Origin of the sequence: Rhizobium sp. YTUHZ044 (genome assembly GCF_051123975.1) — a bacterium.
In the GTDB taxonomy this organism is placed as follows: Bacteria; Pseudomonadota; Alphaproteobacteria; order Rhizobiales; family Rhizobiaceae; genus Rhizobium.
In genome coordinates, this window is sequence record NZ_CP101427.1 from 1 (window position 1) to 115,343 (window position 115,343).

The following is a 115,343-nucleotide window of genomic DNA, read 5'->3' on the forward strand; positions in this document are numbered from 1 at the left end:
ATGCAACCGAGTCTTGCTCTTCAAGATGATCAAGAGCACCTTCCGTCGCTTCTGGCAACGGATGCGAAGGAGTTATCCTATCAACTTCAGCAGCATCAGGCCAAAATCTTTCCCCCTCTGTCGCAAAAGACGATCAGGACATTTTCTCCGGCGGAGGCTGCGGCCTTCATCGGCATAGGCGAAGGTTATCTCCGGCAGGTGGCCGCTGACGGCCATGGACCGGATCCGCTGGCAAACGGACGCCGGCTCTATAGCGCAACCGACATGGACCGGATCCGCCGGGTCCTCGACGAGCGGAACGGGACGCCGAAATACGTGCCGGCCCGCAGGCCGGGCGAAAAACTCCAGATCGTTTCCGTGATGAATTTCAAGGGCGGCTCGGGCAAGACCACGACCGCCGCCCACTTCGCGCAGTTCATGGCGCTCCGGGGCTACCGCGTACTCGCCGTCGACCTCGACCCGCAGGCCTCCCTGTCTGCTTTGTTTGGCCATCAGCCGGAGTTCGACGTCGGCGAGGGCGAAACGATCTACGGTGCGATCCGCTATGACGATCCGCGCCCGATCGCCGACATCGTGCGCGCCACCTATACGCCGAACCTGCATCTCATTCCCGGAAATCTCGAACTCATGGAGTTCGAGCACGAGACGCCGAAGGCCATGGCATCGGGCACGGCGGAGACGATGTTCTTCGCCCGCATCGGCGAGGCGCTGACCGATATCGAAAGCCTTTATGACATCGTCGTCGTCGACTGCCCGCCGCAGCTCGGCTTCCTGACGATGTCGGCGCTCTGCGCCGCGACCTCGGTGCTGATTACGGTTCACCCGCAGATGCTCGACGTCATGTCGATGTCGCAGTTCCTGACGATGACGAGTGAATTGATGTCGGTCGTCGAGAAGGCCGGCGGGCGCACCAGCTATGACTGGATGCGCTATCTCGTGACGCGGTTCGAGCCGAATGACGGGCCGCAAAGCCAGATGACCGGCTTCATGCGGGCGATCTTCGGCAATCGCATGCTCCACAACGCCATGGTGAAATCGACGGCCGTTTCCGATGCCGGCGTCACCAAGCAGACACTCTACGAAGTCGAGCGTTCGCAGTTCACACGCGGAACCTATGATCGCGCGCTGGAGTCGCTGAACCTCGTGAATGGTGAGATCGAAGCGCATATTCGCTCCACCTGGGGAAGGAGATAGGATGGCGCGCAAGAACCTCATCGAAATTTCCGCGCCGAGTCCGGCAAGGGTGGAAGCGGTCGCGCCGCGCGACAATCGTCCGATTGCCGGCTTCGTGCCGCAGGAGCGCAGTGGCGGGCCGGTCGGCGGCATCACCAAGACGCTCGGCAACATTACCGAGAAGATGGAGCGGGCGAGCGAGTTGGAACGGCAGCTTGCGGCCGGCCAGATGATCGTCGAGCTCGATCCCGGGCTCATCGACGGCTCCTTCGTCAGCGACCGCCTGGCGATCGATGCGGCTGAACTCGCCGAGCTGGTCGAGCAGATCCGCGAGCATGGGCAGCAGGTTCCGATCCTCGTGCGTCCGCATCCGGAAGCCAGGGGCCGCTATCAGGTCGCCTATGGCCATCGCCGCCTGGCGGCCACGAGAGAGATCGGCATCAGGGTGCGCGCGGTCGTCCGCGACCTGACCGACGGCCAGCTGGTCGTCAGCCAGGGGCAGGAAAACAGCGCCCGCACCAATCTCTCCTATATCGAGCGTGCGCTTTTCGCGTCGCGGCTCGAGGAACGCGGCTTTGCCCGCGACGTCATCATGGCGGCGCTGAGCGTCGACAAGGCGGCGCTGTCGAGAATGCTGATCGTGATACGGCAGGTGCCCCTGGCGCTCATCAACGCCATCGGCGCTGCGCCTGATATTGGCCGCCGACGCTGGCTGGAACTCGGCGAGCGGCTGGAAAATGCCGATGTCGATAAGATCATCGCGGAGTTGTCCGCGGACGACGCGCGCGGAATTTCGAGTGACGAGCGGTTTCACCGGGCATTCGTTCTGGCAACGAAGAAGGCTGCGGCACCGAAGCCGGCGGCGAGTAAATCAGAAATCAGCGGCGTGCCGGTAATGGTCAAAAAGACAGGGTCCGGCGCCACTTTCGTCTTCGACGGCAAGACCGCGCCCGGGTTCGACCAATTCGTCCAGGAGCGGCTGCAAGGCCTGTTCCAGGAGTTCAAAAAGTACAGAGGAGCGTAGCGCGCAAAAGAAAAAGGCCCCCAACGACGCCGTCGTGGAAGCCCTTCTCAGATCTTAAGCACATCGAGAATCGCATTTCCACGAATCACAGTCAAGCGTCTTAGGCACCAAAGTGGTGGACTGTTTTCTTTTGCCTGAACGAAGGTGAAGGCAAATGGAGAGTGGATATGTGACGACGCCCTTTGGGCGGCGGCCGATGTCGATCGGCATGCTGGCAAGCCAGCAACTGGCCGAGACGATCGAGCCGGGGATGAAACGCAGCAAGTGGAAACTGTTCAGGGCGATCTGCGAGGCGCGGCCGGCGCTTGGCGTGACCGATCGGGCGCTGACGGTGCTCGATGCGCTGCTGACCTTCTATCCCGATGACGAGATTTCCGAGGAGAAAGGCCTGATCGTCTTTCCCTCGAATGCGCAGCTTTCGCTTCGCGCCCGGGGTATGACGCCGGCGACGCTGCGGCGGCATCTTGCCGTGCTGGTCGAGGCTGGCCTGATCCTGCGCAAGGACAGCCCGAACGGAAAGCGTTATGCGCGCCGCGACAGGGAAGGAGAGATCGGTGAGGCCTTCGGCTTCAGCGTCGCGCCACTGCTGGCGCGCGCGGCAGAGATCGAAGCCCTGGCCGCCGAGGTGGTTGCCGACCGAGAACTTATCCGGGTGACCAGGGAGCGCCTCACCGTATGCCGGCGCGATATTTCCAAGCTGATCGCAGCAGCGCTCGATGAGGCTGTGCCCGGCGACTGGGAGCAGATGTCGTTGATGTTTCGCGATCTCGTGTGCAGGATTCCGCGGGTGGCGGGTCCCGAGGAATTGGCTTCCTTGCTGGACGAGATGGCCCTGCTGCGCGACGAAGCCGTCAACTTGCTGGAAAGACATATAAAGTCACAAAAAATAGACGCCAATGAGTCTCAAACTGAGCGCCACAAACAGAATTCAAATCCCAACTCCACATCTGAACTTGAACCAAGCTTCGAAACGAAGCAGGGCGCGAAGCCGGTGGCCGACAATAGACCTGTCGCCGGGCCGCAAGACGAGCAAAGGCTGAAACATCCGACATCTGCCGGCGCAATGAGCGGCAGGAAATCCGGCGCGGCTGAACCGGCGGCGGGACATACGCTGAAATCCTTCCCGCTTGGTCTGGTTCTTCAGGCCTGCCCGCAGATTCTCGATTATGGGCCGGGTGGAACGATCGGCAATTGGCGCGACCTGACGTCGGCTGCCGTCGTCGTCCGCTCGATGCTCGGCGTCAGCCCCTCGGCCTATGAAGAAGCCTGCGCCGGCATGGGGCCGGAAAACGCCGCGACGGTGATCGCCTGCATTCTGGAAAGGGGCGGACACATCAATTCGCCCGGCGGTTATCTCCGCGATCTCACCCGGAGGACCGAGAGAGGCGAATTTGCGATCGGCCCGATGCTGATGGCCCTGGTGCGGGCAAATGGTGGAGTGCGGCGCGATGCCGGCTGACGGACTTCGGCTGCTAGGCCGCGCGTGCATCGGAAGTTGGTCGGTCAACGCGGCGGCGCGGTACTTTCCCGCAGGATCAGCTCGACCGGCCACAATTCGTGGATCTCGTCCGCGGCGCGCCCGGCGATAAGCTGTAGCGTCAGCTCGGCGCAACGTGTGCCCGCGGCACGCATGGAGGATCGTGTGGTCGAGAGCGACGGGACCATATTTTCAGCCGTCAGATAGGGAAAGACGTCGTCATGGGCGATGACGGAAACATCCTGCCCCACCGTCATTCCAAGCGAACGGACGGCGCGGTAGACACCAAGCGCCGTCATCGTGGAACCGGCAACGATGGCGGTCGGGGCATTGGCGCTCTCCAGAAAAGAGCGGGCATGGCGAAAGCCGCTCTCGTCGGAGAATTTGTCGCAGACCATGAGGTTGGGATCTGCGGTGAGCCCACGCTCCTGATGGGCGATCCGAAAACCCTGTTCTCGATGAATCGAATAGGTCTTGCCCCGCAGCCCATTGATCATCGCAATGCGGCGGTGCCCGAGATCGAGCAGGTGTTCGGTCACTCTGCGCACGGCATTTTCATTGTCGATATCGAGCCACGCATGAACGTGATCGGTCTCCGAGCGGCCGTGGACCAGAAACGGCACGCCCAAGCTGTTCAGCATCTCGATCCGAGGGTCCCTGGGGCGGGGCGAATGAATGATCACGGCGTCCACCCGGCGGCTTTCGACCAGGCGCCGGTAGGCCTGTATCTCGTCCTCGTCATTATGCGCGGTAATCGGTGTGATGAGAATATCCGTATCGGTGGTTTCCAGGCGTTGCGCCATGCCTGACACGAATTCAGCGAAATGAATTTCTCCCGAACGCCCCATCATGACGCCGATCGCTCCGGCTCGCCCGGTCTTCAGGCGCACGGCATTGATATCGGGGCGATAGCCAAGCCGCATTGCTTCGCTTGCAACCCGGGCGCGCGTGGCTTCGCTCACCTCCGGATAGCCGCTGAGTGCACGGCTGACCGTTGTCGGAGAAAGCCCAAGCTGCTTTGCAAATTCGCGAAGTTTCATCGATGTCTTCTTTGGCTGGGAAATCAATGGACGATGCGTTGATGATGCGCAACGGGCAAGTGCCGTTTCAGTTCATATTGAAACCGATTTCAATTATGTGGCGTTGCTGTTTTGGCTGCAAATGCCGAATTTACGCCCTTATCCGCGCAGCATGGCCATTATTATCATACAAATACAACCAGCAGAAGCTGGTTTTGGTGTCTTGACGTCATCAAAGCCTTCTGCAATGTTTCGTTTGCCAAATCGATTTCAATTTCTGGGAGGAGATTATGAAACAGTTTGCTCTGGCCTTGTCCGCGCTTGGCCTCGCTATCGCGGCCGGCCCCATCCACGCCGCAGAAATTTCGTTTGCCGCGAACACCACCGGGAAAAACGTCGAATTCCTGAACAAGCAGCTTGCGATTTTTGAGAAGGAGACCGGCAATCAGGTGAAGCTCGTCACCATGCCGTCATCGAGCAGCGAGCAGTTCTCGCAATATCGCTTGTGGCTTGCCGCAGGCAACAAGGATATCGACGTCTATCAGACCGATGTCATCTGGGCGCCGCAGCTTGCCGATCAGTTCATTGATCTGAAGGAGGCCACCAAAGACGTGGCCGGCCAGTTCTTCTCGTCGATCATCGCCTCGCAGACTGTGAACGGCCGGCTCGTGGCGCTGCCGTTATTTACCGATGCTCCGGCGCTGTTTTATCGAAAGGACCTGCTCGAGAAATATGACAAGCAGCCGCCGAAGACCTGGGACGAGATGGCCGCAACCGCCAAGGAGATTCAGGACAAGGAACGCCAGGCGGGCCAGAAGGACCTCTGGGGCTATGTCTTCCAGGGCAACTCCTACGAGGGCCTGACCTGCAACGCGCTGGAATGGGTGAAGTCGTCGGGGGGCGGCCAGATCGTTGAGCCGGACGGGACGATCTCGATCAACAACGACAAGGCGGCAGCAGCGCTCGAACGCGCCAAGGGGTGGATCGGCACGATCTCGCCGCCCGGCGTGCTCGCCTATCAGGAAGAAGAATCGCGCGGCGTCTGGCAGACCGGCAACGCCGTCTTCATGCGCAACTGGCCCTATGCTTATTCCCTCGGCAACGGAGCCGATAGTGCCGTCAAGGGCAAGTTCGACGTGATGACGCTGCCGGTTGCGGCCGCCGGCGACAAGCCATCCTCGACACTCGGCGGCTGGAACCTGGCGGTGTCGAAATATTCCGAAAAACAGGAAGCGGCCATCGCGCTCGTGAAATTCCTGGCGTCGAAGAATGTGCAAAAGGCTCGCGCCATCGAGCTGTCCAATCTGCCGACACTGAGCGACCTTTATGACGACAAGGATGTCGCCACCGCACAGCCCTTCATGCCGAACTGGAAACCCATTTTCCAGGATGCGGTGCCGCGTCCTTCGGCGACTGCCAAGGTAAAGTACAACGAAGTGTCCTCGAAGTTCTGGACGGCCGTGCACAACACGCTGTCCGGCAGCGGCTCGGCTGCCGAGAACCTCGAGCTCCTCGAAGCCGACCTGACGACCCTCAAGGGCGATGCCTGGTGAGTAGCGGGACCGGCGGCCGAGAGGTCGTCGGTCCAGTCTCCGCAGCGCTAAACGGGAAGGCGTTTCATGACTGAAATCGTAGCTCCACAAGCAGTCGAACAAAGGGTTTCCAACCTCAGAGCCTCTACGGAACTGCGATCCGAGCGCATTCGATCGGCCTGGGTGTTTCTGGCGCCGACGCTGTTGATCCTGGCAATCGTCGCCGGCTGGCCACTCTTCAGAACCATCTATTTCAGCTTTACCAATGCGTCACTCAACGACCTCGGCAATGCGCAATTCGTCGGCTTTGCCAATTATCTGTCGTGGGTGACGTTGAAGAGCGGAAGGACCGTCTATCGGGGGTTGCTGGCCGATCCGGTCTGGTGGAATGCCGTCTGGAACACGGCCAAATTCACCCTCCTTTCCGTCGCGATCGAGACTATGCTCGGGCTGATCGTCGCACTGGTGCTGAACGCACAGTTCGTTGGGCGTGGAATCGTTCGGGCCGCAATCCTCATTCCGTGGGCGATCCCGACCATCGTTTCGGCCAAGATGTGGGCCTGGATGCTCAACGACCAGTTCGGCATTCTCAATGATGTTCTGCTCGGTTTCGGCCTGATCAGCGAGAAGATCGCCTGGACCGCCAATCCCGAAACGGCGATGATCGCCGTGTTGATCGTCGACGTCTGGAAGACGACACCGTTCATGGCGCTTCTGATCCTTGCCGGGCTGCAGATGGTGCCGGGAGACATCTATGAGGCCGCCAAGATCGACGGCGTCAATCCAGTCAAGGTTTTCTGGCGTCTGACGCTGCCGCTGATCCGGCCTGCCATCATGGTTGCCGTGATTTTTCGGATGCTGGATGCGATGCGCATCTTCGACCTGATCTATGTTCTGACGCCCAACAATGCGCAGACGAAGACGATGTCGGTCATGGCGCGCGAGAACCTGTTCGACTTCGATAAGTTCGCCTATGGCGCCACCGCCTCGACGGTGCTCTTCCTCATCATCGCGTCCGTCACCGTCTTCTATATCTGGCTCGGCCGCGTCAAGCTCGGCGGGGAGGAACGCTGATGCTGCTTTCGATCACCAAGAACACACTCTTCTACCTGCTCGTGACGATCATCGTCATCATTGCGGTTTTCCCGTTCTACTATGCGATCCTCACCAGCCTGAAGACCGGCACGGCCCTTTTCCAAGTTGATTATTGGCCGACCTCGATCTCCTTCGGCAACTATGCTTCCGTGATGGGCCAAGGTAGCTTCGTCCGCAGTCTTGCAAATTCCGCGATGATCGCCTGCGTCGTGGTGTCAGCATCGCTGTTGCTTTCGATCACCGCTTCGTTCGCTTTGGCCCGGGTGAATTTTCGCGGACGGGCACTGTTGATGCTGACTATCCTTTCGGTGTCGATGTTTCCGCAGATTGCTGTTCTTGCCGGCCTCTTCGAACTCATCCGATGGATCGGCGTCTTCAACACGCCCTTCGCGCTGATCTTTTCCTACGTGATCTTCACGCTGCCCTTCACCGTCTGGGTGCTGACGACCTTCATGCGGGAATTGCCGATCGAGATCGAGGAGGCGGCGATCGTCGACGGCGCCTCGCCATGGGTCATCGTCACCCAGGTGTTCATGCCGCTGATGTGGCCGGCGCTGGTGACGACCGGTCTGCTCGCTTTCATCGCCGCCTGGAACGAGTTTCTTTTCGCGCTGACGTTCACATCCTCCGATACGCAGCGGACCGTGCCGGTCGCCATCGCTCTGCTGTCGGGCAACAGCGAATTCGAAATTCCCTGGGGCAACATCATGGCGGCTTCGGTGATCGTCACCGTGCCGGTTGTCGTGCTTGTTTTGATATTCCAGCGCCGGATCATTTCGGGGCTGACCGCCGGCGGCGTCAAGGGTTGAGGGAGTAGGACATGGCAGAAATCCGATTGGAAAATATCCGCAAGAGCTTCGGCGCTTTCGAGGTGATCAAGGGTGTGACGATGGAGATCCGCAGGGGCGAGTTCATGGTGTTCGTGGGGCCGTCTGGATGTGGCAAGTCCACGCTGCTGCGGCTCATCTCCGGGCTCGAGGACATCACCTCGGGAACCCTCGCTTTCGACGGTGAGACGGTAAACCGGCACGCGCCGTCGAAGAGAGGGATCGCCATGGTGTTCCAGTCCTACGCGCTCTACCCGCATATGACGGTCTTCGACAACATGGCTTTCGGCATGAAGCTTTCCGGGAGCAACAGAGACGAATGCCGCCGGCGCGTTGAGCAGGCGGCCGGTATGCTGCAGCTCTCGTCCTTCCTGGACCGCTTGCCGCGACAGCTTTCCGGCGGACAGCGTCAGCGCGTCGCCATCGGCCGGGCGATCGTGCGCGATCCCAAGGTTTTCCTCTTCGACGAGCCGCTGTCCAACCTCGATGCGGCGCTTCGCGTCGCGACGAGGCTCGAGATCGCCAAGCTTCATCGCAGCATGCACGGCACGACGATGATCTATGTAACGCATGATCAGGTCGAGGCCATGACGCTGGCCGATCGGATCTGCGTGTTGAGGGACGGCGTCGTCGAGCAGATCGGCACGCCGCTGGAACTTTACGAAAGCCCGAATTCGGTCTTCGTCGCCGGTTTCATCGGTTCGCCGAAAATGAACTTCCTGTCGGGCGGGCAGGCGCAGCCCTATCACAGCCATACGATCGGTGTGCGCGCAGAGCATGTGCGCGTCACGGCGGAGTCGCCGGTTTGGAGTGGCACGGTCATCCATTCCGAAATCCTCGGTTCCGATAGCTTCGTTTACTTGGATATCGGGGCCGATGAACCGCTTGTCGTGCGGGAGGCCGGCGTCTCTCGACATGAGCCGGGCCAAACGCTTGGCCTCGCGCCACTTGCCGGTCACATCCACCGTTTCGACCGGTCGGGCCGGGCGCTCGAACGTGAATCCATGCGGGCTGCCTGATCTTTCAGGCTCGATGTCCTTCCCAGGCTCGATCCGCTTCAGCTACAAGGAGAAAGACGTGACTATACGCACCGTTGTGTGGGGTGAAAACATCCACGAGAATACCAATGCGATCGTCCGGGGCATCTACCCTGAAGGCATGCATACGACGATCGCCAATGCGCTGAATACCGATGCCGGCATCTCGGCGACCACGGCGACGCTGCAGGAGCCGGAACATGGGCTGAGCGAGGCCCGGCTTGCCGAAACCGATGTCTTGACCTGGTGGGGCCACAAGGATCACGGTGCGGTCTCAGACGTCGTCGTCGAACGTGTCGCCAGGCGCGTCTGGGAGGGCATGGGCCTTCTCGTGCTGCATTCCGGCCATTTCTCCAAGATCTTCAAGCGGCTGATGGGTACCCCCTGCGCGCTGAAATGGCGCGAGGCGGGCGAGCGCGAGCGGCTGTGGACGATCAACCCGCGCCATCCGATCGCCGCCGGCATCGGCGAGCATTTCGAGCTCGAGAACGAGGAAATGTATGGCGAGCAATTCTCGGTGCCGGAGCCGCTTGAAACGGTGTTCATCTCCTGGTTCCAGGGCGGGGAAGTGTTCCGCTCGGGCCTGACCTGGCGCCGCGGCGCCGGCAACATCTTCTATTTCCGCCCGGGCCACGAGACCTATCCCACCTATCACGACGCCACGGTGCAGAAGGTGCTGATCAACGGCGTCAAGTGGGCCTACAACCCTGAAGGCGCGTTGACTGGCATTACCGACGCTCCAAATGTGCCCGTGGAAAAGGCATTGGAGCCGATCGTCGAACGCGGCCCGAAACTGCACCAGGCCGGCGAAGCCGGTTACCGCTGAATTTGATAAACGACTATGAGGACACAAATGCGCTTGATCATTCTCGGAACGGGAGGATGGGCAAACACCCATGCCATGAATTTCTCGGAAATCGCCGGCGTCAAGATTGTTGCTGCCGTTGATACCGACGAGGTCCGACTTCGGGCCTTCGCGCTCAGGCATGGCATCCCGCTTACCTTCACATCGCTCGATGACGCCCTTGCGTGGGGGGAGTTTGACGCCGTGACCAATGTGACGCCGGATCGCGCGCATTATTCCACGACAATGAAGATACTCGGCGCCGGCAAACATGTGCTCTGCGAGAAGCCCCTGGCCGTCAACTACCGCGAGGCCAAGGAGATGGCCGACGCCGCGGCGGCGTCCGGCAAGGTCGCGATGGTAAACCTTACCTATCGTAACGTGGCGCCGCTGCAGGCGGCGCGAAAGATGGTACTGGATGGCCGCCTCGGCGCGATCCGCCACTTCGAAGCCTCGTATCTGCAGAGCTGGTTGGTCTCCAAGGCCTGGGGCGACTGGACCAAAGAATCCCAATGGCTTTGGCGGCTCTCGACAAAGCACGGCTCCAATGGCGTGCTGGGCGATGTCGGTATCCACATTCTCGACTTCGCGGTTTTTGCCGCCGGAAGCGACGTCAAGGCGGCGGCGTCGCATCTCAAGGTTTTCGACAAGAGTCCTGGGAACCGGATCGGAGAATACGAACTCGATGCAAATGACAGCTTCCTGATGATGGCCGAACTCGAAAACGGGGCGGCCGGTGTCATTCATGCGACGCGCTGGGCGACAGGCCATCTGAACGAATTGCGCCTGCGCTTGCATGGAGACAAGGGGGCGCTGGAGGTGGTGCATACGCCTGAAGGCTCCACCCTCAGGGCCTGTGAAGGCGCCGATGCCGACAAGGCGATCTGGCGCAAGATCGAGGTCGAGCCGGTCATCACCAATTTCCAGAGATTTGCGAACGCCGTGCAAAAAGGGGAGAGGGATGAGCCGGGTTTCGGCCATGCCGCCAAGCTGCAATTTGTTCTTGATCACGCAGTCAAGACGGCCGGCGCCCTGACGGAGCTTTAGGCAGGCTCTTCGGAGGGCGGTCGAACTCGTCAAATGCGCTGGTTCAGCTCGTCTTCGCTGATGCCGAAATGCTCGAGGATGATCCCGACGTTCCGGCGGTGCGACTTGAAATAGACGTCAAAGAGATCGCCGATCAGCGGAACCGTGCCGCAGGCGGCGTCGACGCCGAGATTGACCGCCATGCGGGCGAGCTTATGCGCGGGAAGGCCGAGGCGCCTTGCTTCGTCGATGATGAAAAGACCGATAAGCGACCCGGCAACGTCACCGACGGCCGGGATGAGGCCGAGAACCGAGTCTGCACCGATCCGTACGCCCAAAGGCAACCTGACTGCGGTGTCCATGAGCCGAGCGATCGCGGCGGCGCGGCGAATTCTGCCGAGTTCGGCGGCGGTGGGATATCTCATGGCCTGGGAAACTGGCATCAGCGACTCCGCCGAGCGACGGATCGCTGCGCCTCCATCACGAAGGCAGGGACGCCTTCCATCGTCCGAAGCTGCGTGTACCCGGTGCGATCGAAAGCGTTTTCCATGGCGGTGGAACGCCGCAGACCCGATAAGGTTCGTGCGGTGCGACGGAGATCATCTCGCGTCGGGAACGACGACCAGTTTGCCTACAAAGTTTTTCGCCATGAATTCGGTCTGCGCCCGGTGGAAGTCCGACAGCGGATAGACGCCGCCGACGAGGGGCCGGATTTTGCGGCCTTCGATATAGTCGACGAGCCTGCGGAAATCGGCGCGACTCCCCTGGCTCGATCCGTGCAGCTCGAGCTGCTTCAGATATATCGTCCGCAGATCGAGCTGCACGACCGGGCCGGCGATGGCGCCGGCCGTCGTGTAGCGGCCTTCCGGACGCAGGATCTTCAAGAGATCGTTGAACAGCGGTCCGCCGACCAGATCTGCGACGACGTCGATCGGCTGGCCACCACTTGCGGAATGGACGGCCTCGACAAGATCGCCCTTGCTGCGGGTCACTACCGCTTCGGCGCCGATGTCGATCATCGCCGCCTCCTTGCCGGGGCCTGCGACCGCGATCGGGATGGCGCCGCGGGCGCGGGCGAGCTGGATGATCGCTGAACCGACGCCGCCCGAAGCGCCGGTGACGAGAACGCGCTCGCCGGCGACAAGCCTTGCCCGTTCCAGCATACGTTCGCCGGTCAGATAGGCGCAGCAGAAGGTAGCAAGCTCGACATCGGTCAGATCGGTCGCGACGACATGGGCGTTCTCGGCCGGAAGCGCCATATATTCGGCGTAGCCGCCATCCCGCCCGTGGCCCATGTAATCGATGTCGGCAAGACTGTCGTCATCGCGATTATAGATCGAGAAGTCGACCATGACGCGTTCGCCGATGCGTCTCGGATCAACGCCCGCGCCGACGCCGACGATATGGCCGACGGTATCGGTGCCCTGGATGCGTGGAAATGTCAGAGTATTGCCCTGCCTGCGCCAGGTGGAGACGGCGGAGGGATCATCTTCTGTGCCGTAGGCGCCTTGGCGCACCCAGACGTCGGTATTGTTCATGCCGCAGGCAGTGACTCGGATCAACACGTCACCCTCCGCCGGTGTTGGGACAGGAACGTCCCTGTCGTAGACGAGCTTTTCCAAGCCACCATGGCCGGTGAGCAACACCGCCGCCATCTTTTCCGGGATCGTCATGCGGCTCTTCTCCTCAGTTGGTTTTGAAAACACTCTCGATCGCGTCCGCAGCCGCCTTGACGACGACGTCTGCTTCTTCCCGGCTGAGGCAGAGCGGTGGAGCGAAGCCGAGAATGTCGCCCTGCGGCATGGCGCGGCCGATGACGCCGCGTTCGAGAAGGGCGGATGCGACCTGCGGACCGATCTTGCGGGCGGGATCGAAGAACCGGCGATCGTCCCTATCCTCGACGAATTCGATTGCCGCCATCAGACCGTCGCCGCGGACCTCGCCGACATTCCGATGGCTGCCAACCGCCTCCTGCAATTGCGACCGGAAATAGCTGCCGGTCGTGCCGGCATTATCGACGATGCCGAGTTCGTCGATCAATTCCAGATTGGCGATGCCTGCGGCAGCGCAGATCGGATGGGCGGAATAGGTCCAGCCATGGCCGATTGCGCCGAGCTGATCGGAGCCCTGCACCAGCACCTGCCAAATCTTGGTCGAAACGATCGAGCCGGAAAGCGGAGCATAGGCCGAGGTAAGGCCCTTGGCGATGGTGATCAAGTCCGGCTTCATGCCATAGTGATCCGAGCCGAACATGGTGCCGAGACGGCCGAAGCCGGTGACGACTTCGTCGGCAACAAGCAGGATGTCGTATTTGTCGAGCACGGCCTGGATCTTCTGCCAGTAGCCCCGCGGCGGCGGCACGATGCCGCCGGTGCCGAGGATCGGTTCGCCGATGAACGCGGCGACGGTATCGGGGCCTTCGGCGAGGATCATCTCCTCCAGTCTGTCGGCGCAATATTGCGAGAACTGGTCCTCGTCCATCGAACGGTCAGGGCGGCGGAAATAATAGGGCGCCTCGGTGTGAAGGATGGGCGTACGCGGCAGGTCGAAGGCATTGTGGAAAAGCGCAAGACCGGTGAGGCTACCGGTCATGACGCCGGAGCCGTGATAGCCGCGCCAGCGCGAGATGATCTTCTTCTTTTCCGGCCGGCCGAGAATGTTGTTGTAATACCAGATCAGCTTGATGTTGGTCTCGTTGGCATCCGAGCCGGAAAGGCCGAAATAGACGCGGCTCATGCCCGCGGGCGCGCGGTCGATAATCATTTTCGCAAGCGTAATCGACGCTTCCGTACCATGGCCGACATAGGCGTGGTAGTAGGCGAGGGTCTTCGCCTGTTCGGCGATGGCGTCGGCGATCTCCTGGCGGCCGTAGCCGACATTGACGCAATAAAGCCCGGCAAAGGCATCGAGGCTTTTGCGGCCGCTGGTGTCGGTGATGTAGACACCTTCGCCCCCGGTGACGACCCGCGTCGGCGTCTCGCCACGCGCATGCATGCCCATATGGGTCGAGGGATGAAAGAAGTGGTCGCGGTCCCAGGCGGTGAGTTCGTTGCTTTTCTCGAGCATATCCTATCCTCTCTTGAAATGGGCGCTCAGGCGGCGGTGTCGATGCAGAGATACTTGAGCTCGGTGAAAGCCTCGAGCCCGTGGCGGGAGCCTTCCCGGCCGAGGCCGGACTGCTTCCACCCGCCGAAGGGGACGGGGCCGCCGGTGATCTTCACGCGATTGATCGCCACCATGCCGTATTCCAGCGCGCGGCCGAGGCGCATCTGGCGGGCGCCATTCTCGGTGACGACATAGGCGACCAGGCCATATTCGGTGTCGTTGGCACGGGCGACGACCTCTTCCTCCGTATCGAAAATGGCAAGTGCTGCCACAGGCCCGAAAGTCTCCTCGCGCATGATCAGCGCATCCGCCGGCACATCCGTCAAAAGCGTCGGCTGATAAAAGAGTGGGCCGGCTCTATGGCGGCTGCCGCCTGCAACGAGCCGCGCGCCACGCGCCAAGGCGTCGGCAACCTGGTCCTCGACCTTGACGACAGCGCGTTCATGCATCAGCGGCCCGATTTCGCTTTCAGCTTCGATGCCTGCGCCGACCTTCAGCGCGCCGATGCGCGCGGTAAAAGCCGTGGCGAAGACATCGGCGATGCGCCGCTGGACAAAAATGCGATTGGCGGCAAGGCAATCCTGGCCTGACGTGGCAAACTTGGCACCGACGGCGATCTCGACGGCTTTCGCGACATCGGCATCGTCGAAGACAATCAGCGGCGCGTGCCCGCCGAGTTCCATTACCAGCCGCTTCATGGTCGGCGCGCACTGGCCGGCGATCAGGCGTCCAACTTCGGTCGAACCCGTGAAGCTCATGGCGCGCAGGCGGCTATCGCTGCACATCCGTCCGACGATCGTTGCAGCATGGCCGGTGACCACGTTAAAGACGCCGGCGGGAATACCGGCCCGTTCGCCGAGTTCGGCAAGCGCCAGGGCAGAAAGCGGCGTTTCCGAGGAGGGGTGGGCGACGACCGTGCAGCCGGCGGCAAGTGCTGCGGCCGCCTTACGGGTGAGCATGGCGGAAGGGAAATTCCAAGGCGTGACGATGCCGACGACCCCGAGCGCCTCGCGCCGGACAATCATTTCCGCTCCGGCTAGATGGCTGGTGACGCTTTCGGCGTTCAGCCGCTTGCCTTCTTCGGAATACCACTCGATGAAGGAGGCGGCGTAGTCGATCTCACCGCGCGCTTCGGCAAGCGGCTTGCCCTGTTCGAGCGTCATGATCAGCGCCAGATCTTCCCTGGCGGCGAGCATCAACGCGTGCCATTTCTGCAGGATCGCCGCGCGGTGCTGCGGCAGCATCGCGCGCCAAGCGGCAAAGGCCTGCGACGCCGCATCGATCGCCATCGCCGTCTCCTCAGCATCGAGGCTCGCAACCCATGCCAGCGTTGCCGAAGAGGCCGGATCGGCAACAGCGAAGCTTTTGCCTGTGGCCCCTGCGATCCACCGGCCGCCGACATAGGCGAGATCGCGCAGGAGATGACGGTCGGCAAGCCGTGACAGCGCATCATGAAAGTCGGGGCGGGCAAACACGGCGGTCATGTCCAATCTCCTCGTTGCGGTTGACGCAAGTCTTCCACAAGAGCCGACGAGAGATTGTCCTTTACCGAAGGCGGAAAGAGACAGACGGTCTAAAGGACGGCCGCCTGCTAGAGAGATTGTCTAGGAGGCGCTCTGTTCTTCCCCGGAGACGGCGAAGGAAGAGACCGGAAGGACTGTATCCTCCTTCACCGTCTTGGTGACGATGTAGGTGAAGTAGCGGTCGATGCCGAGTTGGCGGTCGAGAAGGCCGTCGACCAGCCGCTGATAGGCGTCGATATCGGCCGCCATGATTTTCAGGATATAGTCGACGCCGCCGCCGACCGACCAGCAGGCGACGATCTCGGGAGTTGCGGCAACGGCGCGCTCGAAGCGCTCGAAATCGGCCTGGCGATGATTGGCGAGCGTCACTTCCATCATCACGCTGGCCACCGGCGCAATGCGCCGCGGGGCGATCCGGGCGTGGTAGCCGGTAATGATCCCCGCCTTTTCGAGCTTGCGCAGCCGCATCCAGCACGGCGTCGGCGACAGCCCTGCCTTTTCGGCCAGCGCCAGCTTGGTAATGCGGCCGTCGTGCTGGACGGCGTCGAGGATGCGCAAGTCGATGGCGTCGAGCTTCATGGCGCTTTCTTTAGAAAGAAATCATTTCAAACGCGGTGAAAAGACAATGGAAGCGCATTTTGGCATTGTCAATTGAACTGATTTTCAGCAGTGTTAAAATCATGACAAATTGGCGTCCCGATCCCTCGCAACTCCGCCGCCCTGCCTATCTCTCGCTCGCCGAGCAGATCGCCAATGCGATCACCGACGGCAAGCTCTCCGACGGCACGCAATTGCCGCCGCATCGCAGGCTGGCGGATGATCTGCATCTTTCCGTGCAGACGGTGAGCCGCGCTTATGACGAGCTGAGCCGCCGCGGACTGATATCGGGCGAGATCGGACGCGGCAGCTTCGTGCAGACGCGGCCGCCCGAGCCGGAGCCGCCTTACCTGCCGGAACGGCTGGGGGAGGTGATCGATCTTTCGATCCTGAAACCGGTCTGCGAGCAGATCCATCTGGAAAGGCTACGCCAGGCCTTCGGCTGGCTCTCCGAGAATCTGCCTTCCAGCTCGGCCCTGTCGTTCCGGCCGAATATGGTTTTTCCCCGCCATCGTGCCGTTGCTGCCGAATGGCTGGAGCGCTGCGGGCTCGACGTATCGCCGCTGAACATCAGCGTGACGAATGGCGCGACTTCGGGCATGACGGTGGCGCTGATGAGCGTCGCCCCGCCCGGTTCGACCGTTGCCACCGAGGCGATCAGCCATCATACGCTGGTGCCGCTCTCCAGCTATCTCGGCCTGCATCTCGAGGGGCTGGCGATCGACGAGGAGGGGATGATACCCGAAGCGCTTGATGAAGCCTGCCGGACGGGGCCGGTCCGGGCGATCTTCCTGCAGCCGTCGGTGATCAATCCGATGGCGGCGCTGATGAGCGCCAAGCGCCGGCAAGCTCTGGCAGCCGTTGCCGCCAAACACGACATAGCAATCATCGAAAATGACATTCTCGGCCCGATGGTCGAGGACCGCGCGCCACCGATGGCCGCCTTCGCGCCGGAACGCACGCTCTACGTCACGAGCTTCACGAAGATCACCGTTCCCGGCCTCAGGATCGGTTATCTCGTTGCCCCTGACCGCTATGTCGCCGCCGTTGCCAACCGGCATCTGGTCTCCAGTTGGATGGCGACACCGGCGATGGCCGAAATCGCCACCCGCTGGGTCAGCGACGGAACGGCGATGGAACTCGTCAACTGGCAGCGCCGCGCCCTTGTCGGGCGCCATGCGATCGCCGCGGATATGCTGGCCGGCCTGTTCTATCGAACGCATCCGCAAAGCCTGCATGTATGGCTGCCGCTTTCCGGCAACCATACGGAAGATGGTTTCGTGTCGCAGGCAAGGCTGCGGGGCGTGGCGATCGCGCCGGGCAAATCCTTCCGCACCGCCGATCACGGCTGGACGCCGGCGGTGCGCATCTCGCTCGGCTCGACGACGGAAGGCGAGCTGCGGACGGGACTGGGGATCGTTGCCTCACTGGCGCAGGGAAATCCCGAAGAGCTGCTGCTCGCAATTTGAGGCCGGCGCCTCATTTGCCGGCAGACGCAGAATAATTGTCATGATATTATTTTACGAATTGACATGATTTTCGAGCGCCGTCATCGTTAGGCCATTGCTTGTCTCAACAGGGAGAGACATGAATGCCTGCGCCCATCATCCGCATCGACAACATCGTCAAGAGATACGGCCCGCTGACCGTGCTCGACGGCCTGTCGATGAATGTCATGCCGGGCGAGAAACTGGCGCTGATCGGGCCGTCCGGCTCCGGCAAGACGACGATCCTGCGCATCCTGATGACGCTCGAAACGATCAGCGGCGGCCATATCGAGGTCGATGGCGAGCAGCTCTATCACATGCCGAATGGCAACGGGCTGGTGGCGGCCGATGAACGGCATCTGCATCGCATGCGCGAGAAGATCGGCATGGTCTTTCAGCACTTCAATCTATTCCCGCACAAATGCGTGCTCGACAATGTGACGCTGGCGCCGATGCTGACCAAGGGCATCAAGCGGCCCCAAGCCGAAAAGCGGGCAATGGAGCTTCTCGACATGGTCGGTCTCGCCGATAAGGCTAGAAGCGTGCCGGCGCAGCTTTCCGGCGGGCAGAAGCAGCGCGTCGCCATCGCCCGGGCGCTGGCGCTGTCACCGAAGATCATGCTGTTCGACGAGGTGACCTCGGCGCTCGACCCGGAGCTGGTCGAGGAGGTGCTGAACGTCATGCGCCGTCTCGCCTCCGAGACCGACATGACGATGCTGCTCGTCACCCACGAGATGGGCTTTGCCCACGACTTTGCCGACCGCGTGCTGTTCTTCGATCGCGGCAGGATCGTTGAGGAAGGCAAACCCGGCGACATTTTTCGCAATCCGACGCAGGAGAGGACGCAGATCTTCTTGCGCAAGATCATCGCGGCAGGGCACCGCGTCTGAGATCCGACATTGCCCGCAAAAACAAAGCGCAAGGAAAGCCAGAGGAGTTGGGAACGATGAAAGCAGGATATATTTTGAACGCCATCGGCCTGTCGGCGCTGCTGATGACAGCAGCCGGCCAGGCTTGCGCCGGCGATGACAAGCTCGAACAGCTGAAGGAGCAGGGCTTTGCCCGTATCGCCATCGCCAACGAGCCGCCGTTCACGGCGGTCGGCGCCGACGGCAAGGTCTCGGGTGCCGCGCCCGACGTGGCGCGGGTGATCTTCGAAAAGCTCGGCGTCAAGGAAGTCGTTGCCTCGATCTCCGAGTACGGCGCGATGATTCCCGGCCTGCAGGCCGGCCGACACGACGCAATTACGGCGGGCCTCTTCATGAAGCCGGAACGTTGCAATGCCGTCGCCTATTCCGAACCGATCCTATGCGACGCTGAGGCCTTTGCTCTCAAGAAGGGCAACCCGCTGAAGCTGACGAGCTACAAGGATATCGCCGATAACCCGAACGCCAAGATCGGCGCGCCGGGCGGCGGCACGGAAGAGAAGCTGGCGCTGGAAGCCGGCGTGCCGCGTGACCGCGTGATCGTGGTTCCGGACGGGCAGAGCGGCATTAAGATGCTGCAGGACGGCCGCATCGACGTCTATTCGCTGCCGGTCCTGTCGATCCACGATCTGTTGACCAAAGCGAACGATCCGAACCTCGAAACCGTCGCCCCCGTCGTCAACGCGCCGGTCTATTGCGACGGCGCCGCCTTCCGCAAGCAGGACGTCGCGCTTCGCGATGCCTTCGACGTCGAGCTGAAGAAACTGAAGGAATCGGGCGAATTCGCCAAGATCATCGAACCCTACGGCTTCTCGGCCAAGGCGGCGATGTCGACGAGCCGCGAAAAGCTCTGCGCCGCAGCCAAGTGATCTGATGTAAGCAGCCGGCCATGCTCCCGCCATGGCCGATTGCCCTTCGCACCATCTCCAGAGAAGTGAGCTGCCGATGTCGGTGTGGTCCGGCTATCTGACACTGATCCTTCAAGGCGCCCTGGTGACGCTCGAGCTGACGATCATGGGCTCGGCGCTGGCGCTCGTCATGGCCTTCCTGGCCGGCCTCGGCCGCCTGTCGCGCTTCTTTGCCCTCCGGGCTCTGGCGACTGCCTATATCGAATTCTTTCGCGGCACCTCGATCTTCGTCCAGCTCTTCTGGGTCTATTTCGTCCTGCCCTTCGCGGGATTGACGTTGACGCCGCTGCAGGCGGGCGTGCTGGCGCTCGGTCTGAATGTCGGCGCCTATGGCGCGGAGGTGGTGCGCGGCGCCGTCAAGGCCGTCGGGCGCGAACAATCGGAAGCCTGCATCGCGCTCAATCTGTCGCGATACCAGCGCATGCGCCACGTCATACTGCCGCAGGCGTTGCCGCTGATGCTGCCGACCTTCTGCAACAATGCGATCGAGCTTTTGAAGGGCACTGCCGTCGTGTCGCTGATCTCGCTGACCGACATGACCTTTCAGGCGCAAGTGGTGCGGGCGCAGACCGGCAATACGCTGGTGCCTTTCGCAGCGATCCTCATCCTCTATTTCCTCATGGCCTCCGCCATCTCGGCGGCGATGCGCCTCTTGGAGCGACGGATGACACGCGGCCTCGATGGCATGAGGACCTGATCATATGGAATGGGATTGGGACTTCGTCTGGCAGATCATGCCGACCCTTCTCGAAGGGTTCAAGATCACCATTCTCGCGACTATCCTCGGCGCTGCTGTCGCCATGGTCGCAGGCCTCGCGCTTGCCATCGCGCGGCGGTCACCGGTCGCCGTCATTTCCAGAACGGTCGGCTTCGTCTCTGAATTCATCCGCGGTACGCCGCTGCTGGTGCAGCTCTACTTCATCTTCTACGTCCTGCCGGATATCGGCATCCGGCTGTCGCCGCTCACCGCCGGCGTCATCGGCATGGGCATTCATTATGCGACCTATACGGCCGAGGTCTATCGCGCCGGCATCGAGAACGTTTCGCGCGGACAATGGGAGGCGGCCAAGGCCACCAATCTGACGACGCGCCAAGCCTGGATCCACGTGATCTTGCCGCAGGCGATCCCGCCGATGATCCCGGCGCTCGCCAATTATTTCATCGCCATGTTCAAGGAAACGCCGCTGCTGTCGGCGATCACCGTGCTGGAATTGATGAACCAGGCCAAAAGTATCGCCAATAGCAACTATCGCTATATTGAACCCATGACGCTCGTCGGCGTCTTCTTCCTCGTCATCAGCTTGATTTCGGTTGTCGGATTGCGCTGGCTCGAGGAGCGCTATGCCAGGGTGGATGACTGACATGACGGCATCGATCGAGATCATTCCCGCCGGCCGACTGCCACGGCTGGACGACCGGCCGCTGGAAAAGCGCATCGGCCTCGTCATCCTGGCGACCGACCACACGACGGAAGTCGACTTCCGGCGGATGGTCGCCAGCGACCGTATCGGCGTCTATGTCAGCCGCATCCACTACGCCAATCCGGTGACACCGGAGAATCTCCTGAAGATGCAGCCGTCGCTGACCCAAGGCGCAGGGCTCATTCTGCCGGATGAGACGCTGGATGCCGTCATGTATTCCTGCACCTCCGCCTCTGTTGTCATCGGCGACCGCAAGATCGAGAAAGCGATCCATGCGGCCAAACCCGGCGTTCCCGTTGTGATGCCAACGGCGGCGGCTGTGAAAGCCCTGAAGGCGTTCGGCGCCAGGCGGATTTCCGTGCTGACGCCTTATACAGTCGAAACCAGCCGGCCGATGGCGGATTATTTCACCCGTCTTGGTTTTGCGATCGATCTCTTTACCTGCCTCGGTCTGAGCGACGACCGCGAGATGGCACGGATTGCGCCGGATGACATTGCAGCCTTCGCCCGCCAGGCGCTGGCGCCGCAATCCGATGCACTGTTCATTTCCTGCACTGCAGTGCGCGCCGCACAGGTCGCCGCCCGCATCGAAGCCGAGACCGGCAAGCCGGTGGTGACCAGCAATCTCGCCACCGCCTGGGCCTGCCTGCGGCTCTGTGGCGATGATCAGGCGCGGCCCGAACTCGGTCGGTTGATGACCAGACCCTATGGGGAAGGCTGAGCGCATGAAGGGTCTCCTGCCAGTTTCGATGGAGGATATCCGTGCGGCGGCGCACCGGATCGCCGGCCGTGTTGTGGAAACGCCGATCGTGTCGTCGGCATCGCTCGGCGAGATCGCGGGCGTTCCGGTCTGGCTGAAGCTCGAACATCATCAGACGACGGGCAGCTTCAAGCTTCGCGGGGCGACCAATGCGGTAGCGTCATTGTCGCCGGCGGAACGCGTGCGTGGCGTCGTCGCCGCCTCGACGGGAAATCACGGCCGGGCGCTTGCCCATGCGGCGAAGGCACAAGGCATGGTCGCGACGATCTGCATGTCGCGGCTGGTGCCGGCGAACAAGGTTTCAGAAATCCGCCGTCTGGGTGCCGATGTGCGCATCGTCGGTCGATCACAGGACGAGGCGCAGGAGGAGGTGGACCGGTTGGTGCGAGAGCAAGGGCTGGTGATGGTTCCGCCTTTTGACCATCCGGCTGTCGTAGCCGGGCAGGGAACGCTGGGGCTCGAGATCGTCGATGCATTGCCGCAGACAGCCACGGTTCTGGTGCCGCTCTCGGGCGGTGGCCTTGCCGCGGGCGTTGCCGCCGCGATCAAGGGCGTCAATCCGAAAACGAGAGTGATCGGCCTGACGATGGAACACGGCGCCGCGATGAAAGCGAGCCTCGATGCCGGACGGCCGGTGCAGGTCGAGGAAGTGAGAAGCCTTGCGGATTCGCTCGGCGGCGGCATCGGCCTCGACAATCGCGTGACTTTCACCATGTGCCAGGCGCTTCTCGACGAGGTCGTCCTGCTGACGGAGGCGGAGATCGCCGCAGGCATGCGTCATGCCTATGCCTGCGAGCGCGAGATCATCGAGGGGGCGGGAGCGGTCGGAATAGCAGCGCTGCTGGCGGGCAAGATCAGCTCCGGCGGCCCGGTCGTTGCGATCCTTTCCGGGCGAAATGTCGACATGGAACAGCACCGCCGGGTGATCAACGGCGAGGGTACGGCATTCACGGAAGGTGGCCCATGAACCGCATGATCATTCTGACGGAAGCGGAATTGCGCAAGATCGTGGTGCTCGATCGCGATGCGGTCGCCTGCATCGAGCAGGCTTTCGCGGCGCTTGCCACGAAGGCAGTCGCCATGCCGCCAATTCTGCGGCTCGACATTCCGGAATATCGGGGTGAGGTCGATGTGAAGACCGCCTATGTTCCGGGCATTGAAGGTTTCGCCATCAAGATCAGCCCCGGTTTCTTCGACAATCCAAAGATCGGACTGCCGAGCACCAATGGCATGATGGTGCTGCTGTCCAGCCGGACCGGCCTGGTGCAGGCGCTGCTTCTGGACAATGGCTATCTCACGGATGTGCGCACCGCGGCAGCCGGAGCCGTCGCCGCGAAATACTTGTCACGGCAAGACTCCAGCGTGGCCGCAATTTTCGGCGCCGGAATGCAGGCTCGGCTGCAACTCGAAGCACTGACGCTGGTGCGGCCTATCGCCGAGGCCAGGATCTGGGCCCGTGATGCCGCCAGGGCGCAGAAGGCAGCGGCCGAATTGAGCGGGAAACTTGGATTTCCCGTCAGTGCCGCCTCGGATCCGAGAGAAGCAATCTCCGGCGCCGATATTATCGTGACCACCACGCCTGCGGAAAAACCGATCGTCGAAGCCGAGTGGCTCGAACCCGGGCAGCATCTGACAGCCATGGGGTCGGATGCGGAGCACAAGAACGAAATTGATCCGGCGGCCATCGTCCGGGCCGGTCTTTATGTCGCCGACAATCTGAAACAGACGCGCCGCCTCGGCGAATTGCACCACGCAATCGAAGCCGGCCTGGTCGCGGCCGATGCCGAGCTTGCCGAGCTCGGCCGGATCGTTTCCGGTCGGACGGCGGGCAGAACGAGCAGCGACCAGATCACCATTGCCGACCTCACCGGCACCGGCATCCAGGACACTGCTATCGCCACCCTTGCCTTCGCCCGCGCCGGCGCGATGATGGCGGGGACCACATTCGAAAGCTGACCGGCGCGGCGCCGGAAAAGAAGGGAAGAAACATGACCCAGCCCAATCTGAAGTTTTCGCTCGGCGAATATGCCGCGCGGCTGGAAAAAACACGGCGTGCCATGGAAGCGAAGGGTGTGGACCTGCTTGTTGTCAGCGATCCCTCGAACATGGCCTGGTTGACCGGCTATGACGGTTGGTCCTTCTACGTGCACCAGGCGGTGATCGTGCCGCCGCAGGGTGAGCCGATCTGGTTCGGCCGCGGCCAGGACGCCAATGGTGCCAAGCTCACCGCCTATCTCACGCACGACAATATCGTCGGCTATCCCGATCACTACGTGCAATCCACCGAGCGTCATCCAATGGATTACCTCTCCGGCATCCTGACGGAGCGCGGCTTTGCCAAGCTGACGATCGGCGTCGAGATGGACAATTACTGGTTTTCGGCCGCCGCCTTCGCCGCGCTGCAGAGGCATCTGCCGAATGCGCGCTTCGTCGACGCGACCGCGCTGGTCAACTGGCAGCGCGCGGTCAAGAGCGAGACCGAAATAAAGTACATGCGCAATGCGGCCCGGATCGTGGAAGCCATGCACGCCCGCATCTTCGACAAGATCGAAGTCGGCATGCGCAAGTGCGATCTGGTGGCGGAAATCTATGATGCCGGCACGCGCGGCGTCGACGGCATCGGCGGCGACTATCCGGCCATCGTGCCGCTGCTCCCGTCCGGCGTCGAAGCATCCGCACCGCATCTGACCTGGGATGATCGGCCGTTGAAGAAGGGGGAGGGCACCTTCTTCGAGATTGCCGGCTGCTACAACCGCTATCATTTGCCGCTGTCGCGCACCGTCTTCCTCGGCAAGCCGACGCAGGCCTTTCTCGACGCCGAAAAAGCGACCCTGGAAGGCATGGAAGCCGGTCTTGCGGTCGCCAGACCCGGCAATCGCTGCGAGGATATCGCCAATGCCTTCTTCACGGTGCTGAAGAAATACGGGATCGTCAAGGACAACCGCACGGGTTACCCGATCGGGCTTTCCTATCCGCCGGACTGGGGCGAGCGCACCATGAGCCTGCGGCCAGGCGACCGGACGGAGTTGAAGCCCGGCATGACCTTCCATTTCATGACCGGCCTCTGGCTCGAGGACATGGGTTTCGAGACGACGGAGAGCATCCTCATCACCGAGAGCGGTGTCGAATGCCTCGCCAGCGTTCCGCGCAAGCTGATGGTCAAGGATTGAGGCTGTCATGACAGAGACTGGCTTGCGGCCGTCGCCGATCAGCGCGACGGTGGATTTCGCCGCCGAGGGCGTCCAGCACGGTTTCCTGAGGCTGCCCTACAGTCGCGACGATTCCGCTTGGGGCTCGGTGATGGTTCCGATAACGGTCATCAGGAACGGCAAGGGACCGACGGCGCTCCTGACCGGCGGCAATCACGGCGACGAGTACGAGGGGCCGATCGCGCTCTTCGATCTCGCCCGTTCGCTGCAGGCAGAGGAGGTGAGCGGCGCTGTCATCATCGTGCCGGCAATGAATTACCCGGCATTCCTTGCGGGAACCCGGACCTCGCCGATCGACAGAGGCAACATGAACCGCAGCTTCCCGGGTCGTCCGGACGGTACGGTGACCGAAAAGATCGCCGATTATTTCCAGCGTGTGCTTCTGCCGATGGCGGATCTCGTGCTCGACTTCCACTCCGGCGGCAAGACGCTCGATTTTCTCCCGTTCTGCGCAGCGCACATCCTGCCGAACAAACAACAGGAGGCGCAGGCTTTCGATTTCGTGACAGCCTTTGCCGCACCCTATTCGATGAAGATGCTGGAGATCGATGCGGTCGGCATGTACGACACGGCGGCCGAGGAGATGGGCAAGATCTTCATCACGACCGAACTCGGCGGTGGAGGTACTGCCACGGCCAGAACAGCGGCGATCGCAAAACGCGGCACGATCAACGTGCTGCGGCATGCCGGTATCGTCGCCGGTGCCGTCGATACCGGGCCAACGACCTGGCTTGATATGCCGGACGGCCGCTGTTTCTCCTTCGCGGAACAGGGCGGGTTGATCGAACCCGCCATCGACCTCGGCGAAGCGGTCGCCAAGGATGCTGTCATCGCCCGCATCTATCCGACCGGGAGGACGGGTGAGGCGCCGCGCGAGATCCGTGCCGCCATGGACGGCATTCTCTGTGCGCGGCATTTCCCGGGGCTGGTCAAATCAGGCGACTGCGTTGGGGTCGTGGCGATTGTGACGAACTGAAATGACGGCGGGCGTGTGAGATGAATGTCACCCCTCGATCTGTGTCAAGCCGCCTTGCGCGCTCTTGACCCGGCAGCTGCCGCATTGGTTTGGAAGCGACCGACAATTCCTTCCAGCGTCTGCGTCTGGCTGCCGAGCGCGCGGCAGGCTGAGACCGTTTCCGCGGCCATGGCGGCGTTGTGCTGCGTGACCTCATCGAGCGCGTTGACGGAGGCGTTGATTTCCCCGATCGCCACCGCCTGCTCGGAGGAAACCGAAACGATGCGGGCGATCAGGCCGGCGACCTGCTCGACCTGACCTTCGATTTCCGTAAGCGCCCTGCCGGTGCGGTTGACAAGCTCCACGCCGGTGGAAACCTGAGACGATGACGTGGAAATCAGAGATCTGATCTCCTTGGCGGCGTTGGCTGATCGAAGAGCGAGCTCGCGCACTTCCTGCGCCACAACGGCGAAGCCTTTGCCGGCCTCGCCGGCGCGGGCGGCTTCGACGCCGGCGTTGAGCGCCAGAAGATTGGTCTGGAAGGCGATCTCGTCGATGACGTTGACGATCTCGCCGATCTGGGCGGACGAACCTTCGATCTTCTGCATGGCGGCGATCGCATCGCGAACGATGGCCGCCGAATGTTCGGCGCTGCTGCGCGTCTCGGCCATCATGCCGGTCGCCTTGCCGGCATGGTTCGAAGCATCCTTGGCCTTGGCGTTCATTTCGCCGAGCGCACTCGTAGCCTCTTCAAGCATCGCTGCCTGCTGTTCGGTGCGTAATGCAAGGCTGTCGGCGGCATCCGTGATGCCGGCGGAGGAGCTGCCGACCTGCCTGGAGGTCTGGGCGACCTCCGCAATTGAGGCGGAAAGCGCGTTCATGCTGTCGTTGAACTTGGCGCGCAAGCTCTCATAGGCGGCGGCAAAGGATGTCGTGATACGGCAATCAAGATTGCCGTGCGACAGCTGGTCCAGGCCATATGTCAACTCGTTGATAACTGTTTCGCGTGTCCGCTCCTCGGCCGCCTTCTCGGCCATTTGGCTGCGCTCGCGTTCGAATTCGGCATCGCGAAGGGCCGCTTCGCGCTTTTGCGCGTCCTGGCGTTCCAGCGCATTGCGACGGAAGACCGCGACTGCCTTGGACATGGCGCCGATCTCGTCTGAACGGTTCGCATAGGGAACTTCGGTTGAAAAATCGCCCTCGGCAAGGTTGCGCATATAGGCCTTCATGCCGTCGAGCGGCACGATTGCCCGGCGGCGCAGGAGATAGAGCCCCGCCAGCAGCAGAGTGAAGGAGCCGAAGCCGGCAGCGCCCGCACAGATCGTCCAGGTCACGATTTCCGAAGCTGCGTTCTTTTCCTCGCCCTTCAGGAAAGCGTCGGAATTGGCGACGAGCTTCTCTACAGCATCCTGGTGCGCATGGAAGGCGACGCGCAATTGCTCGATCGCGCCGTGGGCCCTGTCTTCATCCTTTGCTTTCAGGGCCGGGATGATCTCGCGGTTCATCACGTCCCAGAATGCATCGCCCTTCGTCAGCACATCGTTTTCAAGCTCGTCCTTCAAAGCCTGCGGCAGCCTGGTGGTTTTCCAATAGGCGCGACGGTCGTCGTAAGCGGCTTTCAGATTGGCGATCTTCGCCAGATTGGTTTCGGTGAGTTCGGGGAATTTGCTCGCCTCGAAGGAGAGCATATAGGACTCGACCACGAAGAGCGGCGGCGGCAATATATCGGCGATGAGATCCTTGCCGTAGACCACCTGCTCGTAAACCGGGCCGTTGACTTTCAGCCTTTCAAGCGCCGATTGCTGCAATCCAATCGACATGAAAAGACCGGCTGAAACGGCGATGCCAAATGCCACCAGGCTGCGCGCAATGGTAAATGCCAAGACTCTCTCCAAATAACTTTGGGCTTCTCTTCTTCGATATGCCTGATTTACACATGCCATTATTTCTCAAGAACGCTGAGATATGGTTAATTCTTTAGAATGTGGGAGGCTCCAAAAGATCTTCCCAGACTGCCCAAAATTGGGGTGATCCGCGAAACGCGCTATTCTAGGTATCAAGCCGTCAATTGCCATCTTGATGGCGCATCTGGAGCGCGCTATATCTGTCGTAAAGGAAATTAACATGGCCGAACCCCAGCTTTCCGTACGAAGTGCAAGGGCGCGTGACCTTGCTCATCGACTCGCCCGCCGCGAAAACCGCTCGATAGCCGATATCGTCGAGCGGGCGCTGGAATCCTATGAAATACGCGAGGCCGGCCGTGAGCCGGCATCGTCCTTCTACAACAGGCTCTCGCAGCAAAGTGGGACGGATATTGACCTCGAGGCCGTCCTGAAAGAAGACCGGCAGGCGCATAAAGGCATCGAGCTTTGATTTTTCTCGATACCAACGTCGTCTCGGAGACGTTGAGAAAATCGCCTGATGAAGCGGTAATCGCATGGCTGGTTCGTCATGATGCTGAACTGGCACTGCCCACGGTGACGATTGCCGAGATCGCTTTCGGTATCCAGAAGATCCGGCCGGACCAACGAGCCGAGCGCCTCGAACAGGGACTTTCCGACTGGCGGCGCCGCTTCGCGGACCGGATTTTTGGCCTGACCGAAGAAGCCGCTCTTGCCTATGGCGAGATCATGGGGACCGCAGCTCATCAGGGGCGCGGCATGTCGGCGCCGGATGGCATGATCGCAGCTATTGCGAGGGTTAATGGCGGTCGGCTCGCGACGCGAAACCTGAGCGATTTCGTGACCACGAACCTTGAATTGATTTCCCCGTGGGAGTTTTGATCTGAGAAGCACCGCAGCCACGAACCTGAAGCCAAGCCGACCAGTTTTGTAATTTGCCAAGAGACGACGCGATCGTCGCAATACTTACATTGACAACGGCGCCACTCAAGCCAATCGCATCAGCATGTCGTTGAGGTTGCCGATCTCTCGCAGCAATTCGATCAGCCTGTCCGTGTCGTCTTGGCTGAGCCGGCCGCTTCCGCCGCTTTTATCCCAGAGATGCTGGAATTGCTGGCTCATCTCACGCGCGCTATGCATGATTTCGATGATTTGCGCGCGGTTTTCCCAGGTTGTAACGACGGTCGGTTCGTCCGTCTCCATCGGCATCTCGGGCTCGCGTTGCAGCAAAAGCAATGTCCGTTTCCTCTTCGGTGACGAGGGTTTGGTTCGGATCGGCCTTCGGCGGCCATTCATCGTGAGGTTACGCGGGAACGCGTTATTCGCTTGAAAGCAATGGAAAATCAACGATTGGATAGCGGGTGTGGGGCGGTATCCGCTAGCCAATCGGCAAGCCCTGTTTCGGAATCATCCGAATGAGGGATCGCAGCAACAATAAATGGGAAATTTTCCCATTTGTCAAACGCGCAGTTGCACCGTCAGGGCTGGCCCGGAAAATCCGGTGGTGGGCCGGGTGGCGGCCCCGGCGGCGGACCGTTCGGCCTGGGTCCCGGTCCTGGTCTGCCCGGGCCGGAAAAGCCGTCAGGACCGGCTCTGCCAAAGGGCGGGTGGTCATGCGGCGGACCGCCCGGGAAACCGCCCGGCGGCCGGGAATCGAAGCCCCCGGGAGGATGCGGGTTTGGAAAGCCGGTTATTCTGTTCGAATCCCGCACGCCGACATCAACGAAGCCGTGACCATCCGGGGATAGCCGCATCGACCCGAAAGGCGGCGAACCCCCGAAGCCTGATCTCGGTCCGTCCTTGTCGCTCGCCCGGAAGGTCTCGATGTTGACGGTACCGCGTTTGAGACCCGGCACTATGGGTTCGGGCTGAATGCGGGTGATGACCAACCGATCGGCCGCTGTCTTGAGATGCACGATGGTTTGCTTGCCGACCAGTTGACGGTGCGCGCCTCCGAGCGAAAGGCCGCCGATCAGGACGCGATTGCCGCTCTTGACGGGGATCCCGCGGACATGGGCGCCATCCGAGAAGGAGCGGGGCTCAATGCGCCGGGCTACGATCGTGCCGTCTGGTTTGCGAATGCCGAAGACGGCCACCCGTTTGCCTTTCCGCAGGCCCTTCATCGCCAGACCGGATGTGTCGACGGTTTGCGAGAGGATCGTTATCGAAGCCTTGCGCACCCGGTCGATACGGCCCTGGACCTCGCTGACGATCGTGATGCGCGCGGCGCGCTTTCCCGTCAGCAGCACACGGGCGACATGCCCGACCTTCATCGCGCTGGCGCGAACACGCCGCCCATCGATCTCGATCGGCGTCGCCGCGCTGAACGGTATGTGGATATCGTTGACGATGATGCTTCCAAAACCCTGGATGGTGCCGACGATGCCGGTTCCGCCGATGCCGTGGTCTTCATTCTCGCCACCGCCCTGGATGGAGGTGCCGGACCCGCCGATCCCATGGTCGGAGGTGCCGGTCGACTGCGCCGCGGCAAATTTCGGCTTCAGGATCTGAAGCGCTATGCCGGCCAGCAGAAACTGTCTTCTCGAGATCATCGACGGGCTCATTCGTCCGCCTCCGTCTTGGAAGCAGCGTCCGCCCGGGAATCCGTATCACTCTCTTCGGTCATGACATAGAGCCCGGCGATCCAGCGGCTGTTGCCGCCGGGATCGTCCTTGATCGCCTGATGGGCGACCTTGTTGAGCTTCAGAAGCAGCGCCATCGCTTCCTCGCGCGCAAGCGCGTCGAGTCGGGCGGCAAGCGCCGGAGATATACCGTCATAATGAACCGCGCGCTCGAAATAGGGCGGAGGGTCGTTCATCAGGTTCGAGACGGACGCCTGCACGTGATCGCGAAGATTGCGGGTGAAATAATGCCGGCGGGCATCGTCGCCGGCATTCGGGACGATCGATGAGAGGTCGAGCCGGACGCGGCCCTCTTCATCGAGAACGACGATGCCCCTGTCCAGCCAGTCGTCCAGGATGGAGCGGGGATGGACATCCTTGGTGATATCGCTCACCAGGCTCTCGAAGGACGGGCTGCCGTCGCTGGAGGTGCGGGGCAGGGCGCTTGGCCTATCCTCGGCATCGCAATAGAGCGGGTCGGCCAGCCAGCGGGCAAGGATGCGGCTCGTTTGCGAAGCGCCGACGGTCAGCAACGATGCCGCAATCTCCTGTCCGCGCAGCCGGTTGACGTCCTTGCGGTGGACGCCTGTCAGAAGCGAGATGCGGCTGTCGGTCGGCTGCTTGTTCGGCAGCGCGAAGTCCTTCTCGGCAACCTCGATATAGAGCCGGCGAAGAATTGCCGAAAAGGCGGTGAAGTTGAAGCCGGAAGCGAGCGCGAGCTTGACCAGCGGGCGCAGCACGCGGACGAGCATGGCCTGCAAGGTCTCTTCGGAGAAGGGTAGCTTCGCGCGCGGCTTCGACATCAAGAACACACTCGGTCTCTGAAAGACCATTGCCGGCAGACTTCGATAGCCGCCTTCACTCTCCTAAGGCAAAGTCCGAAACGCCGCAACGGACGAGCCCCATGCAAGATCGGCCTACGCCGCACTTCCTGCCAAACTGGCCGCGATCGTGCCGCCATAGGGAAGATATTTCGCGCCGTCTGTCAATGCGTTACCGGATGCGGCTCGGGCGAGAGCACCCTCCGTGGCTCCAGTCGATCAGCCGGTCGATCCGCGCAATCTTGTGGAAAACCTCGAAGACGTCGAATGCCGCTCACTTTTCGATATGGCCCGCCAGTAGCTCGCAAAGCTCGAATATTTCAGGCGGCGTGGTGGTCATTTCGACGCCGTCATCGGTGAACACACCGGATCGCGGCCACGCCCGCGCCTGCTGCTCATTGAGCTTGCAACCGACGAATGGAATCGTATCGATGATGCCGGAGGCAAGCGCGAAGGCTGCTTCCGCCACGATTTCGGAGCAGGACGTGTTTAGCTCGTTTTTTAAGGCCGGGATCTGCAGCCGCTTGAGTTCGCGCATTTTCAATCCGTCAGAGATAGTTGACCAGGCTAAGATTCTGGAGTTTCGAGACGAGCGTGTAGGCGGTTTCCAGCTGCGTCTGCAGCTGGTTGACGAGCGTCGAAGCCTCATAGGTGTCGACGCCCTGCAGGTCGACGAGCTTTCCTTGCAGCAGGCTCGACTGGGCATCGAGCGCGTCATTTGCCTTTTCGAGCCGCTCCTGCGAGAGGCCGAGCTCGCTCTGCTGCGTCACAATGCCCGAGGTCGCCTGGGCCGCGTAGCCGATCGCCTTGGATGCGACGGTGCTCTGCGCGTCCGAACTGAGATCCTGGCCGAAGAGTGCGGAGACGACGACGGAGGCAAGCGCGAGGTAACGCATGCCTTCGGAATTCGCATTGGTCGATGAGGTTATGGTCTCCGATGCGCTGATCCGGCTCGTCATGTCGGTGCTCGATGCGCTCGACCAGCCGCTCGAAGCGTCTGTCCAGCTGCTTTCGGAGAACATCGGCTCGACCGTGTCGGTAATGAAACTGCCGATTTCCTCGCCCGTCAGCTCACTGACGTCTTTTCCAAGACCGGTTGCATAATCGTTGAGCGCCGTGATGATCGTATCCGAGACCGCCGTGGATTGATCGGTCAGGGGTTGGCTGTCGAGGTTCGTTCCGCCGAACAGGAATTCGCCATTGACTGAGGTGTTGGCCGTCGAGATCAGCTGCGACATCGTGGCGTCTGCCGATTGCAGGGCGACAGCGATGCTCGTCGTATCATGGCTCGCCTGAAGCGCGGTCAGCTTGGAGACCAGGCTGTCGCCGGCATCCTTGAGGCTGGAAAGAGCGGTTTGGGAGGCTTCCATGCGGAGCGCGACGACGGAATTGCTCATTTTGAATGAGGCGGCCTGGGCGATCGCGCTGGTAAGATTGATCGATTTTGCGGCGCCGCTCCCGAGGGAAACGCCGATATCGGCGTAAGTTCCAGTCGTCGCCTCCGTCGAGGCCTGCTGCAGCTTGTTTTGGGACTGGCTGATGGTGAGCCGCAAAACATTCTGCATTGCCGATGATGAGACAAAAGATGCTTTCATGACTAGCTCGCTATGTCGAGGAGCGACTGGAACATCTCGTCGATGACGTTCAGGATCTTCGTCGCCGCTTTGTAGGATTGTTCGATGTCGAGAAGGAGCGTCAGCTCCTCGTCGAGGTTGACACCGGTTTCGTTGGAAAAGTCCTCGTCGGATCGAGACAGGGCGGCGGCCGTGGTTTCGGAGGCCGACGTCGCGTCGCTGCGATATTGTTCGAGCCAGCCGATGGAGGCGCTGGCATAGTCCGTCAGGCTTTGGGTTGTGGCGAGACCGGCGTCGGCGGAGAACGAGCGTTGCTCCGTCAGCGCCTGATAGAGGGCGTCGAGATTGTCGGAGAAACCGTTATCTCCGGAGGTGTTGAGATTGGTGATGCCGCTAATCGTTCCGTCGCGCAGCTTGGTCGCATCGCCGCCTTCGCTCGTGACGACGGCGGGATTGACCGAGATGGTGGAGGCAATCCCGGTAATATCGTCGGTATCAGACGGCGTTTCGCCCGTTGTCTCCGATGCCGTCGTCCAGGTAAAAAGTCCCGGTGCGCTCGTGCTGCCGTCGGTTTCCGAGAAGACCTGGACGAGGGCCTTGCCGATCTGGTCGAGCTGGTCCTGGAATGTCGGGGCGATCTCGTCGCGGAGCTGCAGCAGCGCCTGCAGGCTGCCCGAGGCACTCGTCGTCGAACCCTCGCCGGCATCGAGCGCCACGCCGTCGATATAGATGGCATTGCCCTCGGTTCCGGCGACATACGTTGCCGTCGATGCGAATGTGACGGTGCGCGGTATGGTCTCGAACAGCACGGTGCCGTCCGGGGTATAGAGTGCCATGTCGTTATTGTCGCGCACGACGGAGGTGACGCCGACGATCGAGGAGATCTGCTTCAGGAGCTTTTCCCATTCGTCGAGCGCCGAGGACGTATCGTCGCCGGTCGATGTCGCCAGCCTGACCGCATTGTTGGCCGCCTCGAACTGCGACAGCAGCGTATTCAGCGAGGAGATCTGCGTGGCGATTTCCGCGTCCGCCTCGGCTCTCATCGACTGGACGCCGTCGCTCGCGGTATTCAGCGAATTGGCGAGATCCTGCGCGGCGGTAACGGCCGATTGCGCGGCGGTCGTGTTGCTCGGCGACGTCGCATATGTCTGAAGCGCCTCCTGGAATGCCGCGAGATAGGTGCTCGGCGACGTCTCGTAGTCATTGCCGCCCATCAGCGACTGCAGGCTTTCGAGGCCGGTCACGAGCGTCTGCTGGGCGCTGTCCTTGGCGTTGGATTGCAGGTACTGGGCAAGGAGCGCAGTTTCCTGCGCCCGGCTGATGCTGACGACCTGGGCGCCGGAAAGAGATGTCGTGATCGACGCCTCCCGCCTGACATAGTTGGAATTTCCGACATTGGCGATGTTGGTCGAGACGACGCTGCTCTGCTGGCCGGTATTGTTGAAAATATTCTGCACACTGTTCAAGGCTGACGTCAGCGACATCTGGGCGCTTCCTCTATCGCTTCAGGTTGACGAGGACATCCATGATGTCGGAGCCGGTCTGAAACACCTTCGAATTGGCGGTGTAGCTGCGCTGCGCCTCGATCATCTCCGTCAATTCGCCGGCGAGATCGACATTCGAGCTTTCGAGCGCGCCGGACTGGATGGAGCCGAGCCCGTTCGTCTGCGGAAAGCCGGTGACGGTGACGCCGGACATGTTGTTGGCGGTGTAGACGTTGCCGCTGAGCAGGGTCAGATTGTCGGGGCTTGCGACCGTCGCGAGAGGGATCTGGTAGAGGGATTTCGTCGTGCCGTTGGCATAGGAGACCGACACCACGCCGTCCGTGCCGATCGAGACCGAGCTCACCGCGCTTGCGGCCTGGCCGTCGGCCGAGCCCGTCGCCGAAAAATCGGAGGCGAGCTGGGTGAAGTCGGAATAGTCCATGGTGATCGTCTTTGCCGTCACCGGATCGACGATGTCGGTATCCGTCGCTGACGTTAGCTGGCCATCGGCATCGAAAGAGAGCGTTGCGACGCTCACCGCACTGGAGGAGTAGGGGAAGGAGGTCGTGCCGCCGGTCGCCGCATCGGCATTGCGGTAGGCCGCAACCTCCCAGCTGCTGCCGGTGACCGCGCCGCTGGCATCGGTCGTGACACCCGTCTTGGTGAAATAGTAGTCGTACTGGACGGTGGCGCCGAGGCTGTCATAGGCGACCAGCGACATTTTCTGCGTATCGCCGGTGACGCTTGTGGTGTTGGCGCTCGGCAGCGTGGTGGTATCGGTGACGACGGTCGCCTCGGAATTCAGGTTGCCGCTAAAATAGGCGCTCGTCGAGGCGATCGCGCTCAGACCTGATTGGGATACGTTGACCGGCACCTGCCCGTCGAAGCCGTTGACGACAACAGCCGGCACGCCTGAATCATAGGAATATCCCATCAGTGTGTAGCCGGCGCTGTTGACCAGGTTGCCATCGCTGTCGACCGAGAAATCGCCGGCGCGGGTGAGTACCGGCGTGCCGTCGGCGCTTTCGACGATGAAGAACCCGTCTCCGGAGATCGCCAGATCATAGGCCGAGGTCGTATAGGAAATGTCGCCCTGCTCGGAAATCGCCTGGCGCACGGATGTCTGGACGCCGCCGGAATTGTAATTACCCGAGGAGGACGGCAGGACCAGCGACGAAAAGGAGGTGGAAACGGCCTTGTAGCCGACGGTGTTGGCGTTGGCGATGTTGTCGGAAACCGTGCTCAGCCGGTTTGCCTGCGCGCTCATGCCGGAGACGGCGGTTTTCATGCTTCCAAAAATGCTCATAGCTCGATCCTTCAAGGTTTGGGAACATGCCATGTGACGACAGGCTTCCAGGGCCTGGATTGCGGGCGCAAGACATCGTCAGGCGCCGGGCATAGGCCGGTTCCGGTCGATGATCTGATTGTCTGGACTGACCCCGTGATGGCTCTCGTCGCGTCGGTTCATCCGAGCGTGTGACATCGTGCGCCTGATACCGCGCACCATTCGAATAATAAGAAGCGGCCCGGCCGAAGGCTCTCAACCGCCGTGCCGCTTCAGTCCGTCGCCATTGCAGTCCTCCAGAAACCGCAACTACGACGTCCTGCCGGCGTCAGGCCGCGGACTGTGTGGACAATGAACCGGTGCCTGAGGTGTCGAGCAGATCGAAGAGCTGGCTCGCCTGGCTTTCGGTGACATCGTCAGGCTTGCCGGCCATGAATTCGTCGAGGCTCACCACCTCATCTCCATTCGTATCGAGATCGGAAAGCAGGGAGGCGAACTGGTCTTCGTCCTCGGACGGCGGCGGCCCCTGGGGACGCTCCGACTGCTGGGCGGACATGGCTTGGGTTGCCGCGTCGACCGACAGCGAACCGGCGCCCTCGCTGTCGAAGCTGTCGAACAGCGTTCCTGTCTGATTTTCGCTGACATCGGACGGACGGCCTGCGACGAATTCGGCCTTGCTGACGAGTCCGTCGCCATCGGTATCGAGATCGGCGAGCATGGACGCCAGCTGATCATCGTCGCCTGGCGGCGGCGGGGGCGCGCCATCGGGACGTTCCGACCGCTGGGCGGACATCGCCTCGGCGAGTGCATCGACCGACAGCGAGCCTGCGCCTTCGCTGTCGAAGCTGTCGAACAGCGTTCCTGCCTGATCCTCGCTGACATCGGACGGCCGGGCCGCGACGAACTCGGCCTTGCTCACATAGCCGTCGGTATCCAGATCGGCAACGTCCATGCCTGCGCCGCCGTCGGCTTCGCCGGTGGAGCCGGACTGGTCGAAACGGTTCATTGCCAGCGTCACCAGCTGGGCCATCAGTTTGTCGGCGCTGCTGGACGAGTCTTCGTCGAGCTGCCTGCTTGTGGTTGATTTTTTCGCCGAAACCGTACTACAGGATAGGATGTCCTGGGATGTGGATGTCGAGCTCTTGCTATAGGAATGGGAAGAGACTGACGTGGCGGCCGAAATGGTCGTCATAGGCGCTCCATCGCTTGAGGGTGGGGATGCAACGCATTACAGAACTTATGGGTTCTCTAAATCGAATTTACTAATGCCACAACCGAAAAAATCATCCCTCAGAAATAACAGGCTGCTTCTCGCGATCGTTGGCATGCGCGTCGGCAAAGCGGTCTGATCGTCATGGATATCGTCGACGACCCCGCAGATGAGCCGCGCAAAAGAGGCAGGCCTAAAGTCTCCAGCGATGAAGACAAGCGGACGCATATCGTCGAGGTCGCCCGCCGCGTTTTCGTAAAATACGGTTATGCCGGAAGCACGACCGCGATCGTCGCCTCGGAGGCGGGTGTCTCCAAGCAGACGCTCTACAAGCTGTTTCAGAGCAAGGAAGAGCTGTTTGCCGCCGTGGTCGGCGCGCATCGGCGCCTGATGCTCGACCTGCCGAGGCCTGCCGAAGATATCTCGATCGCCGAGAGTCTCGAGCGTATCTTCATGATCGACATGGACGAGGATACGGATGCGGAACGCGCCGGCTTCCTACAGCTTGTCTTTCGCGAAGCGGCTCAGTTCCCCGAGCTTATCGACATTCTCCAGCGCGAAGGCATACTCGCCAGCCGGCAGCATCTCGCCGACTGGCTGAGCGATCGCCGGTCGGAAGGTAGGCTGTCGCTGGATGATCCGGAGAGCGGCGCCCGCATGCTGATGGATATGATCTTTGGCGGCATGGGCCCTCCGGAAGGCCGCGTGCAAGCCTGGCCGGACCGGACCCTGATGCTGGCCCATCTTCACCGCTGCATCGCGATCTTCGCCGCCGGTGTCGGGGCCGCTTGAACTGGTGGTGGAGATCCCTCGATTTCAAGCTTCCAATTCCCGATTGGATGATTTATAGAACTATAGAGTTCCATTAAGTCGATTCGGCCACATGCAGGTGGCTGTGCTTCGCCATGACCGGCGACGATATTCCCGTAAAGACGAAAAGTTCCACCGTGGCTGCCGGCAGGCTTTCACGCGCGTTGACGCGCCTATGAAGAGGACGGACGTTGGTTTCCACCTATGTAAGCTATCTCGCGGTCGCGCGAAATCTGAACGCCAGTCTCTCCAGCGTTGCGTCTCAGGCCACGGTTGCTCGCGACAGCGCCTATTACAAGGAAAACATCGGCAAGGTCACGACCGTCGATGAATTCATGAGCGATTACAAGCTCTATTCCTATGCGATGAAGGCCTACGGCCTCGAAGACATGACCTACGCCAAGGCCTTCATGAAGAAGGTGCTGGAGAGCGACCTCAGCGATTCATCGAGCTTCGCTATCAGCTTGAGCGACGGCCGCTATGCCGAGTTCGCCGCCGCCTTCAAATTCTCCGGCGAGACGAAGACGGCGCAATCGGATGCGCAGCGGGACAATCTGCTTGATACTTACGAAGACTCATTCGACACCGAGGCCGAGAACATCGAGGACGAGACCGATTATTTCGAGGAGAATATCTCGTCGATCACATCCGTCGACGAGTTGCTGTCGAGCTCGCGGCTGAAGAACTATGTGCTGACGGCTTTCGGTCTCAGCACCGAATACACATCGACCAGCTTTCTCAAGGATGTTCTGACGAGCGATCTCGACGATGCCGACAGCTTCGTCAATCAGCTCGACGATGATGTCTATGTCAGCCTGGCAAAGGCCTTCAATTTCAGCCAGGACGGCTCGGTCGACGGCGAGGTGATGTCGGAAGACCAGCTATCGCTGGTGACAAGCGCTTATGCCGTGGCATCATCGACGATCGCTTCTACGGAGACCGGGGAGGCTTATGATACTTATTTCGCTGCTCAGATCGGAAACATCACCTCTGTCGATCAATTAATGAGCGACGACAAGCTGGTGTCCTATCTCAGAACAGCCTACGGTCTTTCCGACACCGAAACTGACAATTTCATCTCCGCGGCCCTGAAAAGCGCCGACACCGCCGACGCGATCGGCTTGTCCGACCTGCACGACGCCTTCAATTTCGATGAGGACGGCGCGCTTGCCGACGGCGACACGGCCCAGACGTCGGAACAGACGGCCGCGACCACGGCGGCCTTCGATGAAAACTACCAGGTGCTGATCGCCAATACCGACACGGAAGATGCGGTTGACAACTATACGACACGCATTGCCAGCGTCACCTCGATCGACGATTTCCTGGTGTCGAACGGCGATGATGACGATGACGACAACGACGATCTCCCTGAATTATGGGAGATGGCGCTGCGGGCATTTGGCATAGACTCCGGCGAGGTCTCGAAAAGCGAAGTCCGGAAGATCCTCGAAAGTGATCCCAGCGATCCGAAGAGCTATGTCAACAGCTTGAAGGACGATCGGTTCGAGGCGTTTCGCAATGCCTTCAACTTCGACAGCGAAGGCGATGTGACCGTCCCGCTGCAGGCGATGTCGGAATCGGTCGTCGATGACTATGCCGCCTATTACAAGCAGAACAAGATCCGATATTTCGAAGGTGACGAGCTGACCGAGGCGACCGACGCCGCGGATGAGGAGATCACCTATTTCCGTGACCAGATGGCGACGATCACCTCTGCCAGCGAGTTTCTCGCTGACGACCGGCTGGTTGCCTTTGCGCTTCAGGCGAAGGGCTTGGATCCGGAGGACGTCACGTCGGACGACCTGGAGAAGATGTTTTCGTCCGATCTCGACGACGAAGACAGCTACGTCAACAAGCTCGAAGACAACCGCTTCGCCGAACTGGTCGGCTCGTTCAATTTTGACCAGGACGGCAATATCTCGGCTGATCCTACCGGGACGGTGCAGCAGCGCGGCGACGTCTTGGAAACGGTCGACGCCTATGTCAGGCTGACGCTCGAGGATGATCAGGGCGACAGCAACACCGGCGTGCGCCTTGCACTCTATTTCGAACGCAAGGCACCGGAGATCTCGAGTGCCTATGACATTCTGGGCGACAGCGCGCTGTTCGAATTTTTCACCACGAGCTTTAACCTGTCCCGCTATGTCTCGAATATGGACGTCGACAAGCAGGCCGAGATGATCGAGAATTTCATCGACATCAAGGACCTCGCCGATCCGGACAAGGTCGACGATCTGATCAAGCGCTTTACCGCCATGTACGATATGGCGAACGGCACCGGCACCACGTCGACGGCGCTTTCCATCCTGACCGGCTCGGCGACGATCAGCGCCGATACGCTGCTTGCGATGGCACAGTTGAAAGGCGGCTGAGAAAGTCGCTTATCCGGCGGGTAACGCCCCTTCAAAAAGAGACCGTGTGGTAAACCCCATCAAGGGCCTGTGAATATTCGCGCTGCACGCCGGCCTGGCGGCGATGAACGCCTATTGCGTGGCTGAAAGGCTTCCCCTTCCTATATCGCGGCCCGAAGCTATCGGGCCGCCGCAAGCGCAACCGAAAACCAACCGCAAAATGTTGCGCTGCCGAAAAAACCGCCAAGCACTCTGCTGCGCGTTTTTTCGGCATGCCCCATTGACAATTCACCGCCGATGGCACTTGATATTGAAATCCAATAAAATAGACACATGTCCAGTATATTGGATCATCGAAACATCTACAAGGGGAACGCCATGATCATTTCCTTTCGCGCCGGCCTGATGTCGCTGGCCGTCGCCGCCCTGGTGTCGACGCCTGTGCTTGCCGAGGGCAGCAAGCTCGACGAGGTGCTGGCCCGCGGCCATCTCGTGCTCGGCACGGGCAGCACCAATGCGCCCTGGCACTTCAAGAGCGCGGACGACAAGCTTCAGGGCTTCGATGTCGACATGGGCCACATCGTCGCCAAGGCCCTGTTCGGCGATCCGGATAAGATCGAATTTGTCAACCAGTCGTCGGACGCCCGCATTCCGAACATCACCACCGATAAGGTCGACATCACCTGCCAGTTCATGACCGTTACGGGCGAACGCGCCCAGCAGGTCGCCTTCACCATTCCCTATTATCGTGAGGGCGTCGGCCTGATGCTCAAGGCGGATGGAAAATACGCTGATTATGCCGCTCTGAAGGCTGCCGGCTCCTCGGTCACCATCTCGGTTCTCCAGAACGTATACGCCGAAGCTATGGTGCACGCCGCATTGCCGGAGGCGACCGTCGACCAGTATGAATCCGTCGACCTGATCTATCAGGCGCTGGAGTCGGGGCGTGCCGATGCCGCCGCCACGGACCAGTCGTCGCTCGCCTGGTACATGACGCAGAACCAGGGCCGCTACAAGGATGCCGGCTACGGCTGGAACCCACAGACCTATGCCTGCGCCGTCAAGCGCGGTGATCAGGATTGGCTGAACTTCGTCAACACCGCTCTTCACGAAGCGATGACCGGTGTCGAGTTCGACTTCTATGCCAAATCCTTCAAGACCTGGTTCGGTAAGGATCTGGCGCCGCCGCAGATCGGTTTCCCCGTCGAATTCAAGTGACCGCGATGCGGGGCGGGAGCTTGCTCCCGCTCCGCTGGAACAGGATGATCTCGGTCTAGGTCTGGCTAAGATCTCAGTCCGCTTCTGGATCGAATGATTGGAGATGACGTCGTCCGGCCCGCTCACAGGCTCGGCGGCATGCTCTGGTCTGAAAGGACCCGCATGGGTTACACACTGAACTTCGCTGCCGTCTGGCGCAATTTCGACTTTCTCTTAAGCGGACTTGCCCTCAGCCTCGGCCTTGCCGCGATCTCGATCCTGATCGGGGCCGCAATCGGTCTTGTGATGGCTTTCGCGCTGACGTCGAGGAGCCGCTTCGCGCTCGTGCCGGCGCGCGGCTATGTCACCGTCATTCGCAACCTGCCGATTCTCGTTCTGGTGCTTTTCGCCTTTTTCGCGCTGCCGCAGATGGGCTTGCGCCTCGACAAGATGAAAAGCTTCGTGCTGGTTCTTTCGCTCTATTCCGGGGCCTATCTGGCCGAGGTGTTCCGTGCCGGACTGCTGTCGATCCCGAGAGGGTTGACGGAAGCCGGCCTTGCCATCGGCCTGACGGCAATGCAGATCCGCAGCTCGATCATCGCACCGCTGATGCTGCGCAACGTTCTGCCGTCGCTATCCTCGACGATCATCTCGCTCTTCAAGGACACCTCGCTTGCCGCTGCCATCGCTGTGCCCGAGCTGACTTTTGCCGCCCGCAAGATCAATGTCGAGAGTTTCCGCGTCATCGAAACATGGATGGTTACATCAGCCCTCTATGTCGCCACCTGTTTCCTCATCGCCGCCTTGATGCGCCTCGTCGAGCGCCGTCTTGCCCTGCCGAGATAGTCCCGATGTCTCACACCTTTCTCGAACAACTCTGGATCGCCCGCTACGTCATCATGAACGGCATTGCCATGACGGTGTCGATCTCGCTGCTGGCCATTCTCGCGGGCTCCGTGCTCGGTGTTTTTGTCGGTCTGGCGCTGGTTTACGGCGGCATCGTCTTACGTCTCCTCGTGCGTGCCTATACGGATATCATCCGCGGCACACCGGTGCTCGTGCTCGTACTGGCAAGCTATTATGTCTCCGCCGCGGTCGGTCTCGATCTCGGACCGTTCTCCGCCGGCGTCCTCGCCCTTGCCGTCTTCTGCTCTTCCCATGTCGGCGAAATCGTGCGCGGAGCGCTTCAGGCGATCCCGAAGGGCCAGACCGAAGCGGCCAAGGCGATCGGTCTGACCTTTACCCAGACTTTCACCTCGGTGCTGTGGCCGCAGGCCATGCGCCAGTGTCTGCCGGCCTGGGTGAATACGGCGGCCGAGATGGTGAAGGCCTCGACGCTGCTCTCCGTCATCGGCGTCGCCGAGCTTCTCCTGCGCACGCAGGAGATCATCTCCCGCAATTTCATGAGCCTCCAGTTCTATTTTCTGGCCGGCGGTCTCTATTTCATCGTCAACTACGGCATCGAGCACTTCGGCAAATATGTCGAGCGCAAGACCGCCCTGCCGTCCTGAGGAGACTTTCCGATGGCCAAGACCATTCTCGACATCAAGGGTCTGCGCAAGACTTACGGTATCCACGAAGTTCTCAAGGGGGTCGATTGCGCCGTTCAGGAAGGCGAGGTCATCTCCATCATCGGCTCCTCAGGCTCCGGCAAGACCACCTTGCTGCGCTGCGTCAACATGCTCGAGGAATTCCAGGGCGGCACGATCCGCCTCGACGGCGAGGAGATCGGCTATCACGTCGACGGCGCGACGCGCCGGCGCAAGAGCGAGAAGGAGATTGCCCGTCAGCGCGCCCTGACCGGCATGGCTTTTCAGCAGTTCAATCTCTTCCCGCATATGAGTGCTGCCGAAAACGTCATGCTCGGCCTCGTCAAGGTGAAGAAGATGACGAAACCGGAAGCCCGCATCATTGCCGAAAAATGGCTCGACCGGGTCGGCCTCGCCGCCCGCGCCAACCATTATCCCGGTCAGCTCTCCGGCGGCCAGCAGCAGCGTGTTGCGATTGCCCGCGCCATCGCCATGTCGCCGCGGCTGATGCTGTTCGACGAAGTGACCTCCGCGCTCGATCCGGAATTGGTGGGCGAAGTCCTGCAGGTGATCAAGGGGCTTGCTGCCGATGGCATGACCATGCTGCTCGTCACCCATGAAATGCGTTTCGCCTACGAGGTTTCGTCGCGCGTAATCTTCATGAACCAGGGCGTCATCTGCGAGGAGGGCGATCCGAAGGAAATGTTCGTGCGCCCGAAAACCGAACGGTTGGCGGAATTTCTCAAAACCTCGAGCTTCCACTAAAACCGGCGACGGCGATGGGTTTGCCCCGTCACGCGGGATAGGGTTGTCTTCGACGCCGCAGGTGTTGGCGCGCACGATCGATTGACGACGACTGGCAAAGCGTTGCCCCGGTCCCGATCCGCAGGGTCGGGGGCAAGTCGGTCGGGCCTATGAACTTGCCCCGGCATCGGTGACAGGCCGATGCGGGGGAGGGGCAGCCCCGCATAAATTACAGTCAGTCTGCATGCCTGGCGGGCAAATTTTGCTCGGAGCATCCCAGGCATCTTGGAAATCCTCGGCGCAAAATTTTGGCACGAGCTTTGCTTCCTGTCTTGTATGCAAGATAGCCACGCATCCGAGACCACGCAGAAATCCATTGAGGCAACGATCGTCTCCGGGATCCTTTCTGCCAAGATTCGGCCGGGCACGCGTCTTGGCGAAAATCAGCTGGCGGCGCTCTTCGGCGTGTCCCGAACCCGCGTCCGTGAAGCCATGATGCGTCTGGAGACACGCGGCATCGTGCATGTCAGCCCCCGGCGCGGCTGGTTCGTCGTCGAGCCCTCCGCTGAGGATGCGATCGCCGTCTATGATGCAAGGCGTGTCGTCGAGGCCGGATTGCTGCGCAGCATGGGCGTGCTGACGGAGGAGGGACGCAAGGCTCTCGACGCCCATCTGAACGCGGAGCGGAACGCGATGGCGGCGGGCGACCGCCAGCGCCTGACCTATTTGATGGGCGATTTCCATATCCGCATTGCGGAATTGAGCGGCAACACGATCATCGTCGACATCCTGCGCGACCTGACCGCAAGGACGATCCTCATTTCGATGCTCTATCAATCCGAATTTCATGCGGCGCAGTCCCATGAGGGGCACTGCCGTATTTTCGAGGCCATGCAGGCAGGGGATTTCGTCAGAGCCGCGGAGCTCTCCGTCGAACATCTTGATGAAGTGGAGATGGGCCTCGACCTCACGGCGCGTCCGGATCCGCTTTCGGATCTGCGCAATTCCCTGTCGCTTCCGCCTAAGGCCGCGTTCTCCATCTCCCAGCCGTCAGACCCAAAAATCACACCATCAAAGGAGCAATGAACACATGCTGACCAGACGGATCTTCTTCGCAATCGCGGCTCTCGCCGCGACCTTCAGCTTCAACTCGCCGTCTCACGCCGATGCTCTTGCCGACATTACGGCGCGCGGTACGTTGCGTGTCGCAGTCCCGCAGGATTTCCCGCCTTTCGGCAGTGTCGGCACCGATATGGCGCCGGTGGGCTACGATATCGACATGGCCAATCTCATTGCCCAAAAGCTTGGCGTCAAAGCCGAACTTGTGCCGGTCACGAGCGCCAACCGCGTCCCCTATCTGCAGACGAACAAGGTCGATCTCGTCATATCGAGCCTCGGCAAGAATGCGGAGCGCGAAAAGGTGATCGATTTCTCGGTCGCCTACGCGCCCTTCTTCAACGGCGTGTTCGGTCCGGCCGATCTTTCGGTCGCCAAGGCGGAAGATCTCGCGGGCAAGAGCATCGGCGTCACACGCGGCGCCGTGGAGGATCTCGAGCTGACGAAGATCGCGCCGGCCGATGCGACCATCAAGCGTTACGAGGACAATAACGGCACCATCTCGGCGTTCCTCTCCGGCCAGGTCGACATCATTGCTACCGGCAACGTCGTGGCGGCTGCGATCCTCGCCAAAAACCCTCCCAAGCGCCCTGAGCTGAAGTTTCTGATCAAGAACTCGCCCTGCTACATCGGCCTCAACAAGGAACAGTCCGCGCTTCTGGAGAAGGTGAACGGCATTGTCGCCGCCGCCAAAGCCGATGGCAGCTTGAATGCGATATCGCAGAAGTGGCTCGGTGCCGGTCTGCCGTCCGATCTTTAAGGAAACCAGGGTCTCGCGCATGTCTCCTGCGGCCGCGGGATGACATGCGCTCCGTCACCGCGAGAGGGGACATTCCTTGAGCTACCATTTCGAATTCGGCTGGCTGCTTCAATATTATCCCGAGATCATCAAGGGTGTGCTGATCACCCTGGAGCTTATCGCGATCGGTGGTGTGCTCGGCATTTCGCTCGGCATCGTCTGCGCTTGGGTGCGGGCGCTTGGCCCGGTCTGGCTGAAGCCGGTCGCTGCGGCCTATGTGGAACTGATCCGCAACACCCCGTTCCTGATCCAGCTTTTCTTCATCTTCTTCGGTCTGCCGTCGCTCGGCCTCCACCTTTCCGAATTGACAGCCGCCAATCTTGCGATGGTCGTCAACCTTGGCGCCTATAGCTGCGAGATTATCCGCGCCGGCATCCAGGCGACGCCGAAAGGCCAGTTCGAGGCAGGCGAGAGCCTCGCCATGACGCGCTTCGAGACTTTCCGCCATGTCGTTCTCGTGCCGTCGCTGCAGCGCATCTGGCCAGCGCTGTCGTCGCAAGTGGTCATCGTCATGCTCGGCTCGGCGGTCGTATCGCAGATCGCCGCCGAGGATCTGACCTTCGCCGCGAATTTCATACAATCGCGAACCTTTCGAGCCTTCGAGGCCTACATCGTCTCGACATCAATCTATCTCGCGCTGGCGATCCTGCTCCGGCAGGTGCTGGGCCTGATCGGCTGGTTCATTTTCCCGAGGAGAGCAGCACGATGATCACGTTCACGCTCTGGGACATTCTGCGCAACCTGCTGCTTGCCACCCGCTGGACGATCCTCCTTTCGCTCGTCTCGTTCGTCGGCGGCAGCCTGGTCGGCTTGGGCCTGCTGTTCCTGCGCATCAGCAGGCGCAAGGCCGGCCGGGCGTTTGCGAAATATTATATCGAGCTCTTCCAGGGTACGCCGCTGCTGATGCAGCTCTTCATCGCCTTTTTCGGTCTCGGCCTCTTCGGAATAGACGTGCCGGCCTGGCTTGCGGCGGGATTGGCGCTGATCCTATGGAGCGCCGCCTTTCTCACCGAGATCTGGCGGGGCTGCGTCGAAGCGGTTGCGAAGGGGCAATGGGAAGCCTCCGCCAGCCTCGGCATGGGCCGTCTGCAGCAGATGCGCTACGTCATTCTTCCACAGGCGCTGAGGATCGCCATACCGCCGACCGTCGGTTTCTCCGTTCAGATCATCAAGGGCACGGCGCTGACCTCGATCATCGGCTTCGTCGAATTGTCGAAGGCAGGCACCGTGGTCACCAACGCCACCTTCCAGCCCTTCACCGTCTATGGGCTCGTGGCGCTCATCTATTTTGCCCTTTGCTGGCCCTTGTCGAAAAGCAGCCAGATCCTGGAGAGAAAACTCAATGTCGCTCATCGAAATCACTGACGTCCGCAAGAGCTACGGATCCAACGAGGTGCTGAAAGGCATCAATCTGAATGTCGAGCCTGGCGAGGTCATTGCCATTATCGGCAAGAGCGGCTCGGGCAAATCGACCCTGCTTCGCTGCATCAATGGCCTGGAGACCATCACCGACGGTTCCATCTCCGTGGCCGGCGCACAGCTTCTCGATGACGAAGTTCACCTGAAGGCGCTGCGTCTGAAGGTCGGCATGATCTTTCAGCAATTCAATCTTTTCCCGCATCTGACTGCCGGCGGCAACGTCATGCTGTCGCAGACGGTGGTCAAAAAGACACCCAAGGCCGAAGCGGAAGCGACCGCCCGCAGGATGCTGGAGCGGGTAGGTCTGGGCCACAGGTTCGATGCCTATCCGGACGAGCTCTCGGGCGGACAACAGCAGCGCGTCGCCATCGCCCGCGCGCTCGCCATGCAGCCGACCGCCCTTCTTTGCGACGAGATCACATCGGCGCTCGATCCGGAACTGGTCGCCGAAGTTCTGGCCGTCGTGCGCGAACTTGCCGCCGAGGGAATGACGCTGCTGATGGTCACGCACGAGATGCGGTTCGCCCGCGACGTCTGCAGCCGCGTCGTCTTCATGCATCAGGGCCGTGTCCATGAAGCCGGTCGGCCGGAGGATGTCTTCGCCGATCCGCAAACTGCCGAGCTCAGGCACTTTCTCGGTGTCAGCTAGTCAGTGGCTCAGCATCTCCTCGGCGATCTGTTTCCCATTCAGGCTCGATGGGTAATAGGTCGGCCAGTTGGTGACCTCGTTCAGTAGTGCGGCACGGTCGTTGCCCCAATAGAGATGGTAGTGATCCGCCTTCTCAGGGGCGACGAGGTGGTCGCTGAACTGAATGAACTGCGGTGCGGCGTCATCGCCGGCGCTTTTCCTGAAGATGAAACGAACCCCTCGATTACCCTTCTTATAGGTGAGGATTTCGCGGCCATCCGTCTCGTAGTCTCCGCTGACGGAGTCCTTGCCACGGAAAAAGGTAACCTTCTTTCCGTTGATGACGATCCGGTCGACGTCGGTCTTGTATCCCGTGTCGTAGTAGGCACGATATTCTCCGGCGCTCTTATCGCCATGTCTCGCCTTGTCGGCCATCACCGGATCCAAGGTTCCGTCGACAAGAAAGGGGTAGACGGACTGCCAGTCGTCCTCCCAGTCCGACAGTTCACGCGCCTTTACCTGATCGTCGTCGAAATACCCATCATACACCGACCCCTGTTTATCGTGGGAATGGCTGTGGCTGTGATTGTTTCCCGAAGATGTCTCAGCGCCTGCCATTCCTGCAAAAGTCAATGTTGCGGATACAGCCAGTGCGTAGCTGAGTGTTGTGATCGCCTTGTTCATTCGCTGAAACCCTTCTGACTGGCCGGCACGGCTTGTGCCCGTCCAGTGATGTAATAACATAACAGTGGCCAATTAGCGTGCTTTGACGGCAAGCGCAAGGCGGAAATCGCCGATGCGCATCGCCTCGATGACCATTCAAATGCATGACATTCAAGTGAATTCGGGACGCGCCCGTCGCTGCAAGAGCTCCGGTTCAACCCGCATCGATGTCGAAACCCGGGATCGTGCTGGTGTCATGGGCGCGGTCGGCGAGCGCGGGCTTGGCCGGCTGCAACGTCAGAGTTCGGCGTGCGGCCGCTCTGTCTTCGATCTCTCCGACAGGGCGGCCGCTCCGGGTATTCTCAGTCCTTGTTGCCAGCGGGCGGCGGGAGCAGGACGGGCTCGGCCGAATGCTTTGGTGCCATCAACTGTGCAAGGATGTCGTCCGCCGATTCACGGGAACCGCCAATGCCGGCCTCGCGCAGCTGACGGTCGAGATCGCTGCCGTTTTCCAGCGCGGCCAGTTCCGCGCCGGCCTCGATGCGCCCGGCCGTCATTTCCTGGCGCTTCTTGATGCGTTCGAGACTTTGGACGGCGCTGCCGAGACGGGTATTGATGCCCGACTGGTTATGGGCAATCGCCGACTGAGCGCGCAGCAGCGACTCGTTGGCTTTGACATTCTCCACCTCGCGTTTCATCTGAGCGATCCGCGATTCGGTTTCCTGGATCGTGCGCAGCATCTGCTGCTGGCGGGGCAGCAGCCGGTCGAGCTCTTCCTGGTCTCGCTGCGTTTCGGCGCGAATGTTGGCAATGCGCTGAGCGAGACCCTGCGCCAGATCCGTGCGGCCCGCTGAGATCGCCGCGCGGGCGCTGTCGGTGTCCTTGGCTTCCTTCGCGCGGTTTTCTTCAAGCCGGCGCATGACGCTCTTGTTCGACGCCATGATACCGGCCAGATCGGATCGCGCCCGGCGCAGCGACTGTTCGGCATCGCGGATTTCCTGGTCGAGAATGCGCATCGACTGGCTGTCGGCGGCCGCTTCCGCTGCCTCGTTAATGCCGCCGCGAATGGCGGTGAAAATCTTTCCCCAGGTGCTCACGCTGCAATCTCCCCGCTTTTCCATTCTTCAATCATGTGTGCGGCGTCGACCGCATTGGCAGCCAGAATGGCGACTTCCTCGACCACGGTTTCGGCCGACGAACGTGCCGACAGCGAGCCGAACAATTCGTACCATTCCTCACCGTCAATCGTGGTGATGCCGAAGCTCGACAGCGGCACGAACTTGTGCGTCTTGAGAACCATCCGTTCGAAGGCCTCCCGCTTGGGCACGTCCTTGCATGGCACCAGGACAACGCTGACAAGAATATCGCGCTCTCCGCTCACCGCGACGAAGACGTCGAGATCGCCTCTTTCCTTGAGAGTTACGCAGATAACGTCCCCATGTTCCGGCACGGCTACATCCACATCGCCCAGCGCTTCCGGGTCGGCTGCGAACAGGCGCGTTAAAGTGGTAAGGCTCCAGGTCTCCAAAAAGTCCTCCATCGGTTAGAGCGTCGCAAATATCTGGGTAATCGGTTTACAACTTAAAGGTCTAGCGCGCGAAATAAATTTCGGTAGGGTAGGGGTCAGCAACGGGGGCGAATCGCTTGCCATTTATCGCTTCATTACTGCGGCGTGTATATCTGTCGCTCGGCGAATTGGCGTGGTCAGCCCTTCTTGTTATCCTCGTTGTGCATCTGGTTACTTCCTATTTGCTCTTTATGCTGGCCGGGGAAGGCGATCTCGTCGGCAACCCGGTCGACTTTCTTTACTATTACATGATTACGGCAACGACTGTCGGTTATGGCGATCTTTCCCCAAAATCGGGCCTCGGCCGGATCATTACCGTCCTGGTCGTTCTGCCCGGTGGCATCGCCATCTTTACCGCTGTTCTTGGCAAGTTGTTGACAGCGATCGGTACGATTTGGAGAAATCGCATGCGCGGATTGGGTGATTACAGCGAACGCACCGGTCATATCGTCGTTTTGGGATGGCAAGAGGGGCAGACATACCAGACGTTACGGCTGCTGCACTCCGAACGGCATGCCAACGAACCGATGACGGTTCTGGTCGCCAAGGATCTGCCGGAAAATCCCGCCAGCAATTATGCCGACTACGTCCGCACGGAACGGCTTGCCGATGCCGACGCTTTGTTGCGGGCCGGAGTGGCCCAGGCGCGGGCAGTCATCGCCCGCGGCGCAAATGACGATGAAACGCTGGCCGCGGTGCTGATCGCCGAGGATCATGCGCCCAATGCCCATATCGTCGCCTATTTCGCCGACGACCGCACAGCACAGATGGTCAAGCAGCGTCGGCCGCGTGTCGAGGCGGTGGGTTCCCTCGCCGAGGAGCTTCTGTCGCGTTCCGCACGTGATCCGGGTTCTTCGGAAATCGCCGCACGGCTGTTGTCGGCTGCCTCCACCGACACGGCCTTTTCCCTGGCGGTGCCGGCCTTGCACGCACCGCTCTCCTATGGCGACATGTTTTTAAGCCTCAAGCGTCGGCACCATGTGACGCTCGTCGGCATGCTGAGCCACGGCGTAACGGACCTTAATTGCCGGGACGAGACGCTGATGCGGGGCGGCGAGACGCTTTACTACATCAGCGAAATTCGGCTAGATCCCGCTGCCATAGCCTGGGCTCGAATGGGAGACGTGACATGATCGGCTGGTTCGGCGGAAACAAGAGCGAGGGGGCCTTACCCGAAGAACTCGGCCCCTTGAGTGCGGCCATCGGCGGGGCGCTCGAGATCGATTTCCTCTCGCTCGAAGCCGATGCTTTGGGCGGCGAGCCTGCCATGCCGCTGCCGCGAAGCGGGCCGTTCATCATTGCCGGCTACGGTGAGGTTTCGCTCGACGCCGCGACGGTTCTGTCGCGCTACTACGATGAAGAAAACCGGATGATTCAGGTGATGTCGGCGTCGGGTAAGCCGGGTGAGGCGATCGACGACATCAGCTTTTATCAGCCTTGGGACAGCGTCGTGCCCGTCGGCCAGAGCGAATGGAACCGCTGGACCGGGCCGGGCGGCCTGATCGGCCAGCCATCCTATGATGCTGACGGGATCCTCTATAACCGGTTCTGGGGCGACGGTCCGGAACGGGCGCAATTGGTGGAATTTGTTGAAAAGGTCAGCGATGGTGAAACGCAGCGCTCCATCCATCAGACCTGCATGCTGTATTACCGCCCGCTTGGCTCGACGCGCGAAATGCTACTGATCAATGTCGAGCGCGACCTCGATTTTGGGCAGAGCCAGGCGGGCAGCTCGGTGGAATTTCTGATCGGTTATGGATTGGCTCCGGCCGACGTTCGTCGCGTCTGAGGGACCTATCAATTTCAACGGAGGACTTTTTCGATGCTCGACTACGTGGCGGGCCTGCCTGCTTTCCTTGGTTATTTCGCCATCGGGCTCGCCGCCTACGGCGTTTTCGCGGTGATCTACACCTGGTTGACGCCGCAACAGGAGGTCCAACTGATCCGGGCGGGCAATCTTGCTGCCGTCACCGCGTTCTTAGGCGCGCTTGTCGGTTTCAGCTTGCCTCTGGCTTCCGCCGCAGCCAATTCCGTCAGCGTCATCGATTACATCATATGGGCGGTGATAGGCACTCTGGCGCAGATCCTTGCTTTCTACATCGCGAACTTCACCATGAAGGACCTGCATGAAAAAATCACTGCCGGTGATATCGCGGCGGGCCTGTGGGGCGGCGGAATAGCGCTCGTCATCGGTCTGCTCAACGCTGCCTGCATGACCTATTGAGGGAGGGAAAAATGCGCAGACGTATGAGCGGGCACAGGCGACCTTTGCTGGCCCTTGGCACCATCGCCGCCTCGACACTGGCGCTGTCCGGGTGCGGCGAGGAGGCCCCTTCGGATATAATGTTCACGTCCGTCGACCAATGCGTGGCTGCGGGCATGGACCGGCAGGTCTGCCAAGCCAGCTATCAGGATGCGATGCGCGCCCATCTCGCCACCGCGCCGCGTTTCAACGGCATGGCCGCCTGCGAGGCCGAATACGGCAAGGGCCAGTGCACCGAACAGCCGGCCAATACCGTCACCAACAACAATACCGGCGGAGGCGGCAGCTTCTTCGTGCCGTTCCTGGCGGGCTACATGCTGTCTTCGGCACTCAACAATATCGGCGACTATTACGACTATCGCCGGCGCCAGGAGGCGAATGGCTCCTATTATGGCTCGACGCCGATTTATCGCAACCGCTCTGGGCAGACGGTCACAACCACCGTTCGCTCGGGTGGCGACAGCGTGACTGTGCCCGCGCGCCAGAGTGTCAAGCCGGTCAACGTCAATACCCGCACCGTTGCCCGGCAAGGCTTCGGCGGCCGTTCGTCCTTTAGTTTCGGCGGATGACATGAAACGCATCACCCTCCCGCCGCGTCCTGACTGGCGTGACAAGGCGCAGGCCGTCGGCTTCGGATTTCACGTCATGTATGGCGAGCCCTACTGGCTCGACGATGCCGCCTATACGTTCACGCTCGAGGAGATCGAGAAGCAGATCGAACAGCCGAGCCAGGAACTGCACGATATGTGCATGGATCTGGTCGGCGAGATCGTGAGCAGCGAAGAGGCACTCGACAGGCTGGCCATTCCGGCGGACCTGCGTGATGTAGTGCAGCGGTCCTGGCAGCGCCGCGACCGGCACCTCTACGGCCGTTTCGATCTTGCTTATGATGGCAATGGCCCGGCCAAGCTACTCGAATACAACGCCGATACCCCGACCTCGGCGTTCGAGACGGCCTATTTCCAGTTCAACTGGCTGACCGATCAGATCGCTTTGGGTGTTCTGCCCAAAGATGCGGACCAGTATAATTTCCTGCAGGAAAGTCTTGTCGAGGCGTTCGATCAATTTCCCAAGGAGCCCATCTTCCATTTCGCCGCGATAACCGACAATGAGGAGGATCGCGGCACGACGGTCTACCTCATGGATTGTGCGGTGCAGGCCGGCCATCGCGTCGAGCTTCTGGACATTCGGGAGATCGGCATCGATGCGCAGGGCCGCTACACCGACCTCAAGGATCGGGTGATCGACCGCTGCTTCAAACTCTACCCATGGGAATTCATGCTGCGCGAGCCTTTCGCGCGCGAACTTGCCCGCTCGGGCGATGTTTTCGTCGAGCCCGCCTGGAAGGCCGTGCTCTCCAACAAGGGGCTTCTGCCGCTGCTCTGGCAGCGCCACCCCAATCACCCCAACCTGCTGCCGAGTTATTTCACCGACGACCCGGCGGCTTCGACCTTGACCGACTACGTGCGCAAACCACTCTTGTCGCGAGAAGGCGAGAACGTCACAATTTTTCGAGATGGGCGGGAAGCGTTTTCCGCACCGGGCGATTACGGCGAGGAAGGTTTCGTTATCCAGGCCTATGCCCCGCTTTTCGAAAGCGATAACGGCTTTGCTGTGCTCGGCAGCTGGGTTGCCGGTGATCGCGCCTGCGGTCTTGCCGTTCGCGAAGACCGCGCGCGTATAACGGCCAATCTATCACGTTTCGTGCCACACGTCATAATGGAATGATTCGCTACAATTCCCGTATCAGTGTAATGTCAAAGCTGATTAGAGATGCGGCGCCGCTGGCCAGTTAGAAATGCGACGCTCTGGCTGTCCCGGCCCTGCCGGTCAGCCCCCGATCCGACCGGCTGGGCCGGATTGCAGGGAGGAGCGGGGGCGGGTAGGACGCACCCCTTCGGCTTTAGCTTTGAGACTATGTCCCTCACCCTTCATTCCGCAGCTTCCATCCGCGCCAGCGCCTTCTGTCGTTTGGCAATCACCTCCGGATCGTTCATGAAGTCCGTCCGCCGGCCGGGCTTGCGGCCACACTTCTGATAACCATTTCCCTGGCTGCCATCCGGTATCCCAAACATATGATCCGTCTGACCGGTGCGGCGAGGGCCGCTTTTACTGCGCTGCAGTTCCCGTCCAGCCTGCAGCTCAGCGACGATCGAAAGCATGTCGTCCAAACGCTTGTTCTCGACGACCTCCGGCCGGTGGATCGACCGCAATGTGTCGAAGGTTCTGTAGGGCAGGGTAAAACTCTCGTGCATGATCTCGAGGCGGCCGTCCGGGTAGTCGCAAACGACGACCTTCTTACCCGCCAGGGGCCTGGAAAGCTCCGTCGGATCGAGAATGAACAAGACCTTGTCGTAGCGGAGCGTCAGGGACTGCGACAGCGTGCGGACCTCCTTCCGGCACATGGCACCATCGAGGTTCTCATGATCGGCCACAGGACGATGCATGTCCTTCGGATTGCGCGGCGGTTTGCCAAAACGGACATTGAAATCCTCGATAAACGCCGGTGCATAGAGGTTTGCGGCCTCGATCGTGTCGATGCCGCGAAGCCGCAGTTCCTTCACCAGCCGATCCTGCAGCGTCTGATTGGCTCGTTCGACGCGTCCCTTGGCCTGCGGGGTGTTGGCGCAGATGATGTCGATGTTGAGCTCATAAAGCGCTCGCCCGAACTGCGTCAGGCCGCTCGTCCGGTCTTTCTCCGACGCATGGATCGAACGAAAGACACCATGCTTGTCGCTGTAGAACGCCAGAGGCTTGCCCCATTGCTGCAGATAGGCCTTCGTCGCATGCAAGTAATCGAACGTGTTCTCCGATCCGGCAAACCGCAGATGTAAGAGCTTGCCGGTAGCATCGTCGATGTAGACGAGCAGGGCGCACTTGGGGCCGCGGTTCTCGAACCACCAGTGATGCGAGCCATCGATCTGGACGAGCTCGCCGAGACAATCCCGCCGGCCGCGCGGCTGGAAAACCCGCTTCTTACGTTCGCGCCGCGAGATCCAGATGCCAGCCTCGGTCATCCATTGGCGCAGCGTCTCCTTGGCGACCGAAATCTGATGCAGTTCGATCAGCTTCTCGCGCGCCAGCGTCGGACCGAAATCCAGATAGCGTTCGCGGATCAGATCCAGCGCCGCATTGCGAAAATCCTCGCTGTGGCGCCGATTGCTCGGTCGGGATCGCTTCTTCGAAACCAGGCCGGCTTCACCGAAACGGTCATAGTCCCGCAGCAGCCGATGAACCTGACTTCGACTGAGATCAAGCAACTCGGCGGCCTGGATAATGCTCAGGCGCCGGTCGCGGATCTTCTGAATGACTTCGAGGCGATGCAACTCTTTCTGCGACATGGTGATCAAACAGGACATCACGACTCCGACCGCTCATGGTCTCGACCAGGCTGAAGGTCGTCATCCTTGCTCCCAACGTTGGCGTTGACCAGAACGTCGAGAGGCGAGACTGTCGCATCTCTAACTGGCCCAACTGTCGCATTACTAAATAGCCGCTACATGTAAATGTGGCGTAACCAGATTTATGGAACTGCCATGTGGGTTAGGATCTGGTAGTGGCCTATCTCATGCAACCCACCGTCCCCCCTGGCCAGATGGGTCTGCCGCTCGAGCCGACGCTGTCGCGCATCGGCCGCGAGAACTGGGCGCGCTCGTACGCCTGGCGCGCCATTCGCGATGCCGGCATCGACCTGATCTTCTCGACAGATTGGCCGGTTTCTCCAGTGTCGCCGATACTGTCAATTCATTCGGCCATGACGCGTAAGCCCTGGACCGACGATCAGCCGGACAATCGGCAGACTCTTATGGAGGCGCTGGACGCCTATACTGTCCGGGGTGCCTATGCCGAATTTGCCGAATCCTGGAAGGGCCAGCTGAAACCGGGCTTCGTCGCCGACCTTGTCATCTGGGATCACGATCTTCAAGCCATTGAGCCCGACGAAATGGTCAAAGTCGCGCCGCGCTACACGATCTGCGGGGGGCGGCTCACCTACGCAGCTGAGCCAACGATACAGGTCGAGACCGAAGCCGGTCAGGAAGCTTGACGAAGCGGAAGGCTCATGATTGTATCATTGGATACAAAAATCCGGAGTGATCCCTCGATGTCTTCCTCCATTGCTTCATTTGGACAGCATAGCTCGACGGCAGAGGAAGAAGCGTATCGACATATTCAGCAGGCCCTTCGGCTCGGCCGCTACAAACCGGGCAAACGCTTGATTCCTGAGGACATCGCAGCCGATATCGGCATGAGCCGGATGCCGGTGCGGGAGGCATTCCGGCGCCTTGCGTCCGACGGGTTGGTGGTTCTGCGTCCCAATCGCGGCTGCATCGTCGCCGGGCTGACGGTTGATGAACTCTACGAGATTTTCGAAATGCGATCCGTGTTGGAGGGGCTTGCCGTCAGGTTGTCGATGCCGCGGATCGACGACGACGAACTCGATGACTTGGAACGCCTGCTTGACCGCATGGAGCGCGCTGGCCAGAGCGGAAGCAATGATTGGGTGGTCCGGCACCAGGAATTTCACGGCAAGATATGTGCGCTGAGTCATAGGCCCAAGCTTGTCCACCAGATCTCGGCACTGCACGTGGTGATCGAACCCTATATGCGCATCTGGTTCGACTATATCGAGAAGCCGCTTTCCGCTCGGGAAGAGCATGCCGCACTGATTGCGGCTTTGCGTTCCGGCGACGCGCCCCACGCCGAACAGGTGATGCGGGATCATATTCTCGGCACGGCGCCAATGCTGGCCGAGTTCGTGACCCCGGGCGAGTGATCAACGCCGACCGGAGAGAATGGCCCTAGACCGGCAATCAGATCGGTGTGGGCGACGGGAACAGCTAGATAAGAGTTAAAATAGGGGAACTGACATGAAAATTCATCGACTGGCCGCGGTCGCGGCAGTACTCGGCATGCTCGGCTTTGGCCAGACCGCCCTCGCCCAGGACGCTCCAAAGGCCATAACCATCGCGACAGAGGGTGCCTATGCGCCCTGGAATTTCACCAATGCCGACGGCAAACTGGACGGGCTCGAAATCGAACTGGCCAATGATCTCTGCGCGCGCATGAAGATCACATGCACGATCATCGCGCAGAACTGGGACGGACTTATTCCATCGCTGAAGGTCGGCAAGTTCGATGTGATCATGGCCGGCATGTTCATCACGCCAAAGCGGCTTGAGACCATAGACTTCACCCAGCCCTACGCGGTCGACCCGGGTGGGTTCGCGGTCGCCAAGGACAGCGAGCTCGGCAAGCTCGGCCTGTCCGCGGAAAAGTTCAATCTGGACGACGAGGCCGCATCCATGGCCGCGATCGAGAAGCTGAAGCCGCTGCTGAAGGGTAAGGTGGTCGGCGTACAGTCGGCCACTATGATGGGGGAGTTCGTAAAGAAATATTTCGGCGACACCGTGGAAATCCGTGAATACAAGACGACTGAGCAACATGACCTCGACCTCGCCGCGGGGCGGATCGACGCTATTTTTGCGCAGCAGACGGCGCTCACCGCGACACTCTCGAAACCCGAACTTGCCGATTACACCTTGGCCGGACCCGGCTTTGTAGGAGGCATGTTCGGACTGGGAACAGGCGCTGGCCTGCGCAAGGAAGATACGAAGCTCAAGGAGATGCTGAATACCGCAATAGACGAGGCGATCGCCGACGGCACCATCAAGCGTATCTCGGAGAAATGGGTGAAGACAGATGTGACACCGGTCAAGTAGGCGCGGGCGGACCTGCCCGGCGGAGCGGCGCGGGCCGTTTGCGCCGGGCAGCGCGCTGAAAGGCTAGGACTCACATGATCAACCTTATGCATCTCTTGGGCCTGGAAAAGGGAGGCTGGGGAGCCGCTCTGCTTCTCGCATCCAGTGTTACGCTTGCGCTATCCGTTCTCGGCTTTCTCCTCGGCGCGGTGTTTGGTGCCGCGGCAGCTGCAGGCCGGCTCTCTTCTCGCGGCGTCCCCGCTTGGCTCGCCCACGTCTACGGCACCGTATTTCGCGGTGTGCCCGACTTGCTGACGATATACCTGCTCTACTACGGCGGCAGTATTGCACTGACGCAGATTGGCAAGTTTTTGGGCGCTGCCGGCTTCGTCGGGCTCCCGACTTTTGCGACGGGCGTCCTCGCGATCGGCGTCATATCGGGCGCTTACCAGGGGGAGGTCTATCGCGGCGCCTACCAGGCCGTGGACCGCGGCCAGTCCGACGCCTGCAAGGCGCTTGGCCTGTCCCGATCTCAATCGCTGCGCCTCGTCATCGTACCGCAACTGATGCGCCACGCCCTGCCGGGGCTCGGCAATGTCTGGCAGTTGGTGCTCAAAGACTCGGCGCTGATCTCCGTCATCGGCCTCGTCGAACTGATGCGCCAGGCGCAGATCGGAGCCGGCTCGACGCGGGAACCTTTCATCTTCTATGTCGCCGCCGCCGCGCTCTACTTCGTTATCGCCGCCGTAACCGCTTCCGTCTTCCGGTATGGCGAGGCGCGGGCCTGGAGAGGCATGGTCCACGCATGATCGACGTCGCCTTCTTTCTGCAGATCATTCCCGTCCTGCTTGCTGGCCTGCCTTTGACCCTGCAGCTGACTGCAGCCTCGATGGGCATCGGTTTCCTAATGGCCCTGCTGCTCGCACTCGCCCAACAGGGAAATCGCCGGATCGTGGTCTTGCCCATCCGTGCCTTCGTTGCAGTCTTTCGCGGAACACCCCTGCTGGTGCAGATCTTCCTCATCTATTATGGTCTCGGTCAGTTCCGGCCGTGGCTTCAAGCGATCGGAACCTGGTCATTGTTCCGCGAGCCTTACTGGTGCGCCATCATCGCGCTCAGTCTGAATGAAGCTGCCTATGGAAGCGAAATTCTGCGCGGCGCGATAAGGGCTGTGCCGCGCGGCCTGGTCGAGGCCGCTACGGCCTCAGGCATGTCGAAGCTTCTGACGCTGCGCCTGATCGTGCTGCCTCTGGCCCTGCGCCAGGCGATCCCGAATTACAGCAACGAGATCATCCTCATGGTCAAGGGCACGTCGCTGGCCTCGATCATCACCCTCATGGAGGTCACCGGCATCGCTCAAGACCTGATCTCGCAAACCTATCGCGCCGTCGAGGTCTTCGTGGCAGCCGGCGCCATCTATCTCACCCTCAACTTTGTAATCATCTCGGCGCTGAATGCGCTCGAAACCTGGCTCACGCCCTATCGGGCGCGGGTCTGAGACATACCTTGCTGCCAATGACCAGGAGAATGAACCACATGCGCAACTTCGAGAAGCCGACACGATCAGTTGCCGTGTCGCGCCACGCGATGGCGGCGACCTCGCACCCTGCAGCGACCCTTGCGGCGCTGCAGATCATGGAAGGCGGCGGCAATGCCATGGATGCCGCCATTGCCGCGTGCGCGGTGCAATGCGTCGTCGAACCGGGCTCGACCGGCATCGGCGGGGACTGTTTCGCACTTTATGCGCCCGGCGGATCGGACAAGGTCATTGCCTACAATGGATCGGGCCGCACCCCTGCCGCGCTGACGGCCGGCTGGTTTGACGAGCGAGGGCTGACGGAGGTGGCACGCCAGTCACCCGCTGCGGTCACCGTCCCCGGGGCGATAGACGCATGGACACGCCTGCACGCCGATCACGGCCACCTCCCTTTCGCTGACGTGCTCGCGCCGGCAATCCGCCTTGCCGAAGGTGGTTATGCGATCACGCCGCGCGTCCATCGCGATTGGTCGTTGGAAGAAAAACTGCTTGCCGCCGACGCGACGGCAGCGCGGATCTTCCTTCCTGGCGGGCGGGCGCCGAAGATCGGCGAGGTACATCGGCAGCCGGAGCTGGCGGAAACCCTGAAGCGCATCGCCGCCGAGGGACGCGACGGCTTCTATGGTGGTCCCGTCGCCGAGGATATAGTCGCCTATCTACGTTCTCTGGGCGGGCTTCACACGGTGGAAGACTTCGCCAATGCCCGCGGTGAATATGTAGCCCCTGTCACCACCGACTTCCGCGGCTACACGATTCACGAATGCCCGCCCAACGGCCAGGGCATCATCGCGCTCCTGATCCTCAACATCCTGAGCCGCTTCGACGCTCACGGCGACCCGCAATCGCCGGACCGGCTGCATATCGAGATCGAAGCAACACGCCTGGCCTATGCCGCCCGTGATGCCTGGATCGCCGATCCGGACAAGGCGGAAGTGCCAGTCGATGAGTTGCTGTCGGATGCGTTGGCCGACTGGCTCGCGGCGATGATCGACTTGAAGAAGGCGCTGACCGACTTGCCGCCGTTCGAAATGCCGCTTCATCGCGACACCGTCTATATCTCGGTCGTCGACCGTGACCGCAATGCCGTCAGCTTCATCAATTCGATCTTCGACAGTTTCGGCACAGGCCTCGTGGCGCCACGTTCTGGCGTTATACTGCATAATCGCGGCCAGAGTTTCTCGCTCAAACCCGGCCATCCCAACCGTATTGGCCCGTCGAAGCGGCCGTTGCACACGATCATCCCGGGCATGGTGACCCGCAACGGCCGGGTCGAGATGCCCTTCGGCGTGATGGGCGGCTATTATCAGGCCCTTGGCCATGCGCACCTGATCTCCAAGGTTTTCGATTACGGGATGGATATGCAGGAGGCGATCGATATGCCGCGCGTAATGCCGACGTCCGAAGGAACGAGAGTGGAGGCCGAGCACACGATTGACGGCGCGACTAAAGCCGAACTCGAACGGCGGGGCTTCACCTTCTCTCCCGCTGCGGACCCGATTGGCGGCGCACAGGCGATCCGCATCGACTGGGAGAACGGTACGCTCACCGGCGCGTCGGAGCCACGGAAAGACGGAATTGCGCTGGGAATCTGAGGATTTCGGCCTTCACAACTATGTTGCACCAGCTTAACCGAAGGGACGATATGGCGCGCGCAATCCTCGTGATCGACGTTCAAAAGGTCTATACCGACCCGGCTTCACCCTTGCATTGCGTCGGCAATGCCGACGTAATCGCTAACATCAATGCTATCGTGGCCGCGGCGGAAACGGCGGGCGACCTCGTGGTTCACATCCGCCATGTCCATCGCGCGGATGGCTCGGATGCCGGCCGAATGTTCGATTTCCGCGGCGAGGTGGGCGAACTCGGATTTGTCGCGGGCACCGAAGAGGTCGATGATGACCCGAGACTCAGGATTCCCACCGGCGCCCTGACGATCAGCAAGCAGCGCTATTCCAGCTTCGTGGGCACAGGTCTCGACCGGATGCTGCGGGAAAGGTCGATACAGCGGATCGTGGTCACCGGGTTCATGACCAATTTCTGCTGTGAGGCAACCGTGAGGGATGCGCATGACCTCGACTACTTCGTCGATTTCCCTGTTGACGCAACTGGGTGCCCCGACCTATCCGAAACGGCAGCGCAGGACACGATCAAGGCAGGCACGGCCGCGACCCTGGCCGCAGGCTTCGCAAGGGTCATGACGACAGCGGAATGGCTGACAGTATTCCAAGCCCGATGAGTGGATACTAAGCACCTCCGGCCCGGTTCCACACTTTGAACGGATGATAGGAAGTCAATGATCAAACGCAAACTGGGCCATTCCGGCCTCTCCATCGCTCCCTTGGTACTCGGCTGCAATGTCTTCGGCTGGAACGTTGACGAACAGACGGGTTTCCGCCTGCTCGATGCCTTCGTCGATCACGGCTTTAACGCCATCGATACGGCTGATGTCTATTCCAACTGGGCGCCCGGCAATTCCGGGGGCGAATCCGAATCGATGATCGGCCGCTGGCTCAAGGCACGGCCGGGCATGCGCGAGCGGGTGGTGATCTTCACGAAGGTGGGTTCCGATATGGGCGGCGACGGCCGTAAGGGCCTGTCGCGTGGGTGGATCCTCGAGGCCGTCGAGCACTCCCTCCACAGGCTCGGAACTGATGTTATCGACCTCTATTTCGCACATCAGCCGGATCCCAAGACGCCCCAGGAAGAGACACTCTCGGCCTTCGACAGGCTGCTTCAGGCCGGCAAGATCCGATCGATCGGCGCGTCCAATTTCGACGCGGACCAGATGCAGGCGGCCTTTGCCCTCGCCGTAGACGGTTTGCCTCGCTACACAGTCCTCCAGCCCGAATACAATCTGCATGACCGTTCGGGCTTTGAAGGGCCGATGCAGGAGCTCTGCGTGCAGGAAGGCATTGCCGCGGTCACCTATTTCAGCCTCGCCTCCGGCTTTCTCTCTGGAAAATACCGCAACAGGGCGGACCTATCGCGATCGGTCCGTGGGGAGGATGTCGAGAAGTATCTTACGCCCCGCGGTTTCGCCCTTCTCGACGCCCTTCAAGCGGTGGCGGATAGGTACAACGCAAGCCTCAGCGAGATCGCGCTCGCATGGCTGATGGCTCAGCCGACGGTGGCTGCACCTATCGCCTCGGCAACGAAGACGGAGCACGTCGACAGTTTCGCCCGGGCCGCCGCGCTGCGCTTGACTGGCGAAGATCTTACGCAACTTGCCGCCTGATGCACCAATCGCATCTGGCTAGAATTACGCCCAACCAGAAGGCCCGAGGTCCAGCTGTCCTATCAGTTGTCTGACACCGTTGAGTACGATGCACATTCCTTTTGAGGGCCTAAAAAATAGGCGCCACCACCAAACAGGGGAGGATAGAGACCGGTAGTCCGACCATGCTACCGGAGCAATTTATTGATCGTCCTGTTGAGCGCAAGCTGCGATCAGAAAGCCATCGCGTGGAGCATAAGAATGAGCGATTTGGAACTCTGCTATTTGCCGGCCACCGAAGCCCTCGCGGCGTTTCGAAACGGAAGTTTGTCACCGGTCGAGCTTCTCAACGCACAGTTGGCGCGCATTGCTGAGGTCGGCTCCGACATTAATGCATTTTCGTTCCTCTATGCGGACGACGCGATTGCCGCGGCAAGAGAGGCTGAGCGGCGATACCGCAGCGGCGAAAAGGTGCGGCCATTGGAGGGTATCCCGGTGGCCATCAAAGATGAGAGCCTGATTGCTGGCAAGATCACGACATTTGGTTCGTTGATCTTCAAAGAGGAGGTCGCTTCTGTCACATCGCCGGTGAACGAGCATCTGATCAATGCCGGGGCGGTCATCATGGGCCGAACCACAACACCCGAGTTTTCATGCGCCGGCTTTACCCATTCGCGCCTGTGGGGCGTTACACGCAATCCCTGGAACCGTGAGTTCACCACCGGCGGCTCCTCCGGCGGATCCGCGGCGGCACTGGCTGCGGGGTTCACGACGCTCGCTTCCGGTTCAGACATCGGTGGGTCTATCCGCATTCCTGCGTCGGCTTGCGGATTGGTCGGCTACAAGCCGCCATATGGCCGGAATGCCGATCTCGCTCCCTTTGGCTTCGATTTTTACAACCATCCCGGTCCGCTTGCCCGCAGCGTTGCCGACTGCATCCTGATGCAAAACGTTATGAGTGGGCCTCACCCCCTCGACGTGGTCTCTCTCCGGCCGAAAATCGAAATAGCGAACGAACCTGCGGACCTGAAATCGAAGCGGATCGCCTACTCTATCGATCTCGGTTTCAAACAGGTGAGCAAAGATGTGCGGACAAATACCCTAGACGCCATTGGCCGCCTCAGAGACATGGGCGCCGAAGTCGTCGAGGTCGATCTCGGCTGGACCCTGAGCGCGGAGGACGCGGCGCGAGATTATCTCGCGTCAATCTTTGGAACGTGGGTCGCGCAATATCTCGACACGCGTGGCGACGAGCTAAGCGGCTACACCCGCTCCTTCGCTCAAAGCGCTCGTGCTAAGGGAATGAGAGAGTACCTGAGATCTCTCGAGCTCGCTGGCGAGATGTACGGGACTTTTGGCCCGACGATGGAGAATTTTGACGCCTTCATTTGCCCAACCCTGGCGCTCCCGGCCGTCAGCGCGGATTTCGAGCCTTCGAACGGGCTTCAGATCAACGGGCAGGATGTCGAGCCGATGCTCGGCTGGTTGATGACCCATCCCTTCAACACGCTCAGCCGTTGCCCGGTCGTCAACGTACCCTCGGGACGCGCTCCAAGCGGAGTGCCTACCGGGATTCAGATCGTTGGCAAGACCTATTGCGATCAGGACGTATTGAGCATCGCGCTTGCCTATGAAGCCGAAATTGGAGCATGGTACGGGAGCAACGAGCGACGTCCGATGTTGGGCTAGTCGCGTTTCTGGTTGTGATGGCTACGCGGCTCTGCTGGGACCGGCCAAAGCAGTTCGTAGCGAATGCCATTTCCGGGCTTTGTTTACTACCCGGCCGAGTTGGTGCAGTATCGCAATGCTAGAGCTTCTTTCACGTATAGGCTTGACCGGGTTTATCAAAGTGTAACTGGAGGTACGCGGGACGTGTATTTTGAGACCACCTTCCATGACGCGGTGGAGCAGGAAACGTCCTTGCCGGGCTGGCGGCAAGAGTACCGACAAGTATCCACCGGCGGCTATGACGGTCGAACGGCTGCCATTCTGCTTCCCGGTGTGGAGATCTTGCGCGAGACCATCAGTGTCGGCACGGAACAAGCGTTTTCCGCGCCCGAAGAAAGCGTGATCTTCTATTACTACCCGAAACTCGACGAAAGTGAGTTGGCTCGCGGCGAGAAAGCGCTCGGCGTCTCGGGCTTCGCTTTAAATTGGACTAATCGCATCGGCTTCATGGATGCTGGTAGTGATTTGCTGATGCTCGTTTTGAGGCGCGACGCCATATGCGATGAAGACCACAGTAGCAAAGCGCACCTTGTCGAAGCTCCATTAGAACAGGCGGCATTTCTCGCAGATTGGCTGTTATCGCTGCTCAAAGCCGCGAGCCAACAATCATATCCTTACGCAAGGGAAAACGTCGATGACGTGCTCGCGGACGTCATCACGGATCGTTTCGAGTTACTTTTCCAGAAAAGCGTCGTGCGCGAAACACCGCAAATAGCTGAGGCCGAAAGAATCTATAAGAGGATTCGTGATAGGATTTTCGATGCGCCGGACAGGCCGCACACGGTAAGATCGCTATCGCGTGACCTCGGTGTATCGGTCTTTAATCTCAGGGCTTCCTGTCAAAGTTTCTCGCAGATACCTCTCGACAAAATGCTGACCTTGCTTCGGCTTAACGGCGCCCGTCGCGACTTGCTGCACGCCCGTTGCGCGCCGCGGAAGGTTTCGGACATCGCCATGGACTGGGGCTTCTTTCACTGGAGCCGCTTTGCATTCCGTTATAGGTCGCTTTTCGGCGAGGCGCCGTCTGAAACGCTGAGGGGTTAGAATTCGGCAGGTACTCGCCATTACTGGGCTTGCTCTGCTCCTCACCATGCATCGGCACACGAGACATCTCCACGTGGCGAGCACACCGGATTTGAGGTATCAGAGGGAGACGCTCACGTCCCCCAGCCTACTATCCCCTTGACCTCCATAAAGTCGCGGATTCCCCAATGGCTGTACTCGCGGCCATTCCCGGACTGTTTGTATCCACCGAACGGCGCATGTGTATCCCACGGCGCGTAGTTGACGTAGATGGACCCGGCCCGCAGTTTCCGGGCGACAGCTCTCGCCCTTTCCAGATCGCCTCCCTGCACGTACGCGGCCAGACCATAGATCGAGTCGTTTGCAATCCGTACTGCGTCCGCCTCCGTGTCATAGGGAATGATCGAGAGGACCGGACCAAAAATTTCCTCTCGGGCAATCGTCATCTCCGGCGTCACACCGCCAAAGATCGTAGGCCTTGCGTAATAGCCAACATCCAGCCCCTCCGGCTTACCCAGTCCGCCTGCAACCAGAATGGCGCCTTCTTCTACGCCGACACCAATTAACCCCTGAATCTTGTCGAATTGCTGCTGGCTGATCACCGGCCCCATATCAGTATTTTCAGATAGGGGATCTCCGACGCGCGTGGCGGCCGCGGCCCGTTTTGCGATCTCAAGCGCCTCTGCATGGCGCTCGGCCGGGACCCGTGAAGGACACCATGTCGACCCGCGGATGACCGGCGAGATACTGTCCGACCACAGGGCCAGTGCCATTGATCAGGTTGAACACACCTCTGGGTGTTCCGGCTTTTTCAAGCACTTCCGCGAAGATCATCGCGCTGAGAGGCGCCAACTCGGACGGCTTCAGCACGACTGTACAGCCCGCTGCAAGAGCCGGCGCAACTTTGCAGACGATTTGGTTTAGCGGCCAATTCCACGGCGTGATAAGCGCGCAAACGCCGATAGACTCCCAAGTGATCATCGAGCTTCCGTTGTGCTCGTCAAAGCTGAATGCTTCAAGAGCCGCGATTGTCGATTCCAGATGAACCTGTCCAGCCCAGGCTTGCGCCTCGCGGGAAAATTTCAAAGGTGCACCGAGTTCGGTGCTGACGGCCTGCGCGATATCTTCGTAGCGATCATTGTAGCATCGTAGAACATTGCGCAGGAGTTCCAACCTCTCGCTCTTGCTTGTCTGCGAGAAGGTCGGGAAGGCCTCGAAGGCCGCTTGCACCGCCAAGTCGGCGTCTTCGGTGGTGCCGATCGCGATCTGCATGAACGGATGTTCGTTTGCAGGATTGATCACGTCCATTCGCTCAGCGCCGCTCGGCATCACCCATCGACCGTCGATATAGAATTTCAGTGCGTTGTCGGACTGCATGATTCCTCCAGTAACATTGTTGTTCGTTGCAGCCAGTGCCTCAACGGCGGATGGCATCCTCATAGCCAGAAAGAACCCCGACGACGTTTACGCCGATGTCTTCGACAGCATAGCCGCCCTCCAGAACGAACAAGGTTTTCGTCCCAAGGCCGGCCAGGTGGGCGCCAATAAGAGGAAAATGGCTGTGCGATAGCCGGAAGCGACTGATCGGATCGCCCTCGAAGGTGTCAACGCCAAGGGAGATGACGACTACGTCAGGGCCGCGCTGCCGGATGCTGCCAAGCGCGAATTCTAGTGCGCTCTCCCATTGCGCCCAGTCGGTGCCATCTGGGAGCGGTATGTTGAGGTTGAACCCTTCTCCGCTGCCGGAACCTCGTTCATCCGCATAACCAGCAAAAAATGGATAATCGTTGCGGGGATCGGCGTGAAGGCTGACAACCTGAACATCATCGCGCATGTAGAATATCTCTTGTGTGCCGTTCCCATGGTGATAGTCGATGTCGAGAATTGTCACTCGCGAAGCGCCGGCGTCCAGCAGGCGTTGCGCGGCGATGGCAGCATTGTTGAGGAAACAGTAGCCGCCATTGAAATCGGTTCCGGCGTGGTGGCCGGGGGGGCGGCAAAGGGCAAAACAAGCCTGTTCCCCCTCGATGATCAAATCTGCCGCAGTAAGGGCACTGTCATGCGAAGCTCTGACAGCATCCCAGGTGCCTTCAACAAAGCCTGTACTGGCATCGATCGAATATAGTCCGAGCAAAGCATCGATAGAGTCGGGCGCAATATCCTTATACCTGCCTCTCGCCGGCCAAGCGTAAGGAAGAGCTGTACCCGTGCGTCCAGCTTCCCGCCAAAGGTGCCACGCTGACGCTGTAAAATCGAGATAGGCAGTTGAGTGAATCCGTTTGGCGGTGTCTAAGGAATGCGGTCGTGGGTCAAGGACAGGCCCGAGACGCACCTCTTCGATCCGGCTTGTTATGAAGGTTGCGCGCGACGTGTTCTCGTAACCTTCAACAACAGCGCCGTTGTAAAATTCGAATTGACCCTGGTGTTCCTGTTGTTTCGGCGAGAAAATCGTTTTCATCAACCATGGCCCACGTTGCAGATATCCTGATTGGATGTGTGAAATTGAGAATTCAATTGATCTTGGTTCGCTGATTGACGGCGTAAATACAAATGACCAGCGCTAAGGAGATCACGAAGAACGCGGCCGCTATCGCATTCACCTCGGGTGTAATTGTGCGACGCACCTGGCCCAGCATGTAGGTCGGCAGCGTATCCTGACCGGCAGTCTTTACGAATTCGGTGATCACGACGTCGTCCAGCGAAGTGACAAAGGCGAGGATAAAGCCCGCGAGTACGCCTGGGAAAAGCAGGGGCATCGTGACGAAGCGAAACGCGTTCCAAGGCGATGCGTAGAGGTCGCCTGCAGCACGCTCCAAACTGATGTCCATCGTTTGAAGGCGAGCGCGGATCGGAAGATAGGCAAACGGCACGCAGAACGCCGTGTGCGCTACGATCAGATAGGCCAGGCCAGTATAGCCGGTCCAGCCTCGAAATGTCGCGCTCACAACCAGGAGCGCCACGGCGGTTACAATCTCTGGCACCATCAACGGGACCGAGATTATGCCGTAGGTGACCGTCCACCCTCGAAACTTTGGTCCCCGCGTCATCGCCAATGCAGCAAACGTGGCCACCGCTGTTGCCAATACGGCGGATATTGCAGCAAGTTTCAGCGACAGAATGGAAGCCGCGATCACTTGTTGATTGTTTGCGGCGCTTTGAAACCAACGAAGCGAGAAGCCGTCCCATTTCGCCGCGCTGGTCCCGGCGTTGAAAGCAAGAATGAGGGCCACGGCCAATGGTGTGTAAAGAAAAATGAACGTGGTGACGGCCACGGCACTGAAGCCACGCTGATGGGTTACGGGGAAATTTTTAGCCATGTTCGTGTCCGTGGGTGTCGCCGTGACGGATATAGACCAGCAGCGCCACCATCACGATGCCCATAAGGGTCAGCGAAAGAGCGGAGCCGAACGGCCAGTCCCGTCCCTGGCCGAATTGCAATTCGATATAGTTGCCGATCATGAGTTTTCTGCCGCCACCGAGCAGGATGGGGGTGACATAGGTACCGATTGCAGGGATGAAAACGAGAATGGAGCCAGCAACGATGCCCGGTTGGGCAAGTGGTACGATGACCTCCCAAAGCACCTTGAATGGACGGGCGTAAAGGTCGGACGCTGCCTCGAGCAGGTTTCGATCCAGCCGTTCCAGACTTGCATAAACAGGCAGGATCATCAGAGGAAGATAGACGTAGACCAGGCCGAGGCAAATCGCGAAATTCGTGAACAGCATCTGGATCGGTTCAGGGATCAATCCTGCCTTAAGCAGAAGGGTATTGATGATTCCTTCGTTCCGGATGAGATCTTGTATGGCGAACGTGCGGATAAGGAGATTTGTCCAGAAGGGAACGGTGATAAGTAAAAGCCAGACTTCCCGGTTGAGCGGATTGCGGGTCGCGATGAAATAAGCTGTCGGAAATCCTACGAGCAGGCACAGAAAAGTTGTCGCCAGCGACAAGAGAAGCGAGCGCAACAGAATCTCGAGGTTCGTCCCAGACAGCGTTAGCGTGTCATCGAAAAGATCACGGTCGAAGAGCACGCGCGTCCAGGCTTCGAAAGATGGCGTAAAATTCACGCCGCCTGTAGGACCAGGGGTCAAGAATGAGTAAATCACGATGACCAGAAGCGGTGCGATCGCGCCGATGATGACGACGAGCAAGGCAGGACTAATCAAAAGCCAGCGCGTTCGGCTCTCTGTTTTCAACCGTGCGAATTCAAGACTAGCCATCTCTACGTCCCCTCAGCCGGGCAACACCTGGGCGGTGTTCGGTGTGAACTTCACAAAAACCTCATCCCCGATGGCAATGGGCCGATTTTCGTTCGGCGTGTTATATTTGCGGACCAACAGAAGACCCGCGCCATTGCTCAGTTCGACGGTGTACTGCGTCTCGGGACCGCAGAAACTTACCGTCTTCACAAACCCTGTAAGTTGGCTCGCCGGTTCCTGGGACAACGGAAAAATTCGCAAATGCTCGGGCCGGACGACGATGTTTACCAGGGTACCGTCGGGAACCGTGTCTTTCATTGGAATGGCGACGGCGCCGATCCCCTGAAGATCGATCATCGTCCCGCAAGCGTCCGGGCCGAGCCCTCTTCCCTGGAGGAAGTTCGTTTCACCGACAAAATTCGCCACGAAACGATTTGCCGGCCTGTTGTAGACTTCGTGCGGGGTTCCGACCTGCATTATTTCACCTGAGGACAGCACCGCGACACGATCAGACATCGTCAAAGCCTCCTCCTGATCATGGGTTACGAAAATGAAGGTGATGCCCGTCGCGGCCTGGAGCGCTTTGAGCTCCATCTGCATTTCCTTGCGAAGCTTGTAATCCAACGCCGAAAGTGACTCGTCGAGAAGCAAAACCTTCGGCTCGGATGCGAGCGCGCGCGCCAGCGCGACCCGCTGCTGTTGACCACCCGATATCTGTCCCGTCCGCCGACCGGACAGATTTTCCAGTCGCACCAGTTTCAACATTTCATCAACGCGGGCAGCGATTTCATGGCGGGGCCGTTTGAGCATTCTCAGGCCAAAGCCGATATTTTCCGCCACCGTCATGTGTGGGAAAAGCGCGTAATTCTGGAAGACGGTGTTGATGGGACGTTGGAACGGCGGTACCGACGCAATATCCTCGCCATCGAGAAGGATGGTGCCGGTTGTCGGATATTCGAAGCCGCCTATCAGCCGCAACAGGCTTGTTTTTCCGCAACCCGACGGGCCGAGCAACGTGAAAAACTCATTCTTGAAGATGTCAAGCGTCGTGCTCTTGACCGCTGCGACGATGCCATTCCCAGAACCGTAGGTCTTGGTTACCTTGTTCAGTCGAATAGCTACGCCCGGTGTAATCTCACCTGTCATATTGTCCTCATCATAAATCGCGTAGCGAGGGTCGATGGAGCAGATAGAACAAGCGCGCTGACGTCGAACCGAGTGAAAGAGATCGGTAGCGGGCTGCCATGCTCGCTGACCTACTTCTGGACGTCCTGCCAGATGCGGCTGTAGAGCTGCGAGATCTTTGGATCGCAAAGCGTCAAAAGCTCGCCCTTTGATTTCATGTCGTCGGGAATGACAAGTTCCGGCGCACCCTTCATATCCTCGGAGTAGTATTTCTCGGCGCCAATAATGGCCGCTCCATATTTGGCATAGACCGAATTCAACGCTGCGTTTTCGGGCGCCATGATGAAGTTTTGAAAAAGCTTCGCGTTCTCCAGATTTGGAGCATCCTTCAGCACCACCACGTTGTCAGAGCCATAGGTGAAGCCTTCTCTGGGAAGGCCATAAGCGATGCTGTGGTTTTCAGTACGCCGCTTCAACGCGGAACCACTCCAGTCGAGGGACGCCGAGACATCTCCGGTAGCCATTCTCTGTATGCCGGCATAGTCGATTGACAGCCAGCTCTTCTTGGCTTCCACTAGGCGGTCACGGACCTTGGTGAGCAAAGCCTTGTCGCTTGTGCACCATGTTCCGCCTTCGAACTTGATCGCGGCGAACATGATATCGTTCATCTCGGGAACGATATTGATCTTTCCCTTCAGTTCGTCCGGCGGGTCCAGAATCACCTTCCAGGTATTTATGTCGCCTTTGAAGGCCGAGGTATTGACGCTTATGCCGCTCGTATACCAAAGCCACGGCACGGAATATTTTCGGCCTGGGTCGAAAGCGGGATCCCGCCACGTCTCCTCGAGGTTCTTGGCATTTTCCATCTGCCCTGGATTTGTTTCGGCAAGCAGCCCCTCTTGAATATAGGTGGGGATGAAGCTTTGCGACGGAACCACGACATCAAATCCGGAGGCTCCTTGGCGCACTTTTGCAAGTGCCGTGTCGTTGGAATCGAAATCTGTCAACGTTACATGGACGTTGTATGTTTTCGAGAATTTTTCAATCAGTTCGGGGCTGGTGTATTCGCCCCAGTTGTAGATGTTGAGATTGCCTTCAGCGAGGGCGACGGTGGCGCTCAGGCCAAGAATTAATGCGGCGGATGTGACGGTGAATCTCATTTTCCCCTCGCTTGTTCTCTGGCTGGATAATCCAGTATTCCGACATTTCGAAACCTGCAGACTTCCCAAGAATGCTCAGTTCCGGCTGCAAAATTGCGCAGGCTGCTTGCCTCTCGTCTAGCCATCCCCTCTGCTCAAAAGGGAGGCAGCCAACGGGTCATGCCGGCCGCCAAAGTTTCTCGCGGATCAGGTCTTGTGCGGTGGCTTCAATGCCCTTGCGAAGGGCATCGGTCATCATGTCGACTTGCGAGCGGCTGATGGTAAGCGGCGGGGACATGACGCACATGTTGATGAGAGGCCTGACAAGCAGCCCATTCTCCTGGCAATGAAAGTCGATCCGCTTACCGACAGTCAAATCGAGATCGAGAGGATTCTCGGCCTTGGCGTCGGCAACACATTCAATCCCCGCCATAAGGCCGGCACCGCGAACCTCGCCGACGAGCGGGAGTTCCTCCAGCGTTCGCAACTGCTCCTGAAAATAGGGGCCGATCTCACGTGCGTGCTCGAGCAGGCCGTCTTCCAGCAACTCGATATTGCGGATTGCCACCGCGCAGCCGATGGGGTGGCTGGAATAGGTCAGACCGTGCACGAAATTGGCGTTGGGATGGTTTGAGCGGCGAAGTTCTGCGAACAGACGCTCCGACACCATGACGCCACCGAGGGGAAAATATCCAGAGGTGACACCCTTCGCGAAGGTTATCATGTCTGGCTGGATTCCAAACACATCCTCCGATGCGAAAATGTGGCCGAGCCGTCCGAAGGCGGTGACGACCTCGTCGGCGATAAAGAGGATGTCATTTTCTGCGCAGAGCGCGCGCATGCGCTTGAGATAGTTCGGCGGCGACATCAAGACCCCGCCGCTTGCCTGAATCGGTTCGGCAACAAAAGCGGCGATTCGCGCAGCACCCTCATGCGCAATGAGCGAGCGAAACTCATCGACGAGGAAGTCTTCAAAGGCCTCCACTGACAGGTTGGCCGGTCGGTGGAAGGGATTGGGGCAAGTCAACTTTCTTACGAGCTCGCCTGCGCCATCCATCCAGTCGTGATCCCGTGGGCGGCCGTTCAGCGATGCGGTCAGGTAGGTCGAGCCATGGTAGCTTCCTTGACGGGAGACCAACAATTTCTTCTGCGGCTGTCCGCGTACGTTGTTGTAGAACTGCACGAGCCGTATGGCTGTTTCGACCGCGGAAGAACCGCCTGTTGTAAGAAACACATGGTTGAGATCGCTCGGTGCCCGCTCCGCAAGCATCTGCGCAAGTTTCTCCGCGGGCGCATTACTTGTATACCATGGTGTCGAGTAGGTCAGGGACATCGCCTGGTCGTGCAATGTATCGGCCAGGGCCTGATTGCGATGCCCGACATTGATGCACCACATACCTGCCGGTCCGTCGATCAGTTTTCTGCCGCTCTGGTCAAAGACGAAGACATCTTCGGAAGCGGTGATGAGCTCGCGGGCTTCAGCACCGATACTTCCGGCTACCGGGGCGGCCTGAATCAGATGAAACCTGTCTTTACGGAGGGCATCGGTCTCCAGTTGCGAGAGAGCTGGTTCAACCATAAAAATTCTCCACGTCTCTAATGCTAAGCTGTAGGATAATCGAGCATGAAAGACGGCGTCGCTCTAGCCACCGCGTAGGGTGAGGTTGCCCAAATAATGGTCATTATCCTCTTGGCCGACGCCAAGCGTTTCGCCGGGAGCCGAACCTTTTGGGACTGGCGCGGGTAGCTTTAAAGCTGCCAAAGTGGGCATTTCCAATAGTTTCGACAAAGGCTGGCCCCGCCACAGATGTCGTAGCTGGTGGGATTGCGTCGAAATTTATCGAACCGCGCAATCGATTGCCTCAGACGGACGCCCCGGCAGCTCCGGTATTCTCCTCAGAATCCAAAGCCGTCATTGCTTGCTAGCTCGGCAGATACTCCTCGCTCCAGGTCTCGCTGACTGTCCCGGAAGCAATCAGCCTGTCGATCTCAGCATCGGTATGGTTCAGGGATTTCAGGACGGTGCGTGTGGACCCTCCGTACTTCTCGGCCGGCGCGACAGCAGTGACCTTGCCGACAGCCGGACGGATGGCGAAGGGATCGAGCTGCGTGACCGAGTGCCCGCTCGGATGATCCGGGAAGATCGAGAAGGAATAGCTGCCCCGGTCGATGCCCGGCGTGCCGTCGGCAATGCGGGCACTGCGGCTGCGGATCGTTTCGATGTTCTCGCAGAGCGATACGCCGATATCGGCTTCCTGTAGCCGCTGCTGCCAGGTTTCCGCCGGCGCGGTCAGGAAAGCCCCTGCGAGATAGGCCTCGCGATCGGACGCGGCCATCTCAACAATCCCCCTCAGACCTTCAACCTTGTCAAAGCGCGGAAGATCGGCTTCCGAGGCGCACAAAAGAAGGTGATCGCCGCCTGCCGTTTCGTAGAGCCGCGACAGGGCATGATAACCCTTGGTGTCGCGACCGGACGGCTCGTCGAAGGGGCCGCGCCCGGCATAGTCGTAGCAGAAGGGTATCTGCGCGAGGCCGGTCAGTGCCGACAGCGATGTGCGTGGGCGACCGATGACCCCGTTTCTGGATTTTTGGTAGAGAGCGGCGGCAATGCCGAGCGCCGCGCCAAAGCCGCACATGACGTCGATGGTGCCGACATGGGCATGTTCCTCCGGCGTATCCATCGAGCCGCCGAAGCGCAGCATGATGCCGGTTGCCGATTGCACGAGGTCGTCATAGCCGAGATAGTCGGTGCGCGGGCCGGTGCGCACGCCGCCAAAGCAATCGAGCTGGCAGAAGATCGCCTTCGGATTGAGCGCCTTCAGGCTTTCGGCATCGAGCCCCATCGCCTTGACCTGGCGATCGGTCGCGTTCCAGACCACGACATCGACGGAGCGCACCAGTTCCTCGAAGACGACACGGCCATCGGGCGAACCGATGTTCAGCAGCACGGACTGTTTGCCCCGCATGTGTGACATGCCGAATATCACGGTATTCCAGCAGTCATAGAGCGGCTTGGCCGGATCAATCTTGATCACCTCCGCACCGAAGCGGGCGAGATAGGCGACCGAGTGCGGACCGGCGATCACATTGCACAGATCGAGAACTTTGACACCGTCCAGCCACCCTCCGGGCGCGTCCTTTGCGGGAAGCGGCAAAGAAGGACGCGCCATGCCGCCGAGCAGTGCAAGCGCCTCCTTGGCGGTCCCCCAGCGCCGAGGCCGTGGCGAAAGCATGGCTTCGGCGCTCTCTTGCAGCCAGGCCATCGGCCCCGGCTGGGTCATGCGGCCCAGGATCGGATCCTCTACCTCGATCATGAGACCAGCAGCCCTGGCATGATCGTCGGCGATCCATTCCTCTAGCCAGCGCTGCGGCGCACCCGGAAACAGCCCTTCCCCGAAGACATGTTCCCATTCGGCCGCCGTCTTGGTCAGGAAGACTTCCTTCATGCGAGCCGCAATCTTGTCAGCCCAGAATTTCGGGAGCGGATAGACGCCCAGCGAAACGTCCGATGACCATTGCGAGACCGGCAGATAGGTGTCTTCCTCCTCGCGCAGCCCCTCGGCCACCAGCTCATCGTAGATGCCTAGAGCTTGCAGGCAGCGCTTCGCATGGTTCTTGTGGCTGGGGCAGACGACGTAGAACATCCGCCCGTCGGCACACATATAGCTGCGATAGAAGGGATCGAGGAACTCCTGGAGGTCGCCATAGGACATGTCCATCGGCAGGCCTTCATTGCGCCGGCGTTCGATCTCCCGCTCGCGTTGGGTCTGGTAGCGCGGCGGATAATCGTCGATTAGGATGGAATTGTAGGAGAGGCCCTCCATGACGGCGCTTGCCAGCGGCACTTCGATATGATCGCCGTGCCCGGTGCGCTCGCGCGCCTGAAGCGCCAGCACTGTCGCGGACGCAGCAAGCATCGTGCCGTAGGCGGACGAGAGCGGCAGCGGCGAGAAAGACGGGTTGATGCCCATCAGGACGCGATTGAGACCCATATCCGTGAAGACACCGGAGGAGGCCGCGATTACCGTCTCAAAGGCCCGCCAGTCCCGGCGAAGCTCGTCGTCGGAGGCGAAGCCGGGGATCGACAGGGTGATCAGCTCCGGCCGTGCCTTGCGGAGCGCCGCAAAATCGATTCCGAGCCGGGCAAGCACGCCAGGGCGGAAATTCTCAACAACAATGTCGGCCTCGGCCACCAGCGTTTTTGCCTCACCCAACCCCTGCTCCGTTTTGAGATCGAGGGTGACGATCAGCTTGTTGCGGTTGAGGATGGCGTTGGCGGGGTTGTCCCAGAGAGGACCGCCGGGCGGATCGACATGCACGACGGTCGCGCCGAGATCGCCTAGGATCATGGCCACGGCCGGGCCAGCAATATATTGCCCGAAATCAACCACCCGAACGCCGGAAAGTGGAAGCGCGGAACGTGCGATCGATGTCATTGCTCTTATCTCCCCAAGACTTTTCTATGCGCGCGCATCGGCGACGATCCAGCCGGCCGCCTTTTCGGCGATCATCAGCGTCGGTGCGTTGGTGTTGCCGCTGGTGATCTTTGGCATGACGCCTGCGTCGACGACGCGCAGGCCCTCGATGCCGCGCACCCTGAGACGGCTGTCCACCACTGTCATCGGATCGTCGTCGCGGCCCATCTTCGTCGTCCCGACCGGATGAAAAATGGTGTTGGCGATATCGCCCGCCAGCCGCGCCAGTTCGTCGTCGCTCTGGAACTGCAAGCCCGGCTTCCATTCCTCCGGCTGGTATTTGGCCAATGCCGGCTGCGATACGATCCTGCGCACTTGCCGCAGGCTCTCGGCAGCAATTTTACGATCTTCTTCCGTACTGAGATAGTTCGGCGCAATCGCCGGGGCGTCCGACGCCCTATTCGAGCGAATGCGCACGCTTCCGACGCTGGTCGGGTTGAGATTGCAGACGCTCGCGGTGAAGGCGGGAATGTTATGCAACGGTTCGCCGAAGGCGTCGAGGCTGAGTGGTTGGACGTGATATTCCAGGTTGGCATAGGCCTGGCCATCGTCCGAACGGGTGAAAGCGCCGAGCTGCGAGGGCGACATGCTCATGGGGCCGCTGCGTTTCAGAACATATTCCAGCCCGATCATCGCCTTGCCGAATAGGCTGTTGGCGAGCGTGTTCAGCGTCTTCGCATTGCCGACCTTGAAGACCGCGCGGATCTGCAAATGGTCTTGAAGATTTTCCCCGACGCCCGGCAAGTCATGCACAACCTCGATGCCATGACGCTTTAGCAATCCGGCGGGGCCGATACCTGACAGTTGTAGGATTTGCGGCGAACCGACTGCGCCTGCGGACAGGATGACCTCCCTGCGGGCACGGACCTCTGCGCTCTGCCCCTGCCGCTGGAGCACGACTCCGGCGCAACGCTTACGGCCGGAACTGTCGGTTTCAACGATCAGCCGTTCGACATGGGTCTGCGTCCAGATTGTTAGATTCGAACGGTTCTTCGCGGGACGCAAAAAAGCCTTCGACGTGTTCCAGCGCCAGCCGGACCGCTGGTTGACCTCGAAGTAGCCGACGCCCTCGTTGTCGCCGCTGTTGAAATCGTCGGAGCGCGGGATACCGGCCTCGACGGCAGCCTCGGCGAAGGATTCCAGGATATCCCATTTGAGCCGCTGCTTCTCAATCCGCCATTCGCCGCCGTGGCCGTGCATGTCGGAGAATCGGCTATTGCCGCCAGTCTTCGGGTCCGCGCCATTGTCCATCCGGTAATGATCCTCATGCGCCTTGAAATCGGGCAGGCAATTCTGCCAGGACCAGGCGTCATCGCCGGTCTCCGCCGCCCAGCCATCGAAGTCGCGCGCCTGGCCGCGCATATAGATCATGCCGTTGATCGACGAGCAGCCACCGAGAGTCTTGCCGCGCGGATAGCGCAGCGACCGACCGTTCAGCCCGGCATCCGGCTCGGTCTTGAATAGCCAATCGGTGCGGGGATTACCGATGCAATAGAGATAGCCGACGGGGATATGGATCCAGGGATAGTCGTCCTTGCGACCGGCTTCCAGCAACAGGACACGCATCGCTGGATCGCGGCTGAGGCGATTGGCTAGCAGGCAGCCCGCGGAGCCTCCGCCGATGATGATATAGTCAAAAATGTCGTTGGCGAGATGCGATGCACGGCGGGTCATGGGCTCGCCCGCCTGCTGCGATGAAGCACCGCACAATCATAAGATTCGACGATTTGCCGTGGCACTTTAGCCTCCTCCTCACCTCTATTTTCAGGAATAGCGGAGGAGCGGCGCGGAAATCCAATGACAAATAGCACAACGCATTATAAATAGAATTAATATGATTCAGTCGATTGACCTCAGAACCTTGAAGGCATTCGCCACAGTCGCGCGCGAGGGCAACGTCACGCGCGCCGCGGAGCGATTGCACATCACCCAGCCTGCCGTTACCCTGCAATTGAAGCGCCTTGCCGCCGATACCGGGCTCACCTTGTTCCGGCGGACCTCCACTGGTCTGGAGCTGACGCAGGAGGGGGCTCTCCTTGCTGCCAAGGCCGAGCAGGTCTTGGCAGCACTCACGGATTTTGGGCAGACGGCCGGGCATTTGGCAACACGCGTGCGGGGGAAACTCCGGATCGGCACCATCATCGACCCGGAGTTCACACGCTTGGGTGCGTTTCTGAAGGCGTTGATCGAAAGTGGGCCAGGCATCGAGACGACGCTGCGTCATGGCATGAGCGGCGATGTGCCCGAAGGGCTTCGGCGAAATGAACTCGATGCCGGATTCTTCCTAGGAGACCCAAGGGACTACGATCCTGCAGCCGAGCTTTCTGACGAAAGTGCAACCAAACTGTTTTATGGCAGCGAACTGGCACAACTGACCTATCGCGTCGTTGCCCCGCCGTCACTTGCAAGCTTCGTCCGCGGTGCGGATTGGGTACAGTTGGCATCACTGCCATGGATCGGCACACCGCCCGCCTCGGTGCATAACCGGCTGCTGGCGCGCCTGTTCACCGATCTTGGCCTGCGCCAGAACATCGTCTCCCAGGTTGATCAGGAAGCGTCGATGGTCGCCATGGTCCGCACGGGCGTTGGCTTGAGCCTCTGCCGCGAGTCGATCGCTCTCCACGAACAACAGGCCCACGGGCTCTTCATCGCCGATGCGGTGAAAATTTCGACGACATTGAGTTTCATATGCATGGAAGCTCGTAGGGGTGATCCCACCGTTGTGGCCGCATTTGATGCAATCAGACGTGTTTGGGGTTGAGCAGATCAAATTCGCTGAGCATTCTCGCACACGGGCTTGGAGTGAACCCATCGGACCACGGGACACGGAAAAACTGATACGCTCCGTGGGCATCATTGGGAGAAGGCTCATAAAGTCCCGAGGAGCATATCGACGGCACCTCGACACCGTTCAAGCCGCAGCAGGAGCCCTCGCCGGCCACCATCCTGCTCGATCTCGTAGACGCCAAGCACCGGTGTTTCGGTGAAGCAGGCGCCCTTACGGCTGGCCCCCGTCAGCCGCGCCGTAGACTTGTCCCGTGGCGTAGCTCGCCTGCGGGTCTGGGAGCTGTACGCAGATGATGCGAGTTCCGCGGGCTGACGGGACGACCCATCGGGGTCTCTTCGCCGTACTTCCCCAGCTTCTCCATCGATCTGGCGGGCGATATCGGAGATCATTCCCAGGGAGTCGCCTTAGCCACGCGCTTGATCGCGGCAGACGATCGACGTGCCGGCCGGCTCGTCGAACTGCTTGAAACCGATCCACGCGCTGCTCATCGGCAATTGCGGCTCAAAGCCGCTGATCGGATTTTGCGAGGAATTGAACCGGAAACCGCTCGCCGGGAATAACTAGTATTTGGCGATCGGTGATTTTTCGGTTCATCGGCGCACAGCAGCTTCCAGTCGATACAGTATGCGACCTTCTTCGCTCAGAACGTGAACACACCGGCAACAAGCTGGACGCTGGCCGGGAAAGCTCTCGCCGTGCCAGAACCGTTGACCCCGCTATTTCAGTGTTAGTGGTGTAAATGATATTTATGGAACTTCTGATGAAGGGTCGGGCGGATAGCGAGCCACGTCGCCCAGAAATGCTGATTCTCTAGACGACATACGTTTTAGGGAGTCCGGGGGCGTGCCCGCGCTGCTGGAGACCTTTCCCGCAGGAACCGAACGGCATGCAGAAAATGGGGACATGCCGCGGCGGAGCGGACTTATATCTCAGTGGGCCATGAATATCGGCATCCTGCTTTCTTCGATCATGCCGCGCGTCACGCCGCCAAAGATCGTCTGCTGCCAGCGGGGATGGTTATAGGCACCCATGACGATCAGGTCGGCGGACACGTCGACGGCGTGCTGCCGCAGGACCTGGTCTGCCGGCTGGCCGCCGCTGGCAATGCGATCCACCTGCACCTTCACGCCGTGCCGGGCAAGATAGGCGGCAATGTCGGCGCCGGGTTCCTCGCCGTTCGCCCGCATCCGCGCCACCGGATCCACCATCGTGACGTAAACGGTGTCGGCTTGCTTGAGCAGATCAAGCGATTGCCGGGCGGCGCGTGACGCTTCGTCGCTGGAATCCCATGCCAGCAAAACCGATCTCGACGAGGCATTCATCGCCCGTGTTCCGCGGTTGATGAGGATCGGGGTCGGCGTCTGGAAGAGTGCGCCATCGATGACGCGTTTGCGGAGGTCTTGGTCTCGGGCCGCCTGCCGCCCGATCAGGACGACGTCGGCATAGAGTGCCCTTTCGGCAATATCTTCGTCGGCCCATGCGAATTCCGTGTAGACGTCCTGGACTTCGTAGGAGATCTCGCTTCGGTCGAGAATATCCTTGATCTCCGCAGCCTTGTCGGAGAGCGCGTCGATCTCGCGCTGGCGTTCCTCGATCCATACGGGCGAGATGACATTGTAGTCCCCGATGATCGGAGCTGCTCCCGTCGCAATCACCAGCGCATTCAAATGCGCGCCATGGGCACCGCAGAAGTCGATGGCGGTTTTGAGATCTTCCTCGAACTGATGAACGCTGAGGATGCTGAGTGCCGTCCTGATGGCCATGTCGATATACCTCTCTGCTGGATGCAAAAAGGATAATCGCGATGGCCCTGGGTTTCCTTGACCTTCATCAAAGCGGTTTCGATTTTAGCTTTGTAAAGTGGCTCCGAACCCACAGGAGCAGTGATGGACACCCCGATCCTAGAGTTTCACGGAGCCGCAGGTTCAGTCACCGGATCCTGTTTTCTTCTCAAGGCCGGCGGTGCCCGTATTCTGATTGATTGCGGAATGTTCCAGGGCTCCAAAACCGAGAAGGAACTTAACTATAGACCGTTCCCATTTGAGCCTGTCGAGATCGGCGCGGTGCTTCTCACGCATGCCCACATCGACCATTCGGGCCTGCTTCCGAAACTAGCCAAGGACGGCTTCAGCGGCCCGATTTACGCGACACCCGCTTCGATAGATCTTTGCGCCATCATGCTGCAGGATTCCGGGCATATCCAGGAAGCCGAGGTTCGTCAGCTTAATCGCCGGAACCGACGGCGCTCGCGAGAAACGGTGGAGCCGATCTACACCGCAGACGACGCGCGCAGCATCATGCCGCAGTTTATCGCGGTGGAATATGGAGAATGGCGCGAGACGGCAGGCGCCGTGAGATTTCGTTTCTGGGACGCCGGCCACCTTCTCGGATCCGCCTCGATCGAAATAGAGGCGAGCGGCATGGAAGGGCCGGTAAGGCTTTTGTTCTCGGGCGACATTGGACCGGGTTCCAAGCTTTTCGAGAGCCCGCCGGAAGCGCCGAGCGAGATCGACTATTTGATCTGTGAAACCACCTATGGCAATCGCGAGCGGGAGGAATACGCGCTGAAGGAAAGACGGATACGCCTTCAGAAGCTGGTCGCACAAGCAAACCAGCCCAATGGCGTGCTTCTCGTCCCGTCTTTTGCGGTCGAGCGCACTCAGGAAGTCCTGACAGATCTTCTCGCGCTCATGGAAGCCGGAACGCTGCAGCGGTGTCCCATTTTTATCGACTCACCGCTTGCCTCGAGAGCGACCGGTGCCTTCAAGAAACATGTCGTCGAGATGGAGAACGGAGCGAACTTTTTGCGCGCGCTCAATGCGCCAAATGTGAGGTTTACGGAGACCGCCGAACAGTCCAAAGCCCTGGATCTGGTAACCGGTTTTCACATCATCATCGCGGCAAGTGGCATGTGCGAGGCGGGCAGGATCAGACACCGTCTGAAGAACTGGCTCTGGCGCAACGAGTGCACCGTGCTCTTCGTGGGGTTTCAGGCAGCCGGCACGCTCGGCAGAATCTTGCAGGACGGCGCCAAAATCGTGCGGATCCAAGGCGAGGAAATCCGGGTGAGCGCGAGAATGGCAACCCTTGATGCCTATAGTGGCCATGCCGATGCCAGCGAACTGGATGACTGGGTGATGGAGCGTGGTCCGATCCGCAAAGGCCTGTTTCTTGTCCATGGCGAGGCCGGGGCCCGGGATGCGATGTCGAGCAGACTTTCCGAGAAACTGTCTGTCGCGATAATTTCCCCACACCTCGACGACGTCTATGAGCTGAGTGGGACATCCGCTCGACTTCTGTCCAGGGTGGCACCGGCTCGTCTGCAGCCCGAGGAGATTGGACATCGGGATTGGCACAACGACTACCAGAACTTCGTCCTCAACCTGGCCGACAGGTTGAAGGATGCAGCCGACCACAAGAGCCGCGCCGTCATCCTGCGCCGGCTTGAGCGCGCGCTCGAAGCCGACGGGGACGACCCAAAGAAAAATGGGATGCCGTAGATGTTGTCGACGGAACGAGACTACAAACGGGGCGGCGAGCGCTTTCCTATTCCTTCGCAAGGTGAAATCGAAGGCAAGCTTCTGATGTTCGAAGTGATTGCCATCACCTGCTTGCAGGAGCTTCTCGCAAAAACGGATTCGCATCAGATCCGCAGGCTTCGCCACGGGCTCCTGGAAAATTTGAAAGCGCAGTCCGCCCCGCTGAAGTTGTGCGCCGACGAAAAAAGGGCCGCAAAGGAACTCGCGCTTCAACTGCTGACTTTAGCCTGCGAGGAAACGAAGGACGAGAAGATGGCGCGTTAGCGGAGATCTGCAGGAGGTCCAATGAGCAGCATTGCAGTTACCTTCAACATCGGATCGTCGAGCTTGAAGATCGGCGCCTTCAACATCGGAGTGGCCGGCGCGCATCCGATGGCAAGGGGCACCGTGACGATTGGCCAGGAAACGCGCTTTAGATGCGAAACAGGGGAGACCGTTTATGAAGCCGATCTGCCGAACGTCACCGAAGTCGGGCCCGCCTTGATTGCGGAAATTCTATCGCGGCTGCTGCCACCAGGTTCGCAGCCCGCAGTGATCGGGCATCGCATCGTTCATGGAGGCCCCAAGTTTACCGGCGCTGTCCTGATAGACGCGGACACACAAGCGAGGATCGAAGAGCTCGTACCACTCGCGCCTCTGCATTTGCCTCCAGCGCTGAATGTGATCCGCGCTGTGCGCACGGCATGTCCTGAGGTGCCGCAGACCGCATCCTTCGATACCGCATTTCACACGTCGCAATGCAGCATGGCCACACGTCTGGCCATCCCGCGCGCACTGCATGACGCGGGAATCCGCAGATACGGCTTCCACGGGATTTCTTATAAGTTCGTTTCTTCGAAACTCAAGGAGCTCGCACCGGATCTGGGCAGCGGCAGGGTTGTTTGCGCGCATCTGGGAAGCGGCGCGAGCCTTTGTGGCATGGTGGATGGCGTCAGCATCGATACCAGCATGGGGTTTTCCGCGCTCGACGGCATACCCATGGCAACGCGGCCGGGATCGATCGACGCCGGCGCCGTCATCCATCTTCTCCGAAACAAATTCCACGACCCCGACAAGCTTGAGGATTTTCTCTATCACAAATGTGGGTTGCTCGGCGTTTCCGGCGTGAGCGGAGACGTGCGGGTGCTTGTAGAGGACTTTCACCCGGCGGCACGGGAAGCGCTTGATCTCTTCTGTTTCAGGATAGCAGGCGAGATAGGCAGGTTGGCTGTGTCGTTGGGCGGTGTGGACGCCATCGTCTTCACCGCCGGAATCGGAGAAAATCAACCGGAAGTCCGAAAGAGCGTGGCACATTATCTCGCCTGGCTGGGGCTCGACCTCAGCGCGCCTGCGAACAAGGCAAATGCGCTAATCATCAGTGGCCGGGATAGCGCAATAGCCGCATTCGTCATACCAACCGATGAGGAGCAGGTGATAGCCGACGAGGCGCTCGCTGTCGTAAATCGGCATCGGCACTGATGATCGTGGAGCATGAACCGCCAGAGGGTCACTTGAAGGCTCCCGCACGGTTTTCGCTGGACGATAATCGGCAACGGGGCTCAGGAAGTCTTCGGCCGCGTGATCCAAAACGGCATAGCTGACGTCTATTGCACCGCTTTCAAGCGCAGGTTCGCACGACCATGTCTTTGGCGGTGCCCTCCGCCAGCTCGCGCACGACCTTTGCGGACGCCGGCGCCACTTTCGAAGAGATACCTGCCGATCGCGCTGAAGCGCAACCCGCTCGATCGTTATTCCCTTCGATCGGCTTATTGATCGAGCGCAATGCGCAGGGGCCAAGCTCGCTCGAAGATAGCCATCTCACCGAGCGAAAGGAACGCGCAATGCCGAAGATAGTGACAGTAACAGCTGTGATCCTGCTTGCCATCCTGGCCGGCTACAGCGGCGCGACATGGTGGCCGCAGCCCGATCAATCGGATAACGCCCCGCAGACGAAGACAGCTCCCAAGGAAGGCTACCCAGATCCATTCATCCCGCCGACAAAAGGCAACGGTTTTTGATCCTGCCGAGGTCGGCGAAATCGGCGCCGGCAACTGTGAAGGGTTATTAGCCACATGCAGTACGATTTTCAGCGACTATGCAGACGTCGTGATCAGCGCTCAGGCGGTTCCGGAGAAAATGAAGCAGCTTCGGCTTGAAGCGGCAAGATCCCTCGACGAGGTCGGCTAAAGCCTTTCCGGGTGATATGCGCCAGACTGCCGGCACTTTCGTGCAGGAGACATCTCATGACCGTTCCCATTCCCCAGCCATTCGCCGCCAGCTTCGGCAGCCGTAGAGGCCTCGTCACTGAAGAGGCCGAGAGCCGGCTCGTGCGCTACGGTCCAAACATTCTGCCCGAGCCCGAGGCCCCCTCTTTTGCCATCGTCTTCATGCGGCAGTTCCGCAGCCCGCTGATCTATATCCTGTTTTTGGCTGCCGCCGTCTCCCTGGTGATCAGTGACACAAAGGATGCGGTCTTTATCGGCGTCGTCTTGCTGTTGAACGGTTTGATCGGCAGCCTGCAGGAATATTCGGCGGGCCGAGCTGCGCTGGCGCTTCGCAAGCTGGAACAACCGCGTGCCGCCGTCATCCGCGACGGAGAGGTGCGTGACATTGAAGCGCGCCAGTTGGTGCCGGGGGATCTCGTGCTGCTGGAAGCCGGCGGAAGGGTTCCCGCCGACCTCGCGCTGGTCGAGGCGACCGAGCTTCTGTGCGACGAATCCCTCCTTACCGGAGAATCCATGGCGACGCGCAAGACGGCACCGTCCCCCGCCGCGCCGGTTGCGGAGGGCAAGACCGCAACCGCATTCGCCGGCACGCTCGTTACTCGTGGCCGCGGCACGGGCATCGTGACGGGGACAGGACTTGCAACGGAGATTGGCAAGATCGCCGCCGAAATCGGCAAAACTTCCCTCTCGCAACCGCCACTGATGATCCGACTTGCTCGTTTCTCCAATGCGATCGCCTGGGCGGTGGGATTGACGTCGCTGGTCCTGGTCGGCATCGGCCTCATGCGAGGGCTCGCCTGGAGCGATCTTTTCCTTATGTCGGTCGGTCTTGCCGTCAGCGCCATCCCCGAAGGCCTGCCGATCGCAATCTCGATTGCGCTCGCGATCAGCATGCGTCGCATGGCGAAACGCAACGTTATCGTCCGGCGAATGCCGGCGGTCGAAGCGCTCGGCTCCTGCACCATGATCGCAACCGACAAGACCGGGACTCTAACGCTCAATGAGCTCACCGTTACCAATATCCGGCTCCCGGATGGCACCGACCTTGCCCTTGATGCGGGGACTGACCCGGACACCTGCGAGATCAAGGCAGCCAATATGGCCGTGGCGGAGGCGCGCGCACGGGCCGGCCGACTGCTCAGAGCCGCCTCCCTTCCCAACGAGGGCTCGCTCATGCAGGACGGGAACGGCTGGAAGGGTATCGGCGACACGGTCGACGTCGCCCTTCTGACCGCCGCGCGCAAGGCGGGCTTGGCGCAAGACAAGGTGGCTGCGGACTATCCCTTGATCGCCCGTATTCCCTATGAGCCCGATCTCAAATATGCCGCCTCCTTCCATCGCGGGAGCGAAAACGTGCACATCTTCGCGAAGGGCTCGACCGAAACGCTGCTCAGCATGGCCGACCGGATGGATATCGGCGACCGCGTGGTGGAAATCGACCGACACAGGCTTCTTGCCCAGAAAGAGGAGATGGCGGCCCGCGGCCTTCGGGTCCTCGCTTTCGCGGAAGGCGAAATCCGGAGTGATGCCGACGCCGCCTTCGGCCATCATCACCTGGTCGATCTCATATTCCTCGGCATTACAGGCATGCAGGATCCGATCCGCCGGGAAGTTCCGCAGGCGATCCGCGAATGCCGCGCCGCCGGCGTCGAGGTGGCGATGGTGACGGGCGACGACCCCAAAACAGCGGCGGCGATTGCCGCTCAGGCGGGTTTGCAGTTCGGACCGAGCCAAGTGACCACCGGCGATGCGGTGCGCGAGGCCGAGGCCGCAGGCCCGGCGCGGCTGGACGAGCTTACAAACGGCGCCCGCATCTATGCCCGGGTCGCTCCCAATCAGAAGCTTGCGATTGTGCTCTCCCTGGCGCGCAACGGCCATATCGTGGCGGTGACGGGCGACGGCGTCAATGATGCTCCGGCTTTGAAACACGCCCATGTCGGTGTCGCCATGGGCATGAAGGGTACGGAGGTCGCCAAGGAGAGCGCCGACATCGTCGTTGTCGATGACAATTTCGCCTCCATCGTCGGCGGCATTCGCGAGGGCAGAACCGCCTATTCTAACATTCGCAAAGTCATCCTGATGCTGACGGCGACAGGAGCTGCGGAAATGCTGCTGTTCCTGCTGGCGATTCCGCTCGGCATTCCAATGCCACTGTTGCCCGTGCAGCTCCTCTGGCTGAATCTCGTGACGAATGGAATTCAGGACGTGACGCTCGCGGGAGAGCCGCCTGAGGGCGACGAACTGGCCCGGCCACCTCGCCGTCCGAAGGAGCCGATCTTCGACCGGCTGATGGTTCGCCGCATCGTCCAATCCGCGCTCGTCATCGGCGGCGGCGGGTTTGCGGTCTTCTATTGGCTGCTGTCACAGGGCTACCCGGTATCCGAGGCGCGCAATCTGTTGCTTCTGCTTTTCGTCATGTTCGAAAATGTGCAAACCCTCGGCTGCCGTTCCGAACATCACTCGCTCTTCTCGCGGTCCTTCTTCAAAAACCCGCTGCTGCTTGCCAGTATGGTCGTAGCCCAGGCCATCCATATCGGCGCCATGCATGTCCCGTGGTTCCGTGAGGTGCTTGGCCTGGCGCCGATTTCCTTCGCGGAATGGGCGCTGACGCTTCTGGCCGCCGGATCACTGCTTCTGGTCATCGAAGTTGACAAGGTGCGGGAACGCACGTCTTCTCGCGCATATCCGAGGAGAATCGAAGCCAAGTAGCTGCCATTGCCCTCTTTCGCCAATGGCAGCAAGCTCTGGCTCATCGGGCCATTAAAACCGGCGTGTTGCAGTCCTCGAGAATCGAGGCCGTCACGCCGCCAAATATTCTTTCGCGAAGCCGCGAATGGCCATAGGCGCCCATAACGATCATGTCACAGCCAAGCTCGCGCGCGCGTCTCAGGAGAACCTCCTCGGTTCTGCGTCCACCGCTTGCCAACTGCTCGACAACAATCTTTACTCCATGGCGCGCCAGAAATGTTGCAAAATCCGCCCCTGGCTCATCGCCGCTTTTGAAATAGGTGCCATCCGGATCGACGAGCACAAGATGAACCTCCTCGGCTGCGATCAGCATCTCTAAAGCTGCCTTGGCGGCATTGGCGGCTTCAGGTCGCGAGTTCCAGGCAACGAGCACGTTCGTCGGCTTCAGGCTTGCGGTGCCCGCATTCGGAACAAGCAACAGCGGCGTCCTCGAATCGAAGGTTGTTGCCGCCACAACGGTTCTCCTCAGCTCGGCGTCAGCGCGTAAGCCATGTCCGATCAAGACGATGTCGGCGTACATGCTGCGCATGCCGATACTGCTCTCCAGGATAAAGAGATCTTCATAGAGGCACTCGACATTGAAGGAGATATCGTTCGTGCGGCACAAGTCTTCGGCCTCCAGCCGGATCTTCTGCAGGGCATCTGTCTCCTTCTGCACTTGGTCAATCCAGGCTGTGGTCACCGGGTATTCGACGGTGACCGGCTGCAACGCGGCGCCGACTACCAGAATCGACAGATGAGCACTGTTCTCGACCGCCAGTTGAATGGCGCTCTTGATCTCTGTTTCAGGATCCGTGGCTCCGACGATCGCAAGCAGAGTTTTCAAGGACATGGTGATCTCCTTCCGGTTTGGCTGGTTGATCTTAGGGAGGCTACAAGGCTGCCCGAAAGCCGCAATGATCTTTGTCAATAGCCACAAGCACGCGTGAGAAGATCAATTGAATCCGTCGCGATTGATCCCCATCAAGGTAGATTCCCGGGAATCGTATGATGAAAGGCTCGTCAGATCTCGCAGGTAAGGAGCCTTCGTTGAACCGTTACTGGAAACTTGCACTCCTGCTCCTCGCCCTGGCGGGTGCCAGCTATGCCGCCTGGCAGTTTCAGGCAAACCGGCGTGCCGCGAAGGCCATGATAGGCATCGCGAGTGGAAACGGACGCATCGAAGCCGTCGAAATCGACGTCGCTGCACGCACGGCGGGACGTCTGTCGGACGTGCTCGTCCATGAAGGCGACTTCGTCGAGGCCGGCCAAGTCGTCGCGACGATGGACATCGAGCAGCTCAATGCCCAAAGGCGGGAGGCCATGGCGCAGCTCTCCAGGGCAAAAATTGCGATCGGCACGGCACGGACGCTGGTTGCTCAGCGGCAGGCGGAAAAGGAGGCCGCGGCAGCCACCGTTTCCCAGAACGACGTCCAGCTTCAGTCGGCGCAAAAGCGGCTTACCCGCAGTCAGCAACTTTCAAGGAGCGGCACCGTCTCCGAGCAGACGCTCGACGACGATCGCGCGCGCGCCGACGCAGCGGCGGCCACACTTGGCGCAGCCAAGGCGAACCTCGCCGCCACTGACGCTGCCATCGGCAACGCCGAAGCGCAGGTGATCGACGCGGAAGCCGCCGTTGAAGCCGCTGAGGCGACCGTCGTGCGGATCGAGGCGGATCTGCGGGATTGCGATCTCAAGGCCCCGCGAAGCGGCCGCGTCCAATATCTCGTTGCGCATCCGGGCGAAGTCGTCGCGGCCGGAGGACGAGTCCTCAACCTCCTGGATGTTGGCGATGTTTATATGACCTTCTTTCTGGGAACCGCGGACGCGGGCCGCACCGCGATCGGCAGCGAGGCACGCATCGTCCTCGACGCCGCACCGCAATACGTCATCCCTGCTCGAGTTTCTTTCGTTTCGGACGTCGCCCAGTTTACCCCGAAGACGGTCGAAACGCAGGAGGAGCGCGAGAAGCTGATGTTTCGCCTTCGTGCGCAGGTGCCGAAGGAACTGCTGCAGAAATATGTGACGCAGGTGAAGACAGGCCTTCCTGGGCGAGCCTATGTCAGGATCGATCCCGCCGCTAAATGGCCGGCCCCGCTTTCGACGCCTCTCACCCCGTAACCTGGAGCATCCTGTGACCTTCGAGATGACAGACTCGGCATATGTCGCCCGCCTGAAGGACGTGACGCATACCTACGGCGGATGCACGGCTCTCGATGCAGTCACGATCGGTATTCCGGCAGGTTTGATGGCCGGCCTTGTCGGTCCGGATGGCGTTGGCAAATCCTCACTCCTCTCGCTGATCGCCGGCGCGCGACAGATCCAAAAGGGCGATGTGACTGTGCTTGGCGGCGACATGCGCCGCGCCGGCCACCGTCGCCAGACCTGCCCCCTGATCGCCTATATGCCTCAGGGCCTTGGCAAAAATCTCTATCCGACCCTCTCGGTTTTTGAGAATGCCGACTTCTTCGGTCGCCTGTTCGGCCAGAGCCGAGAAGAACGGCAGGACCGCATCCGCACGCTCCTGCAGCGCACCGGCCTCTCCGGCTTCAAAGACCGGCCGGCGGGGAAACTTTCGGGAGGGATGAAACAAAAGCTCGGCCTCTGCTGTTCACTGATCCACGACCCAGAGCTTCTGATTCTTGATGAGCCGACCACCGGCGTCGACCCTCTGTCACGCCGGCAATTCTGGGACCTTATCGATGACATACGGTCCGAGCGACCGAGGCTCAGCGTGGTGGTGGCAACGGCCTACCTGGAAGAGGCGGCGCGTTTCGACTGGTTGGCGGCCATGGATGCTGGCCGGCTGGTGGCGACTGGATCGCCCCAATATCTGCTGGAGCGAACGAAGACGGCCACACTTGACGATGCCTTCATCGCACTGATGCCGGAAGACAGGCGGGCGTCGCATCATGTCGTGGAATTGCCGCCGCTCTCGACACCTGATGAAGCGGACTTCGTCATCGAGGCGGAGGGCCTGACGACACGGTTCGGCGAATTCACCGCGGTCGATAACGTCAGCTTCAAGATTCGCCGCGGCGAAATATTCGGCTTCATCGGTTCGAACGGATGCGGCAAATCGACCACGATGAAGACGCTGACCGGCCTTTTGCCGGCAAGCGGAGGCACGGCAAGACTGTTCGGCAAAACAGTCGATACGCGCAATATGGATGTCCGCCGGCGCGTCGGCTATATGAGCCAGGCCTTTTCGCTCTACACGGAATTGACGGTCCGGCAGAATCTCGACCTGCACGCGCGGCTTTTGGGATTGCCGGCCGAGACCATCCCCGCGCGGATCGAGGAACTGGGGCATCGCTTCCAGCTCGATGGCGTCATGGAATTCCTGCCTGACACGCTGCCGCTCGGCATTCGGCAGCGATTGTCACTGGCGGTGGCTCTCGTCCATGGGCCGGAGATGCTCATTCTCGACGAGCCGACATCGGGTGTCGACCCCATCGCTCGTGACCAACTCTGGGCAGCGCTGATCGAACTGTCACGCAAGGAGAAGGTGACGATCTTCATTTCCACGCATTTCATGAACGAAGCCGAGCGCTGCGACCATGTCTCGCTCATGCATGCCGGCCGCGTTCTGGTGACGGACACGCCCGAGGCGCTCCGCGAAAGCCGCAGGGCGGCCACGCTGGAGGACGCCTTCGTCAGCTACCTCCAGGATGCGATCGGTCAATCGTCGAAAACGGATATCGCTCCGTCTGCCATGATCGGTAGGCCGCATCCACTTCCCGCGGCCAAGCCGCGGCGCGCTTTCGATCTTCGCGGCGCTTTGAGCTATAGCCGCCGCGAAGCGCTGGAGCTGCGCCGCGATCCCGTCCGCGCGACCATGGCCTTGATCGGCAGCGTTATCCTGATGTTTGTCCTCGGCTATGGCATCAACATGGACATCAAGGATCTTGCCTTCGCGGCGCTCGATCGGGACGATACGGTCGCCAGCCGCGATTATATCGCGGATATTGCAGGTTCTCGCTATTTCATCGAACAGTCGCCGATCACCGACTACGCCGATCTCGACCGACGCATGCGCGACGGCTCGCTGAAGCTCGCAATCGAGATACCACCCGGCTTTGCCGAACACCTCGCCCGCGGCCATAATGTCGAGATCGGCGCCTGGATCGATGGTGCGATGCCACAGCGCGCGGAAACGGCGCGCGGCTATGTGCAGGGCATGCACAATAGCTGGATCGCCCGCAGGGCACGCGAAGTCTACGGCCAACCAGGACCCGGCCAGTTCTCCGTGGAGACCCGTTTTCGCTACAATCCCGGCATTGAAAGTCTGGTCGCCATCGTGCCGGCCGTCATCCCGCTCCTGCTGCTTCTGATCCCCGCCATGCTTTCAGCTCTTTCGGTCGTCCGGGAGAAGGAACTGGGATCGATCGTCAATCTCTACGTCACACCTGTGACGAGGCTCGAATTCCTGCTCGGCAAGCAGCTTCCCTACTTGGTGCTCGGAATGATGAATGCCGCGCTGCTCTGGCTGTTTGCGGTCTTCATCTTTGAGGTTCCGTTCACCGGCAGCCTTATCGTCTTCACGATATCCGCCTTCCTCTACGTGGTCTTCGCGACTGCTTTCGGACTGATGATCTCCACCTTCATGTCCAGCCAGATCGCGGCGATCTTCGGCACGACGCTTCTGACCATCATTCCGGCTGTACAGTTCTCCGGCATGATCGACCCGGTCTCGTCGCTGCAGGGTTTTGGCGCGATAATTGGCCACATCTTTCCGGCGACCTATTTCAACATCATCTCGCGCGGCACTTTTTCGAAGGGGCTCGGCTTCGGCAATCTCGAAACGACCCTGCTTCCGATCCTCGTCGCCGGGCCGTTGCTCCTTGCCGCCAGCGCCCTTCTCCTCAAAAAGCAGGCGAGATAACCATGCGCCTCGCCACCATCTTACATCTCGGCATCAAGGAGTTGCGGGGGTTGATGCGCGATCCGATCCTCCTCGGATTGATCTTCTATTCCTTCACCGTCGCCGTTTATGCCGAAGCGAGGGCCGTCCCCCAAACCTTGAACAACGCTCCGATTGCCATCGTCGACGAAGATGGTTCGCCGCTTTCGCTGCGCATCGCCGATGCTTTTTTGAAGCCCTATTTCAAGCCGCCGGTGACGATCACCGCAGACGAGATGGACGCCCGCATGGACGCAGCCACGGATACGTTCGCGCTCGACATTCCCCCACATTTCCAGAGCGACCTCATTGCCGGCAAATCGCCGGTCATCCAGCTCAATGTCGACGCCACCCGCATGACCCAGGCATTTTCCGGATCAGGTTACGTGCAATCCATTGTTGCTCAGGAAATCACGGGCTTTGCCGCCATACAAACAATCTCCCAAATCCCTCAGGTTGATCTGGCGCTCCGGGCCCGATTCAACCCCGAGCTCAATCAAACCTGGTTCGGATCGGTGATGAACGTCATCAATATGGTGACGATGTTGTCGATCATCCTTACCGGCACTGCGCTGATACGTGAGCGGGAACACGGTACCGTGGAGCATCTGTTGGTCATGCCGGTTACACCACTCGAGATCATGCTCGCCAAGGTCTGGTCCATGGGGCTGGTCGTCTTCGTCGCAACCGGTCTTTCCTTGGTTTTCATGGTGGAGGGCCTGCTTCAGGTGCCGATCGAGGGGTCACTGGCCCTTTTCATGGCGGGAGCGGCACTCCACCTCCTGGCGACAACGGCAATGGGCATCGCGCTAGCGACAATTGCGGGCTCCATGCCACAGTTCGGACTGCTGCTGATGCTGGTGCTGATGCCGCTGCAGATCCTCTCCGGCGCCACCACTCCGCGCGAGAGCATGCCCGAGGCGATACAGACGATCATGCTCGCGGCGCCGAACACGCATTTCATCACCATGGCGCAAGCGATCCTCTATCGTGGCGCCGGCTTTGTCACCGTCTGGCCGCAATTCGTTTGGCTTGCAGTGATTGCCACAGTCTTGTTTGTTTTCTCCCTGCTTGGATTTCGCCGGTCGTTAAGGTGACCTCCGTTGATCGCGACTGACGATGTCAATTGACGGCGATCAAGGAAGAGCGCCGCAGACGTCGTATCCTGCCGTCATTTAAGGAGGCAGGAAGATGTTGAAAATTCGATCAATCATGACGCCAAAACCGGCGACGATCGGGCCGGATGCCAAGATCTGGGAGGCTGCCAACGCGATGCTGGATCACCGCATAAGCGGATTGCCCGTCGCCGATCAATCAGGCGGCCTTCTCGGCATCATCAGTGAAAGCGACTTCCTGCGGCGCAGCGAAATCCACACCGACGCAACGCACGGCCTCTGGCGTGATTTCTTTTCTTCACGGGGCGAGCTGGCTGAAGAATACGCGAAAAACTTCGGAAGTACCGTTGGCGAAGTGATGTCCTGTCCGGCGGTGACTGTGCAGCCCGATGCATCCGTGGAAACCGCTGCCGAGCTAATGGCCAGGAAGAACATCAAACGTCTTCCCGTGGTCGAAGGCGACGAAATCATCGGTATCGTGACCCGCTTCGACGTCATGGCCGCGCTCGTCCGCGAACTCGCAAGCCATTGCGCCGCACGAGCCGATAGCGACATCCGAAAAGCGTTGGAAGCGGAGCTGGCTCGTCAAAAATGGGGAGATTCCGTGACTCTGCACGTCGCCGATGGGGTGGTTACGCTTGAAGGCCGGGTGCTGGACACGCGAGAGAAGACCGCCCTTCACGTGGCGGCGGAAAACACGATCGGCGTGAAACGGGTGGATGACCGGATCCAGGTCGTTGTGCCGCCTGACATGCCGGTACCGCCACCCGGCTTCTATTTATGACGGCTGTGCGGGGCGGTCTCTCCGTTCTCTTGGGGCCGCCAGGCGCGGTTGCCAATCGCTGAAAAGGATCTGGAATGGACACGATCTCCGATCACGCGAGGCCGCCCTACTGGTCCTTATCCGCTGAGACAGTCTTGGCGGAGCTGCACAGTTCGCGGGACGGCCTCTCCACCTCCGAGGTCGCACGGCGATTGAAGGACAGCGGTCCGAATTCGCTTGGCCAGGACCGGAGGCACTCGGCGACCGCGGCTCTTGTGCGGCAGTTCCGCAGCCCACTCGTCCTGATCCTCATCGCGGCCGCGGCAATCTCCGCTTTTGTGGGCGAAGGGCATGAGACGCTTATCATCTCGATCATCGTGCTGGCCAGTTGTCTGCTCGGCTTCTTCCAGGAATACGGGGCTTCGCAGGCGACGGAAAAGCTCAAGCGGCGCCTGTCACAGAAAACGGTGGTCCTGCGCAATGGCGCCGAGAGTACTATTCGCGTCGAAGAGGTCGTGCCAGGCGACATCCTGCATCTTTCCGCAGGCAGCCTGATCCCCGCCGATGGTATCATCCTGGAAGCGCGCGACCTCAATGTCAGTGAGGCAGTACTGACGGGAGAAACTTTCCCGGCTGTGAAGATACCGGGCATCGCGGAAGCCGGTGCGCCTCTTTCCCGGCGCAGTAACGTTGTTTTCGCCGGTACATCCGTGCGCAGCGGCAAGGCTTCCGTCCTGACCGTCAAAACCGGCATCCACACGGAATTCGCCTCCATCGCCGAGAGCCTGGAACGTCAGGTTCCGGAGACCGAGTTTTCCCGGGGTATCCGCCGGTTCGGCCTGTTGATGACCGAGATCATGTTCGTCATGGTTATTCTGGTCTTCTTCGCAAACGCGCTGCTCGGCCGCCCGCTGATTGACTCCATCCTCTTTTCCCTTGCGCTTGCGGTCGGCCTCACGCCCGAGCTGCTGCCCGCCATCATTAGTGTGACGCTTGCCCGGGGAGCCAGGGCAATGGCGGCCAACGGCGTCATCGTTCGCAGGCTTGAAGCGATCGAGAACCTCGGCAGCATGGATATTCTTTGCACCGACAAGACCGGGACATTGACGGAAGGTGTCATCCGTCTCGAGAGCTGCCTGGATGCGAGCGGACAGCGATCGCAGGACGTGCTCCTGCTGGCCCGTCTCAATGCCACTCTCCAGAGCGGCCTCACCAATCCCCTGGACGAAGCGATCCTCGCCGCAGAGGGCACTGATGCGCGCGAGCAGTTCTTCGCCAAGCGGGACGAAATTCCCTACGATTTTGTGCGAAAGCGACTGTCGGTGATCGTCACGTCTCCGGAAGGACACACCGTGCTGATCTGCAAAGGGGCGGTCGACGGTGTCCTGGGGATCTGCAGCACCATCCGCGACGCTGGAAAAGAGGCACCCCTCGATCCGGAGAACCGAGCTGCGGTCGAGGGCAAGTTCCAAAGCTGGAGCCAACAGGGCTTTCGCGTTCTCGGTCTTGCAACACGGCGCTTGAGGACTCCCGGTCCTTACGCCCGCACGGACGAAAACGGCCTTTGCTTCGAAGGCTTTCTTCTTTTTCTTGATCCGCCGAAGCAGGGGATCCAGCGCTGCCTCTCCGAACTGGCGAGGCGCGGCATCATGGTCAAGGTCATTTCCGGTGACAACCGCTATGTCGCCGCCCACCTCGCTGCCGCGATCGGGCTGTCATCCGATCTGATTCTTACGGGGGCGGACCTATCGAAGCTCTCCTCGCAAGCACTTGCGGCAAAAGCAGCGCATATCGATCTCTTTGCCGAGATTGATCCCAATCAGAAAGAAAGCATCGTAAGGGCCCTCAGGTCGCGCGGCCACGTCGTCGGCTATCTCGGCGATGGGATCAACGACGCCCCCGCCCTACATGAAGCCGATATTGGGATTTCTGTCGACAGCGCCGTAGACGTGGCGCGCGAAGCCGCCGATATGGTCCTTCTGAAACGCGATCTCGGCGTACTGGTACAAGGCGTTGATGACGGGCGAACCACCTTCGCCAACACGATGAAATATATATCGATCACCACCAGCGCCAATTTCGGCAATATGATCAGCATGGCGCTGGCCTCCGTCGCGCTCCCTTTCCTGCCCCTTCTCGCCCAGCAGGTCCTGCTCAATAATTTTCTCTCTGATATCCCCTCCTTCGCGATTGCCACCGATAATGTCGACGAGGAGGACAGGCGTCGGCCCCGTCATTGGGAAATCGGCTCCGTACGACGGTTCATGGTCACCTTCGGCTTGGTCAGTTCGCTCTTCGATCTCCTGACCTTCGGCTTTTTGATTTTCCTGGTGGGGGCCGGCGAGCGGCATTTCCAGACGGCGTGGTTCGTTGAATCGCTGCTGACGGAATTGCTGATCGTCTTCATTATCCGTACACGCAAGAGGTTCTGGCAGAGCTGGCCGTCGCGCCTGCTCACCGCTCTGTCTGCTGTGATCATCTCGGTGACCTTTGCGCTGCCATTCCTGCCGGTCGCGCGCTGGTTCGGCTTCCTCCCCTTGCCGCTTCCCACCATACTTGGGATCGTCTCCATCAGCGTGATGTATCTTTTGTCGTCGGAGCTGGCCAAACACTGGTTCTTCCGACGCGAGGACCAACGACGCCGCACCGCAGGCCGGAAACGTCGAAGATCTCCACGGCGTCTCCGGCCAGAACGCGCCTGAGGCGTCTGGGAGTTGCGCCGAACACGTATGAGGTCCGCCGCGCACGAAGCTTGATCCGCGTCAATGCTGACTTGCTCCTAAAGATTTGAAATGGAGATGCTCAATGACGAGCTGACGTCGGCTGCACCGAATTCCACTTGGCGCTTCGATGCGGCCTCCTTCTTGGAAGACAGGAGAAAAATCATGGCAGATGCAACCAAACTTGCTGTTAAGAACGAAGATAAGCCGGTCCAGTCGGCGGGAATCTGGTCCCCCTTCGAAGCGCTGCGCTCCGAGATCGACCGTCTGTTCGATGGCTTCGTGCCCTCGCCTTGGCGTTCCTCTGACCGATCCATTTTCGCGCGCGGCTTTCCGTCGCTGAATGGATGGGCAGCCCCGGCTGTCGATGTGATCGAAAAGGACGACGCCTTCGAGATCACCGCCGAAATGCCCGGCCTCGATGAAAAGAACATCGAAGTCACGCTGTCCAACAGCTACCTGACAATCCGTGGCGAAAAGCAGGAGGAGAAGGAGGATAAGCAGAAGGAATACCATGTGTCCGAGCGTCGCTACGGCTCCTTCCAGCGCACCTTCCAGATCCCAGATGGGGTAGACGCCAACAAGGTGGAGGCCACCTTCAACAAGGGCGTCCTGAAGGTGAGACTTCCAAAGAGCGCCGATGCCAAAAAAAACGAGCGGAAGGTGGAGATAAAAGTCGCTTGATCGGATTCGTGTCGGACGGGCGCGCGTCGCGATGCACGCCCGTTTTCGTTGGCGATGAGGCAACAGAAATCGCCGAACGCCATGCACATCGTCCCACCGTGCTTTTGCCGATGCCGTTGCCCGGCCAGTCATCAGCTACCGGAGAGTCGACCTGGCCGCTGCCGTGCCATCCATGATAAATTCGTTGTTCACGACGTCAGATGTTTTTCGATTTCGTCGACCGGAAGGTTGACGAGGTCCTTGTCGTATTCGGCCACGATCCGCTTCCTCACACCCTCCGAAATGACACGCCGCAAGTCGGCAAGGGCCTTCGGGGGAGCCATGAGAAAAAGCTTCTGAATGTTGTCGCCGGCGCAGATCATTTCCAACTTTTCCGCGACCATGGAAGAGAACCGCTCTTCTTCAAGCTGATGGAAATCAGTCTGTCCGAGGCTGCTGCGATGGCTGCCGCTCGCGGTCCGGCCGGGACGATCTGTTCCCTGTTGACGGGTCGGTGCATTGTGCGGCGCCTCGAATACCTGCTCGACTTCGAGAGATAGGTCGGACGCTGTCCCAACATTGCGCAGAAGCAGGGCTTTTCTCGCGTCCATGACGAGCACTCGCGCGTTGTATGAGATGATATTCTGATTCATCGCGATATCCTTTCTTTCGCGCGGTTCATCATACTCGGGTGCTGGATTGGCGATTTGATCGGCGTCAATGCCCGGAGAAGGCCTCGGCGGTTCGATCAAGACTTCTTCATGCGCTTACGACACAACGGAACCTGCGCTGAGCGCGTCTGCCGGATGTCTTGCAGGCATGCTGGAAAGCGGCGGCAGAGTGAGCCGAGCGCGCCGCGCGGGCGGCGCTTCCGCGGGCTTCGTTCCGCGTCAGAAAAACCGATGTCACACCCGCCTCCACCGGTGAACCGCTGCCCGCTTCGACCAGCTGTAGAGACCGAAGGGTGCGGGGACGCAGATGTATTTCCCTTTCTTGTACATCGTCTTGGCTTCCCACCTGCCAGCTTGTTCCGCTCGCTGCTGTTGTGATCCCTTCCTCGTATGCCCTCGCAATTGGAGGTGCGACGGGATCGTCCGAAATCTACGCACATTCCGCAGGCCGGACATTAAGCGAGATCAAAATAGACGCCGTGTCTTGATCGGCATCAATGATCTTTCCGGGCGATAAACCATGGTTGAAAGGCAAAATTTCGCCCTCAGAATTTTCAGGAGTGAGATAAGTCGATGCGTTGGAACCGCTGGTATAGCTTCAGGAGTTACATCAGATCCTCTTTGTGGATCGTTCCCTTCGTGGCCCTGCTCCTTTACGTCGCCGCCATCCGATTGGTCTATGCTTTTGAAAATTGGACCCCTTGGATCGACTTCTGGCCTTGGGAAGTGGCGGGCACGCAAAGGATGCTTGAGACAATCATTACAATGACTTTGACGTTCGTGGTGTTCACGTTCGGATCGCTGCTGGTGGCAATTCAAGTTGCCGGCGGCCAGTTGACGCCCCGGATCATCGCGACGACTCTTTTGCGCGACAATGCCATCCGATTCACCGTGGGCCTTTTCATTTTTACATTACTGTTTGCAACCGGCGCCCTTTCCAGACTCGATGCGACCGTTCCTCATGGTGTCTCTGCGATCGCGGGACTGCTTGGCTTTCTTTCCATTGCGGCCTTCCTGTATCTGATAGACTACGCGGCCCGCCTGCTGCGTCCTGTCAGCATCATCTTGAGAGTCGGCGAAAGCGGTCATGCCGTCATTGAGGAAGTCTATCCCGCACCTGCCGAAAGTGACTGCTCCCATCGTGGAGTGACCTCGTTCACGAGTTCGCCCGATAGAATTGTTTACCATCGGGCCAATTCCGCGGTCGTGGTCGCGGTCAATATGACGGCGCTCGTCGCGCTGGCCGAGAGGACGGACTCGATCATCGAGCTGGTGCCAAAAGTCGGCGATTTCGTTGGTGCGGGCGAAATTCTTTTCCGCCTGTACGGCGAGGGTCTGCCCCCGGATAGCGTAGTGACAGCCTTGGTCGCTTTCGGGCCGGAACGCACGCTCGAACAGGATGCGACATTTGCCTTCAGGATCATCGTCGATATCGGAATCAAAGCTCTATCAAAGGCCATCAACGATCCCACAACGGCCGTTCTCGCGATCGATCAGCTTCAACGCCTTCTTTGCTTCGTGGGAGGAAGGCATCTTCTCGGCGATGAGATCCGCGGAAAATCCGGCAAACTGCGGTTTATCTGCAGGACGCCGAATTGGGAGGATTTCGTGCAGCTGACCTTCAGCGAGATACGCTTATACGGCGCGGAAAACTTTCAGATCGCCCGCCGTCTGCGAGCCCTGATCGAATATGCCCTGCAAATTTTGCCTCAGGACCGGCGCCCGGCGCTGCTCGCTGAACTGGACCTCATCGACCGGATGCTCGAGAGGACATACGTCTTTCCTGAAGATTTGGCGCTGGCACGCACACCAGACTCGCAGGGACTCGGAGGGGCTGCCGAGCGGACAAGCGGAGTTAGCCAGTATTGATCGCCAAATCGGGCCTCGGCGCCAGTCGAGCCAATATTTTCGCTACGGCAAATCCGACCGCCAGAGTGATGAAGGCTGCCAGGATGCACATCGTGCTGGATCGCGGATCGGCATTGGCAACTGCTGACAATGGGGCGAGTGCCGCCCCGACGTTCCTGGTACAGACCCCAAGTGTGACTACGACTCGCTTCTCGCGAGGAAGCCTGAACGAAACGGCGTAGGAGCCCAGAGCCAGCGCGCAGAAGTAGATAAACTGTGCTGCTATCGCCCAGGTTCCTATGGCGCTGAGAATGTGGTCCCAATTCTGCAGGAACGCGACGGAAAGCAATACGATAGTGCTGAAGGCGACCAGTTTCCTAATAATCGGGTCGCACCTATCCGCCCACCTGTTCGACAGTTGACGCACTGCTATTCCAATGCCGAAAGGTGCGAGAATGAGAAGCAGGAGCGGCCGTGCGATCACACCTACACCCGCGTGGAGGCCTGGGGCAACAACGGGAAGTGCGATCGGCATCAAGAGGATTGTACCAAGAGCAGCAATCAGGATGAACGCCGCCGTATAGGCGGCGTCTCCTTTCGCAACGTCAGACAGCATTGGCATGAATGGCGCACACGGCGCCAAGCCCAGCAGCAGCAAACCGATGGCGTAAGGTTCCGGCAAGGCGAGCAATCTTGCGATGACAATGGCAAGGATTGGCCCCAGAACGAAGCCTGACAATACGCTGGGGACGACGAATTCCTTGTCACGCAGTGCAGTCCAGGCATCCCTGACATCAAGTTTAAGGCCGACATCTGCCAGGCTGCCAAGCATGAACGAGATCAGCGCGACCTGTAAGGTGTATCTAAGTAACTCCGATATCATGTTCTTCTCCTCTCCGCCGGAGAGCTCCGCTCTCTCGGTCTGTTGCCCTGTGGCTATGCGCCGTCGGTGCTCTCGCCGAGGTGGCAAATCCTGGCGTGCGGTGGCGGTCCTAGGATCTTTCAAATGATTGCCTAAGCGGCCGGTTTAGTGCCCCAAAGGCTAAAATAGATCCTTGCCGCTGCGGCCAATGAATTCAGTTCGCAATCCCCTTTCGTGCGCCTCTTTCACGAAAGAGTTCGCGCTGAGAGCATCTGCTCGGACGACGTCATTGAAGCATTGAGCGAAGGGGCCGCATAATTCGTCACGCATCCAGGCGTGGGCGCGGGGTGACACGGCCGTTATCTGCCAGTCATCATTGCTCGTTCGCTCAAGGCGAAAGTCCACACCACCGCGAAGGACATCCGGGCATCCTGCGCCGGCTAGCAATGCCTCTGCCGTCCGCGAGACAACTTGGCTCATTTCATCCCCCTTTCTTTCATGGGGTGCGATCAACGCCAGGGATGTCGTAGTCGCTTTCGTCCGACCAAACGCGGTAGCGACCATCATCTCGGCTGGAGCGCTTCAAGAAGACATCTCTTAAGGCCGTTTCTCATTGATGCGGGTCAAAATGTGATCAGCATTCATCTCCATTGTGAAAGCCCCGCAGGTGACGGGCCTGTTTCTGCCTCGCAGGGGGCGGATCATGGATGAAGGCTTCCACGTCTTGACGTGAGTCAAAGCGCCCGCAAGCAGGCGGACTAGACTTGCGGCGTGCAGCCCAAAGAAGGAGGCATAAGATTGCCTTACAAAACGATACTGGTCGTGCTTGGCGTCAACGACTTTCAAGACGACATCAAGGACGCCATCGTCAGTGGTCAGGCGATTGGCGCGCACTTGTCGGTTGTAGTGGCGGCCATGGCAGCGCCACCGCCCTTTGGCGCATCTGCCGAGGAGATTTCAGCCGTCTGGCTGGAGGAACGCGGAGGCGACATCGCGAAGCTTGCGGAGCAGACGAGGCATGTGGAAGAGCAGCTTGCCTCTTCGGGGCTTTCGTTTGATGTTCAGGACCTCTACACGGAGGGCGCCTGGGCGGACGAGGCGATCGCCGAAAGAGCGCTGTATGTCGATCTGACTCTTGTCGGCCGGCGGGCTGCCCGCGATCGCGATCTCTGCCCGCGGATCATCGGCGGAGCCTTGTTTCAGGCGCCCGCCCCTCTGCTTTTGAACCCGACGGATCAGCCCGCCGAGTTCACCCCTCGCACCGTTCTGATCGCCTGGAACTCCCGGAGAGAAGCGGCCCGCGCGGTTCAGCAGGCCCTTCCAATTCTCCAGCGCGCCGGCGAAGTGCGTCTTGTTCTGGTCGATCCTTTGGCAAAGGCATCGCCCGGCGGCGAAGATCCGGGTGCCGATATCGCTGCCTATCTTGCACGACAAGGCGTGCCTGTCACGGCGGAAACCGTCATGAGCAGAGGAAGGCCCGTCCAGGACATCCTCAAGCAACGCGCCGCGGAAATGGGGGCCGATCTGATTGTCATGGGCGCATATAGCCACTCCCGATTGCGCGAACGCATTTTCGGCGGCGTGACGCGATCGATGATTGAGACGTGCAGTCGGCCGCTTTTCCTCGGTCACTAGCGCAGGCATCGGGATCAGTATTGCAGGAACAAGTCGCACTGTAGGCCGAGGCCATTGATCCAAAGAACGATGTGCGCTCAGAAGCGCGCCGAAAGGAGATTTACGATGTTCAAGGATAGAAAGGATGCTGGTCGGGCACTTGCTGCAGCCCTGCTCCGGTATCGTGGGCGAGACGTCGTCGTCGTAGGCCTTCCGCGCGGAGGCATTCCAATTGCTTACGAGATCGCCAGCGCTCTGGACGCGCCAATGACGATGGTGTTCGTGAGGAAAATTGGAGTGCCCGCAATGTCTGAAGTTGCTATGGGCGCGGTCGTCGACGGACCGCATCCCTCTATCTTCAAGAACGACGACATCATACGCCAAACCGACATCTCGGACGCCGTCTTTCAATCCGCCACGGATATGGAGTTGAAAGAAATCGCGCGCCGCAGATCCGTGTTCAAGGGCATTTTGCCCGATATCGACATCGAAGGCAGGACCGTCATCCTGGCGGACGACGGCATCGCTACCGGTGCCACGATGAAGGCAGCGGCGATGGCAATCAGACAATGCGGGGTCGAACGCATCATCATTGCCGTTCCCGTTGCGCCGGCAAAGGTGGTCGCCGATCTCGAGGACGAGGTCGAAGAGGTGGTTTGCCTTGAGGCCGGGCTGTCCTTCCGCGCGGTCGGTGATTTCTACTTCCACTTTCCCCAGCTGTCAGACGAAGATGTCATCCGCTGCTTCAAGCAGCTTGCACCGGCGGCACACTGATTGCGTCGGTTAATCCAGCGTCTTATCTGTATGGCGCGCGGCGCTCCCCGCCGAATAATCGCGCTCGAGAGGCACGGCACAGCAAGATATAGACGCAGGGGCTTCATTCCGGTCTCGTCTGCAATCACCCCCGAACGGTCTGCTCCCTGCACCGCTCAGCCTCCGCCACTTTCTGTTTTACAGCCACGAAGCTGTCCGGCGTGACGGAAATGCTGTCGATCCCGCATTCGACGAGGTAGGCGGCAAAGTCGGGGTAGTCGCTCGGCGCCTGGCCGCAAATGCCGATCTTGACGCCGGCCGTTCTGGCTTCGGTGATCACTCTCGAAATCATCCACTTTACCGCCGGATCCTGCTCGTCAAATAGATCGGCGAGATCGCCCGCGTCTCGATCGACGCCGAGCGTCAGTTGCGTGAGATCGTTTGAGCCGATGGAGAAGCCATCGAAATAGCGGGCGAAATCCTTAGCAAGAATGACGTTTGAGGGTATCTCGCACATGACATAGATCTTCAGTCCGTCCTCGCCGCGCTTCAAGCCGCTTTCCGCCATGACCTGCAGCACCTTCTCAGCTTCTTCGACCGACCGGCAGAAGGGAACCATGACGACGACATTGGCAAAACCCATCTCGTTGCGCAGCTTGCGAATGGCGCGGCATTCCAGCGCAAAACCCTCACGGTAGCGAGGTGAATAGTAGCGGGAGGCACCGCGGAAGCCGAGCATCGGATTTTCTTCCTTGGGCTCGAACTCAGCCCCGCCCAGAAGCCCGGCATATTCATTCGTCTTGAAATCGCTCAGCCGGACGATGGCGGGATTGGGGTGGACCACAGCGGCGATACGGGCAAGGCCACGCGCGAGATTGTCGACGAAATATTCCGACTTGTCGTCATAACCCTGCGTCAGCGCCGCGATCTCGTTCCGGGCAGCCTCGTCCTTCAGGCTGTCGAAGTGGACAAGCGCCATCGGATGGATGCGGATGGCGTTGCTGATGACGAACTCCATCCGGGCAAGGCCGACGCCATCAGCGGGCAGCCGCCACCAGCGGAAGGCCGTACCCGGATTTGCAAGATTCAGCATCACTTCGGTCTGCGTCGCCGACAGGTCGTGGGCATCGAACGTTTCGGACTCGTATTCGGCAGCCCCGTCATAGACGAACCCTTCGTCCCCCTCCGCGCAGGACACAGTCACCTCCTCGCCCGTATGCAGCAGCAGCGTCGCGTTGCCGGTCCCCACCACCGCCGGCAGGCCAAGCTCGCGGCTGACAATTGCGGCATGAGAAGTGCGGCCCCCGTGATCGGTAACGATCGCCGCCGCCCGTTTCATGATCGGCATCCAGTCCGGGTCGGTCGTCGCAGTTACCAATACCGAACCGTCGATGAATTGATCGATATCCTTGGCCGTTTCAATGAGGCAGACTCGGCCCGAGACGATGGCGTCACCGATCGCCAGACCTTCGACAAGCTTCCTGCCTTTCTGTTTGATGCTGTAGCTCCTGAAGACCCCTGTCCTGTGCCTCGACTGAACTGTTTCCGGCCGCGCCTGCACGATGAAGAGTTCTCCGGCCTCGCCGTTACGGGCCCATTCCATGTCCATCGGACAGCCGTAGTGCTGCTCGATGAGCGACGCCCAGCGGGCGAGCTTGAGCACCGCTTCATCGTCAAGCACATAGCTTGCCCGTTCGGCTTTCGAGGTCGGAACGTTGAGGGTAGGCTCTTCGGCCGATCCATAGATCATCTTCTTTGCCTTTGCGCCGCACTTGCGGGCGATGATGGGGCGGAGAGAGCCCTTTGCAAGAAACGGCTTGAACACTTGGTATTCATCCGGGTCGACGGCGCCCTGGACGACATTCTCACCGAGCCCCCAGGCGGCATTGATCAGCACGATTTTGTCGAAGCCGGTTTCCGTGTCGATGGAGAACATGACGCCGGAGCCGCCGAGATCCGACCGGACCATCTGCTGGATGCCGATCGAGAGTGCGACTTTCAGATGCTCAAAGCCCTTCGTCTGGCGATAGGAGATCGCCCTGTCGGTGAATAGGGAAGCGTAGCAGCGCCGGCAGACATCGAGAAGCGAACGCTCACCGCGAATATTCAAGAAACTTTCCTGCTGCCCGGCAAAGCTCGCATCCGGCAGATCTTCGGCCGTGGCGCTGGAGCGAACAGCAACGGCGACATCTTCGCTTCCGATGCGCTTCGAAAGCTCTGCGTAAGCGGTTCGGATGGTGTTCGCCAGGTCCTCTGGCCAGTCGCCGCGCAGGAAAAGCTTGCGTATGGCCGAACCGGTTTCAGCCAAGCTCGCTTTGCCCTGCTGCCAGTCGGCGATGCGTGCGGCGATCTCGCCCCGAATACCATTGGCGTCGACATAATGCCAGTAGGCATCGGCGGTGGTGGCGAAACCCGCGGGTACGGCAATTCCTTTCGGCGCGAGATCCTGGATCATTTCCCCCAGCGAGGCATTTTTGCCGCCCACTCGGGCGATGTCGCCGCGCCGGAGATGCTCAAACCAGATCACCTGTTCCATCCTGCCGCCCATGACACGCTCCCGGCCTGCCCCCTTGAACTGCGCCGAGAGTAGACGGGCTCGCCTCCTTCGACCTTGATGAAAATCAAGGCCAGGGCGCAGCAGCTGGCGCAGACTGGGAAAAGTTTAAGAATGTGGAGACCCAACATGCCGACCCTTTCAGATCGTCACGCCGTTGTCGGGGAGATCGGCCCGACCCACTTGCGCTTTGCGGTGGCCGATATCGATGAACTGGCGATGGACCACTATGTCAACTTTCGAACCGCCGAATTCGACTCGATCGAACTGGCGATCGATGCTTATCTCACGTCGCTGCAGGACCGGCCGGCGAGGATGAGCCTCGCCGTGGCCGGCGATGTCGCCGGAGGCCAGGCTCGCCTCCTTCATCATCCCTGGAGTTTTACCGCCAAACAGCTGCACGACGCGTTTTCCATTCCCACAGTCAGCCTTATGCGCGACATCGAAGCAGTCTGTCGATCCGTGCCGCTGCTGACGCAGCACGACCTTCTGCGGATCGGCGAAGCAATGCCCCCGCGGGTCGGACCGAAAGCCATCCTGCTGGTGGAAAGGGACGTGGAGGTCGCTGCCGCCGTTCCGGTTGGCCCGGGTTGGAAAGCCGTATTGGGCCGAGCCGGCGACATTTCGTTCGGTGCCGAAGACGGGGATGAGCTCCTCGTCCTCAATAGCATACGACGCGGACCGGGCAGAATGGTGCTAAGGAATGTTCTGACTTCAACCGGGCTTGCCGGTGTTTACGATGCGCTGCGGCAGCATGCCGGTCTCAGTGCATCAGCTTGGGGCGTATCGGAGATCATCGAAGCCGCGTCGCTCGAAGAGCCGGACCCCCATGCGAGGGAAACGCTCCAACGTTTTGCCACTTGGCTCGGGCGCTTGGCCGGCGACCTGGCTGCTGCTTACGGCGCAGAGGGAGGACTTTATCTGGCCGGCAGCCTGCCGAACGATCTGCGGAACGTTCTGACGGAGGGAACATTCGCCGCCTCGTTCATGGCTGCAGGCGGCCCAGCAGGCTTCGCGTCGACTGTGCCGGTCCACATCGTGACCGCTTCGAACGTTGCCCTGCGCGGCGCCGCCCTGGCGCTTTCCTGATTGCCACGAAAGGATCTCACGCAAAGTCCGGCCGGCGTCGACCGGCTCTACATCTCCATCGGCGGCGCAGTCGGCTGACGGGCGGGTTCGGGAATCTCCGTCATCGTCGCCTCCGTCAGCAGCAATATGCTGGCGACGGAGACCGCGTTTTCCAATGCGACGCGCACGACCTTGGTCGGATCGATAATGCCTTCCTGCAGGAGATCGACATAGCGGTTCCGCGCTGCGTCGAAGCCGATCGCGCCCTGACTTTCGAGCATCCTGGCAACAACGACACCGCCATCGACAGCCGAGTTCTCGGCAATCTGCCGCGCCGGGACTTCCAGAGCACGCTTCAGGATCTGTACGCCCGTCCGCTCATCCCCATCGCAGAGCTGTTCTTCCTCGGCCACAGCCGCGATGCAGCGCAAGAGCGCGAGCCCGCCGCCGGGAACGATACCCTCCTCAACCGCCGCCTTGGTGGCATTGATCGCGTCGTCGAGAGCTTCCTTCTTGGCCTTCACCTCCGCTTCCGCAGGAGCACCAACGCGAATGACGGCCACCCCACCGGAAAGCTTCGCCAGCCGTTCCTGCAGCTTCTCCTTGTCATAGTCGCTGGTGGTCGTCTCAATCTCCTTGCGGATCTGCTCGCCCCTTGCCCTGATCGCCTGCTGCGAGCCGCCGCCCCCGATGATCGTGGTGGTGTCCTTATCCACGACAACGCGCGTCGCCGTGCCGAGCTGCTCCAGCGTCGTCTTATCGAGCTTGAATCCGAGGTCTTCCGAAATGAGCTGAGCGCCGGTGAGGATCGCCAGATCCTGCAGCATTGCCTTGCGGCGGTCACCGAAGCCGGGCGCTTTGACGGCGCAGTTGCGGAAGGTGCCGCGGATCTGGTTGACGATCAAAGTGGCAAGCGCCTCGCTTTCCACGTCCTCGGCGATGACGAGGAGCGGCCTGCCCGACTTGGCGATTTCTTCGAGCAGGCCGACCAAGTCGCCAAGCGCAGAGATCTTCCTGTCGAAGATCAAGATCCGAGCATCCTCGAGAACGGATTCCATCTTTTCCGGATCCGTCGCAAAATAGGGCGAGATATAGCCGCGGTCGAATTGCGTGCCTTCCACGACATCCAGCCGGGTTTCCATCGTCTTCGATTCCTCGACGGTGATGACACCTTCCTTGCCGACTTGCGTCATGGCTTCGGCGACCAGCTGGCCGATGGTTTCGTCATTGTGTGCGGAGATCGCCGCAACCTGCTGTTTTTCCTTGTCAGTGGTCACCGGCCTGGAAAGATCCCGCAATGCCTTGATGGTGCGGTTGACGGCGCGGTCGAGGCCACGCTTGAGGTCGATGGCGCTCGCGCCCGCCACGACATTGCGGTGACCATCCGCCAAGATCGCGTGCGCAAGCACGGTGGATGTGCTTGTTCCGTCTCCAACCACATCTCCTGTCTTCTCGGCAGCGGCGCGCAACATGCGGGCGCCGAGATTTTCCTCGGGATCCTTCAGATCGAATTCCTTGGCGATCGTCACCCCGTCATTGCAAACGATGGGAGCAGCCCACTTTTTCTCGATCAGAACCGACTTGGAACGCGGGCCGAGGGTGATGCGAACGGCGTCTGCCAGTCTGGTTGCCCCCTGAAGAACCTTACTCCTGGCCTCTGCATGAAAGAGAACTTGTTTGTGCGGCATTGCCCTATCCCCAAGTTGTCATGACCTCGCCTGACAGGCTGGCACGATATCAATGACATAGATCCGCGGTGATGAAATTGACCGGCGTCAAAAGCGGCCGCCAGGAAATCGGCGCGGCGGCAATTTGATCCTGCGCAATGCCTCTTCGATGGCGCCCTCTAGACTGTTGCCGTGAAGACAATCGTTCTCACTGGCTCACCAGCTACGATTGGAGCAAGGCCGTGAACCACTTCTCCGCGGGACGATGGCTGCGATGGCTTATCATCGATCACCTCCTGTTGATCGTTCTCATTCTGATGGTTGCGGCCGTCTTCAGCATCCCAGCGATCAAAGCTATGATCGAGCACGATCAGCGAAATGCGCCGCTGATGGGTTCGACACCGCAGCAGTCCGTGCTGGCTGAGACCCCTCACTCGACCTCCAGCGAGCGATAGATCTCCTCCTCCTGCGCAAAATGAAGACGTGTGATCGCCTCCAGCCCGTGCAGCAGCCGCTGGACCTCATGAAGCTGCGCCTCTGTCGGCGCCTTGCCGTCGAACGCCTTGCGCATGACGGTGAGGTTGTGAATTTGCCGCTGAATTTCCATGTGCGTCCGGCTCATTCCGGCCAGAATGTCAGGCTTGGCGTTTTTTTGGCGAAGCCGCGCGTAAACCTGTTCGTCCCTCTTCTCGTGGGGAAGGAGACGGTCGCGCAGCCCGCGATCCAGCCTTTGGAGCTCGTCTATTGCCTCTTCCTGTGGCAGGCGTGCAATTCGATCTGCCGTCATGCCAATATCGTCGACCACGTCAGCCAATGCCTTATGCTCGGCCTCCAGTCTCTGCAGGTCTTCGTTGCTCAACCGCGGCGAGGCCATGGCGAAGGAGACAGGTGGCCCCAGGGCGCGCAGGGCATTCAGGATGACGGCGACATCGATCGCCTCCTGAAAAAGCGCTCCTTCGACCGGCGTCAGATAACCGAGGGCGGCAGCAATCATGCCTGCGACCGAAAGGGCCATGCCGGCATAAACGCTCTGTAGCGCGATCGCGCGCGAGCGGCGTGCGATATGGAGGGCACCGACCAGCCTGTCCAGACGATCGACCAGGATCACGACATCCGCCGCTTCGGACGAAGCAGCGGCACCGCGCGCTCCCATTGCTATGCCGACATCGGCGGCGGCAAGCGCGGGCGCATCATTGACCCCATCGCCGATCATCAGCACGGGACGGCCTCTCACCCGCTCCTTGTCGACCGCGTTCGTCTTGTCCTCGGGCTTCATTTCGCTGATGACGTCATCCACTCCGAGGAATGCGCCAACACCTGCAGCGAGATCGGCGCGATCGCCGGTAACGAGAACGATGCGCGCAATGCCGGTCTCGCGCAGATGCCGCAATACGTAACCCGCTTCGGGACGAATCTGGTCTGCCAGAAGCATCGCCCCGGCCAGGGCGCCGTCTATTGTCACAACGACTGCGACCGTTCCGTCGCGCCGTATCCATGCCTCGATCTCGCGGCGAAAGTCCGAGTCCTCAATGCCTGTGCTCGCGAAAGCCCAGCCGCCGACCACGACCTCTCGCCCGGCGACGCGGCCCGTCAATCCTGAGCCTGCCGTTTCCCGGACGCCGCTGGGTACATCAAGCCGCAGCCCCCGTTCACGGGCGGCGGCCACGAGGGCCTGGGCCACGACATGAGGCGAGCTCTGATCCAGCGATGCCGCCACCCTCAAGAGGTCGAGCGGATCGAGGTCGCCGCGTGCCTTGATCTCAATCAGGCGGGCCCGACCATCGGTAACCGTTCCCGTCTTGTCGAGAAGCACCGTCCTCGCGGCAGCAAGGGCTTCAAGGGCGCCTCCGTCTTTCACCAGGACGCCCTTCTTTGCGCAGCGCGAGATGCCGGACACGATGGCGACGGGTACGGCGAGTATCAGCGGACAGGGCGTCGCCACCACGATGACGGCAAGAGCCCGGGTTGCCTCGCCGGTCAGTGCCCAGGCTGAAGCGGCAATCGACAAGGTGAGGGCCAGGAAGGCCAAACCGAATTTGGCCGCCAATCGCACGATCGGCGCTTTCGTCCGCTGTGCTGCCTCGACCAGCCGGATGACGCCGGCATAGGTGCTGTCGGCAGCCGCGCTCGTCGCCTTCAGGTCGAACGCATCGCCGGCATTCGTGGAGCCGCTCATCACCGCCTGTCCAGATTGCCGTCGGATAGGCAGCGCCTCGCCCGTCAGTGCGGATTCATCTAGGACGGCAAGGTTGCCCGCGACAATGCCATCGACGGGAACAACTTCGCCGCGGCGGACCAGAACGAGATCGCCAGGCGCGATGGCCGACACCGCAACATCCTCGATGCGGCTGTCTTGATACCGGGCCGCGCGCGTTGGCACCCGGCTCAGCAGTGCTGTCATCTCCCGGCTTGCCCTGTTTTGCGCGAAGTTCTCCAGGAACTGCCCGCCAGTAAACATGAGTGCCACGACAATCCCGGCCAGATACTCTCCAAACAGGATGGCCCCGCCCATCGCCAGCGCCGCGATGAGATCCAGGCCGAAATCCTTCCTGTGCAGACCAATGCCGATATCGATGACGAGCACCGCAAAGACGACTGCTGTGCCCGTCGTCCAAAATTGCGTCGCAAGGCTCTCTTGCCCCACAAATCTGGCCAATCCACCGCCGACCAGAGCCAATGTTACCAATGGCAGCATCCATGCTTTGGCGACACGCCAGCCGGGCATCCGCATGTGGACGTTTCTCCGTTTCTGAACCACGGCCTCCCGAAGCAGACGTGACGAATATGGCCGGAGACCCCTTGCACTCCGGACACTCGGACTGCGCCCGCATTGGGAAAGCCGAATACATCACTAGTCCACGCCGATCGGTCAAACCTTGAGCATGATCATCCTGCGGGGCGCGCGCCCAGGGATAGAGGTTGAAGCCCGACCTGCTCGCAGATGAATTCAGCAAGGGTTTCGATGGGACCGATCAGATCGATCTCCCCGTCTTGCATCGCCGCATTCTCCGGCATGTCCGGAAAGGAGGCTTCCGCCGGATCTTGCACCAAAGCGATGCCGCCAGCTTCTTTCAGGAACTTCAGGCCTAGCGTTCCATCTTTCAGGGCGCCCGAAAGGATCACGCCGATCGTACGCGGGGCAATTGCGGCGGCAAGAGACATGAAAAGGGCGTCGACGTTGTGGGCTCGATAGAAGCCATCGGCCAACAAATGTACTCGGCAATCCTTCGACACGCTCAGGTGCCGGCCAGGCGGGCTCAACAGACAGGTGCCGTGTTCGAGTTGCTCGCCTTCGCGTGCGAAGCGCACTGGAAGCGCGCATAGTCGTGCGAGAACCTCAGGCAGGTAACTCGGCGGCTCAATTGGTCGATGGATGACGACCAAGACAGAGGCTGGGAGTTCTGCCGGCAAATAACTCAGTAACTTCGAAACGGCTTCAATTCCACCCGCAGAGGCTCCGATAGCGACAACATCCCGTTTCATGATCTACCTCGACCATCCGATTTTCCGATCCTTTAGCCGATGATAGGTTTTCGGACATTGACGTTGGTCAAGGTCGAAAAAATCAGCCTCAGTGACCAGAGTTTGGCGCAATTCCTCTTCATCGAAGTTCGAGCAATTGACCCTTCAATGCCGATCGAGATCCGTCGGGTCATCTCCTGAGCTCCCGCGGTAGGCGATGCCTTGATCAGAAATTGCATAAATGCATTGAACCGCTCAATCCTTCGCAGACCACCGCCGTCGACGTCTCGACTGGGAGGCGGCTGTCCGAAGCGAGCCACTCCTGTTTCCCCCGCGTGCAACAACTTCATTCGACGTCTTTGATTCGAATCAAAGAGCGCCGGAACATTTCGCCTATGGTGAACGAAAGAAGAAGGAGCTCATCTCATGTATATCGCTCGCGCCTCGGGAGACCTCCGAGTATCGCGGGCTTCATGTCGAACGTATCGTTGCGCCGATAGGGGAGAAATTGGATGTCCGTCTTGATTGCTTCGAATGAGCAGCAACTGCCAGATTTCAGGGTTAAGCGTGAAGAGGCCAGCCACTGGACGATCAGCCCGCTCACGCCCCGAGCAGCTCATTGGATGCGCGCGAATTTCGGCCAAGGCGATCCAAAAGAGGATCAGATCATCAAGACCAACCTCATTGGCGCCAACGCACTGATCAGGAAAGCCCGTTCTTTCGGCTTCGTGACGGAATATGTCGGGCCGGTTACCACCTTTCATTTCTGAAGGAGAAGAAAATGCGGATGCCAGCAGCGATTTTCGTTTCTTCCATCGGCCTCGTCGGTCTGATGAGCCTGGACGGGGCAGGCCACGGCATTTCGAAGGGTCCACGGGTGACCCTGCCGGCGGCGGCTTACAACGACCAAAGCCCAATTCAGAGATCGCGCGCACAACTTGACCAACTGCGCAGCGCCTTGCTTCAGCAGAAGGAGGGGTTGCGCGCGAAATCGGCAAACGAACGCATGGGGCTTCCCGTCTGAAAGCGCCTTCGGCCGTTGCCGGAAAAAATCCTGAAAGCAGAAAGGAGCAAATCATGGACGATATTACTCTCAGACAGAACATCATCGACGAGCTTGACTTCGAACCCAGTATCGATGCCGCCAACATCGGAATATCCGTCGAAGAGGGCATCGTCACTCTCACCGGTCACGTCGGCTCCTACTCAGAAAAGGAGACCGCCGAGCGAGTGGTAAAGCGGATCAAAGGCGTGCGAGGCATTGCCCAAGAGATCGACGTCAGGATCTTCGGAAACTACGAGGCTTCCGACGATGATATCGCCCGCCGCGCCGCCAACATGCTCGACTGGAACGTTTCCGTCCCGAAGGGCGCAATCCAGGTCAAGGTCCAAAAGGGCTGGATCACGCTCACCGGCAAGGCCGAATGGCAATATCAGAAAAATGCTGCGTCCGATGCCGTTCGCAACCTCGTGGGCGTCGTCGGCCTGTCGAATTTGATCGAGATCAGTCCTCGTGTCAGCGCTGCTGACGTGAAGAAGCGCATCGAGGATGCGTTCAAGCGTGATGCCGAGCTGGAATCGCAGGGAATTCGGGTCGAAGTGTCCGGCGGCAGCGTAACTCTCAAAGGCAAGGTCCATACTTGGTCGGAGCGGAGAGCGGCCGAACGGGCAGCCTGGTCGGCTCCGGGAATCAAGACGTTGAATGATCAGATAGCGATCGGATGATCGCATTAAGGCTTCACATCAAAATTCGTGCCGGGGAGGTTTTGCTGTCCCCGGCGTGACTGCATCAGCGATTGCATGCAGGTCATCTGAGAAGGCGACGCGCTGTTGCCAGCGCAACAAGAAGCGCTGCTCCGTCAGAACGGCGAGGCGGCAATCCGTCGCTTGGCGTGAATGGTTTCATATGACATCCGAACTGAAGATCGGCCAGTTGCAGGAAACTCAGATAGAGCGTGCGTATGTCGTCGCCCAGGCGGCAATGCCACGTCTGACGCTCGCCTCCTGGCGTCAGGTCACTAGCGGTTCGGAACGCTGCAACTTTATCGTCGCGGCCGATATCGATGATCACGTCCGCGGACTCTGCCACGCTCGAATCGAGAACCACCCACTTGCCGGGCGTCTGTTCGATGTTGCGATTTTCATCGTGGTGAGCCCGTTTCGCGAGCAGGAGATCGCCGCAAAGCTCTTTTCCAATGTGAGGAAGAAGGCGATTGACGCGAACTGCAATTATTTGAGGGTCTGGACGCTCAGGCCAGAGAACTGGAACCTCCTCGATAACCAGGAATATCGTCATCGTTGGGATCACGGGAGCATGCACCCGCTTTGACCCTCCTTCCAGCCGCCGTAATCGCTCGGCGCCCTGAGGTCCATCTATTCCCCGCGAAGATTTGATGTTGATCAATGCGTGGCAGATCAACAGGCACACATTCTATCTGTATGGTTCGATGGCACTTCCAATTTCGAGACAGGTTCGATGCAGGGCGTCAGCTAGCGACCAAGCTCGTTGCGCTATCTCTCGAGCAACCTGTCGTCTATGCCTTGCCGCGCGGTGGCGTACCAGTCGCGCTGGAAATCTCGCGTGCTTTGCAAGCGCCGCTCGATCTCCTTCTGGTCCGAAAGATTGGCGCACCGGGGACGCCCGAAGTGGCGCTCGGTGCTGTCGTCGAAGGCTCAGGGGCCGAAACCGTCATCAATGAAGACGTACGAATGGCGACGGGTGCCGACGATACTTACCTTGAGCGTGCGCGGCAACGGGAACTTGTCGAGCTCGAACGTCGGCGCGCCTTATACCTCGGTAGTCACGCACGGTTGGAGCCGGCGGGACGAACCGCAATCGTCGTCGATGATGGTCTTGCCACGGGGGCAACAGCCAAAGCCGCGCTCATCGCAATCAAAAAACAGGGTGCCGCAAAAGTTGTACTTGCTGTTCCCGTGGCGCCAGAAGCAACGCTGGCGGAAATGCGTCCATATGCGGACATTATCGTCTGTCTTCATCCGGCGCGAGGTTTTCAGGGAGTGGGCGCATTCTACAGCGATTTCCACCAACTCACCGATGAAGAGACAATCGGGCTGCTGAGACAAGGATGGGCCGAGGGTAGTACCACCGGCCAAGATCGTTCCAGGCGCCGTATCGTGGTCCCGCCGCACAGTCTGGTGGGCGATTTGAGCGTGCCACCGGATCCACGGGGCATCATATTATTCGCCCATGGTAGTGGGTCGAGCCGCCTCAGTCCTCGCAACATTGCTGTCGCTGACCGGCTGAATGACAAGGGTTTCGCGACGCTTCTTCTTGATCTGCTGACGGCAGATGAGGCGACAGACCGCCGAAATGTCTTCGATATTCCATTGC

At 60.2% G+C, this 115,343-nt stretch carries 103 protein-coding genes and 1 pseudogene (1 of these 104 running past the window's edge); 68 read left to right on the forward strand and 36 right to left on the reverse strand.

Annotated elements, in window-relative coordinates:
- The 3 genes from repA to repC all read left to right on the forward strand — a co-directional run bounded on the left by repA (nucleotide 1) and on the right by repC (nucleotide 3,656).
- On the forward strand, nucleotides 1-1,194 hold the full coding sequence (gene repA / locus NL154_RS22810) for a plasmid partitioning protein RepA (RefSeq protein ID WP_434734248.1): 1,194 nt from the start codon (nucleotides 1-3) through the stop codon (nucleotides 1,192-1,194).
- Between the two features lies 1 nt (nucleotide 1,195).
- Complete coding sequence (repB, locus tag NL154_RS22815; RefSeq protein WP_210631898.1) at nucleotides 1,196-2,197, forward strand: plasmid partitioning protein RepB; 1,002 nt, start codon at nucleotides 1,196-1,198, stop codon at nucleotides 2,195-2,197.
- A 154-nt stretch (nucleotides 2,198-2,351) separates the two neighbouring features.
- On the forward strand, nucleotides 2,352-3,656 hold the full coding sequence (gene repC / locus NL154_RS22820) for a plasmid replication protein RepC (protein ID WP_434734249.1): 1,305 nt from the start codon (nucleotides 2,352-2,354) through the stop codon (nucleotides 3,654-3,656).
- Nucleotides 3,657-3,700: 44 nt separating this feature from the next.
- On the opposite strand, the gene NL154_RS22825 is transcribed toward repC, so the two are convergent.
- Nucleotides 3,701-4,714, reverse strand: a complete 1,014-nt coding sequence (locus NL154_RS22825; RefSeq protein WP_210631900.1) for a substrate-binding domain-containing protein — start codon at nucleotides 4,712-4,714, stop codon at nucleotides 3,701-3,703.
- 269 nt (nucleotides 4,715-4,983) lie between these two features.
- On the opposite strand from NL154_RS22825, the gene NL154_RS22830 reads away from it, so the two are divergent.
- From NL154_RS22830 to NL154_RS22855, 6 genes are all read left to right on the forward strand, one after another.
- Nucleotides 4,984-6,246: an ABC transporter substrate-binding protein gene (locus NL154_RS22830; RefSeq protein WP_221147418.1), complete on the forward strand. Its 1,263-nt coding sequence runs from the start codon at nucleotides 4,984-4,986 to the stop codon at nucleotides 6,244-6,246.
- 66 nt (nucleotides 6,247-6,312) lie between these two features.
- A complete protein-coding gene (locus NL154_RS22835) occupies nucleotides 6,313-7,299 on the forward strand; it encodes a carbohydrate ABC transporter permease (RefSeq protein WP_221147419.1) in 987 nt (328 codons plus the stop codon).
- Nucleotides 7,299-8,129: a carbohydrate ABC transporter permease gene (locus NL154_RS22840; RefSeq protein WP_221147420.1), complete on the forward strand. Its 831-nt coding sequence runs from the start codon at nucleotides 7,299-7,301 to the stop codon at nucleotides 8,127-8,129. The genes NL154_RS22835 and NL154_RS22840 overlap by 1 nt, the downstream gene beginning before the upstream one ends.
- A gap of 11 nt (nucleotides 8,130-8,140) precedes the next feature.
- Nucleotides 8,141-9,166, forward strand: a complete 1,026-nt coding sequence (locus NL154_RS22845; protein WP_210631904.1) for an ABC transporter ATP-binding protein — start codon at nucleotides 8,141-8,143, stop codon at nucleotides 9,164-9,166.
- Between the two features lie 58 nt (nucleotides 9,167-9,224).
- Complete coding sequence (locus NL154_RS22850; protein WP_210630182.1) at nucleotides 9,225-10,010, forward strand: ThuA domain-containing protein; 786 nt, start codon at nucleotides 9,225-9,227, stop codon at nucleotides 10,008-10,010.
- 27 nt (nucleotides 10,011-10,037) lie between these two features.
- Complete coding sequence (locus tag NL154_RS22855; RefSeq protein ID WP_210631906.1) at nucleotides 10,038-11,075, forward strand: Gfo/Idh/MocA family protein; 1,038 nt, start codon at nucleotides 10,038-10,040, stop codon at nucleotides 11,073-11,075.
- Between the two features lie 29 nt (nucleotides 11,076-11,104).
- Here NL154_RS22855 and NL154_RS22860 read toward each other — a convergent pair whose 3' ends face one another.
- The 5 genes from NL154_RS22860 to NL154_RS22880 all read right to left on the reverse strand — a co-directional run bounded on the left by NL154_RS22860 (nucleotide 11,105) and on the right by NL154_RS22880 (nucleotide 16,261).
- The gene (locus NL154_RS22860) at nucleotides 11,105-11,497 is read right to left on the reverse strand and encodes a DUF4112 domain-containing protein (protein ID WP_210631907.1); all 393 of its coding nucleotides are present in this window, start codon (nucleotides 11,495-11,497) and stop codon (nucleotides 11,105-11,107) included.
- 156 nt (nucleotides 11,498-11,653) lie between these two features.
- Nucleotides 11,654-12,727 carry an alcohol dehydrogenase family protein gene (locus NL154_RS22865; RefSeq protein ID WP_434734250.1) on the reverse strand — a complete coding sequence of 358 codons (1,074 nt, stop codon included), beginning with the start codon at nucleotides 12,725-12,727 and terminating at the stop codon, nucleotides 11,654-11,656.
- 13 nt (nucleotides 12,728-12,740) lie between these two features.
- Nucleotides 12,741-14,120 carry an aspartate aminotransferase family protein gene (locus NL154_RS22870; RefSeq protein ID WP_221165073.1) on the reverse strand — a complete coding sequence of 460 codons (1,380 nt, stop codon included), beginning with the start codon at nucleotides 14,118-14,120 and terminating at the stop codon, nucleotides 12,741-12,743.
- A gap of 26 nt (nucleotides 14,121-14,146) precedes the next feature.
- On the reverse strand, nucleotides 14,147-15,643 hold the full coding sequence (locus NL154_RS22875) for an NAD-dependent succinate-semialdehyde dehydrogenase (protein WP_434734251.1): 1,497 nt from the start codon (nucleotides 15,641-15,643) through the stop codon (nucleotides 14,147-14,149).
- Nucleotides 15,644-15,763: 120 nt separating this feature from the next.
- Nucleotides 15,764-16,261, reverse strand: coding sequence for an Lrp/AsnC family transcriptional regulator (locus tag NL154_RS22880; RefSeq protein WP_210631911.1), 498 nt, complete (start codon nucleotides 16,259-16,261; stop codon nucleotides 15,764-15,766).
- 101 nt (nucleotides 16,262-16,362) lie between these two features.
- Between NL154_RS22880 and NL154_RS22885 the strand changes: the two genes are divergently transcribed.
- From NL154_RS22885 to doeB, 10 genes are all read left to right on the forward strand, one after another.
- Nucleotides 16,363-17,748 carry a PLP-dependent aminotransferase family protein gene (locus NL154_RS22885; protein WP_434734252.1) on the forward strand — a complete coding sequence of 462 codons (1,386 nt, stop codon included), beginning with the start codon at nucleotides 16,363-16,365 and terminating at the stop codon, nucleotides 17,746-17,748.
- Nucleotides 17,749-17,870: 122 nt separating this feature from the next.
- Entirely contained in the window at nucleotides 17,871-18,656 is a 786-nt protein-coding gene (gene ehuA, locus NL154_RS22890; protein WP_210631913.1) for an ectoine/hydroxyectoine ABC transporter ATP-binding protein EhuA, read from the forward strand.
- Nucleotides 18,657-18,712: 56 nt separating this feature from the next.
- Entirely contained in the window at nucleotides 18,713-19,561 is an 849-nt protein-coding gene (ehuB, locus tag NL154_RS22895; RefSeq protein ID WP_210631914.1) for an ectoine/hydroxyectoine ABC transporter substrate-binding protein EhuB, read from the forward strand.
- A gap of 76 nt (nucleotides 19,562-19,637) precedes the next feature.
- Nucleotides 19,638-20,297, forward strand: a complete 660-nt coding sequence (gene ehuC / locus NL154_RS22900; protein ID WP_207603351.1) for an ectoine/hydroxyectoine ABC transporter permease subunit EhuC — start codon at nucleotides 19,638-19,640, stop codon at nucleotides 20,295-20,297.
- A gap of 4 nt (nucleotides 20,298-20,301) precedes the next feature.
- Nucleotides 20,302-20,961: an ectoine/hydroxyectoine ABC transporter permease subunit EhuD gene (gene ehuD, locus NL154_RS22905; RefSeq protein ID WP_221127060.1), complete on the forward strand. Its 660-nt coding sequence runs from the start codon at nucleotides 20,302-20,304 to the stop codon at nucleotides 20,959-20,961.
- 1 nt (nucleotide 20,962) lies between these two features.
- Nucleotides 20,963-21,742, forward strand: a complete 780-nt coding sequence (gene eutA, locus NL154_RS22910) for an ectoine utilization protein EutA (protein WP_210631916.1) — start codon at nucleotides 20,963-20,965, stop codon at nucleotides 21,740-21,742.
- Between the two features lie 4 nt (nucleotides 21,743-21,746).
- Nucleotides 21,747-22,748, forward strand: coding sequence for a hydroxyectoine utilization dehydratase EutB (gene eutB / locus NL154_RS22915; RefSeq protein WP_210631917.1), 1,002 nt, complete (start codon nucleotides 21,747-21,749; stop codon nucleotides 22,746-22,748).
- A complete protein-coding gene (gene eutC, locus NL154_RS22920; protein ID WP_434734253.1) occupies nucleotides 22,745-23,737 on the forward strand; it encodes an ectoine utilization protein EutC in 993 nt (330 codons plus the stop codon). Before eutB ends, eutC begins: the two co-directional genes overlap by 4 nt.
- Before the next feature lie 32 nt (nucleotides 23,738-23,769).
- Nucleotides 23,770-24,951 (forward strand): ectoine hydrolase DoeA, encoded by a 1,182-nt coding sequence (gene doeA, locus NL154_RS22925; protein ID WP_210631919.1) that lies wholly within the window; start codon nucleotides 23,770-23,772, stop codon nucleotides 24,949-24,951.
- Between the two features lie 7 nt (nucleotides 24,952-24,958).
- Nucleotides 24,959-25,966, forward strand: coding sequence for a N(2)-acetyl-L-2,4-diaminobutanoate deacetylase DoeB (gene doeB, locus NL154_RS22930; RefSeq protein ID WP_210631920.1), 1,008 nt, complete (start codon nucleotides 24,959-24,961; stop codon nucleotides 25,964-25,966).
- Between the two features lie 44 nt (nucleotides 25,967-26,010).
- Here doeB and NL154_RS22935 read toward each other — a convergent pair whose 3' ends face one another.
- Nucleotides 26,011-27,828, reverse strand: coding sequence for a methyl-accepting chemotaxis protein (locus NL154_RS22935; RefSeq protein WP_210631921.1), 1,818 nt, complete (start codon nucleotides 27,826-27,828; stop codon nucleotides 26,011-26,013).
- Nucleotides 27,829-28,069: 241 nt separating this feature from the next.
- Here NL154_RS22935 and NL154_RS22940 point away from each other — a divergent pair, with 241 nt between their 5' ends.
- Both NL154_RS22940 and NL154_RS22945 read left to right on the forward strand, forming a co-directional pair.
- The gene (locus NL154_RS22940) at nucleotides 28,070-28,318 is read left to right on the forward strand and encodes a type II toxin-antitoxin system VapB family antitoxin (RefSeq protein ID WP_210631922.1); all 249 of its coding nucleotides are present in this window, start codon (nucleotides 28,070-28,072) and stop codon (nucleotides 28,316-28,318) included.
- Nucleotides 28,315-28,728, forward strand: a complete 414-nt coding sequence (locus NL154_RS22945; protein ID WP_210631923.1) for a type II toxin-antitoxin system VapC family toxin — start codon at nucleotides 28,315-28,317, stop codon at nucleotides 28,726-28,728. Before NL154_RS22940 ends, NL154_RS22945 begins: the two co-directional genes overlap by 4 nt.
- Nucleotides 28,729-28,833: 105 nt before the next feature.
- Here the strand turns inward: NL154_RS22945 and NL154_RS22950 are convergent, their stop codons facing one another.
- From NL154_RS22950 to NL154_RS22985, 8 genes are all read right to left on the reverse strand, one after another.
- Nucleotides 28,834-29,082, reverse strand: coding sequence for a hypothetical protein (locus tag NL154_RS22950; RefSeq protein ID WP_434734254.1), 249 nt, complete (start codon nucleotides 29,080-29,082; stop codon nucleotides 28,834-28,836).
- 242 nt (nucleotides 29,083-29,324) lie between these two features.
- Nucleotides 29,325-30,410, reverse strand: a complete 1,086-nt coding sequence (locus NL154_RS22955) for a DUF5666 domain-containing protein (RefSeq protein WP_434734255.1) — start codon at nucleotides 30,408-30,410, stop codon at nucleotides 29,325-29,327.
- Entirely contained in the window at nucleotides 30,407-31,300 is an 894-nt protein-coding gene (locus tag NL154_RS22960; RefSeq protein ID WP_434734256.1) for a DUF6502 family protein, read from the reverse strand. The genes NL154_RS22955 and NL154_RS22960 overlap by 4 nt, the downstream gene beginning before the upstream one ends.
- A gap of 262 nt (nucleotides 31,301-31,562) precedes the next feature.
- Nucleotides 31,563-31,826, reverse strand: a complete 264-nt coding sequence (locus tag NL154_RS22965) for a DnaT-like ssDNA-binding protein (RefSeq protein ID WP_434734257.1) — start codon at nucleotides 31,824-31,826, stop codon at nucleotides 31,563-31,565.
- A gap of 10 nt (nucleotides 31,827-31,836) precedes the next feature.
- The gene (locus NL154_RS22970) at nucleotides 31,837-32,883 is read right to left on the reverse strand and encodes a flagellar hook-associated family protein (RefSeq protein WP_434734258.1); all 1,047 of its coding nucleotides are present in this window, start codon (nucleotides 32,881-32,883) and stop codon (nucleotides 31,837-31,839) included.
- Nucleotides 32,884-32,885: 2 nt separating this feature from the next.
- Nucleotides 32,886-34,346, reverse strand: a complete 1,461-nt coding sequence (flgK, locus tag NL154_RS22975) for a flagellar hook-associated protein FlgK (protein WP_434734259.1) — start codon at nucleotides 34,344-34,346, stop codon at nucleotides 32,886-32,888.
- Nucleotides 34,347-34,359: 13 nt separating this feature from the next.
- The gene (locus tag NL154_RS22980; RefSeq protein WP_434734260.1) at nucleotides 34,360-35,652 is read right to left on the reverse strand and encodes a flagellar hook protein FlgE; all 1,293 of its coding nucleotides are present in this window, start codon (nucleotides 35,650-35,652) and stop codon (nucleotides 34,360-34,362) included.
- A 307-nt stretch (nucleotides 35,653-35,959) separates the two neighbouring features.
- A complete protein-coding gene (locus tag NL154_RS22985; RefSeq protein WP_434734261.1) occupies nucleotides 35,960-36,823 on the reverse strand; it encodes an EF-hand domain-containing protein in 864 nt (287 codons plus the stop codon).
- Nucleotides 36,824-36,985: 162 nt separating this feature from the next.
- Between NL154_RS22985 and NL154_RS22990 the strand changes: the two genes are divergently transcribed.
- From NL154_RS22990 to NL154_RS23040, 11 genes are all read left to right on the forward strand, one after another.
- A complete protein-coding gene (locus NL154_RS22990; RefSeq protein ID WP_210631925.1) occupies nucleotides 36,986-37,633 on the forward strand; it encodes a TetR/AcrR family transcriptional regulator in 648 nt (215 codons plus the stop codon).
- 209 nt (nucleotides 37,634-37,842) lie between these two features.
- Nucleotides 37,843-40,026: a DUF1217 domain-containing protein gene (locus tag NL154_RS22995; RefSeq protein WP_434734262.1), complete on the forward strand. Its 2,184-nt coding sequence runs from the start codon at nucleotides 37,843-37,845 to the stop codon at nucleotides 40,024-40,026.
- 357 nt (nucleotides 40,027-40,383) lie between these two features.
- Complete coding sequence (locus tag NL154_RS23000) at nucleotides 40,384-41,223, forward strand: transporter substrate-binding domain-containing protein (RefSeq protein ID WP_210631927.1); 840 nt, start codon at nucleotides 40,384-40,386, stop codon at nucleotides 41,221-41,223.
- 162 nt (nucleotides 41,224-41,385) lie between these two features.
- A complete protein-coding gene (locus NL154_RS23005; RefSeq protein ID WP_221124574.1) occupies nucleotides 41,386-42,048 on the forward strand; it encodes an amino acid ABC transporter permease in 663 nt (220 codons plus the stop codon).
- Nucleotides 42,049-42,053: 5 nt separating this feature from the next.
- Nucleotides 42,054-42,713, forward strand: a complete 660-nt coding sequence (locus NL154_RS23010) for an amino acid ABC transporter permease (protein ID WP_085781604.1) — start codon at nucleotides 42,054-42,056, stop codon at nucleotides 42,711-42,713.
- A 12-nt stretch (nucleotides 42,714-42,725) separates the two neighbouring features.
- Complete coding sequence (locus NL154_RS23015) at nucleotides 42,726-43,496, forward strand: amino acid ABC transporter ATP-binding protein (protein ID WP_221156726.1); 771 nt, start codon at nucleotides 42,726-42,728, stop codon at nucleotides 43,494-43,496.
- A 315-nt stretch (nucleotides 43,497-43,811) separates the two neighbouring features.
- Nucleotides 43,812-44,561: a GntR family transcriptional regulator gene (locus tag NL154_RS23020; RefSeq protein ID WP_210631930.1), complete on the forward strand. Its 750-nt coding sequence runs from the start codon at nucleotides 43,812-43,814 to the stop codon at nucleotides 44,559-44,561.
- A gap of 4 nt (nucleotides 44,562-44,565) precedes the next feature.
- Nucleotides 44,566-45,351, forward strand: coding sequence for a transporter substrate-binding domain-containing protein (locus NL154_RS23025; protein WP_210631931.1), 786 nt, complete (start codon nucleotides 44,566-44,568; stop codon nucleotides 45,349-45,351).
- A 76-nt stretch (nucleotides 45,352-45,427) separates the two neighbouring features.
- A complete protein-coding gene (locus tag NL154_RS23030; protein WP_210631932.1) occupies nucleotides 45,428-46,099 on the forward strand; it encodes an amino acid ABC transporter permease in 672 nt (223 codons plus the stop codon).
- Entirely contained in the window at nucleotides 46,096-46,755 is a 660-nt protein-coding gene (locus tag NL154_RS23035; protein WP_184456575.1) for an amino acid ABC transporter permease, read from the forward strand. Before NL154_RS23030 ends, NL154_RS23035 begins: the two co-directional genes overlap by 4 nt.
- Nucleotides 46,733-47,458: an amino acid ABC transporter ATP-binding protein gene (locus NL154_RS23040; RefSeq protein ID WP_210631934.1), complete on the forward strand. Its 726-nt coding sequence runs from the start codon at nucleotides 46,733-46,735 to the stop codon at nucleotides 47,456-47,458. The genes NL154_RS23035 and NL154_RS23040 overlap by 23 nt, the downstream gene beginning before the upstream one ends.
- Here NL154_RS23040 and NL154_RS23045 read toward each other — a convergent pair whose 3' ends face one another.
- The 3 genes from NL154_RS23045 to NL154_RS23055 form a co-directional block, all read right to left on the reverse strand.
- Complete coding sequence (locus tag NL154_RS23045; RefSeq protein WP_221165081.1) at nucleotides 47,459-48,121, reverse strand: ZinT family metal-binding protein; 663 nt, start codon at nucleotides 48,119-48,121, stop codon at nucleotides 47,459-47,461.
- Nucleotides 48,122-48,462: 341 nt separating this feature from the next.
- Complete coding sequence (locus NL154_RS23050; protein WP_210631935.1) at nucleotides 48,463-49,197, reverse strand: PspA/IM30 family protein; 735 nt, start codon at nucleotides 49,195-49,197, stop codon at nucleotides 48,463-48,465.
- Nucleotides 49,194-49,640 (reverse strand): YjfI family protein, encoded by a 447-nt coding sequence (locus NL154_RS23055; protein ID WP_210631936.1) that lies wholly within the window; start codon nucleotides 49,638-49,640, stop codon nucleotides 49,194-49,196. The genes NL154_RS23050 and NL154_RS23055 overlap by 4 nt, the downstream gene beginning before the upstream one ends.
- 104 nt (nucleotides 49,641-49,744) lie before the next feature.
- On the opposite strand from NL154_RS23055, the gene NL154_RS23060 reads away from it, so the two are divergent.
- From NL154_RS23060 to NL154_RS23080, 5 genes are read left to right on the forward strand one after another with little or no spacing between them, the layout of a single operon-like run.
- The gene (locus NL154_RS23060; RefSeq protein WP_210631937.1) at nucleotides 49,745-50,800 is read left to right on the forward strand and encodes an ion channel; all 1,056 of its coding nucleotides are present in this window, start codon (nucleotides 49,745-49,747) and stop codon (nucleotides 50,798-50,800) included.
- Nucleotides 50,797-51,456, forward strand: a complete 660-nt coding sequence (locus NL154_RS23065; RefSeq protein ID WP_210631938.1) for a YjfK family protein — start codon at nucleotides 50,797-50,799, stop codon at nucleotides 51,454-51,456. Before NL154_RS23060 ends, NL154_RS23065 begins: the two co-directional genes overlap by 4 nt.
- Nucleotides 51,457-51,489: 33 nt before the next feature.
- On the forward strand, nucleotides 51,490-51,891 hold the full coding sequence (locus tag NL154_RS23070) for a DUF350 domain-containing protein (protein WP_210631939.1): 402 nt from the start codon (nucleotides 51,490-51,492) through the stop codon (nucleotides 51,889-51,891).
- A gap of 11 nt (nucleotides 51,892-51,902) precedes the next feature.
- Entirely contained in the window at nucleotides 51,903-52,499 is a 597-nt protein-coding gene (locus NL154_RS23075) for a DUF1190 domain-containing protein (protein WP_210631940.1), read from the forward strand.
- Between the two features lies 1 nt (nucleotide 52,500).
- Entirely contained in the window at nucleotides 52,501-53,658 is a 1,158-nt protein-coding gene (locus NL154_RS23080; protein ID WP_221165082.1) for a glutathionylspermidine synthase family protein, read from the forward strand.
- Between the two features lie 203 nt (nucleotides 53,659-53,861).
- On the opposite strand, the gene NL154_RS23085 is transcribed toward NL154_RS23080, so the two are convergent.
- Nucleotides 53,862-55,289, reverse strand: coding sequence for an ISNCY family transposase (locus tag NL154_RS23085; protein ID WP_434733963.1), 1,428 nt, complete (start codon nucleotides 55,287-55,289; stop codon nucleotides 53,862-53,864).
- 197 nt (nucleotides 55,290-55,486) lie between these two features.
- Here NL154_RS23085 and NL154_RS23090 point away from each other — a divergent pair, with 197 nt between their 5' ends.
- The 10 genes from NL154_RS23090 (at nucleotide 55,487) to NL154_RS23135 (ending at nucleotide 65,152) form a co-directional block, all read left to right on the forward strand.
- On the forward strand, nucleotides 55,487-55,975 hold the full coding sequence (locus NL154_RS23090) for an amidohydrolase family protein (RefSeq protein ID WP_221098023.1): 489 nt from the start codon (nucleotides 55,487-55,489) through the stop codon (nucleotides 55,973-55,975).
- Between the two features lie 57 nt (nucleotides 55,976-56,032).
- On the forward strand, nucleotides 56,033-56,704 hold the full coding sequence (locus tag NL154_RS23095; protein ID WP_434734263.1) for a GntR family transcriptional regulator: 672 nt from the start codon (nucleotides 56,033-56,035) through the stop codon (nucleotides 56,702-56,704).
- Nucleotides 56,705-56,798: 94 nt separating this feature from the next.
- The gene (locus tag NL154_RS23100) at nucleotides 56,799-57,650 is read left to right on the forward strand and encodes a transporter substrate-binding domain-containing protein (protein WP_434734264.1); all 852 of its coding nucleotides are present in this window, start codon (nucleotides 56,799-56,801) and stop codon (nucleotides 57,648-57,650) included.
- Nucleotides 57,651-57,724: 74 nt separating this feature from the next.
- Nucleotides 57,725-58,438 (forward strand): ABC transporter permease, encoded by a 714-nt coding sequence (locus NL154_RS23105; protein ID WP_168297908.1) that lies wholly within the window; start codon nucleotides 57,725-57,727, stop codon nucleotides 58,436-58,438.
- Nucleotides 58,435-59,127, forward strand: coding sequence for an ABC transporter permease (locus tag NL154_RS23110; protein WP_434734265.1), 693 nt, complete (start codon nucleotides 58,435-58,437; stop codon nucleotides 59,125-59,127). Before NL154_RS23105 ends, NL154_RS23110 begins: the two co-directional genes overlap by 4 nt.
- Nucleotides 59,128-59,165: 38 nt before the next feature.
- Nucleotides 59,166-60,758, forward strand: coding sequence for a gamma-glutamyltransferase (gene ggt, locus NL154_RS23115; RefSeq protein ID WP_434734266.1), 1,593 nt, complete (start codon nucleotides 59,166-59,168; stop codon nucleotides 60,756-60,758).
- Between the two features lie 50 nt (nucleotides 60,759-60,808).
- Nucleotides 60,809-61,402 (forward strand): cysteine hydrolase family protein, encoded by a 594-nt coding sequence (locus NL154_RS23120; RefSeq protein ID WP_434734267.1) that lies wholly within the window; start codon nucleotides 60,809-60,811, stop codon nucleotides 61,400-61,402.
- Nucleotides 61,403-61,459: 57 nt separating this feature from the next.
- Nucleotides 61,460-62,401 carry an aldo/keto reductase gene (locus tag NL154_RS23125; RefSeq protein ID WP_434734268.1) on the forward strand — a complete coding sequence of 314 codons (942 nt, stop codon included), beginning with the start codon at nucleotides 61,460-61,462 and terminating at the stop codon, nucleotides 62,399-62,401.
- Between the two features lie 240 nt (nucleotides 62,402-62,641).
- Nucleotides 62,642-64,069 carry an amidase gene (locus tag NL154_RS23130; protein WP_434734269.1) on the forward strand — a complete coding sequence of 476 codons (1,428 nt, stop codon included), beginning with the start codon at nucleotides 62,642-62,644 and terminating at the stop codon, nucleotides 64,067-64,069.
- 183 nt (nucleotides 64,070-64,252) lie between these two features.
- The gene (locus NL154_RS23135) at nucleotides 64,253-65,152 is read left to right on the forward strand and encodes a helix-turn-helix domain-containing protein (protein ID WP_434734270.1); all 900 of its coding nucleotides are present in this window, start codon (nucleotides 64,253-64,255) and stop codon (nucleotides 65,150-65,152) included.
- A gap of 113 nt (nucleotides 65,153-65,265) precedes the next feature.
- Here the strand turns inward: NL154_RS23135 and NL154_RS23140 are convergent.
- The 9 genes and pseudogenes from NL154_RS23140 to NL154_RS23180 all read right to left on the reverse strand — a co-directional run bounded on the left by NL154_RS23140 (nucleotide 65,266) and on the right by NL154_RS23180 (nucleotide 77,744).
- Nucleotides 65,266-66,508: pseudogene (locus NL154_RS23140) on the reverse strand (aldehyde dehydrogenase family protein).
- 40 nt (nucleotides 66,509-66,548) lie between these two features.
- On the reverse strand, nucleotides 66,549-67,589 hold the full coding sequence (locus NL154_RS23145) for a histone deacetylase family protein (RefSeq protein WP_434734271.1): 1,041 nt from the start codon (nucleotides 67,587-67,589) through the stop codon (nucleotides 66,549-66,551).
- Between the two features lie 52 nt (nucleotides 67,590-67,641).
- Nucleotides 67,642-68,448, reverse strand: a complete 807-nt coding sequence (locus tag NL154_RS23150; protein ID WP_221111822.1) for an ABC transporter permease — start codon at nucleotides 68,446-68,448, stop codon at nucleotides 67,642-67,644.
- The gene (locus tag NL154_RS23155) at nucleotides 68,441-69,352 is read right to left on the reverse strand and encodes an ABC transporter permease (protein ID WP_434734272.1); all 912 of its coding nucleotides are present in this window, start codon (nucleotides 69,350-69,352) and stop codon (nucleotides 68,441-68,443) included. Before NL154_RS23155 ends, NL154_RS23150 begins: the two co-directional genes overlap by 8 nt.
- A 12-nt stretch (nucleotides 69,353-69,364) precedes the next feature.
- Complete coding sequence (locus tag NL154_RS23160) at nucleotides 69,365-70,477, reverse strand: ABC transporter ATP-binding protein (protein WP_434734273.1); 1,113 nt, start codon at nucleotides 70,475-70,477, stop codon at nucleotides 69,365-69,367.
- A gap of 110 nt (nucleotides 70,478-70,587) precedes the next feature.
- On the reverse strand, nucleotides 70,588-71,616 hold the full coding sequence (locus tag NL154_RS23165; protein ID WP_434734274.1) for an extracellular solute-binding protein: 1,029 nt from the start codon (nucleotides 71,614-71,616) through the stop codon (nucleotides 70,588-70,590).
- Between the two features lie 157 nt (nucleotides 71,617-71,773).
- On the reverse strand, nucleotides 71,774-73,174 hold the full coding sequence (locus NL154_RS23170) for an aminotransferase (protein WP_434734275.1): 1,401 nt from the start codon (nucleotides 73,172-73,174) through the stop codon (nucleotides 71,774-71,776).
- A 343-nt stretch (nucleotides 73,175-73,517) separates the two neighbouring features.
- Nucleotides 73,518-76,031 (reverse strand): CoA transferase, encoded by a 2,514-nt coding sequence (locus tag NL154_RS23175; protein WP_434734276.1) that lies wholly within the window; start codon nucleotides 76,029-76,031, stop codon nucleotides 73,518-73,520.
- Nucleotides 76,032-76,055: 24 nt separating this feature from the next.
- Nucleotides 76,056-77,744 (reverse strand): GMC family oxidoreductase, encoded by a 1,689-nt coding sequence (locus tag NL154_RS23180; RefSeq protein ID WP_434734277.1) that lies wholly within the window; start codon nucleotides 77,742-77,744, stop codon nucleotides 76,056-76,058.
- 160 nt (nucleotides 77,745-77,904) lie between these two features.
- Between NL154_RS23180 and NL154_RS23185 the strand changes: the two genes are divergently transcribed.
- Nucleotides 77,905-78,831: a LysR family transcriptional regulator gene (locus tag NL154_RS23185; RefSeq protein ID WP_168297962.1), complete on the forward strand. Its 927-nt coding sequence runs from the start codon at nucleotides 77,905-77,907 to the stop codon at nucleotides 78,829-78,831.
- A gap of 956 nt (nucleotides 78,832-79,787) precedes the next feature.
- Here NL154_RS23185 and NL154_RS23190 read toward each other — a convergent pair.
- The gene (locus tag NL154_RS23190) at nucleotides 79,788-80,621 is read right to left on the reverse strand and encodes a universal stress protein (protein ID WP_434734278.1); all 834 of its coding nucleotides are present in this window, start codon (nucleotides 80,619-80,621) and stop codon (nucleotides 79,788-79,790) included.
- 123 nt (nucleotides 80,622-80,744) lie between these two features.
- On the opposite strand from NL154_RS23190, the gene NL154_RS23195 reads away from it, so the two are divergent.
- The 5 genes from NL154_RS23195 to NL154_RS23215 all read left to right on the forward strand — a co-directional run bounded on the left by NL154_RS23195 (nucleotide 80,745) and on the right by NL154_RS23215 (nucleotide 87,310).
- Nucleotides 80,745-82,358 (forward strand): MBL fold metallo-hydrolase, encoded by a 1,614-nt coding sequence (locus tag NL154_RS23195; RefSeq protein WP_434734279.1) that lies wholly within the window; start codon nucleotides 80,745-80,747, stop codon nucleotides 82,356-82,358.
- Nucleotides 82,359-82,661, forward strand: coding sequence for a hypothetical protein (locus NL154_RS23200; protein ID WP_434734280.1), 303 nt, complete (start codon nucleotides 82,359-82,361; stop codon nucleotides 82,659-82,661).
- Nucleotides 82,662-82,682: 21 nt separating this feature from the next.
- The gene (locus tag NL154_RS23205; protein ID WP_221147003.1) at nucleotides 82,683-83,855 is read left to right on the forward strand and encodes an acetate/propionate family kinase; all 1,173 of its coding nucleotides are present in this window, start codon (nucleotides 82,683-82,685) and stop codon (nucleotides 83,853-83,855) included.
- A 161-nt stretch (nucleotides 83,856-84,016) separates the two neighbouring features.
- Entirely contained in the window at nucleotides 84,017-84,394 is a 378-nt protein-coding gene (locus NL154_RS23210; protein WP_434734281.1) for a hypothetical protein, read from the forward strand.
- Nucleotides 84,395-84,619: 225 nt separating this feature from the next.
- Nucleotides 84,620-87,310, forward strand: a complete 2,691-nt coding sequence (locus NL154_RS23215; RefSeq protein ID WP_434734282.1) for a cation-translocating P-type ATPase — start codon at nucleotides 84,620-84,622, stop codon at nucleotides 87,308-87,310.
- Between the two features lie 40 nt (nucleotides 87,311-87,350).
- Here NL154_RS23215 and NL154_RS23220 read toward each other — a convergent pair whose 3' ends face one another.
- Entirely contained in the window at nucleotides 87,351-88,181 is an 831-nt protein-coding gene (locus NL154_RS23220; RefSeq protein WP_434734352.1) for a universal stress protein, read from the reverse strand.
- Nucleotides 88,182-88,339: 158 nt separating this feature from the next.
- On the opposite strand from NL154_RS23220, the gene NL154_RS23225 reads away from it, so the two are divergent.
- The 6 genes from NL154_RS23225 (at nucleotide 88,340) to NL154_RS23250 (ending at nucleotide 97,513) form a co-directional block, all read left to right on the forward strand.
- On the forward strand, nucleotides 88,340-89,449 hold the full coding sequence (locus NL154_RS23225) for an HlyD family secretion protein (protein WP_210631953.1): 1,110 nt from the start codon (nucleotides 88,340-88,342) through the stop codon (nucleotides 89,447-89,449).
- A gap of 25 nt (nucleotides 89,450-89,474) precedes the next feature.
- Complete coding sequence (gene rbbA, locus NL154_RS23230; protein ID WP_434734283.1) at nucleotides 89,475-92,213, forward strand: ribosome-associated ATPase/putative transporter RbbA; 2,739 nt, start codon at nucleotides 89,475-89,477, stop codon at nucleotides 92,211-92,213.
- A 2-nt stretch (nucleotides 92,214-92,215) separates the two neighbouring features.
- Nucleotides 92,216-93,328, forward strand: a complete 1,113-nt coding sequence (locus NL154_RS23235) for an ABC transporter permease (protein ID WP_221147006.1) — start codon at nucleotides 92,216-92,218, stop codon at nucleotides 93,326-93,328.
- 94 nt (nucleotides 93,329-93,422) lie between these two features.
- Nucleotides 93,423-94,130 (forward strand): CBS domain-containing protein, encoded by a 708-nt coding sequence (locus tag NL154_RS23240; RefSeq protein ID WP_221147007.1) that lies wholly within the window; start codon nucleotides 93,423-93,425, stop codon nucleotides 94,128-94,130.
- Nucleotides 94,131-94,204: 74 nt separating this feature from the next.
- Nucleotides 94,205-96,811, forward strand: a complete 2,607-nt coding sequence (mgtA, locus tag NL154_RS23245) for a magnesium-translocating P-type ATPase (RefSeq protein ID WP_221147008.1) — start codon at nucleotides 94,205-94,207, stop codon at nucleotides 96,809-96,811.
- Nucleotides 96,812-96,994: 183 nt separating this feature from the next.
- Nucleotides 96,995-97,513 carry an Hsp20/alpha crystallin family protein gene (locus tag NL154_RS23250; protein WP_210631958.1) on the forward strand — a complete coding sequence of 173 codons (519 nt, stop codon included), beginning with the start codon at nucleotides 96,995-96,997 and terminating at the stop codon, nucleotides 97,511-97,513.
- Nucleotides 97,514-97,701: 188 nt separating this feature from the next.
- Here NL154_RS23250 and NL154_RS23255 read toward each other — a convergent pair whose 3' ends face one another.
- On the reverse strand, nucleotides 97,702-98,244 hold the full coding sequence (locus NL154_RS23255; RefSeq protein ID WP_434734284.1) for a host attachment protein: 543 nt from the start codon (nucleotides 98,242-98,244) through the stop codon (nucleotides 97,702-97,704).
- Between the two features lie 492 nt (nucleotides 98,245-98,736).
- Here NL154_RS23255 and NL154_RS23260 point away from each other — a divergent pair, with 492 nt between their 5' ends.
- Nucleotides 98,737-100,032 (forward strand): DUF2254 domain-containing protein, encoded by a 1,296-nt coding sequence (locus NL154_RS23260; protein WP_210631959.1) that lies wholly within the window; start codon nucleotides 98,737-98,739, stop codon nucleotides 100,030-100,032.
- On the opposite strand, the gene NL154_RS23265 is transcribed toward NL154_RS23260, so the two are convergent.
- Nucleotides 100,019-100,894 carry a bile acid:sodium symporter family protein gene (locus NL154_RS23265; protein WP_434734285.1) on the reverse strand — a complete coding sequence of 292 codons (876 nt, stop codon included), beginning with the start codon at nucleotides 100,892-100,894 and terminating at the stop codon, nucleotides 100,019-100,021. The two genes, NL154_RS23260 and NL154_RS23265, sit on opposite strands and share 14 nt — an antisense overlap.
- Before the next feature lie 777 nt (nucleotides 100,895-101,671).
- On the opposite strand from NL154_RS23265, the gene NL154_RS23270 reads away from it, so the two are divergent.
- Both NL154_RS23270 and NL154_RS23275 read left to right on the forward strand, forming a co-directional pair.
- Nucleotides 101,672-102,508: a universal stress protein gene (locus NL154_RS23270; RefSeq protein ID WP_434734286.1), complete on the forward strand. Its 837-nt coding sequence runs from the start codon at nucleotides 101,672-101,674 to the stop codon at nucleotides 102,506-102,508.
- Nucleotides 102,509-102,613: 105 nt separating this feature from the next.
- Nucleotides 102,614-103,261 (forward strand): phosphoribosyltransferase, encoded by a 648-nt coding sequence (locus tag NL154_RS23275; RefSeq protein WP_434734287.1) that lies wholly within the window; start codon nucleotides 102,614-102,616, stop codon nucleotides 103,259-103,261.
- A 124-nt stretch (nucleotides 103,262-103,385) separates the two neighbouring features.
- Here the strand turns inward: NL154_RS23275 and ppsA are convergent, their stop codons facing one another.
- Nucleotides 103,386-105,788, reverse strand: a complete 2,403-nt coding sequence (gene ppsA / locus NL154_RS23280; RefSeq protein ID WP_434734288.1) for a phosphoenolpyruvate synthase — start codon at nucleotides 105,786-105,788, stop codon at nucleotides 103,386-103,388.
- 135 nt (nucleotides 105,789-105,923) lie between these two features.
- Here ppsA and NL154_RS23285 point away from each other — a divergent pair, with 135 nt between their 5' ends.
- A complete protein-coding gene (locus NL154_RS23285) occupies nucleotides 105,924-106,883 on the forward strand; it encodes a glucokinase (RefSeq protein WP_210632175.1) in 960 nt (319 codons plus the stop codon).
- Nucleotides 106,884-106,930: 47 nt separating this feature from the next.
- Here the strand turns inward: NL154_RS23285 and groL are convergent, their stop codons facing one another.
- From groL to NL154_RS23300, 3 genes are all read right to left on the reverse strand, one after another.
- A complete protein-coding gene (gene groL, locus NL154_RS23290; protein ID WP_210631964.1) occupies nucleotides 106,931-108,550 on the reverse strand; it encodes a chaperonin GroEL in 1,620 nt (539 codons plus the stop codon).
- Nucleotides 108,551-108,959: 409 nt separating this feature from the next.
- Nucleotides 108,960-111,260 (reverse strand): heavy metal translocating P-type ATPase, encoded by a 2,301-nt coding sequence (locus tag NL154_RS23295; protein WP_221155123.1) that lies wholly within the window; start codon nucleotides 111,258-111,260, stop codon nucleotides 108,960-108,962.
- 155 nt (nucleotides 111,261-111,415) lie between these two features.
- Complete coding sequence (locus NL154_RS23300; RefSeq protein WP_434734289.1) at nucleotides 111,416-112,012, reverse strand: chemotaxis protein CheB; 597 nt, start codon at nucleotides 112,010-112,012, stop codon at nucleotides 111,416-111,418.
- Between the two features lie 491 nt (nucleotides 112,013-112,503).
- On the opposite strand from NL154_RS23300, the gene NL154_RS23305 reads away from it, so the two are divergent.
- The 5 genes from NL154_RS23305 to NL154_RS23325 form a co-directional block, all read left to right on the forward strand.
- Nucleotides 112,504-112,761, forward strand: a complete 258-nt coding sequence (locus NL154_RS23305) for a hypothetical protein (RefSeq protein ID WP_210631967.1) — start codon at nucleotides 112,504-112,506, stop codon at nucleotides 112,759-112,761.
- A gap of 11 nt (nucleotides 112,762-112,772) precedes the next feature.
- Nucleotides 112,773-113,015, forward strand: a complete 243-nt coding sequence (locus NL154_RS23310) for a hypothetical protein (protein ID WP_210631968.1) — start codon at nucleotides 112,773-112,775, stop codon at nucleotides 113,013-113,015.
- A 53-nt stretch (nucleotides 113,016-113,068) separates the two neighbouring features.
- A complete protein-coding gene (locus NL154_RS23315; RefSeq protein ID WP_210631969.1) occupies nucleotides 113,069-113,716 on the forward strand; it encodes a BON domain-containing protein in 648 nt (215 codons plus the stop codon).
- 181 nt (nucleotides 113,717-113,897) lie between these two features.
- Entirely contained in the window at nucleotides 113,898-114,320 is a 423-nt protein-coding gene (locus NL154_RS23320) for a hypothetical protein (protein WP_221155137.1), read from the forward strand.
- A 110-nt stretch (nucleotides 114,321-114,430) separates the two neighbouring features.
- Nucleotides 114,431-115,343: the 5' portion of an erythromycin esterase family protein gene (locus tag NL154_RS23325; protein ID WP_434734290.1), read on the forward strand. Its footprint extends 1,733 nt past the window's final position; the window shows 913 of its 2,646 coding nt (coding positions 1-913); the start codon lies at nucleotides 114,431-114,433; the stop codon falls past the right edge of the window.

Excerpts from the sequence above, each read along its gene's own strand:
- repA (WP_434734248.1), top strand. The coding sequence starts at position 1 with ATGCAACCGAGTCTTGCTCTTCAAGATGATCAAGAGCACCTTCCGTCG.
- repB (WP_210631898.1), top strand. The coding sequence starts at position 1,196 with ATGGCGCGCAAGAACCTCATCGAAATTTCCGCGCCGAGTCCGGCAAGG.
- repC (WP_434734249.1), top strand. The coding sequence starts at position 2,352 with ATGGAGAGTGGATATGTGACGACGCCCTTTGGGCGGCGGCCGATGTCG.
- NL154_RS22825 (WP_210631900.1), bottom strand. The coding sequence starts at position 4,714 with ATGAAACTTCGCGAATTTGCAAAGCAGCTTGGGCTTTCTCCGACAACG.
- NL154_RS22830 (WP_221147418.1), top strand. The coding sequence starts at position 4,984 with ATGAAACAGTTTGCTCTGGCCTTGTCCGCGCTTGGCCTCGCTATCGCG.
- NL154_RS22835 (WP_221147419.1), top strand. The coding sequence starts at position 6,313 with ATGACTGAAATCGTAGCTCCACAAGCAGTCGAACAAAGGGTTTCCAAC.
- NL154_RS22840 (WP_221147420.1), top strand. The coding sequence starts at position 7,299 with ATGCTGCTTTCGATCACCAAGAACACACTCTTCTACCTGCTCGTGACG.
- NL154_RS22845 (WP_210631904.1), top strand. The coding sequence starts at position 8,141 with ATGGCAGAAATCCGATTGGAAAATATCCGCAAGAGCTTCGGCGCTTTC.
- NL154_RS22855 (WP_210631906.1), top strand. The coding sequence starts at position 10,038 with ATGCGCTTGATCATTCTCGGAACGGGAGGATGGGCAAACACCCATGCC.
- NL154_RS22860 (WP_210631907.1), bottom strand. The coding sequence starts at position 11,497 with ATGCCAGTTTCCCAGGCCATGAGATATCCCACCGCCGCCGAACTCGGC.
- NL154_RS22865 (WP_434734250.1), bottom strand. The coding sequence starts at position 12,727 with ATGACGATCCCGGAAAAGATGGCGGCGGTGTTGCTCACCGGCCATGGT.
- NL154_RS22870 (WP_221165073.1), bottom strand. The coding sequence starts at position 14,120 with ATGCTCGAGAAAAGCAACGAACTCACCGCCTGGGACCGCGACCACTTC.
- NL154_RS22875 (WP_434734251.1), bottom strand. The coding sequence starts at position 15,643 with ATGACCGCCGTGTTTGCCCGCCCCGACTTTCATGATGCGCTGTCACGG.
- NL154_RS22880 (WP_210631911.1), bottom strand. The coding sequence starts at position 16,261 with ATGAAGCTCGACGCCATCGACTTGCGCATCCTCGACGCCGTCCAGCAC.
- NL154_RS22885 (WP_434734252.1), top strand. The coding sequence starts at position 16,363 with ATGACAAATTGGCGTCCCGATCCCTCGCAACTCCGCCGCCCTGCCTAT.
- ehuA (WP_210631913.1), top strand. The coding sequence starts at position 17,871 with ATGCCTGCGCCCATCATCCGCATCGACAACATCGTCAAGAGATACGGC.
- ehuB (WP_210631914.1), top strand. The coding sequence starts at position 18,713 with ATGAAAGCAGGATATATTTTGAACGCCATCGGCCTGTCGGCGCTGCTG.
- ehuC (WP_207603351.1), top strand. The coding sequence starts at position 19,638 with ATGTCGGTGTGGTCCGGCTATCTGACACTGATCCTTCAAGGCGCCCTG.
- ehuD (WP_221127060.1), top strand. The coding sequence starts at position 20,302 with ATGGAATGGGATTGGGACTTCGTCTGGCAGATCATGCCGACCCTTCTC.
- eutA (WP_210631916.1), top strand. The coding sequence starts at position 20,963 with ATGACGGCATCGATCGAGATCATTCCCGCCGGCCGACTGCCACGGCTG.
- eutB (WP_210631917.1), top strand. The coding sequence starts at position 21,747 with ATGAAGGGTCTCCTGCCAGTTTCGATGGAGGATATCCGTGCGGCGGCG.
- eutC (WP_434734253.1), top strand. The coding sequence starts at position 22,745 with ATGAACCGCATGATCATTCTGACGGAAGCGGAATTGCGCAAGATCGTG.
- doeA (WP_210631919.1), top strand. The coding sequence starts at position 23,770 with ATGACCCAGCCCAATCTGAAGTTTTCGCTCGGCGAATATGCCGCGCGG.
- doeB (WP_210631920.1), top strand. The coding sequence starts at position 24,959 with ATGACAGAGACTGGCTTGCGGCCGTCGCCGATCAGCGCGACGGTGGAT.
- NL154_RS22940 (WP_210631922.1), top strand. The coding sequence starts at position 28,070 with ATGGCCGAACCCCAGCTTTCCGTACGAAGTGCAAGGGCGCGTGACCTT.
- NL154_RS22955 (WP_434734255.1), bottom strand. The coding sequence starts at position 30,410 with ATGAGCCCGTCGATGATCTCGAGAAGACAGTTTCTGCTGGCCGGCATA.
- NL154_RS22960 (WP_434734256.1), bottom strand. The coding sequence starts at position 31,300 with ATGGTCTTTCAGAGACCGAGTGTGTTCTTGATGTCGAAGCCGCGCGCG.
- NL154_RS22965 (WP_434734257.1), bottom strand. The coding sequence starts at position 31,826 with ATGCGCGAACTCAAGCGGCTGCAGATCCCGGCCTTAAAAAACGAGCTA.
- NL154_RS22970 (WP_434734258.1), bottom strand. The coding sequence starts at position 32,883 with ATGAAAGCATCTTTTGTCTCATCATCGGCAATGCAGAATGTTTTGCGG.
- flgK (WP_434734259.1), bottom strand. The coding sequence starts at position 34,346 with ATGTCGCTGACGTCAGCCTTGAACAGTGTGCAGAATATTTTCAACAAT.
- NL154_RS22980 (WP_434734260.1), bottom strand. The coding sequence starts at position 35,652 with ATGAGCATTTTTGGAAGCATGAAAACCGCCGTCTCCGGCATGAGCGCG.
- NL154_RS22985 (WP_434734261.1), bottom strand. The coding sequence starts at position 36,823 with ATGACGACCATTTCGGCCGCCACGTCAGTCTCTTCCCATTCCTATAGC.
- NL154_RS22990 (WP_210631925.1), top strand. The coding sequence starts at position 36,986 with ATGGATATCGTCGACGACCCCGCAGATGAGCCGCGCAAAAGAGGCAGG.
- NL154_RS23000 (WP_210631927.1), top strand. The coding sequence starts at position 40,384 with ATGATCATTTCCTTTCGCGCCGGCCTGATGTCGCTGGCCGTCGCCGCC.
- NL154_RS23005 (WP_221124574.1), top strand. The coding sequence starts at position 41,386 with ATGGGTTACACACTGAACTTCGCTGCCGTCTGGCGCAATTTCGACTTT.
- NL154_RS23010 (WP_085781604.1), top strand. The coding sequence starts at position 42,054 with ATGTCTCACACCTTTCTCGAACAACTCTGGATCGCCCGCTACGTCATC.
- NL154_RS23015 (WP_221156726.1), top strand. The coding sequence starts at position 42,726 with ATGGCCAAGACCATTCTCGACATCAAGGGTCTGCGCAAGACTTACGGT.
- NL154_RS23020 (WP_210631930.1), top strand. The coding sequence starts at position 43,812 with ATGCAAGATAGCCACGCATCCGAGACCACGCAGAAATCCATTGAGGCA.
- NL154_RS23025 (WP_210631931.1), top strand. The coding sequence starts at position 44,566 with ATGCTGACCAGACGGATCTTCTTCGCAATCGCGGCTCTCGCCGCGACC.
- NL154_RS23035 (WP_184456575.1), top strand. The coding sequence starts at position 46,096 with ATGATCACGTTCACGCTCTGGGACATTCTGCGCAACCTGCTGCTTGCC.
- NL154_RS23040 (WP_210631934.1), top strand. The coding sequence starts at position 46,733 with ATGTCGCTCATCGAAATCACTGACGTCCGCAAGAGCTACGGATCCAAC.
- NL154_RS23045 (WP_221165081.1), bottom strand. The coding sequence starts at position 48,121 with ATGAACAAGGCGATCACAACACTCAGCTACGCACTGGCTGTATCCGCA.
- NL154_RS23055 (WP_210631936.1), bottom strand. The coding sequence starts at position 49,640 with ATGGAGGACTTTTTGGAGACCTGGAGCCTTACCACTTTAACGCGCCTG.
- NL154_RS23065 (WP_210631938.1), top strand. The coding sequence starts at position 50,797 with ATGATCGGCTGGTTCGGCGGAAACAAGAGCGAGGGGGCCTTACCCGAA.
- NL154_RS23070 (WP_210631939.1), top strand. The coding sequence starts at position 51,490 with ATGCTCGACTACGTGGCGGGCCTGCCTGCTTTCCTTGGTTATTTCGCC.
- NL154_RS23075 (WP_210631940.1), top strand. The coding sequence starts at position 51,903 with ATGCGCAGACGTATGAGCGGGCACAGGCGACCTTTGCTGGCCCTTGGC.
- NL154_RS23080 (WP_221165082.1), top strand. The coding sequence starts at position 52,501 with ATGAAACGCATCACCCTCCCGCCGCGTCCTGACTGGCGTGACAAGGCG.
- NL154_RS23085 (WP_434733963.1), bottom strand. The coding sequence starts at position 55,289 with ATGTCCTGTTTGATCACCATGTCGCAGAAAGAGTTGCATCGCCTCGAA.
- NL154_RS23095 (WP_434734263.1), top strand. The coding sequence starts at position 56,033 with ATGTCTTCCTCCATTGCTTCATTTGGACAGCATAGCTCGACGGCAGAG.
- NL154_RS23100 (WP_434734264.1), top strand. The coding sequence starts at position 56,799 with ATGAAAATTCATCGACTGGCCGCGGTCGCGGCAGTACTCGGCATGCTC.
- NL154_RS23105 (WP_168297908.1), top strand. The coding sequence starts at position 57,725 with ATGATCAACCTTATGCATCTCTTGGGCCTGGAAAAGGGAGGCTGGGGA.
- NL154_RS23110 (WP_434734265.1), top strand. The coding sequence starts at position 58,435 with ATGATCGACGTCGCCTTCTTTCTGCAGATCATTCCCGTCCTGCTTGCT.
- ggt (WP_434734266.1), top strand. The coding sequence starts at position 59,166 with ATGCGCAACTTCGAGAAGCCGACACGATCAGTTGCCGTGTCGCGCCAC.
- NL154_RS23120 (WP_434734267.1), top strand. The coding sequence starts at position 60,809 with ATGGCGCGCGCAATCCTCGTGATCGACGTTCAAAAGGTCTATACCGAC.
- NL154_RS23125 (WP_434734268.1), top strand. The coding sequence starts at position 61,460 with ATGATCAAACGCAAACTGGGCCATTCCGGCCTCTCCATCGCTCCCTTG.
- NL154_RS23130 (WP_434734269.1), top strand. The coding sequence starts at position 62,642 with ATGAGCGATTTGGAACTCTGCTATTTGCCGGCCACCGAAGCCCTCGCG.
- NL154_RS23145 (WP_434734271.1), bottom strand. The coding sequence starts at position 67,589 with ATGAAAACGATTTTCTCGCCGAAACAACAGGAACACCAGGGTCAATTC.
- NL154_RS23150 (WP_221111822.1), bottom strand. The coding sequence starts at position 68,448 with ATGGCTAAAAATTTCCCCGTAACCCATCAGCGTGGCTTCAGTGCCGTG.
- NL154_RS23155 (WP_434734272.1), bottom strand. The coding sequence starts at position 69,352 with ATGGCTAGTCTTGAATTCGCACGGTTGAAAACAGAGAGCCGAACGCGC.
- NL154_RS23160 (WP_434734273.1), bottom strand. The coding sequence starts at position 70,477 with ATGACAGGTGAGATTACACCGGGCGTAGCTATTCGACTGAACAAGGTA.
- NL154_RS23165 (WP_434734274.1), bottom strand. The coding sequence starts at position 71,616 with ATGAGATTCACCGTCACATCCGCCGCATTAATTCTTGGCCTGAGCGCC.
- NL154_RS23170 (WP_434734275.1), bottom strand. The coding sequence starts at position 73,174 with ATGGTTGAACCAGCTCTCTCGCAACTGGAGACCGATGCCCTCCGTAAA.
- NL154_RS23175 (WP_434734276.1), bottom strand. The coding sequence starts at position 76,031 with ATGACATCGATCGCACGTTCCGCGCTTCCACTTTCCGGCGTTCGGGTG.
- NL154_RS23180 (WP_434734277.1), bottom strand. The coding sequence starts at position 77,744 with ATGACCCGCCGTGCATCGCATCTCGCCAACGACATTTTTGACTATATC.
- NL154_RS23185 (WP_168297962.1), top strand. The coding sequence starts at position 77,905 with ATGATTCAGTCGATTGACCTCAGAACCTTGAAGGCATTCGCCACAGTC.
- NL154_RS23190 (WP_434734278.1), bottom strand. The coding sequence starts at position 80,621 with ATGGCCATCAGGACGGCACTCAGCATCCTCAGCGTTCATCAGTTCGAG.
- NL154_RS23195 (WP_434734279.1), top strand. The coding sequence starts at position 80,745 with ATGGACACCCCGATCCTAGAGTTTCACGGAGCCGCAGGTTCAGTCACC.
- NL154_RS23200 (WP_434734280.1), top strand. The coding sequence starts at position 82,359 with ATGTTGTCGACGGAACGAGACTACAAACGGGGCGGCGAGCGCTTTCCT.
- NL154_RS23205 (WP_221147003.1), top strand. The coding sequence starts at position 82,683 with ATGAGCAGCATTGCAGTTACCTTCAACATCGGATCGTCGAGCTTGAAG.
- NL154_RS23210 (WP_434734281.1), top strand. The coding sequence starts at position 84,017 with ATGTCTTTGGCGGTGCCCTCCGCCAGCTCGCGCACGACCTTTGCGGAC.
- NL154_RS23215 (WP_434734282.1), top strand. The coding sequence starts at position 84,620 with ATGACCGTTCCCATTCCCCAGCCATTCGCCGCCAGCTTCGGCAGCCGT.
- NL154_RS23220 (WP_434734352.1), bottom strand. The coding sequence starts at position 88,181 with ATGTCCTTGAAAACTCTGCTTGCGATCGTCGGAGCCACGGATCCTGAA.
- NL154_RS23225 (WP_210631953.1), top strand. The coding sequence starts at position 88,340 with ATGAAAGGCTCGTCAGATCTCGCAGGTAAGGAGCCTTCGTTGAACCGT.
- rbbA (WP_434734283.1), top strand. The coding sequence starts at position 89,475 with ATGACAGACTCGGCATATGTCGCCCGCCTGAAGGACGTGACGCATACC.
- NL154_RS23235 (WP_221147006.1), top strand. The coding sequence starts at position 92,216 with ATGCGCCTCGCCACCATCTTACATCTCGGCATCAAGGAGTTGCGGGGG.
- NL154_RS23240 (WP_221147007.1), top strand. The coding sequence starts at position 93,423 with ATGTTGAAAATTCGATCAATCATGACGCCAAAACCGGCGACGATCGGG.
- mgtA (WP_221147008.1), top strand. The coding sequence starts at position 94,205 with ATGGACACGATCTCCGATCACGCGAGGCCGCCCTACTGGTCCTTATCC.
- NL154_RS23250 (WP_210631958.1), top strand. The coding sequence starts at position 96,995 with ATGGCAGATGCAACCAAACTTGCTGTTAAGAACGAAGATAAGCCGGTC.
- NL154_RS23260 (WP_210631959.1), top strand. The coding sequence starts at position 98,737 with ATGCGTTGGAACCGCTGGTATAGCTTCAGGAGTTACATCAGATCCTCT.
- NL154_RS23265 (WP_434734285.1), bottom strand. The coding sequence starts at position 100,894 with ATGATATCGGAGTTACTTAGATACACCTTACAGGTCGCGCTGATCTCG.
- NL154_RS23275 (WP_434734287.1), top strand. The coding sequence starts at position 102,614 with ATGTTCAAGGATAGAAAGGATGCTGGTCGGGCACTTGCTGCAGCCCTG.
- ppsA (WP_434734288.1), bottom strand. The coding sequence starts at position 105,788 with ATGGGCGGCAGGATGGAACAGGTGATCTGGTTTGAGCATCTCCGGCGC.
- NL154_RS23285 (WP_210632175.1), top strand. The coding sequence starts at position 105,924 with ATGCCGACCCTTTCAGATCGTCACGCCGTTGTCGGGGAGATCGGCCCG.
- groL (WP_210631964.1), bottom strand. The coding sequence starts at position 108,550 with ATGCCGCACAAACAAGTTCTCTTTCATGCAGAGGCCAGGAGTAAGGTT.
- NL154_RS23295 (WP_221155123.1), bottom strand. The coding sequence starts at position 111,260 with ATGCGGATGCCCGGCTGGCGTGTCGCCAAAGCATGGATGCTGCCATTG.
- NL154_RS23300 (WP_434734289.1), bottom strand. The coding sequence starts at position 112,012 with ATGAAACGGGATGTTGTCGCTATCGGAGCCTCTGCGGGTGGAATTGAA.
- NL154_RS23305 (WP_210631967.1), top strand. The coding sequence starts at position 112,504 with ATGTCCGTCTTGATTGCTTCGAATGAGCAGCAACTGCCAGATTTCAGG.
- NL154_RS23310 (WP_210631968.1), top strand. The coding sequence starts at position 112,773 with ATGCGGATGCCAGCAGCGATTTTCGTTTCTTCCATCGGCCTCGTCGGT.
- NL154_RS23315 (WP_210631969.1), top strand. The coding sequence starts at position 113,069 with ATGGACGATATTACTCTCAGACAGAACATCATCGACGAGCTTGACTTC.
- NL154_RS23320 (WP_221155137.1), top strand. The coding sequence starts at position 113,898 with ATGACATCCGAACTGAAGATCGGCCAGTTGCAGGAAACTCAGATAGAG.